General features: G+C 40.8%; 94 protein-coding genes, 3 tRNA genes and 1 riboswitch (2 of these 98 running past the window's edge). Of the genes, 45 read left to right on the top strand and 52 right to left on the bottom strand.

Annotation, left to right across the window (positions count from 1 at the left end; translation table 11 throughout):
* On the bottom strand, positions 1-480 hold the 5' portion of the coding sequence (locus tag IAE19_RS01795) for a DUF1285 domain-containing protein (protein ID WP_200459223.1). It extends 147 nt beyond the left edge of the window; only the first 480 of its 627 coding nucleotides appear in the window; it begins with the start codon at positions 478-480; its stop codon lies beyond the left edge, outside the window.
* Positions 481-670: 190 nt separating this feature from the next.
* On the opposite strand from IAE19_RS01795, the gene IAE19_RS01790 reads away from it, so the two are divergent.
* On the top strand, positions 671-2,383 hold the full coding sequence (locus tag IAE19_RS01790; RefSeq protein WP_200459222.1) for an electron transfer flavoprotein-ubiquinone oxidoreductase: 1,713 nt from the start codon (positions 671-673) through the stop codon (positions 2,381-2,383).
* Positions 2,384-2,743: 360 nt separating this feature from the next.
* The gene (locus IAE19_RS01785) at positions 2,744-3,871 is read left to right on the top strand and encodes a hypothetical protein (protein ID WP_200459221.1); all 1,128 of its coding nucleotides are present in this window, start codon (positions 2,744-2,746) and stop codon (positions 3,869-3,871) included.
* A gap of 64 nt (positions 3,872-3,935) precedes the next feature.
* Here IAE19_RS01785 and IAE19_RS01780 read toward each other — a convergent pair whose 3' ends face one another.
* The 3 genes from IAE19_RS01780 to tusA form a co-directional block, all read right to left on the bottom strand.
* Positions 3,936-4,961 carry a DUF1214 domain-containing protein gene (locus tag IAE19_RS01780; RefSeq protein WP_200459220.1) on the bottom strand — a complete coding sequence of 342 codons (1,026 nt, stop codon included), beginning with the start codon at positions 4,959-4,961 and terminating at the stop codon, positions 3,936-3,938.
* A 108-nt stretch (positions 4,962-5,069) separates the two neighbouring features.
* Entirely contained in the window at positions 5,070-5,666 is a 597-nt protein-coding gene (locus IAE19_RS01775; protein WP_200459219.1) for a LysE/ArgO family amino acid transporter, read from the bottom strand.
* 8 nt (positions 5,667-5,674) lie between these two features.
* Positions 5,675-5,932, bottom strand: a complete 258-nt coding sequence (gene tusA / locus IAE19_RS01770; RefSeq protein WP_200459218.1) for a sulfurtransferase TusA — start codon at positions 5,930-5,932, stop codon at positions 5,675-5,677.
* Positions 5,933-6,123: 191 nt separating this feature from the next.
* Here tusA and IAE19_RS01765 point away from each other — a divergent pair, with 191 nt between their 5' ends.
* Positions 6,124-6,963: an HlyC/CorC family transporter gene (locus tag IAE19_RS01765; RefSeq protein ID WP_200459217.1), complete on the top strand. Its 840-nt coding sequence runs from the start codon at positions 6,124-6,126 to the stop codon at positions 6,961-6,963.
* The gene (lnt, locus tag IAE19_RS01760) at positions 6,960-8,519 is read left to right on the top strand and encodes an apolipoprotein N-acyltransferase (protein ID WP_200459216.1); all 1,560 of its coding nucleotides are present in this window, start codon (positions 6,960-6,962) and stop codon (positions 8,517-8,519) included. The genes IAE19_RS01765 and lnt overlap by 4 nt, the downstream gene beginning before the upstream one ends.
* Before the next feature lie 287 nt (positions 8,520-8,806).
* On the opposite strand, the gene IAE19_RS01755 is transcribed toward lnt, so the two are convergent.
* From IAE19_RS01755 to gspF, 3 genes are all read right to left on the bottom strand, one after another.
* Positions 8,807-9,145, bottom strand: a complete 339-nt coding sequence (locus IAE19_RS01755) for a hypothetical protein (RefSeq protein WP_200459215.1) — start codon at positions 9,143-9,145, stop codon at positions 8,807-8,809.
* 340 nt (positions 9,146-9,485) lie between these two features.
* Entirely contained in the window at positions 9,486-9,935 is a 450-nt protein-coding gene (gspG, locus tag IAE19_RS01750; RefSeq protein WP_200459214.1) for a type II secretion system major pseudopilin GspG, read from the bottom strand.
* Between the two features lie 23 nt (positions 9,936-9,958).
* Positions 9,959-11,164 (bottom strand): type II secretion system inner membrane protein GspF, encoded by a 1,206-nt coding sequence (gene gspF / locus IAE19_RS01745; RefSeq protein WP_200459213.1) that lies wholly within the window; start codon positions 11,162-11,164, stop codon positions 9,959-9,961.
* A gap of 156 nt (positions 11,165-11,320) precedes the next feature.
* Between gspF and IAE19_RS01740 the strand changes: the two genes are divergently transcribed.
* The 6 genes from IAE19_RS01740 (at position 11,321) to IAE19_RS01715 (ending at position 18,626) form a co-directional block, all read left to right on the top strand.
* On the top strand, positions 11,321-13,549 hold the full coding sequence (locus tag IAE19_RS01740) for a primosomal protein N' (RefSeq protein ID WP_200459212.1): 2,229 nt from the start codon (positions 11,321-11,323) through the stop codon (positions 13,547-13,549).
* A gap of 90 nt (positions 13,550-13,639) precedes the next feature.
* Entirely contained in the window at positions 13,640-15,493 is a 1,854-nt protein-coding gene (locus tag IAE19_RS01735) for a monovalent cation:proton antiporter-2 (CPA2) family protein (protein WP_200459211.1), read from the top strand.
* A gap of 50 nt (positions 15,494-15,543) precedes the next feature.
* Positions 15,544-16,419, top strand: a complete 876-nt coding sequence (locus IAE19_RS01730) for an Hsp33 family molecular chaperone HslO (protein WP_200459210.1) — start codon at positions 15,544-15,546, stop codon at positions 16,417-16,419.
* A 290-nt stretch (positions 16,420-16,709) separates the two neighbouring features.
* Positions 16,710-17,138: a DUF2147 domain-containing protein gene (locus tag IAE19_RS01725; protein WP_227612171.1), complete on the top strand. Its 429-nt coding sequence runs from the start codon at positions 16,710-16,712 to the stop codon at positions 17,136-17,138.
* 202 nt (positions 17,139-17,340) lie between these two features.
* Positions 17,341-18,285, top strand: coding sequence for a DnaJ C-terminal domain-containing protein (locus IAE19_RS01720; protein ID WP_200459208.1), 945 nt, complete (start codon positions 17,341-17,343; stop codon positions 18,283-18,285).
* 11 nt (positions 18,286-18,296) lie between these two features.
* Complete coding sequence (locus IAE19_RS01715) at positions 18,297-18,626, top strand: chaperone modulator CbpM (protein WP_200459371.1); 330 nt, start codon at positions 18,297-18,299, stop codon at positions 18,624-18,626.
* Positions 18,627-18,679: 53 nt separating this feature from the next.
* Here the strand turns inward: IAE19_RS01715 and crcB are convergent, their stop codons facing one another.
* Positions 18,680-19,060 (bottom strand): fluoride efflux transporter CrcB, encoded by a 381-nt coding sequence (gene crcB, locus IAE19_RS01710; RefSeq protein ID WP_200459207.1) that lies wholly within the window; start codon positions 19,058-19,060, stop codon positions 18,680-18,682.
* A 69-nt stretch (positions 19,061-19,129) separates the two neighbouring features.
* Positions 19,130-19,199: riboswitch (Fluoride riboswitch) on the bottom strand.
* A gap of 47 nt (positions 19,200-19,246) precedes the next feature.
* Positions 19,247-20,470, bottom strand: a complete 1,224-nt coding sequence (locus tag IAE19_RS01705) for a magnesium transporter CorA family protein (RefSeq protein WP_200459206.1) — start codon at positions 20,468-20,470, stop codon at positions 19,247-19,249.
* A 341-nt stretch (positions 20,471-20,811) separates the two neighbouring features.
* On the opposite strand from IAE19_RS01705, the gene IAE19_RS01700 reads away from it, so the two are divergent.
* Positions 20,812-21,027, top strand: a complete 216-nt coding sequence (locus IAE19_RS01700; RefSeq protein WP_200459205.1) for a YdcH family protein — start codon at positions 20,812-20,814, stop codon at positions 21,025-21,027.
* Positions 21,028-21,090: 63 nt separating this feature from the next.
* Here the strand turns inward: IAE19_RS01700 and pnp are convergent, their stop codons facing one another.
* Positions 21,091-23,178 carry a polyribonucleotide nucleotidyltransferase gene (pnp, locus tag IAE19_RS01695; RefSeq protein ID WP_200459370.1) on the bottom strand — a complete coding sequence of 696 codons (2,088 nt, stop codon included), beginning with the start codon at positions 23,176-23,178 and terminating at the stop codon, positions 21,091-21,093.
* Positions 23,179-23,449: 271 nt separating this feature from the next.
* On the bottom strand, positions 23,450-23,719 hold the full coding sequence (rpsO, locus tag IAE19_RS01690; protein ID WP_200459204.1) for a 30S ribosomal protein S15: 270 nt from the start codon (positions 23,717-23,719) through the stop codon (positions 23,450-23,452).
* 271 nt (positions 23,720-23,990) lie between these two features.
* Between rpsO and IAE19_RS01685 the strand changes: the two genes are divergently transcribed.
* Entirely contained in the window at positions 23,991-25,298 is a 1,308-nt protein-coding gene (locus tag IAE19_RS01685; protein ID WP_200459203.1) for a serine hydrolase domain-containing protein, read from the top strand.
* A 567-nt stretch (positions 25,299-25,865) separates the two neighbouring features.
* On the opposite strand, the gene recD is transcribed toward IAE19_RS01685, so the two are convergent.
* The 3 genes from recD to IAE19_RS01670 all read right to left on the bottom strand — a co-directional run bounded on the left by recD (position 25,866) and on the right by IAE19_RS01670 (position 35,075).
* Complete coding sequence (gene recD, locus IAE19_RS01680) at positions 25,866-27,626, bottom strand: exodeoxyribonuclease V subunit alpha (protein ID WP_200459202.1); 1,761 nt, start codon at positions 27,624-27,626, stop codon at positions 25,866-25,868.
* A 102-nt stretch (positions 27,627-27,728) separates the two neighbouring features.
* Positions 27,729-31,421: a UvrD-helicase domain-containing protein gene (locus IAE19_RS01675; RefSeq protein ID WP_200459201.1), complete on the bottom strand. Its 3,693-nt coding sequence runs from the start codon at positions 31,419-31,421 to the stop codon at positions 27,729-27,731.
* A gap of 6 nt (positions 31,422-31,427) precedes the next feature.
* A complete protein-coding gene (locus tag IAE19_RS01670) occupies positions 31,428-35,075 on the bottom strand; it encodes an exodeoxyribonuclease V subunit gamma (protein WP_200459200.1) in 3,648 nt (1,215 codons plus the stop codon).
* A gap of 167 nt (positions 35,076-35,242) precedes the next feature.
* Between IAE19_RS01670 and IAE19_RS01665 the strand changes: the two genes are divergently transcribed.
* A complete protein-coding gene (locus tag IAE19_RS01665) occupies positions 35,243-35,752 on the top strand; it encodes a hypothetical protein (RefSeq protein ID WP_200459199.1) in 510 nt (169 codons plus the stop codon).
* Between the two features lie 194 nt (positions 35,753-35,946).
* Positions 35,947-37,263, top strand: coding sequence for an MFS transporter (locus tag IAE19_RS01660; RefSeq protein ID WP_200459198.1), 1,317 nt, complete (start codon positions 35,947-35,949; stop codon positions 37,261-37,263).
* A gap of 66 nt (positions 37,264-37,329) precedes the next feature.
* Here the strand turns inward: IAE19_RS01660 and IAE19_RS01655 are convergent, their stop codons facing one another.
* Together IAE19_RS01655 and IAE19_RS01650 are read right to left on the bottom strand one after the other, a co-directional pair.
* A complete protein-coding gene (locus IAE19_RS01655; protein WP_200459197.1) occupies positions 37,330-38,748 on the bottom strand; it encodes a phosphate--AMP phosphotransferase in 1,419 nt (472 codons plus the stop codon).
* Between the two features lie 154 nt (positions 38,749-38,902).
* Positions 38,903-39,241 (bottom strand): hypothetical protein, encoded by a 339-nt coding sequence (locus tag IAE19_RS01650; protein ID WP_200459196.1) that lies wholly within the window; start codon positions 39,239-39,241, stop codon positions 38,903-38,905.
* Positions 39,242-39,542: 301 nt separating this feature from the next.
* On the opposite strand from IAE19_RS01650, the gene IAE19_RS01645 reads away from it, so the two are divergent.
* The 18 genes from IAE19_RS01645 to IAE19_RS01560 all read left to right on the top strand — a co-directional run bounded on the left by IAE19_RS01645 (position 39,543) and on the right by IAE19_RS01560 (position 60,496).
* Entirely contained in the window at positions 39,543-40,079 is a 537-nt protein-coding gene (locus tag IAE19_RS01645) for a fimbrial protein (RefSeq protein WP_200459195.1), read from the top strand.
* A gap of 27 nt (positions 40,080-40,106) precedes the next feature.
* Positions 40,107-40,808 carry a molecular chaperone gene (locus IAE19_RS01640; protein WP_200459194.1) on the top strand — a complete coding sequence of 234 codons (702 nt, stop codon included), beginning with the start codon at positions 40,107-40,109 and terminating at the stop codon, positions 40,806-40,808.
* A 75-nt stretch (positions 40,809-40,883) separates the two neighbouring features.
* A complete protein-coding gene (locus tag IAE19_RS01635) occupies positions 40,884-43,415 on the top strand; it encodes a fimbria/pilus outer membrane usher protein (protein ID WP_227612161.1) in 2,532 nt (843 codons plus the stop codon).
* A 1-nt stretch (position 43,416) separates the two neighbouring features.
* Complete coding sequence (locus tag IAE19_RS01630; protein ID WP_200459192.1) at positions 43,417-44,496, top strand: hypothetical protein; 1,080 nt, start codon at positions 43,417-43,419, stop codon at positions 44,494-44,496.
* Positions 44,497-44,598: 102 nt separating this feature from the next.
* Positions 44,599-45,303, top strand: coding sequence for an FFLEELY motif protein (locus IAE19_RS01625; RefSeq protein ID WP_200459191.1), 705 nt, complete (start codon positions 44,599-44,601; stop codon positions 45,301-45,303).
* Between the two features lie 171 nt (positions 45,304-45,474).
* Positions 45,475-46,419, top strand: coding sequence for a bifunctional demethylmenaquinone methyltransferase/2-methoxy-6-polyprenyl-1,4-benzoquinol methylase UbiE (ubiE, locus tag IAE19_RS01620; RefSeq protein WP_200459190.1), 945 nt, complete (start codon positions 45,475-45,477; stop codon positions 46,417-46,419).
* 12 nt (positions 46,420-46,431) lie between these two features.
* Entirely contained in the window at positions 46,432-47,100 is a 669-nt protein-coding gene (locus IAE19_RS01615) for an SCP2 domain-containing protein (protein WP_200459189.1), read from the top strand.
* Positions 47,101-47,113: 13 nt separating this feature from the next.
* Entirely contained in the window at positions 47,114-48,733 is a 1,620-nt protein-coding gene (locus IAE19_RS01610) for an ABC1 kinase family protein (RefSeq protein WP_200459188.1), read from the top strand.
* Between the two features lie 67 nt (positions 48,734-48,800).
* On the top strand, positions 48,801-50,096 hold the full coding sequence (locus tag IAE19_RS01605; RefSeq protein WP_200459187.1) for an FAD-dependent oxidoreductase: 1,296 nt from the start codon (positions 48,801-48,803) through the stop codon (positions 50,094-50,096).
* 137 nt (positions 50,097-50,233) lie between these two features.
* The gene (hisIE, locus tag IAE19_RS01600) at positions 50,234-51,007 is read left to right on the top strand and encodes a bifunctional phosphoribosyl-AMP cyclohydrolase/phosphoribosyl-ATP diphosphatase HisIE (RefSeq protein WP_200459186.1); all 774 of its coding nucleotides are present in this window, start codon (positions 50,234-50,236) and stop codon (positions 51,005-51,007) included.
* A 9-nt stretch (positions 51,008-51,016) separates the two neighbouring features.
* On the top strand, positions 51,017-52,522 hold the full coding sequence (locus tag IAE19_RS01595) for a UvrD-helicase domain-containing protein (RefSeq protein WP_200459185.1): 1,506 nt from the start codon (positions 51,017-51,019) through the stop codon (positions 52,520-52,522).
* Between the two features lie 29 nt (positions 52,523-52,551).
* Entirely contained in the window at positions 52,552-53,922 is a 1,371-nt protein-coding gene (locus IAE19_RS01590; protein ID WP_200459184.1) for an AAA family ATPase, read from the top strand.
* A gap of 326 nt (positions 53,923-54,248) precedes the next feature.
* Positions 54,249-57,098: a monovalent cation/H+ antiporter subunit A gene (locus IAE19_RS01585; RefSeq protein ID WP_200459183.1), complete on the top strand. Its 2,850-nt coding sequence runs from the start codon at positions 54,249-54,251 to the stop codon at positions 57,096-57,098.
* On the top strand, positions 57,095-57,463 hold the full coding sequence (locus IAE19_RS01580) for a Na+/H+ antiporter subunit C (protein WP_200459182.1): 369 nt from the start codon (positions 57,095-57,097) through the stop codon (positions 57,461-57,463). The genes IAE19_RS01585 and IAE19_RS01580 overlap by 4 nt, the downstream gene beginning before the upstream one ends.
* Entirely contained in the window at positions 57,463-59,271 is a 1,809-nt protein-coding gene (locus IAE19_RS01575) for a monovalent cation/H+ antiporter subunit D (RefSeq protein ID WP_200459181.1), read from the top strand. The genes IAE19_RS01580 and IAE19_RS01575 overlap by 1 nt, the downstream gene beginning before the upstream one ends.
* Before the next feature lies 1 nt (position 59,272).
* Complete coding sequence (locus tag IAE19_RS01570) at positions 59,273-59,803, top strand: Na+/H+ antiporter subunit E (protein ID WP_200459180.1); 531 nt, start codon at positions 59,273-59,275, stop codon at positions 59,801-59,803.
* Positions 59,800-60,075, top strand: a complete 276-nt coding sequence (locus IAE19_RS01565) for a monovalent cation/H+ antiporter subunit F (RefSeq protein ID WP_200459179.1) — start codon at positions 59,800-59,802, stop codon at positions 60,073-60,075. The genes IAE19_RS01570 and IAE19_RS01565 overlap by 4 nt, the downstream gene beginning before the upstream one ends.
* Before the next feature lie 10 nt (positions 60,076-60,085).
* Positions 60,086-60,496, top strand: coding sequence for a Na+/H+ antiporter subunit G (locus IAE19_RS01560; RefSeq protein ID WP_200459178.1), 411 nt, complete (start codon positions 60,086-60,088; stop codon positions 60,494-60,496).
* Positions 60,497-60,540: 44 nt separating this feature from the next.
* On the opposite strand, the gene IAE19_RS01555 is transcribed toward IAE19_RS01560, so the two are convergent.
* The 9 genes from IAE19_RS01555 to tpiA form a co-directional block, all read right to left on the bottom strand.
* Positions 60,541-60,945 (bottom strand): ribosome-binding factor A, encoded by a 405-nt coding sequence (locus IAE19_RS01555; RefSeq protein ID WP_200459177.1) that lies wholly within the window; start codon positions 60,943-60,945, stop codon positions 60,541-60,543.
* On the bottom strand, positions 60,945-63,659 hold the full coding sequence (infB, locus tag IAE19_RS01550) for a translation initiation factor IF-2 (RefSeq protein ID WP_200459176.1): 2,715 nt from the start codon (positions 63,657-63,659) through the stop codon (positions 60,945-60,947). The genes IAE19_RS01555 and infB overlap by 1 nt, the downstream gene beginning before the upstream one ends.
* Positions 63,660-63,669: 10 nt before the next feature.
* Positions 63,670-65,154 (bottom strand): transcription termination factor NusA, encoded by a 1,485-nt coding sequence (nusA, locus tag IAE19_RS01545; protein WP_200459175.1) that lies wholly within the window; start codon positions 65,152-65,154, stop codon positions 63,670-63,672.
* A gap of 35 nt (positions 65,155-65,189) precedes the next feature.
* Positions 65,190-65,714: a ribosome maturation factor RimP gene (rimP, locus tag IAE19_RS01540; RefSeq protein WP_200459174.1), complete on the bottom strand. Its 525-nt coding sequence runs from the start codon at positions 65,712-65,714 to the stop codon at positions 65,190-65,192.
* Between the two features lie 219 nt (positions 65,715-65,933).
* Positions 65,934-66,010, bottom strand: a tRNA-Met gene (locus IAE19_RS01535).
* A gap of 241 nt (positions 66,011-66,251) precedes the next feature.
* A tRNA-Met gene (locus IAE19_RS01530) sits at positions 66,252-66,328 on the bottom strand.
* A gap of 40 nt (positions 66,329-66,368) precedes the next feature.
* A tRNA-Leu gene (locus tag IAE19_RS01525) sits at positions 66,369-66,453 on the bottom strand.
* Positions 66,454-66,509: 56 nt separating this feature from the next.
* The gene (gene secG / locus IAE19_RS01520; RefSeq protein ID WP_200459173.1) at positions 66,510-66,839 is read right to left on the bottom strand and encodes a preprotein translocase subunit SecG; all 330 of its coding nucleotides are present in this window, start codon (positions 66,837-66,839) and stop codon (positions 66,510-66,512) included.
* A 9-nt stretch (positions 66,840-66,848) separates the two neighbouring features.
* Positions 66,849-67,646 (bottom strand): triose-phosphate isomerase, encoded by a 798-nt coding sequence (gene tpiA / locus IAE19_RS01515; protein ID WP_200459172.1) that lies wholly within the window; start codon positions 67,644-67,646, stop codon positions 66,849-66,851.
* A gap of 279 nt (positions 67,647-67,925) precedes the next feature.
* On the opposite strand from tpiA, the gene pilB reads away from it, so the two are divergent.
* Genes pilB through coaE form a run of 4 tightly spaced genes read left to right on the top strand, consistent with a single transcriptional unit; the run spans position 67,926 to position 72,352 of the window.
* Positions 67,926-69,641 (top strand): type IV-A pilus assembly ATPase PilB, encoded by a 1,716-nt coding sequence (pilB, locus tag IAE19_RS01510; RefSeq protein WP_200459171.1) that lies wholly within the window; start codon positions 67,926-67,928, stop codon positions 69,639-69,641.
* 29 nt (positions 69,642-69,670) lie between these two features.
* The gene (locus IAE19_RS01505; RefSeq protein WP_200459170.1) at positions 69,671-70,897 is read left to right on the top strand and encodes a type II secretion system F family protein; all 1,227 of its coding nucleotides are present in this window, start codon (positions 69,671-69,673) and stop codon (positions 70,895-70,897) included.
* The gene (locus IAE19_RS01500) at positions 70,897-71,757 is read left to right on the top strand and encodes a prepilin peptidase (protein WP_200459169.1); all 861 of its coding nucleotides are present in this window, start codon (positions 70,897-70,899) and stop codon (positions 71,755-71,757) included. Before IAE19_RS01505 ends, IAE19_RS01500 begins: the two co-directional genes overlap by 1 nt.
* A 1-nt stretch (position 71,758) precedes the next feature.
* Complete coding sequence (gene coaE / locus IAE19_RS01495) at positions 71,759-72,352, top strand: dephospho-CoA kinase (protein WP_200459168.1); 594 nt, start codon at positions 71,759-71,761, stop codon at positions 72,350-72,352.
* On the opposite strand, the gene IAE19_RS01490 is transcribed toward coaE, so the two are convergent.
* The 3 genes from IAE19_RS01490 to IAE19_RS01480 form a co-directional block, all read right to left on the bottom strand.
* Entirely contained in the window at positions 72,334-73,257 is a 924-nt protein-coding gene (locus IAE19_RS01490) for a DMT family transporter (protein ID WP_200459167.1), read from the bottom strand. The two genes, coaE and IAE19_RS01490, sit on opposite strands and share 19 nt — an antisense overlap.
* 36 nt (positions 73,258-73,293) lie before the next feature.
* Positions 73,294-74,043, bottom strand: a complete 750-nt coding sequence (gene rlmB, locus IAE19_RS01485; protein WP_200459166.1) for a 23S rRNA (guanosine(2251)-2'-O)-methyltransferase RlmB — start codon at positions 74,041-74,043, stop codon at positions 73,294-73,296.
* A gap of 119 nt (positions 74,044-74,162) precedes the next feature.
* Entirely contained in the window at positions 74,163-74,489 is a 327-nt protein-coding gene (locus IAE19_RS01480) for a pyrimidine/purine nucleoside phosphorylase (protein WP_004991681.1), read from the bottom strand.
* A 437-nt stretch (positions 74,490-74,926) separates the two neighbouring features.
* Here IAE19_RS01480 and recN point away from each other — a divergent pair, with 437 nt between their 5' ends.
* The 3 genes from recN (at position 74,927) to ruvX (ending at position 77,734) form a co-directional block, all read left to right on the top strand.
* A complete protein-coding gene (gene recN, locus IAE19_RS01475; RefSeq protein ID WP_200459165.1) occupies positions 74,927-76,588 on the top strand; it encodes a DNA repair protein RecN in 1,662 nt (553 codons plus the stop codon).
* Between the two features lie 155 nt (positions 76,589-76,743).
* Positions 76,744-77,298, top strand: a complete 555-nt coding sequence (locus IAE19_RS01470; protein WP_200459164.1) for a YqgE/AlgH family protein — start codon at positions 76,744-76,746, stop codon at positions 77,296-77,298.
* Positions 77,291-77,734, top strand: a complete 444-nt coding sequence (gene ruvX / locus IAE19_RS01465) for a Holliday junction resolvase RuvX (protein WP_200459163.1) — start codon at positions 77,291-77,293, stop codon at positions 77,732-77,734. Before IAE19_RS01470 ends, ruvX begins: the two co-directional genes overlap by 8 nt.
* A gap of 43 nt (positions 77,735-77,777) precedes the next feature.
* Here the strand turns inward: ruvX and IAE19_RS01460 are convergent, their stop codons facing one another.
* The 3 genes from IAE19_RS01460 to IAE19_RS01450 form a co-directional block, all read right to left on the bottom strand.
* Positions 77,778-78,776, bottom strand: a complete 999-nt coding sequence (locus IAE19_RS01460) for an HlyD family secretion protein (protein ID WP_200459162.1) — start codon at positions 78,774-78,776, stop codon at positions 77,778-77,780.
* A 91-nt stretch (positions 78,777-78,867) separates the two neighbouring features.
* The gene (locus tag IAE19_RS01455) at positions 78,868-79,074 is read right to left on the bottom strand and encodes a DUF1656 domain-containing protein (protein ID WP_200459161.1); all 207 of its coding nucleotides are present in this window, start codon (positions 79,072-79,074) and stop codon (positions 78,868-78,870) included.
* A complete protein-coding gene (locus IAE19_RS01450; RefSeq protein ID WP_200459160.1) occupies positions 79,067-81,157 on the bottom strand; it encodes an FUSC family protein in 2,091 nt (696 codons plus the stop codon). Before IAE19_RS01450 ends, IAE19_RS01455 begins: the two co-directional genes overlap by 8 nt.
* Positions 81,158-81,649: 492 nt before the next feature.
* Between IAE19_RS01450 and IAE19_RS01445 the strand changes: the two genes are divergently transcribed.
* Both IAE19_RS01445 and IAE19_RS01440 read left to right on the top strand, forming a co-directional pair.
* Positions 81,650-82,432: an IclR family transcriptional regulator gene (locus IAE19_RS01445; protein ID WP_200459159.1), complete on the top strand. Its 783-nt coding sequence runs from the start codon at positions 81,650-81,652 to the stop codon at positions 82,430-82,432.
* A 146-nt stretch (positions 82,433-82,578) separates the two neighbouring features.
* Entirely contained in the window at positions 82,579-84,372 is a 1,794-nt protein-coding gene (locus IAE19_RS01440; RefSeq protein ID WP_200459158.1) for an ABC transporter ATP-binding protein, read from the top strand.
* Positions 84,373-84,375: 3 nt separating this feature from the next.
* Here the strand turns inward: IAE19_RS01440 and IAE19_RS01435 are convergent, their stop codons facing one another.
* The 7 genes from IAE19_RS01435 to lpxO form a co-directional block, all read right to left on the bottom strand.
* Positions 84,376-84,984, bottom strand: a complete 609-nt coding sequence (locus IAE19_RS01435; RefSeq protein ID WP_200459157.1) for an alpha-ketoglutarate-dependent dioxygenase AlkB family protein — start codon at positions 84,982-84,984, stop codon at positions 84,376-84,378.
* Positions 84,981-85,841, bottom strand: coding sequence for a bifunctional transcriptional activator/DNA repair enzyme AdaA (locus tag IAE19_RS01430; RefSeq protein WP_200459156.1), 861 nt, complete (start codon positions 85,839-85,841; stop codon positions 84,981-84,983). The genes IAE19_RS01435 and IAE19_RS01430 overlap by 4 nt, the downstream gene beginning before the upstream one ends.
* A gap of 105 nt (positions 85,842-85,946) precedes the next feature.
* Complete coding sequence (gene pgsA / locus IAE19_RS01425; protein WP_200459369.1) at positions 85,947-86,534, bottom strand: CDP-diacylglycerol--glycerol-3-phosphate 3-phosphatidyltransferase; 588 nt, start codon at positions 86,532-86,534, stop codon at positions 85,947-85,949.
* 111 nt (positions 86,535-86,645) lie between these two features.
* Positions 86,646-87,440, bottom strand: a complete 795-nt coding sequence (locus IAE19_RS01420) for a thioesterase family protein (protein WP_200459155.1) — start codon at positions 87,438-87,440, stop codon at positions 86,646-86,648.
* A gap of 136 nt (positions 87,441-87,576) precedes the next feature.
* Positions 87,577-89,376, bottom strand: coding sequence for an excinuclease ABC subunit UvrC (gene uvrC / locus IAE19_RS01415; protein ID WP_200459154.1), 1,800 nt, complete (start codon positions 89,374-89,376; stop codon positions 87,577-87,579).
* A 121-nt stretch (positions 89,377-89,497) separates the two neighbouring features.
* Positions 89,498-89,917, bottom strand: coding sequence for a PH domain-containing protein (locus IAE19_RS01410; protein WP_200459153.1), 420 nt, complete (start codon positions 89,915-89,917; stop codon positions 89,498-89,500).
* A 176-nt stretch (positions 89,918-90,093) separates the two neighbouring features.
* Complete coding sequence (gene lpxO, locus IAE19_RS01405) at positions 90,094-91,032, bottom strand: lipid A hydroxylase LpxO (protein WP_200459152.1); 939 nt, start codon at positions 91,030-91,032, stop codon at positions 90,094-90,096.
* Positions 91,033-91,531: 499 nt separating this feature from the next.
* On the opposite strand from lpxO, the gene fadB reads away from it, so the two are divergent.
* Together fadB and fadA are read left to right on the top strand one after the other, a co-directional pair.
* Entirely contained in the window at positions 91,532-93,685 is a 2,154-nt protein-coding gene (gene fadB, locus IAE19_RS01400; RefSeq protein ID WP_200459151.1) for a fatty acid oxidation complex subunit alpha FadB, read from the top strand.
* Between the two features lie 12 nt (positions 93,686-93,697).
* Positions 93,698-94,870, top strand: coding sequence for an acetyl-CoA C-acyltransferase FadA (gene fadA, locus IAE19_RS01395; RefSeq protein WP_200459150.1), 1,173 nt, complete (start codon positions 93,698-93,700; stop codon positions 94,868-94,870).
* A gap of 150 nt (positions 94,871-95,020) precedes the next feature.
* On the opposite strand, the gene IAE19_RS01390 is transcribed toward fadA, so the two are convergent.
* On the bottom strand, positions 95,021-95,512 hold the full coding sequence (locus IAE19_RS01390; RefSeq protein WP_200459149.1) for a hypothetical protein: 492 nt from the start codon (positions 95,510-95,512) through the stop codon (positions 95,021-95,023).
* A gap of 343 nt (positions 95,513-95,855) precedes the next feature.
* Positions 95,856-97,520: a PglL family O-oligosaccharyltransferase gene (locus tag IAE19_RS01385; protein WP_200459148.1), complete on the bottom strand. Its 1,665-nt coding sequence runs from the start codon at positions 97,518-97,520 to the stop codon at positions 95,856-95,858.
* 228 nt (positions 97,521-97,748) lie between these two features.
* On the opposite strand from IAE19_RS01385, the gene IAE19_RS16775 reads away from it, so the two are divergent.
* Positions 97,749-98,165, top strand: a complete 417-nt coding sequence (locus tag IAE19_RS16775) for a pilin (RefSeq protein ID WP_320159407.1) — start codon at positions 97,749-97,751, stop codon at positions 98,163-98,165.
* Here the strand turns inward: IAE19_RS16775 and IAE19_RS01375 are convergent.
* From IAE19_RS01375 to IAE19_RS01330, 10 genes are all read right to left on the bottom strand, one after another.
* On the bottom strand, positions 98,144-99,811 hold the full coding sequence (locus IAE19_RS01375; RefSeq protein ID WP_200459147.1) for a PglL family O-oligosaccharyltransferase: 1,668 nt from the start codon (positions 99,809-99,811) through the stop codon (positions 98,144-98,146). The genes IAE19_RS16775 and IAE19_RS01375 overlap by 22 nt on opposite strands.
* Positions 99,812-99,871: 60 nt before the next feature.
* Positions 99,872-100,309 (bottom strand): pilin, encoded by a 438-nt coding sequence (locus IAE19_RS01370; RefSeq protein ID WP_200459146.1) that lies wholly within the window; start codon positions 100,307-100,309, stop codon positions 99,872-99,874.
* Positions 100,310-100,513: 204 nt separating this feature from the next.
* Positions 100,514-101,074, bottom strand: a complete 561-nt coding sequence (locus IAE19_RS01365; protein ID WP_200459145.1) for a TPM domain-containing protein — start codon at positions 101,072-101,074, stop codon at positions 100,514-100,516.
* A complete protein-coding gene (locus IAE19_RS01360; protein WP_200459144.1) occupies positions 101,068-102,156 on the bottom strand; it encodes a TPM domain-containing protein in 1,089 nt (362 codons plus the stop codon). Before IAE19_RS01360 ends, IAE19_RS01365 begins: the two co-directional genes overlap by 7 nt.
* A 24-nt stretch (positions 102,157-102,180) precedes the next feature.
* Positions 102,181-102,771 carry a LemA family protein gene (locus IAE19_RS01355; protein WP_200459143.1) on the bottom strand — a complete coding sequence of 197 codons (591 nt, stop codon included), beginning with the start codon at positions 102,769-102,771 and terminating at the stop codon, positions 102,181-102,183.
* A gap of 147 nt (positions 102,772-102,918) precedes the next feature.
* Positions 102,919-103,809, bottom strand: a complete 891-nt coding sequence (locus tag IAE19_RS01350; RefSeq protein ID WP_200459142.1) for a metal-dependent hydrolase — start codon at positions 103,807-103,809, stop codon at positions 102,919-102,921.
* A gap of 171 nt (positions 103,810-103,980) precedes the next feature.
* A complete protein-coding gene (locus tag IAE19_RS01345) occupies positions 103,981-104,685 on the bottom strand; it encodes an SDR family oxidoreductase (RefSeq protein ID WP_200459141.1) in 705 nt (234 codons plus the stop codon).
* A gap of 2 nt (positions 104,686-104,687) precedes the next feature.
* Entirely contained in the window at positions 104,688-106,022 is a 1,335-nt protein-coding gene (locus IAE19_RS01340; RefSeq protein ID WP_200459140.1) for an MFS transporter, read from the bottom strand.
* 163 nt (positions 106,023-106,185) lie between these two features.
* A complete protein-coding gene (locus IAE19_RS01335; protein ID WP_200459139.1) occupies positions 106,186-107,397 on the bottom strand; it encodes a CaiB/BaiF CoA transferase family protein in 1,212 nt (403 codons plus the stop codon).
* A 13-nt stretch (positions 107,398-107,410) separates the two neighbouring features.
* Positions 107,411-109,156 (bottom strand): acyl-CoA dehydrogenase family protein, encoded by a 1,746-nt coding sequence (locus IAE19_RS01330; protein WP_200459138.1) that lies wholly within the window; start codon positions 109,154-109,156, stop codon positions 107,411-107,413.
* Between the two features lie 192 nt (positions 109,157-109,348).
* On the opposite strand from IAE19_RS01330, the gene IAE19_RS01325 reads away from it, so the two are divergent.
* Positions 109,349-110,230 (top strand): LysR family transcriptional regulator, encoded by an 882-nt coding sequence (locus IAE19_RS01325; protein WP_200459137.1) that lies wholly within the window; start codon positions 109,349-109,351, stop codon positions 110,228-110,230.
* 49 nt (positions 110,231-110,279) lie between these two features.
* Here IAE19_RS01325 and IAE19_RS01320 read toward each other — a convergent pair whose 3' ends face one another.
* Both IAE19_RS01320 and gltB read right to left on the bottom strand, forming a co-directional pair.
* Positions 110,280-111,701, bottom strand: a complete 1,422-nt coding sequence (locus IAE19_RS01320) for an FAD-dependent oxidoreductase (protein ID WP_200459136.1) — start codon at positions 111,699-111,701, stop codon at positions 110,280-110,282.
* 69 nt (positions 111,702-111,770) lie between these two features.
* Positions 111,771-115,343, bottom strand: the 3' portion of a protein-coding gene (gltB, locus tag IAE19_RS01315) for a glutamate synthase large subunit (protein WP_200459367.1). The gene runs 909 nt beyond the window's last position; the window shows 3,573 of its 4,482 coding nt (coding positions 910-4,482); the start codon falls outside the window, past its right edge — the gene reads right to left on this strand; the stop codon is at positions 111,771-111,773.

Below are 115,343 nucleotides of genomic sequence, written 5' to 3'. Positions count from 1 at the left end.
ATAAGGACGTAATTCGCTCTCTCCTGCTTCATTTGGATAACCACGCATAAAAATTGGATGGGATTCATCGACAATCACTACATCCTGATTGGTTGTGGTTAATTGGATAAAAGATTTAGACTCAATCTCAATTTGTTCAACCTGACTGACCAGTAAAGGTTCGTCTTCGACTTCAATTTCAATCTGCTCAACAGGTGTTTTTAAATAAAACTTTCCCTCTTCTTTCCAAAGCACTTTAGAAAATAGGTCTAAAAGTGCCTGTCGTCTGATCAATTGACCTTCGTGCCACCATTCTCCATTGGCTTTTACCAGCAGATCCATTTTGCCGCAATGCTTTGGGTGCCATTGGTCAAGAGGGGGAATTGACCTTTTGTGACTTTGCTGTGCATGTTTTAGATATTGTGCGATACTCATTAAGTTTTTATCATCTAACGATGTTGTCTGCTTCGTCTCTTGAGATGAATGATTTTGATTTACCATGGTTTATGCCCTTGCTGACGAGAAAATATAACGACTCAGCCAATTGGCTAGATCAGGGTTTGAAACTATACTAGCCACAAACTATTTAAGACACGATTGTCTGTTTGTGTCTAGACATTAAAGAACACTCATGGCAGCACCGAAGCAGTAATGTTACGGTTGCCACCCTTAGCAATATGAGGAGTCCTACATGGAGCACATCGAACGCGAAGCGATGGAGTTTGACGTAGTGATCGTTGGTGCTGGGCCTGCGGGTCTATCGGCTGCGATTAAAATTCGCCAACTTGCGATTGAAAATAATTTACCCGATCTGTCCGTCTGCGTCGTCGAAAAAGGTTCTGAAGTAGGCGCTCATATTCTGTCTGGTGCAGTGCTTGAGCCTCGTGCCATCAATGAGCTATTCCCGAACTGGAAAGAAGAAGGTGCACCTTTAAATGTCCCTGTAACTGAGGATAAAACCTACTTCTTGCTTTCTGATGAAAAATCTCAGGAAGCACCCCACTGGATGGTACCTAAAACCATGCATAACGATGGCAATTATGTCATCTCATTAGGTAATGTCGTGCGCTGGTTAGGTCAAAAGGCCGAAGAACTGGAAGTGTCGATTTTCCCTGGCTTTGCTGCCGCTGAAATTCTGTATCATGAAGATGGTACAGTTAAAGGCGTACAAACGGGTGATATGGGCATAGGTAAAGATGGTGAACCAACGCATAACTTTGCACCGGGTTATGAACTACATGCCAAATATACCCTATTTGCTGAAGGCTGCCGCGGTCATTTAGGTAAACGCTTGATCAGCAAGTTTAATCTGGATCAAAATGCTGACCCGCAGCATTATGGTATCGGGATTAAAGAACTGTGGGAAATTGATCCAGCCAAACACAAAGAAGGTCTGGTGATGCATGGTTCAGGCTGGCCGCTGAGTGAAACTGGTTCTTCTGGTGGCTGGTGGTTATATCACGCTGAAAATAATCAGGTGACTTTGGGCATGATCGTGGATTTATCTTATGAAAATCCACATATGTTCCCATTTATGGAAATGCAGCGCTGGAAAACTCATCCGCTTATCAAACAATATCTGGAAGGTGGTAAGCGTATTTCCTACGGTGCACGTGCAGTTGTAAAAGGCGGTTTAAACTCCTTACCGAAACTGACTTTCCCGGGTGGCTGTCTGATTGGTGACGATGCAGGTTTCCTAAACTTTGCCAAAATCAAGGGATCTCACACCGCAATGAAATCAGGCATGCTGTGTGGTGAAGCAGTATTTGAAGCGATTGCGCGTGGAGTAGAAAAAGGGGGTGATTTAGCCATTGCCCGTGTGCTCGAAGGTGAAGACTTCTTTGATAAAGAACTGAATGCTTATACGCAAAAGTTTGATAATAGCTGGCTGAAAGAAGAGTTACATCGTAGCCGTAACTTTGGCCCTGCGATGCACAAATTTGGTTTGTGGATCGGTGGTGCGTTTAACTTTGTTGATCAAAATATTTTTAAAGTGCCATTTACTTTACATGATTTGCAGCCAGACTATAGCGCACTTAAAACCCAAGACAAAGTGACCTTCAAGCCAACTTATCCAAAACCGGATGGTAAATTGACTTTTGATCGTTTGTCTTCGGTATTCGTATCTAATACTGTGCATGAAGAAAATCAGCCTTCACATTTGAAACTGACCGATCCAACCATTCCAGTCAATGTAAATTTACCGAAATGGGATGAGCCTGCACAGCGTTATTGTCCTGCTGGTGTTTATGAAATTGTAGACGAAGGTGAAGGCAACAAGCGCTTCCAAATCAATGCAGCCAACTGTGTACACTGTAAGACCTGTGATATTAAAGATCCATCACAGAATATTACTTGGATAACACCAGAAGGCGGCGGTGGGCCGAACTATCCAAATATGTAATGCCAGAATAGTTTTGGCAGAGCTTTAGTCGCTCTTCATAACAGAAGATGTCTTCATTACGTTGTTGTGTCTCATATCCAATGCACTGTAATTAAAATTACGGTGCATTTTTATTTCAGTTTTTAGCTTATTTTGCCTCACCTCATCACGCTTACATTTCTATCGATCTTTGTTACTTAACTTCCGTTCAGAAGCGCTTAGACTAAATTTTAAACATTTTTAATTCTATCTCGATCTGTTGTTAATTGCTGGTCAAACCTTTTAAGCAATTCACTCAAGTCATCGCATATGAAGAACAATTCATGGCAAATCTTGAGCAATAGATAGTTTCATCATAATACTTTGAAAAGGATGAGAATAATGCTCGATTTAAAACAAACACTTCAATCACTTCAGCCTATACGTGCTACACCTGCTGTTTCTATTTTTGTCCCTACTCATCGCACTTTTCCAGACAATCAACAAGATCATATTGCCCTCAAAAACCAGTTGAAACAACTCGAAGAACAATTATCGAAATCCTATGACAAAGTTTTTGTGGCACAACTTTTAAAGCAAATTCATCAAAAAACAGACGACTTAAATCCAAACTATCATCTGGATACATTAGCAATTTTTGCCACACCCGATCAGGTTGAAGTGATTCGTTTACCTTTTAAAACTCAGACCAGAATCATCATTGATAGCCAATTTGTACTGCGTGATTTTATCCGCGAACTGTCTTATGCATTGGATTATTATATTGTGGTGGTGACACGCGAAAAAGGTCGTTTGATTCAGGCTTCAAATAGCACCGTTATTCATGAATTTTCAGAATTGGATCAAGATCTCAATCCCCTTTTGCCACACGGCGCTTTTCCCGTCAAAAATGAAACGTTATATAGTCTGACCGCAACAGAACGTTCCGCTGCGGCACAAGAAGATCGTTATCTCAAAGAGTTTTTAAATCGAGTCGATAAAAATGTACAAGTGGTACATGCGCAAAAGCCGCTCCCAATTGTTCTTGTAGGTGATCGTCGTAATATCAGTTTTTATGAATCGATCTGTGATCAACCCAATCAAATTATTTTTTGCGTTGATAATGTCACTCAACTTGAAGACAGTGAACCAAGACATATTGTTGAAAGTATTCAAAATGCATTAAGTGACTATCAAATTAAAATTCATCAAAACAATGCCCATCAACTAGATCAGATTTATGGCAGTGATCGTGTAATTACAGATTTGCAGAATATTTATCAGGCAGCTTTACAGGGCAATGTGGATACTCTTTATGTACAGCAAGGGTATCGTGTGAATGGGTTTGTAAATATTGAACAACAACGTATTGAGTTTAGTGCTGCACCAGAAGAAGATACTTCTCCAGTTGATGTGATTAATCATGTGATCGATGCTGCACAAACACATGGCGGTCATATTGTATTTTTGCCAGAAGCCTATTTAAATGGAAAAACACCTATCACCTTACTGAGCCGTTATGCCTTGTAAAATTAAAATGATGTATTCAGATCATGAAAACTGAATACATCATTGTTTATACAAAATGGCAATGTTATTTAATAGGTTGAGCTTCTGGAAAATGCCATGTTCCATTTAAAATAGATGCTTGTGGCCGATATAGGCGAACCATATAGTTCCAGCCTTTTACAATAGGAATGCAATTGACGGTGGTTTTATTACATGCGCCAAACTGAATCGTAATCGAACCATCTTTGGCCTTTTGAGCAGTGACACTGTTAAGGTTATAGCTGTTCAATTCATTAGGTTGATAATATCCCTGTTCGTTATAAACACTCACCGACCAGAACTCATCTACGGGTACATCTTTCACCGAAAGTTTATAAACCGTTTTACCATCATTTTGTTTTGGGGTGATATTCAAATAAGTCGCTTCTGTTTCTGGATTGCCTCCCCATGCCGAGGCTGAACCGATTAAATGTAAAACAGGATCGACCTCATTTTTCTTACCAAACATCCCATTGGTATCCGATAATGTTTCGCTTAAGACAAGCAACGCATCTCGGACTTTCTTTTGGCTGACTAGGTCCCACTTTGGAATCTCAAATTTTCCAGGGCCATTGGCTTGTTCAATTTTGATTTGATCTTGCACGGCATGTGCAGCGTTCACATCTTTAGGATCATTTGGATTAACCAGAGTTCTAAATCCAAATAAAACATACCGTGTTCCAATATTTTCCTTATTAAACACATAAGTGCCTTTGTCATAAATCACAAAAGGCGTGTAATGATCTTCAGAAATGACTTGCAAGGATTGAAATCGCCCTTTTGTATCAGGCATTGTGATTTTTACAGGCCCCGCATCCAGATCATAAACACCTGAAGAATAGAGGGTATCGCGGTTTAAACGAATAATGGTCTGATTTTGTACCGAAGCCACATCTCTACGGTTATATAATTTACCTAAACCACCATCTTTCACCTGCGCACTAAGATATAAATCGCTCTCAGCTCGTACAAAGTTTTTAGGCGTAACCGTGACACTCTCATCTGCATAAACGCTGGTTGCTCCCAATGAAAGAGATGACAAAATGACAGCATTGATTAACTTTTTAGACATGATGAATTTCCCTCTTTTTAAGCTTTTTGATTATTGTCGTTAAAAATAATATATGCTTTTGGTCTAGCTGTTTATAGAAAACATCATTTATTTATATTCATTTAAATATCAAACTAGCAAAGAATAAGCAATCAACCACATCACTACACCGATAAGAATATCTAAAATTTTCCATGCTTTGGGTTTTTCAAAAATTGGCTCCAGCAATCTTGCTCCATAGCCTAAACTAAAAAAGAATACCACGGATGCAGTAACTGCCCCTGCAGCGAAAGCAGCTTTGTTGCTATATTGAGAAGAAATAGAGCCTAATAAAATTACCGTATCCAGATAAACATGCGGATTTAGCCAAGAAAAACTTAAACATAAAATTAGGGTTTGTGCCAATGAATTTACTTTCTGTTCAGATGCATGTAAACCATCTTTCGCGGTATAGGCACTATAAAAACTGCGTAACCCGTAAGCAAACAGGAAAATTGCACCGAACCATTTCATGGCATGAATCAACCATTGCTGTTGACTCAATAAACCAGCAAATCCAAAAATACCGAGTGAGATCAACAAGGCATCCGATGTTGCACAAATCAGACATACCCAAAAGATATGTTGCTTCAGTAACCCTTGCTTTAATACAAAAGCATTTTGTGCACCAATGGCTAAAATTAAAGAAAATCCGAGCAGCAATCCGGCCAGATAAGTTGATATCATTATCTTTATCAGCCTTTTTTCACCAGATAACGATATTCTTTTAAACCGTTCTCATCCTGAGTTTCTTCCTGAGCTAATAATTCATGCCCCAAATGCATACAAAACTTTGGAATATCCCACGAAGTAGAAGGATCAGTTGCAACTATTTCTACGATATCACCTGATTTTGATTTTCGAATAGCTTGATGCAACATCATGACAGGTTCGGGACAGCGCAAACCGCGAGTATTTAGTTGAATCGAAGGAGTTAAATCTAATGAGGACATGCCTATACTTGAGCTCAAAAAATAGGGCCATAGTCTAACATAAACTTAACCTCACAAGAGAAATGAGAAAATCACGACTCATCAATTTGAATCATTTACGCTTTCCAATCGTTTTAGTAATGCATAAGCCATTTTTCTTCGGTATGATTAAAAATCATTTATTAGCAAATCAAGAGTCTTTAGGAAAGATCATGCAAGAGGAATCAGGCCCATCGTGGGGTATGCGTGGCTTAAGAAAATGGTTAGGCACTGCACCAGAAACACGTGACGAACTGTTAAAACTCGTTCAGGATTCACAACGTTTTTTAGAGCCCGACACCGTGGCTATGCTAGAAGGTGTACTGGATCTTCCTGCAACTAAAATTCGTGAAGTTATGACGCCTCGTACTGCCATGATCAGTCTACAAGAAGACGACGAGTTACTGGATATTTTGCATGTACTGGTTGAGTCTGCACATTCGCGCTTCCCTGTCTTTTCATCTGATCAACCAGATAATGTGGTAGGAATTCTACTCGCTAAAGATTTGTTGCCTTTTCTCACCGAACAAGGGACTAAAGTCGATGTGCGCGCATTGATGAGACAGCCACTTTTTGTTCCAGAAAGCGCTCGCTCTGATCAAGTATTTCGTATGCTAAAACATACACAAACGCATATTGCTATTGTGATTGACGAATACGGTACGACTTCAGGTCTGGTTACTCTTGAGGATATTCTCGAAGAAATTGTTGGTGAAATTGAAGATGAACACGACAATGCCGATGAAGAAGCACAATATATTGTGCCCGATCACACACATAACAAAGCAAATAGCTGGTTGGTACAAGCACTTACACCAATTGAACACTTTAATACGATTTTAGATGCTGATTTTTCTGACGATGAAGTAGAAACTATGGGCGGTTTATTGCTTCAGGAAATTGGTTTAGTGAGTGATTTGCAAGGTCAGGTCGTAGAACTTGAAAATTGGGAATTTACCATTGTTGAAGCAGATGCACGTACTATTCATCTGATTCGAGCTGTTCGTAAATGAGAACATACTTTGATAAATTGTTAGGATCCTCCCAGCAACAAAAACAATTGCCTTTTATTATTCCCCTGCTCATTTCATTATGCGCAGGCGCTATTTTTAGTTTAGCACTCGCACCTTATTATTACTGGTGGTTGGCTATTTTATCGCCAGCGTTATTATATGCTTCACTCAAAAAGCGTTCTGCTAAACAGGCCTTTGGGATTGGTTGGGCATATGGCTTTGGTTTGTGGTTTGTCGGTGCATTTTGGCTTTACACCTCCATACATGTTTATGGTGATACCAATGCCGTTTTGAGCGTGCTTATGATCGCTTTTATGGCACTGGTCATGGGGCTCTTTACCGCAGTTCAGACTTGGCTGTATCGACGTTTTTTTCCAGAAACTCCTCTCACTTTTGCCCCACTTTGGGTATTCTTTGAATGGGCAAAAACATGGGTTTTTACAGGCTTTCCGTGGCTTTTCGCAGGTTATGCATTCACTGAACGGTTGCTGGATGGCTATGCCCCGCTGTTTGGGATCTTTGGAGTTTCTTTTGTCGTTATTGTCTTGGCCTGTGCATTGGTTGAAATTCTCCAACGCCGTATTTACTGGGTTTTTCCATCGGCCTTATTAGTGTTGGGTGCATGGGGAGCGTCAAAACTTGAATTTGTACATGCAAAAGACAGCAAACCATTATCCGTATCCCTCATTCAAGGCAACATTCCACAAGATTTAAAATGGCTAACCGAATATCAGGTAAAGACCTTGATGATCTATGCCAATTTAACGCGTACAGAATGGGGACGGGATTTAATCGTGTGGCCCGAATCCTCCATTCCTATGTTCCAAACTGATATTGAACCTTTTTTAAATGCTATGCAGCAGCAAGCTCAAAAAACAGGTTCAGCCTGGGTTACAGGCATTCCATATTGGGACATGCAAGCCTCTCAACAGGTTGGGATACCTCAGTATTACAATAGTATTATGGCATCGGGAAGTGATTCTTCAGGACTGTATAAAAAACAGCGTTTGGTGCCGTTTGGTGAATATATTCCGCTTTCGGGTTTATTAAGTTGGGTATTGCCTGCCTTACAAAATGACCCTTCGATGAGCGGTTTCAGTCAAGGGTCGAACAATCAAAAACCTTTAATGATTAAAGGCCACCCACTCGCAGCTGCCATTTGCTATGAAATTGCTTATCCAAACCTAACCCGACGTAATGCCGAGAATAGTGACTTTTTAGTGACTGTTTCAAATGATGCATGGTTTACTGGAACCGCAGGTCCCATGCAGCATTTACAAATGGTGCAGATGCGTGCCAAAGAAAATGGGCGATGGTTTATTCGTGCGACCAATACAGGGGTGACTGCTTTTATTGATCAACATGGGCACATCGTTAAACAAGCCCCCATTGATAAAGAAGCAGTTCTGCGTGGGGATTTGCCTGCTATGCAAGGCGAAACATTGTATACCCGTTTAAGTGACTGGCCAATTCTCATCTTTTCTCTGTTACTTTTGATGATGGGTTGGTTTTATCGCCCCAAGCAAGTCAATGTGAGCTTTAAGTCAAGACGTTAAGTGGTATTGTTCACTTTAGTTAAACCGAGATTTCTCAACAATCTCGGTTTTTTTATAAATATTTTAAAGCCATCCAATTCCTAACAATGCATCCAAACCCGATACTCAAGACACGATTTTGAACATGACAACATTATGAAAACCTGTAGGCACCCCTTCAAATTAACTCCCTCATGTATATTTTCCATCTTATTTGCTTCTAAAACTATGATGCAGTTACAAGCAGATGTTAGAAACGGGATAATAAAAAAACGAGGCTAAAGCCCCGTTTTAATCACATTATCTATTTATAATGTGGCAGTAAGATATGAAACCATGGCAGCCAGACTCAACATCGGAACATAACGATAAACTGACACCATCATTTGTTCGACATTTGAAATCTTTTCGTCGATTACGACTTTCAATACAGTCGCTTTCAAGGCCGAATAAAAACTTAAAATGAGGAGAGCGCTAAATAAACTGAGTGCAACAAATCCAACCATAATTTGACTACTGGCATCTGACATCTGCCAAACCGCCAAAATACCCTGACTAATAGGCAATAAACTCAAAATCAAGAGAACAGATTTGAGCATTGCCCCATGAAATTGATTAATTTCATCCGAAAAAAATAATGCTTTCATGCTATCCTCCGACAGTAAAATGACTGACTTAAAAGCTATTATGCAAGGTTTTAATTAAATAAAAAGTCTATTTTTATCCATAATTTATATATCTTGTAATCGGTAAATATGGAAATCGTTCTTATTATAAATCTCATATCTTTATATTTTTAATATATACATTAAAATCAATGCAATAAATTAAATTTTCAAATTGAGATGTATTATCATTCTACGGTTTTTATTTTTAATCCGATAATATAAACAGATAATTTCCATATCATCACTTCATTATTTTACATAGATAACGCTCTTATTTAAAAACGTTATCTATTTCTGAAATTAATTTTAAGAGCAGATTTTAAGGTTTGTAATAAATATCTGCATCGTTCCCTTCGCCACCAGATTTTCCATCTGCACCAAAGGAATATAAGTCATAAGCATGACCTTCTGTACCAGGAATAACATACTGAATGTCATTTTCCCAGCTATCTTTAGGATAACCACCTTTGACATAACCGCCTGGCAACCAATTCTTCGCCGTCGCAGGCTGATTCACCAAGGCATCTAAACCACCTTCCTGCATAGAAGGATAATGACCATTGTCCAGTTTATATTGATCCAAAGCTCCTGCTACGCCTTTCAGAGTAATTTGCGTGGTATCCACTTTGGCTTTTTCACCACGTCCCATTACATTCGGCACGATTAAGGCCGCTAAAACACCTAAAATTACAATCACAACCATTACTTCAATGAGTGTAAAGCCAGATTGTTTGTTCATCATTTTGCTCTGAATTTTTTGCTTATTCATGTCCATCTCTAACATACAACTCATTAAATCATATTATTCATATTTACAATTGGCAGCATTACCGCAATCACAATCACCAATACAATAGCCGCCATAAACACCAACATTAACGGCTCAAGCAAAGCCAGCAAGGTGGAAATAAATGTTGTGACTTCACGATCCTGCATATCGGATGCTCGCTTCAACATTCGATCCAGCTCGCCAGAGGCTTCACCACTGCGTATCATTTGTACCATCATTGGCGGGAAATAACCACAACGCTCAAGCTGGGTTGCCAAATTTCCCCCTTCCGTCACTTTCTCAGCAGCTACATTAATTGCATCACGTATTACCCAGTTACTGCTCACCGCAGCGCCAATTTTAAGTGCATCGACTAAAGGCACACCAGACTGAGTCAAAATCGATAAGGTGCTAGCGAAACGTGCTGAGTTTATACCACGCGATAATTTACCAAATAATGGCAACCTGAGTGTTAAACGATCAAATGCATAATGCCCTGCTGTAGTTTTTAAAAACCGGATGAAAGCAATAATGCTGATAATACTGATCACCAATAAAAATGGCCATGCATGACGAATCAGATCACTGGCTTTCATCAATGCCACTGTAATCCAAGGTAATGCCTGTTTACTTTGATCAAAGGTTTTAACAATATCTGGTACGACATACGTCATCAGCCCCATCACAATCGCAAAAGACATAAGCAATAAAATAATCGGATAGATCATCGCGCCCTGAATTTTCTTTTGCATAGCAAAGCGGTTTTCGGTGTAGTCGGAAAGTTGGTCCAGAATTAGATCCAAATGACCTGAACGCTCCCCCGCCGCAATGGTTGCAATATATAAGTCCGGGAAACGACCTGATTGCTGCATGCCCTGAGCTAGCGAATGCCCTTCAAGTACTTTAGAACGCACCGAAAGTAATAGATTTTGTACATGTGGTTTTTCATTTTGTTTGGCAACTGCTCGTAATGCTTCTTCAAGCGGAATCGCTGCTGCAACCAATACAGAAAGTTGTCGCGTCATAAGCGCCAGATCATAAGCACTAAACTTTTTTTGAAACCATGAACGTTGTTGATGTTTATCTTTTTGCTCCACAGGCTCGACTGCAATCGGAGTCCAGGTTTTATCCCTTAATTGCTGGCGAATTTGTCGTGCAGAGTCCCCTTCCAGCACCCCTTTTTGCTGTTTTCCCGAAGCGTCAATAGCAGTAAATTGATAGGCAGGCATGATCTTTTCTAATTTTTTCCAAAAAATAATCGACTAGCTGTTGCATCTTTCCTACAGAATCCTTCATATTTCGGAGCATTACAGCTTTGCACACTTTAGCACAGCCCCTATCATCCGAAAAAGAATCATCTTAAAAAATAGTGACGAAACAGATTTATGCCAAATATGCCGCCACCTCAAGCAGAGATTTACCGTGTTCGGGTCGCTGTACCCGTTCATCTGTATGAGAGCTTTGACTACAGTCTAAGTCCAGCTCAATATCAACACGCTCAAATTGGTGCACGTGTGGCTATTTCTTTTGGTCGGCAAAAATTGATCGGCATCATTATTGAGAAAATCAGTCCAGATACTCCGCTTGACCCTCGTTTTCAGCTCAAAGCCATTTCTGAACTTCTTGATGATGACGCGATTCTAGACGAGAAAGTTTTAACTTTATTGACATGGTCGGCTCAGTATTATCAATTTCCAATCGGTGAAGTCATACCAGCCGCATTGCCAGCATTGTTACGACAAGGCAAAGCTTTGGATATATTGGCGCATATCTGGAAAATCAAACCCTGTGATGATGCAGAAGCCAAGCTTAAACGTTCACAAAAACAGTTTGAAGCGTACCAAATTTTAAAACTTCATCCCGCTGGAACAACTGAAAATATTTTAAATTTAAGTGGTGTGGAAACAGCAACATTAAAATCTTTGGCAAAGAAAGATTTAGTGGAATGCCATTTAGAACCACAAGATTTTAAGCCCACTCCCGTGCAATTGGCACAAATGCCTCTTAAGCCCAATGATGATCAGAAAAAAGCCATCGAGCAAGTTGTTCATTCGCTTAATCATTATCAAGCTTACTTACTGGACGGTTTAACAGGTAGCGGTAAAACTGAAGTTTATTTACAAATTATGCATGAGGTACTGAAACGAGGACAACAAGTACTGGTTTTAGTACCCGAAATTGGACTGACTCCACAAACCATTGCGCGTTTTAAATCGCGTTTTCATGGGGATGTAGTGATGATGCATTCTGGCTTAAACGAATCAAAACGCCTGCAAGCATGGCAACAAGCAAAAATGGGCAAAGCTTCGATTATTTTAGGGACTCGTTCTGCAATTTATACTCCCTTACACAATCTTGGTCTGATTATTCTCGATGAAGAGCACGATATTTCCTATAAGCAACAAGAAGGCTTTCGTTATCATGCACGGGACGTTGCTTTGTATCGGGGACATCTGGAAAACTGCCCTGTTATTCTAGGATCAGCCACACCAAGTATTGACAGTTATCATCTGGTCGAACAAGAAAAATTAAAACTGCTACAACTCAATCAACGTGCAGGCATAGCACTTATGCCCAAAATGCATGTCATTGATTTAAAAGTTGCAAAGAAAAAGCATGGTTTAAGTCAGCCGCTACTTGAACAAATACAAAGAACGCTCGATAAAAAAGAACAGGTGTTAATTTTTTTGAATCGACGTGGATATGCGCCGGTCTTGGTGTGTGAGAGTTGTGGCTGGCAAGCCAATTGCCCACATTGTGATGCACACTTCACGTTGCACACCCAACCTTATTCTTATCTGCATTGTCACCACTGCGGGACGATTCAGCGCTTGCCTGATCAATGCCCCGAATGCCAGCATCAGACTCTAAAAACCCTCGGCATGGGAACAGGCAAGGTTGAAGAACATCTGAATGAACTCTTTCCAGATTATGATGTTATTCGAGTGGATCGTGACAGTACCAGTCGAGTGGGAAGCTGGCAGAAAATTTATGACCGGATTCAGCAGAATAAACCAGTCATCTTACTAGGAACTCAAATGTTGGCTAAAGGCCATCATTTTCCCTATGTCACGCTCGTTGCAATATTAGATATTGATGCAGGCTTACTGTCTGTTGATATTCGTGCGCCAGAACGTACCGCACAATTGATCGTACAAGTCTCGGGTCGTGCGGGCCGTGGTGAACATAAAGGTGAAGTTTACTTACAAACATTAAGACCTGACCACCCAATGCTAACGACATTAATCGAGAAAGACTATCGTGCTGTGGCCAAACATATGCTGCAAGAGCGTAAAACAGCACTTTTTCCACCCTATCGTTACGCTGTGCTAATTCGTTCAGAGTCCAGAAATCGTGACTATAGTCAGCAGTTTTTAGCTGAAATTGCGGTACAATTACAAACGCTTGCACAACAAAGCATTGATATCTGGGGGCCTATTCCCGCACCAATGGAACGCAAAGCTGGACGTTATCGCGCACATATGGTGATATTGTCGCAAGATCGCGCACGGATGCATTTCTTTTTACGACAATGGTGGGCGCATGTGGTACATCTGCCGAAGCAACATCAATTACGTTTATCGATCGATGTTGATCCGCAAGAGTTTAACTAAAACGCTCAACACCATACATCTATAATCTTTAAAATGATGTTTATACTGGTTGAAGAAAAGAAACCAGACTCTAAACGATCAGGGTAATTCATGTCGTTATTACTACAAATCACGATTTTTTTAGGCGCAGCTTTACTCTTGGTACCATTAGGTAAACGCTTTGGGATCGCCACAGTTCTAGGTTATCTCTTTACTGGTATTTTACTTGGGCCAAGTGTTTTAAATATCGCCAGCGATGCCAATGCGATTATGCATCTGGCTGATTTTGGTGTGATTTTGCTGATGTTTATTATTGGCCTAGAACTGCGTCCACAACGCTTATGGGAAATGCGGCATTCCATTTTCGTTATGGGGAGCATGCAAGTTGTGATTACAGGCGTGGTCTTAATGGCAATTCTTCTGTTGCTGTTCAAACAAAGTCCTGTTAGCAGTTTTGTCATTGGTTTTGCTCTGGCTCTTTCATCCACCGCCTTTATCTTGCAATTGCTTAGTGAAAAGCAACAACTCAATACGACTTATGGGCAATCTTCTTTTTCCATTCTATTGTTTCAGGACATTGCGGCAATTCCGCTTTTGGCCCTAATTCCACTCCTCGCTGGCACACAGACCACGCATCATGGAATAGCTTATTTTGCGGCTATTATTGCAATGTTTACGGGTTTATTCCTCTTTAGTCGTTATATTTTGCGTTATTTTTTCCGCTTCGTTGCCCGTAGCGGTGCAAATGAACTGATTACCGCAGTGGGCTTATTTATTGTAATGGCTGTGGTTCTACTGATGGATTTATTAGGAATCAGCACCACACTGGGCGCATTTTTAACAGGTGTACTACTGGCAGATTCTGAGTTTCGTCATGAGCTTGAAGCCAGCATAGCGCCCTTCAAGGGATTACTGCTTGGTCTATTTTTTATGACTGTTGGGATGACCACCCAGATTTCACTTTTTGTCGATATGCCGTGGCTGATTATTGGGGGTGCGATCAGTTTAATGCTCATAAAGCTGATCGTTTTAACGGTAATTGCACGATTTAATCAGTATAGTTGGAAAAATAGCCTGCTGATGGGAACCTGTTTAGCACAAGGTGGTGAATTTGCCTTTGTTGTACTTAGTGCAGCCAAAAGTGAAAAAGTGCTGACTCAAGCGCTGGTGGAACCCGTCACCCTGATCGTCACATTATCCATGATGCTAACTCCAGTTTTATATTGGTTAATTACTTCTAAAATTATTCCTGTTATTTTTAAGGATAAAATACCCGAGTACGATGATATCCCTGCCCATGATCACCCTATTATTATTGCGGGGTTTGGTCGTTTTGGACAAATTATTGCGCGTATCGCACGGTTGCATCATTTTAGTTTTACCGCCATTGATAACAATATGCAGCGCATTGATTTCGTACGTCGCTACGGTGGAACTCTGTATTATGGTGATGTGACTCAACCCGATATTCTACGCGCGGCAGGGATTGAAAAAGCCAGAATCTTTGTTTTATCGATTGACGATGTTGAAGACAATATGAATGTGGCACGACACATTCGCCTGAATTATCCTGAACTTAGACTATTTGTACGAGCAAGAGATCGACATCATGTTCATTTACTGCGCGATTTAGGCATCGAATATATCTGGCGTGAAACCTATTTATCCTCACTCGGCATGGCTTATCGAGTCTTGTGTGATTTAGGTATTCCAGCTCAACAAGCCTATGAAAATATCGAAACTTTTCGGGATTATGATGAAAAATTGCTGGCAAGGCAGCAAAGCATCTATACCGATGAACAAAAAATCGTTGAAACTCACCGTGATATGCTTGCCGAACTGGAACATTTATTTGAAAGTGATGCTCGTGATCAACCCGTCAGTACAGGTGTAAATCTAAAACGCAGTTTAGAAAACGCTACACAAAATCATCGTATTGATGTGACACGGGATGATCCACAATGACTTGTGTTTTACAATACAGACACCATTAAGACAGGGTTATGGAGAAAAATATGTCTGATCTACGCCAACGTTTTTATATTGAGGACTGCCCTGTTCGTGGAGAAGTCGTTCATCTTGAGGAAGCCTTGCAAACTATTCTGGCGCAACGCAACTATATGCCCGCCGTCAAAGCGTTACTCGGAGAAATGTTAAGTGCCACTGCATTACTTGCCAGTACCTTAAAAATTAAAGGGCGAATTAGCTTACAGATACAGGCTTCAGGTACCTTTAAATGGGCAATGGCAGAATGTAATCACTTGGGTGAAGTACGTGCACTAGCAGATTATGAAGAAGATCCTCATTTTCAGGAAGGTAGTGATAGCAGTGTAGTACTGCGTCATCTGCACAACCCTGTGTTATTTATTAATATTGAACCCGAATTTGGTGAACGTTATCAGGGCATTGTCCCACTAGATCAGCCGACACTGGCAGGTTGCTTAATGCAGTATTATGATTTATCTGCACAGATTCCGACTCACATTGTACTGGCAACCACGGCAAAACGCTCTGGTGGTTTACTCATTCAATTATTGCCACGAAATAATGAAGAAGAACAAAAACTAGTGGATGAAGATATCTGGCCTCGTTTGACTATGCTGACTGAAACATTGAAGGCAGAGGAATTGACTGAACTTTCTGCCAATGAAATTTTGTATCGTCTTTACAATGAAGAACAAGTGCGATTGCCTGAAGTTGAGCACCTCAAATTTGGCTGCACCTGCTCGAAAGAACGCTGTGCCGAAGCTTTAATCCAGATTGGTGTCGAATCGGTACGTGAAACGCTTGCAGAGCAAAACCCTATTTGTATGGATTGTCAGTTCTGTAATACTCAATATAGCTTTACCGCGGAAGAAGCATTAGGTTTATTTGGTGAACATTTAAGCTAAACCTTCAACAGCATTTATTTTAAATATGCCCTGTAGTTATACGGGGCTTTTTATTCTCTAAATTTTATAAACTTTGATGATTACACAAAGTCTTTATTTTATGTGAAAAATTGATTTTTATTCTGACATTTTTAAAAAAATATGTGATGCATTTAAACTATAAATATTTGTTTCTATTTGTATTTATATAAAACACCCCTTTAAAATAGAGTTTTTATTCTAAAACAAATTTAATTCATACATCGGGGGATGTACAAAAAATGAAACTTAAGGGAATTTTACTGCTCACAATGACAATACTGACAGCCTATACGCATGCTGAGCAGCCTGATCCAATTGTAGGAAAATGGAAAACGATTGATGATCGGAGTGGTTACTCACGTGCCGATGTAGAAGTGAAGAAAAATCCAAATGGTACCTATACTGGAATTATTATTGAAACGCGTGCAATTCCAGGACGGCCTAAAATGGAAATATGTGAACAATGCCCTGGCGCGTTAAAAGGAAAACCGTTTATTGGTTTACCTTTTGTTTATGACTTCAAACAAAATCCCAATAACCCTTATGAATATATTCAAGGCCATGTACTTGATCCAATTAGCGGCAAAGTCTACCAAGCCAAAGCCAAAATTAACGCATCAGGCAAACATTTGACCTTACGAGGCTATGTTGGAATTTCAGTGGTAGGACGTAGTGTGACATGGATTAAATATCAATAATAAAATTGAAAAAATGATACTAAAAAAATAATTTCAGTAGCTCATCCATAGTGGATAAAGTTTTAAATGAATCACCTAAAAACTTTATCCATTTAAAAATTTGTTTTCCAAATATCAACATTTTAGTATATTTACCGTCTTGTAATTGCTCAGTTCATCACCATAATTAAAAGAAATAAAACCCAATTTTAAAAGAGCTTTTATGGCAAAAAATTACTATGAAGAACTTGGGGTTTCACGTAATGCAACTCCAGATGAAATTAAGAAAAGCTATCGAAAACTTGCACGAAAATATCATCCTGATGTCAGTAAAGAATCTGATTCAGAAGCAAAAATGCAAGCGATCAATGTCGCCTATGACACCTTAAGCAATCCAGAAAAAAAAGCGGAATATGATCAAATGCTAGATCATCCTCAAGGCTTTGCAGGGTTTGGACAAAATGGTCAGGGTGCGGCGAGTGGTTTTGATGGTGCGCAATTTTACCGTCAGGGTAATGCTTCTGACTTTCAGGGCTTTGAAGATCTATTCGGTCGTTTTGGCTCAGGTTTTGGTGGGGGCGATTACCAATATCAACGCCAAAAACGGAGTCATCGTGGTGAAGATCAACATGCTAGCATCGAAGTAGATGTGGAGATTGCATATCATGGAACAACTCAAAATATCACGCTTCAAATTCCAACTGTCAATGCTTATGGCGAGCCTGAGGTTCAACGTAAAACTTTACAGGTAAAAATCCCAAAAGGCATGAAAGAAGGCCAGCAAATTCGCCTAAGTGGACAAGGCCAAAGTGGAATCAATGGGGGTGAAAATGGTGATCTCTATATTGAAATTCAATATAAAGATACCGATCGCGTGCGTGTAGAAGGCGCGGACGTTTATGCAACGGTGGATGTTACACCTTGGGAAGCTGCACTGGGACAAAAAATTGAAGTCAACACCCCGGCAGGTAAACTCGGTGTTAATTTACCTAAAAATGCAAAAACAGGTCAACAACTTCGCCTGAAAGATAAAGGAATTCCGAATAAAGTACCCGGCAATCTTTATTTGGTGCTGAATATAGTACTGCCTCAGGCCACGACCGAAGAACAACAGCAAGCCTATGAAAATTTTGCTGTAGCCTTTTCATCCTTTACACCCCGTTCATAAGGAGCTGAATGATGCCCACAATTCATTATCGTGAAATCGTATATAGCGGATTGAATGAAGCAGAAATCATTGATGAACAATGTACATTTGATTTGACTCATTTTGCTCAAATCAGTGGTCAAAGTCCCGAATGGATTTTACAACTGATCGACTATGACATTCTATCAGCCTCGGGTCAGCCACAGCAGTATCGTTTTTCTAGCACCGATGTTATCCGCGCTCGACGAGCCTATCGGTTACAACGAGATTTCGATGCCAGTCTTTCAGCAGTTGCAGTCATGTTGGATTTGATTGATGAAGTTCATCATCTACGCCGAAAAATTCGCCCCAATCAATCCTAATCACTCCATTCCTCGCGATCATCTCACTGATCGCGAACTGACTTTTCTTCGATTTAGTGTTGGGTCATCCATTGATAAGACAATAAGCCTAAAATGGTACAAATCAAGGAACCCAGTAAATGAATACAAATCATGAAAATCGCAACTGAAATTTTTTGCTGCTGTAATAAACCTACCACTTCTGCCGAAAAGGTCGAAAAGGTCGTGAGCGCACCACAAAAGCCAGTAATAATAAATAATTTATAATTGGGGCTCAAACTACTGTTGGCAAAAAACGCGATGGCGAAACCAATGATAAAACCACCAATTAAATTGGCCAATAAAGTCCCTAGTGGTATATTTTCAAACGTTGCATTAAATTTTAAGCCGAGAAACCAGCGGGACCAAGCCCCTAATATAGAACCTAGGGCAATAGAAAGAAGTGAATAATACATAATAACCACATGCTCCAAAATCATTTTTATCAAACAGAGCACGTACGCCTACGCTCCCTGTCGAATGAAAGGGTCGTAGGCATCATTAGCCCGTATAAGGGCGGTTTGTAGCAGGAGGAATGCCATCTCCTGTAACTCAAGTCTAACTCAGCAAAATTTAAATGTGAAGTTCACTTACCTTAGGTTCTATTTGAACTTGGTCATTTTTTCAACCTCTTTTAGCGTCTGCTTCAAGGGTTCATACTCTAAAAACCAGAATAAATTAACATTATGCTGGCGTTTTTGCTGTGCCAAGAGTTCAATCACGCTCTTTTCACCACGACCCACTAAATGTTGTCGATAAAAATAATAAAGCAACAATACCGTACACAAAAGCATAACCCCGAGCATCATCCAAAAGCCAAGGGGAGATTTTAGACCGGGAATAAATTCAAAGTTCATCCCATACACACCCGTTAACAACGTTAATGGTGCAAAAACCGCAGTAATAATGGCTAAAATACGCATATTTTCATTGGTCTGATTAGCAATCGCGTTAAAATGCAAATCTATCGCCGACTGAATCGCCATGCGTAATCGTGACGTATGTTTCTGGGTACGTTCCAAGTGGCTAACCAAATCATTCATGCGCACTAATAACAGATCAGGTGACTCTGTGGCATGCTCCCCCATTAAATGATGATAATTCTCAACCAATTCATCTCGTAATTCTTGCAAAGTTTCAATCTGTTCTTCACATAGATTTTCAACTTGCTGAAATGCCATATTTTCCTGAAATAGCTGGGGCCATTGATTAAAACGTTTTCTTCCCTGTAATAATTCTCGTTGCCAGTGTTCAACACGGCGGGTTAATGGAGTTCGTAACTCCAGATAGCCATCAATGATGGTGTTGAGTAACCTCAAGCTTAAATCAATGGGGCTTTGGGGAAGTTTTCTGGGTTTATTTTGTTCTTGTATATTACGCTGTAAAATACTCTGAAAGCGTTGTACATAATTATCTACAGCTTTGTTGCCCTGCTCTCTGACACTGACGAGAATATGTTGACTTACGATAAAGCTAATGGGAGTCGTCGCCAATCCAAAAATACTCTCATGTTGCTCGCCTAAACCATTATTGTTTTCAATATGATCATCTGGTGTAATAATTTTTCTAAAGATGAGAACATCATAATCTTCCATCGTGTCAAAATCACAGGGATGGTCAATATTTAAAATATCACGAATATGAAACTCATTAATCGTGAGTTCTGTCATTGCTCTAATTTTTTGTTGCCATTCTTCAGCATGGTTGACGACATCTTCACGCAAGCAATCCACCCATTGAAAAATCAATGGATGATCAGCTTGATGTTCATGACTTAAAAATACATATTGTTCTGTAGAGTGCCGATAAAAATAATAAATCTGCATAACAATGTCTCTTAATCTCTATTGTTATTTTTAGCATATTTGATTGGATAAAATCTTAACTAAACCACAATTTCCTATAGAGTATTTAAGTATTTTTATCCCACTTATCTCTATACATAATCGCCCTTAAAAGGCACTCATCTTAATGGATGGTATGGAAATATTACATAACTTACAAAATATTTACGAAAGAAAACTGCCATATTTTAGCATAAAGTCCTACTATTTTTAAGGATTAAATCTGTATCACTCGCCTATCTTTTTTGAAATCATTTTTAGTCAATTTTAAGCATACTCAAATTAGAGAAATGCATTTAAACATGAAATAAAAAGGTGAATTTATGTTCCCAGAATACCGCGCTCTAATCAGTCAGCTCAAACAAGATGATGCTCATTTTTCCAAAGTTTTTGAAGAACACAATGTGCTAGATCATAAGATTATTCGTTTAGAACAGAATCCAGTTACCAATGGTCTAGAGGAAATTGAGGACTTAAAACGCCAGAAACTAAAACTCAAAGATGAACTGTATAAAATGCTGAAACAGGCCGAACAATAATTTTCTGATTGAAATAAAAAATCCGCCGAGGCGGATTTTTTATGAAATATTAATTAGGCTTTATTATGCCTGTTCAATATCTTTCATTGTTAGTTTAATACGGCCACGGTTGTCCACATCAGCAACTTGAACCTTGACTTCTTGACCTTCTTTAAGCACGTCAGTTACGTTGGCAACACGTTCATTTGAAATTTGAGAGATGTGAAGTAAACCATCTGTACCCGGCATAATGTTCACAAATGCACCAAATTCAACGATACGGATTACTTTACCGTCATAGATTTTACCCGGTTCAACTTCAGCAGTAAGAGCTTGAATCTTAGCAATTGCAGCACGTGCCGCTGCTTTCGATTCACCAAATACGCGCACAGTACCGTTGTCTTCAATATCAATTGCAGCTTTGGTTTCTTCAGTGATTTGACGAATAGTCGCACCACCTTTCCCAATGACATCACGGATCTTATCAGGATTAATGGTAATGACTTCAAATGTTGGTGCAAACATTGAAATTTCTGGACGCGCACGAGAAATCACTTTGTTCATTTCATTCAGGATGTGCATACGACCTGCATAAGCCTGATTCAATGCAACTTCCATAATCTCTTCGGTAATCCCTTCGATTTTAATGTCCATTTGCAATGCAGTAATACCATTGGCAGAACCTGCAACTTTAAAGTCCATATCACCCAAATGATCTTCATCACCCAAGATGTCTGACAGAACTGCAAAACGCTCACCTTCTTTAACCAGACCCATTGCAATACCAGCAACTGGTGCTTTTAAAGGCACACCGGCATCCATAAGTGACAATGAAGCACCACATACTGACGCCATTGAAGATGAACCATTTGATTCAGTAATGTCAGATACGATACGAATCACATATGGGAAGCGATCTGCTGCTGGCAATACAGCCTGTACACCACGGCGAGCCAAACGACCATGACCAATTTCACGACGTTTAGGACCAGATTCACGGCCTGTTTCACCTACAGAATACGCTGGGAAGTTATAATGCAACATAAAGTTGTCAGTTTTCGTTCCTGCAAGCGTATCAACCATAAGCGCATCACGAGTGTTACCTAACGTGGTGGTTACCAATGCCTGAGTTTCACCACGTGTGAACAGTGCTGAACCATGCGCACGTTCCAATACGCCAACTTGCACATCGATACCACGAACTGTTTTAGTATCACGTCCATCAATACGCGGCTTACCTGACAGGATATTGTCACGTACAGTACGGTATTTCAGGTCTTCAAATAATTCGTTTACTTCGTCTGCAATACCTGTTTCGTCATTTTCAGGAACAAATTGGGCAACCGCTTCCGCATACAATGCATCAAGTGCAGCATAACGATCTTGTTTCACCGCAATGGTATATGCTTCTGAAATTTTAGCCTCGAAAGCTGCTTTTAATTGCTCAAGCAATGTTTCGTTTTTGCTTGGAGCAACCCAAGTCGATTCAACAGCACCGGCTGCTGCTGCAAACTCTTTGATCGCCTGAATTGCAATTTGCATTTCATCATGACCGAAAAGTACAGCACCTAACATTTGATCTTCTGAAAGCTCTTTAGCTTCAGATTCAACCATCAGTACTGCTGATTCTGTACCAGCAACAACAAGATCAAGATCTGATTGTGCAAGTTGTTCAAAATTCGGGTTAAGAACGTATTCACCATTGATTAAGCCTACACGTGCACCACCAATTGGCCCTCTAAATGGCGTACCTGCGATTGACAATGCAGCTGAAGTACCCAGCATTGCAGCAATGTCTGCATCCATGGTCTTATCAGAAGAAACAACCGTGGCTGTTACCTGAATTTCATTGAAATAGCCTTCTGGGAACAATGGGCGAATTGGACGGTCAATCAAGCGTGAAATCAACGTTTCAGCTTCAGATGCACGTCCTTCACGCTTACCATATCCTCCTGGGATACGACCAGCAGCATATTGTTTTTCTTGATAATTAACAGTAAGTGGGAAGAAGTCCTGACCTGCTTTTGCTTTTGGCTGTGCAACCACGGCAACAAGGACAGTCACACCGCCCATTGTCACTAATACTGTATTTGCCTGACGCGCCACACGGCCAGTTTCTAAAACAACTTGATGTTGACCAAACTGAAATTCTTTACGAACGATATTAAACATTGACATGTATTATATTTTCCTGGTTCTTTTTGAACAGTTATTCTAGTGGAGACCCCTAAGGTTTGGCATTCAAACCATTGCTATCAAATGAGTACAAGCAATGATCAATGACAAAGCTTAGAAGCCGACCTCACTAGAGAATAAACACAAAGAAGGAGCGAATAATCGCCCCTTCTAAAATCATTTAGTGACACACACCAAACGATACTTTCCTTTCAGCACTGAGACGACACAATGTCATACGAATACCGAAAATCAAGCCTGAATCGAATTAACGACGTAAACCTAATTCGCTAATTAGACTTACATAACGACCATGGTCTTTACCATTTAAGTAGTCAAGTAATTTACGACGTTGGTTAACCATACGGATAAGACCGCGACGGCTATGATGGTCGTGTTTATGCTCTTTAAAGTGACCTTGCAAATCATTGATTTGTGCAGTCAATAAAGCAACTTGTACTTCTGGTGAACCAGTGTCGTTTTCAGCACGAGCAAATTTAGCGATGATTTCTGCGCGATCTGTAGTAGTTAAAGCCATTCGATTTCTCCGAGATGCTTACGTAAAATAAATTGATACTGATCAATAAATTCAAGATCAAATCTTAAATCTATTGACTGCCGTGCATCACTACAGCAGTGCGTATTTTAAAGGATTCAAGCTGAATTGACAATTCTTAAATGATGCAGCTTATCCATCCGTACTATTTCATGACATTATTACATCGACATGACCGTCATTTAAGACACTGACATTTACTTCACAGCGCTGCACACTAGTCTGATATAAAAAGAAAAGAAATGGACGCACTGTGAAATTATTATCCACCAATACTTGTTTTGTCCCAACTGATCTGGCTTCGGTCACACGCAGTCAGGATGAAGTCAGCCCTGAACTAGGGGGCATGACTGAGCCACAATTGCAAAAAATCTGGAAAAGCGTAGAAGGTGCTTACAAAACTGGGAATTATCCATTCATCAGTTTTTGTTTACGTCGTCAAGGAAAAGTTTTACTTAATCGTAGTCTAGGCTATGCATCGGGTAATTCAACACAAGGTCTAAGCCCTGCGGCAAAAATAGGTGCGCCAGATACTCCTGTTTGTTTGTTTTCTGCTTCAAAAATGGTAACTGCCATGTTAATTCATATGTTGGATGAACAGGGCGAAATCAATTTACTTGATCCCATTAGTTACTATATTCCTGAATATGCAGCCTATGGTAAGCGCCGTACTACCATATTTCACCTACTTTCACACCGTGGAGGTATTCCAAAAATCGATGGTGAAGTCACGCCTGAATTATTGTTTGATAAAAATGAAATTTTAAATCGGCTTTATGCAGCGAAACCCATCTCAGTATCTGGTTCACGACTGGCCTATCATGCCGTGACTGCTGGTTATATTTTAGGTGAATTGATTGAACGTGTTACTGGTCAGGATCTGCGCACATTCCTGCATGAAACCATTGAAAAACCAATGAATATGCCATATTTCAATTATGGTTTGAAACCAGAATATCGAGAGCAGGTCGCCCTAAATTACCCAACGGGTTTACATCCTCGTTTGGGCACTGATCATTATCTGAATCACGTTCTCGGTGGCGGGTTACAATTAGCAGTCGATGTCACCAATGACACCCGTTTTATGGATACAATTTGTCCTGCTGGTAATATTTACACCTCTGCGGAACAAGCAAGTCGCTTTTCTGAAATGTTGCTGAGCGGTGGGCAATATAATGGTCAACGGATTATGAGTTCACGTACAGTATTTCGTGCCACCTTGCCTACCTCGGTGACCAGTTTAGATCGAACCTTACTTGCCCCGATGCGTTACGCACTGGGTCCAATGCTGGGAAGTAATCCGGTGGGTTTATTTGGCCCTCAAACTGGGCAAGCCTTTGGACATATCGGATTCTCTAATATTTTGTGTTGGGCGGATCCACAACGTGACATTAGCGTGGCATTTTTAACGACAGGAAAATCCGTGATTGGTACACATCTACCTGCGCTTGGAAATGTGCTCTATCAAATCTCCAAGCAATGTCCTCGAATTCCGAAACAGTCACGTCGTTCACTTTTTGGTTCAGATCAGGCTGAAAATGAATGGGTACAAACAATATAAACAAAAAGAAGCCCAAGCATAACTTGGGCTCTTTTGCGCTGTATTTTTATTTTGGGTCATTATTGTTTTATTTTATTGTTGTATAAAGGTTTATCCACCCTTTTCTACATTATAGAGGCAAGATATACATCTATAATGAGTTCTTACCCTTGCCATTCTGCCACAAGTAATTATGTAGAAAAGTAGTATTTTTCGTATCGATATGTAAGTTAAAACCTACATATTCATTAGTTCATTGATATTTAATCGATTATTTTAAATTTAGTTTATATTTTTTACTTTTTGGTTAAATTCTAAACGTATTAAAATAACTTAATAACAATAAAAAAGCCCTGTAGTCTCTCCCAAAACTACAAGGCTTAGCGGCTGTAAATTTCCTCGCTTATCACTTACTTCACTGTAAGTTCGCTGTTTTTCAACTTTATCGTTATTGTTTTGCGATTTCCTCAGCATTCCTTACTGAGCTTTTTGTGCATGACTATGATCTCAAAAAAAAGTTATTTACTCTATGAGCAAATTTCTCGAATCTTTGTAAGCATTTTCGTACAGATCTGTCTACTGCACAAGTCAACTTAACAAACCAATTTTTTTATTAATTTTTCTAACCAATCCACTTTTTCGTGTCGTTTGAACCGTTAAAGCTTGAGCCAATGCACCGCGATCAACTAACAAGCTGATCACCTTTTTCGCTCGGGTAATCGCTGTATAAATCAGTTCTTGGCTGAGCAATTTTTCCGCAGAATGGTCAAATACCACAGCAGTATGCGCAAATTCTGAACCTTGTGATTTATGGATGGTTAAGGCAAATGCCGTCTGAATATTTTTGGGTAAACGATGTGCAGCAACCCATTTATTCAGACTCGGAAAATAAACCTCATACAGTTCAGGTTGTATACGATGTCGGAAACATAAGCCGATATCTCCATTGGAGATACCGAGTTGATAGTCGTTATATGTCATCATGACTGGGCGCCCAACATACCACCCGCCCACAGGTAGGACGGATAAATGTTCGGTTAGCCATTGTTCGGCATAACGATTCATCTGTTCAAGACCAAAATTGCCAAACCGAATAGCCACCAAAATACGATATTGATCAAATGCCTGAATCACAGCTTCTATATTTTCCTGAGCATAGTCCATCTGTTGATAGGCTTTGAGCTGTTCTAGGAACGGGCGAAATCCCAACATCAATCTTTCATAATAAGAGATAACGTCAGTTACGGCTTCAGGTATGTATTCAAGCTGTACCACATCGCTCATAGAAGATGTCAGTTCAATGTTCTGTAAGGGAGCAGATACAACGATCTCTTGTTCAAACTGTTGTAAAACCTGTGCTGCTGGTAATTCATTATCTACAGATTGAATAAAACGTGCCAATTGTCCAATTTTGGCATCCGCACTAAAACGACGGCTATTCTGCAAGTTAATCCGATGCTTGGCAAGTTCAGGGATCAGCTGTAAATCAGCCAGAACTGAACCTACATCAACTGAGGCTAACTGTTTTGCATCTCCTAATAAGATCACTCTGCAATGCAGTGGAATCGCTTCTAGTAATAAAGTGGCCAGATTTAAATCCAACATAGAAGCTTCATCGATCACAATCACATCATACGGTAAAGGCTGTCGACTATGAAATCGCGGAACCTGACGATTTCCCACGCCCAATAATCGATGTAGGGTTTGTGTACTTTGCTGCTTCAAGCTTGCCGTCACTAATCCTGAAGCTACAAGCTTTTCATCATTAAAAGAGGCTTGTAAAGCCTCCTGCATCCGCTGGGCAGCCTTACCTGTCGGTGCGGCCATCGCAATCCGAATGTCTGGAATCGCTTGATTAAGAACTGCAATAATTCGTGCCAGCGTATAGGTTTTTCCCGTACCTGGCCCACCCGTAATAATATTCAAAGTTTGGCTAGCCACCATTGCCAAGGCTGCCTGCTGATAGGGATCGGTTAATAAATCCTGATAAGCTTCAATCGCAACCGCCTCAATAAACTGTTTACTTAAGCGTGCGATCTGGTTAGACAGGCGGTGTTCAAGTGACCAATAACGATATAGAGCCAATAATTCGCCATCATAAATCATGGGGGCAATCTGTGTTTCAGCCTGCTGTTCATGGAGGATAAAATCCCCCATTTCTGAAAGCATTGCTGAAGAAATCGCCAAACCGCTATCGCCTTGTAAACTCGCTTCAATTAATGCTTGCAACAGCGCCGCAATTTGGGCAGAATTGCGCTCCCTGAGATTGAATGGTGCTTGAGTCAGATATTCACTCCAGTCTTTAAGCCATGTTAATTCTGCATTTTCAGCGAGCTTTTGCTTTTCCACACGGTTATCCTCAAGTTTTTCCACAAGCTTATTAACACATTTATCCACAAATTAAGCATTTGATTATTATTGCTTTATATAAATTATCCGCATTCCTTGACCTCATTTATCCTCAGCAAAGTAGCCCAAAATAGCATCTAACCGCAAAATAAACTCTATTTCAGGTTTCCAGTAATAATAACCTTGCTGGGTCTGCCCATTCATTCCTCGTAAATACAGATAAGTTGCCCCGCCCAAATGCTGTTCAATCTGATAATTTTGCAATTTCACTTTTAAATACCGATGTAAAGCAACCAGATATAACGCGGCCTGTAACCAATAGCTAGATTGACACATATTTTGCTGGATTGACTCGGGCTGATAATCATTAAAATCATGTCCGAGATAGTTACTTTTATAATCAGCGATATGAAAGCGTGAACCATCAAAATACATCAAATCAATTGAACCATTTAAATAACGGGCAGAATAAGCATCTAGAAAGTCCGGCATTTCGATCTGATATTCTGAAAATAGTTGCTGGATCCGGCGCATTGCGAGCACTCGGTCAGACAAAGCCAGATAAAACGGACATTCAGACAAAAATTGACCTGCCTGCAATTGTTGCAACTGGAAACCCTGATGTAAGGGGGTCACTAAAACTTGCTTAAACCAGTCGGCTAACCATTGATAAAGTAAGCTTTCATCCTGTTTTTGTTCTGGAAAATCCTGCTGATAAATTGTATAAAGCTGCTCCCATAAACTGCCATAATCATTTTTGAAACGACGCCGAATTTCAGCGATCCACTCGCTTTGATCCTGAAAATTTAAATGTTCAAAAATTTCATGTAAAAAATTACCCGCCAATGTGCCCTTAGGGAAGTTTTGCTGAATCCAAAAAAGCGGCTGTGTCGAACTAGAAATCTCAAATCTCAATTGATCCTGTTCATCTTCTGCTTGCTCAAATGTTTGCTCCAGTGCAGCCAATGCATCACTGGCAACCTGACGAGGCTTTAAATGATGTGCCAGATAACTAAAACTAGTTTTGCCACGCGGATAAAACCGTTGCGTTGGCAAAGGTTGTGCAGATAAGTTCCAACTTTGACTGTTTTGCGTTGATTGAAAAGGGGGCGGGCATTGCGTTAGCTCACCTTCTTCAGCACTATAATGATGTTGAAACACACCACTTTGATACCTCCAAAACGCCAATGCATCCCGTGATTTTTGTTGTTGATCCTGCATCATGGCATAAACTCGATGGCTGGCACGGGTGAGTGCTACATACCACAATCGGTTTTGTTCAGCCTTGCTACGTTGATCATTCTGCTCAAGTGCTTCTGGACTTAAACGTGTTTTATCCTTAATTGCGATGACCCGTTCAATTTTGCTTTGGCCATTTTCAGGATGAATCACTTCTTTTGTTGAAAAATTTAATGCTGTATTTTGATCTTTAAAAGGCTTATCAGCACCCAATAAAAATACGACTTTAAACTCCAGTCCCTTGGACTGGTGAATAGTCATCAGTTGAATGCCTGCGTCACTGGAAAGTTTACGTTCCATCTCCCAATCACGCTGGCTCGGCGATTGAAGTTGTTTTAAATACCAGTGATATAGGTTTTGTGCACCCTGATAATGCTCACTGTGTTGACTTAAAATTTCGCTTAGATGACGCAGATTGACGACATTGCGTTCATTGTCTTTACTGTGTTGTGCGACTAAATTTTGCCAGACATTAAACTGACTCATACATGCTTGCCATGCGGCTAAAAAGCCCTGTTGCAACCAAAGTTCACGTACATGATCAAACTCAGTGATATAACGACTCAAACCTTCGACAGTTTGCTCAAGTTCGATCAATTGTTTAAGATTTAGTCCGATCAGACGACTTAATAGAGCACGTTTTATTTTTGCTTCATCAAAAGGATGTAGAACTGCGGTGAGTAAAGCCGCTACATCTTGCGCGAGCGGATGGTCAAATACACTCGAACGTGACGGGCGATTGACCCGAATTCCCAAATATTCCAGTGCAGACTGTACCGCATCCAGCCCCGCATGGTTTTTGGAAAGCACCGCAATATCATCTTCAATGAATCGCTGCGGCTGTTCTGCATGTAAATATAGCTCACCTAACTGAGATTGATTCAGTAAGGCTCTAATTTTCCAAGCCACTTGCTCGGCTTCTTTGGTTTTATCTTGCAGCAGGATCCAACGTAAAGGTGCAGCATTGGACTGTCCTTGATCAATTAAGGCAGGATGCATCCGTGAACCTGCCTGAATCGGATCATAAATCACATGTTCCCCAAAGTCAGACTGCTGCTGAAACAGATGGTCGACCACCTCCACTAGTTCCTTGACCGAGCGATGATTGAAACCCAGCTTATATTCGCGTCCCTGTTTAGCTTTAATATCTTGATAAGCATTTAAAAACGTCAGCATATCGCCACCGCGAAAACCATAAATTGCCTGTTTACGGTCACCGACCATAATCATGCATCCCTTTTGATAACGCTGAGGATGTCGCCAAATGCTGGCTAACATATCATCCTGATCCTGATTGGTATCCTGAAATTCATCAACCAAAATTAGGGGATAGCGCGCTTGTACAAAAATGGCAAATCGCTGTCCGTGTTCACCGTGTAAGGCTTCCGCAAGCGTGCGAATCTGTTGCGAAAAAGTAGTTTCGCCTTTTTGCTGAAGTAATTGTGGCAGCCGCTGTTTAACCTCAAGACAAAGATACGCTTTTAAATGTTGTTGTAATTGCTCAAGTTGCTCCTGAACCATACTCAAATCACGGATGATACTGACTAATTGTTGTATTAAAGCATGCTGATAAAAGCCATCACTGACCTCAGCAGGGCATTTTTTAAAGATTTTAGCTTGTTCAAATTTTTCCAAAAATTTAAACGCTGCTTCGCGCGCATTGGCTAGTGGACGATCATAAATCAATAATCCATTTTCACTACCCAAAACCTGAAAAAGCTGAGGCAAATGAATCTTGAATAATTCATGAAAAGCACCATTACGAAATGAAGTGCCATTGATGAAGCCAGAATATTCACCATTTAAATCATAATACGCTTCGAGATCATGAAAATTAAACTGTTGGGCAATAGCTTGGTATTGGGTCACAGCAGAAAAATCAACTGAGGTTATGGCAGCTGTCTGAAAATGAGCAGAGCTAAAATTCAGAGAGCTTTCAACTACATCAACAAAAGCGTCAACACTTTTTAACGCGCCCACGTTATATAGGCCATCGATAAGTTGTTGTGGCTGCGCTTGAATCCACTCTCGAAGAACATCGTGAATCAATTGGCGGGTGTAGCGTTTGGCATCATCGGTAATTTGTGCTCGTTCAATCTTGCCACTTTCAAAAGCAAATTCGCGTAATAGTTTTTGACTAAAGCTATCCAGCGTCCCGACAAAAAGTTCATCCAGTTGATCCAGTACCAGTTTTAAACGTTCACAGGCATAGCCAATTCGTGTTGCAAAATGACGCAGCACATGCTGAAGTAAAGGATCATTTTCCTGAGCAGCCTTTTGCAAAATCTCCTGCTCCGTCAAAGAGCGATAACCTTGCAAGATGGTATAAGTATCCTGCACACGCAAACGAATGCGAGTTTTCAACTCTGCTGCTGCAGCACGGGTAAAGGTGGTTGCAATGACCTGATTGGGCAAATATTTTTCCAGAAAAATACGCACCATCAGACTGGACAGAGTATAAGTTTTACCTGTACCAGCCGATGCTTCAATCAAATGCAGCCCTGAAAATTCAATATCAGTAATCGGCTGATAAGACACCGCAGAAAGAGATGACATCAGGGCTTACTCCGTGCGCACATATTGAAAAATTGGGGCATATAAATCATGGGAAAATTTGGTCAGTGCCACATTTAACAAAGCCTGAGCATCTTGTTGTTGTAAAATAAATGACCAATCCTGATGGAACTTGCTGCTTTCATCTTGGGTCACATCAACGGCGCTAAAAGCACCTGTTTGATTCCATGCTTTTAAAATACTTTCCCGATCTTTTTCAACCAGTGATGTTGCCGTCTCACTTTCTTCCCAATGATACTGTTTCCCTTTTTCCAAAGGTTGTAACAGCAATGCAGCAGGCAACACTAAAGGTTGCTGTGAAGCATACTGCCATGCAACCAACCACGCATTCAGATATTCTTGCGCCTGCGACGGCTTAAGCCCCTCACAAATCACTGTTTGATCACTAAATACCACAATACGACGTTTGTCCTGCTCATGCCTACCCTGATTTAAATAAGCCAACCAGATTAGATATTCCAGCCAGACTTTGGCAATACGTTTTGCGCGGGCACTCGATGCTTGTAGACTCACCCAATCCTGTACATTCTCAGCAGGAATTTGAATATTCATATGCAACTGTGAGGACAGCCGCCATGTTCGATAGGTAGTCGGCGTTTCCGACATGGCGTATTGCTGCAAGCGCTCTTGTAAACACTCCTGCTCAAACACACTTTGTTGCCATGCACTGTATTTAATTTTACTGACAGGCAATTGATCCAGTAATAGATCAGCAGGTGCATCCACTGGATGTTGATGTAAAAATTCACGAATGCTATATCGACCTAAGCCATCTAAAAACAAAGGTTCATCCTGATCCAGCAGTCTATGTTCAGTCAGGTTTTCGACACCCAATGTTTTTAAATATAAACGTGCAGGAAAGGTCACATCTGCAATCCATTGCTGGCTATCAAGTAGTTGTAACTCTTGTGACTGGCGTTGATAGTCAATATTCACCCAAGGCTGACGCTGACCCTGAGGTTGCTGAATATGTTGGGCGACCTGATACCAATGATCCTGATAACGTTGCAATGCAGGTTGTTGAGTAAACCCAGAAACATCAAATGGTTGCAAACTATGAATTCGATAAAGAGAAGCCAAATGCGGCGGTATAGAAAGTTGCTCGAGTTGCGTACGTTTACTCCCCTCACGTTTTTCTAACTCAATCTCAGATTTGACAATATAAGCCAAATGCGCTTTTAATTCCTGAACGATACTAGAGGGTTCGCGTACCTCGCCATCATTGACATCAAAACCATTATAAAATAGCCATAAATTGTCTTGCGCCAATAATACTGCATCCAAAAATGCGCCCTGATCATCTTCCAGACGCGAACGATCACCAAGTTGTGGTCGTAGCACGTCCATCAAATCAAACGGCGTATGGCTATCACGGTTTGGAAATTGTCCCTGATCCAGATTCATTAACACAATCAAACGATACGGTAATGGACGTATCTGCCCAATCTGACTAAACGTAATTTGTCCCGTCGGTTCTGCCTGTGCTGTCTGATTTTCTAATGTGAGCTGAATTTCTTCGATAAGATAAGGTAATGGTAAGGCAATTTGACGTAAATGCTGAGTTTCTGCCTCACCATAAAAGCTAGCCAACGTCACCATCCGTTCCTGTTTTTTAATCGCTTCACGCGCAGGTTTCAGTGCTGTCACGCCTGCTTGTTCAAATTCGGTGACATCCGTCATTAAACGTTTTAACCATGCTTCAACTGCCAATTGTTCGCCTTGCTCGTGGGCCACAAGCCAGTAACGACGCTGGTCAAAATGAGCATATATCTGAATCAGTTTACCAATCAGCTCAAAATCATCGGGCTGAACTTGTGCATAACTTAAAACTCCTTCAAATAATACATGATCTGGAATGGCAATACCTAAGGCCAACCGATCTAGTGCAAATTTGAAGCTATAACGATAATCCTGATCGTCTGGTGCCAAACTCTGTTGCAAATGAGCTGTATCAAAGCCTCGTTTAAAACCCGCTGCGGCTAACAATTCCAATAGGCGTGATACTTGGCTGTCATCTAACCCATAACATAATTGCGTTGCATTGAGACTCAACCAATCCGCAAATTCATCATAATTAAAACGACCTTGCAAGAGCTGAATACGCCCTAAAACTGCGCGCCAGGCATTCAATACATCTAGTTGTGCAATGCCCGCAATTTTGACCGGCAAAAACACATGATCATCACTCGCCGTTGTAGGAAAAACACTACGAATCAACGGTTCAAGCTCTTTCAAATTAGGGGTCAACACCAAAATATCACTTGGTCGACGTGGCTGTTCTGCTGTTCCCTGAGCTAACCAATAAATAAGCTGGTCGCGTAATACTTCCAATTGACGCAAACCCGAATGACAAACATGAATTTGTATTGAGTCATCATTTGCATCTATCAAATATTGACCCGCTTTAGGTTCAACCAAATGTAAAATATCGGACTGTACATGTCCTAACAAAGTAGCAGGGAAAGCATCGACAAAAGCATCAACCCAATGCCCTTCTTCACCCGTTGATAAGTTCGAGAGTAACGAAAAATGATCGCGTGCCTGTTTACCCAAACGGGTTAATAAGGGGTGACGTGACTCACGGGCTTCAGCATTAAAATGCAAAGTAAACTGTTGAAAAAACTCAGAAATTTCAACATCACTTGCCTTCGGATTCTTGGCGATAAAACGCTCTTTTACTCCCACATCATAACGCTGTTTCCACAGAGGATCGACGCTATCCGCCCAATATTCCTGAGAAGGATTATAATGAAAAATATAAACATCCAGATATTGCCCCAGACGGCGTAAGAACTGTAATTGGCTGGGTGGCAAATCAAGCAAGGTAAATAATACGACCTGTTGCGGTAATCTTTTTAGAGCGTGGATTTGTGTATGTTCAGTAGCAAATTGCTGCCAGAACAACTCATCAATCTTCTCAATCTCTAAAAAATCCTGATGAAAATGTTCTGTCCATAACCAACGTTGCCAAGCTTCCAGTTCTTCAGCTTGTTTCAATTGAAACAATGAAACCGCTTGATCCTGATTCAAGATCAGTTTTTCAATGTCCAGAGCGCGATTTTCTCCCCACGCACTTAACCAATTATTTGAACAACGACATTCTCCAACACAGTTTTTTTGGCAATGACCACGATATAACATGTAATTGCTAAACAATTGCGAGACTTGTTCTGCAATCCAGTACAACATACTTTGTTTTTTGAGTTGTTTTTCTATATTTTTGCTTAGACGATCGGCACTGTTATAAATTCTGGCAATAATAGAATACAAGGGATGTTCAACCGCCACTTGTATCTGTTCAGATTGAATATATGGATGCAGAGCCTGATAAATTCGCCATTTTAAAATCAGACGTGGAATATTGGCTTTACGTACCTGATCTTTATGTTCACTTAATACCTGTTGGTAGGCATACCATTGAAAACCGCGAATGCGCTGATGAAACTGATAATTGGCATGAATACCCTGAAGCTCTGAAAGCTTCTCAACTAACCATTGCTGCGTAGCCGCATTCGGAACAATAAAATGCTGGGTAGCAAGCACTTGAAAAGGTTGTTCATGGCTGTATTGTGAAGTTTGGGCAAGACCTTGCAATAATACTTCGATACGTTGACTTTGAATGACATGTATTGCCATGTACCCCTTACCTTACTAAGCTATGCTTTTATGCACAAAATCATAAACATTCGTCACTATACATCTAAATATAACTATGTCACGTTTGTGATATGAAATAAAAATGTGAACGTCATTTAAAATACATGCTTGAATGATACGAAAGGAACCGACTTGAGTATAACCCGATGAAAATAGAAAATATCCCTGACTCGATTGATCCAAATTTAAATCTGGAACAAATCCGCACAGAATGTCTGGAAATGGTAAAAAAACGTGCCTATTTTTCCGCTGGCGCCGCTGTGGTTCCTATTCCTTTTTTTGATGTTGTCATTGATATCGGGATTTTGTCTCAACTGATTCCAGACATTAGTGCTCGTTTTGGCTTATCGCCAGATCATATTAGTGTGTATGATCCTGAAACCAAGAGAATTCACTGGAATGAACTACGCAAACGTGGTTTTGAATTTTCAGGTTTGGTCGTAGCGCGAACTGCTGTTAAAAAATCATTAAATGGCATCATTGGCAAAGTTATTACCAAACAAGTCACCAAATTTATTCCACTAGGTGGCCAACTTGTTGCTGCTAGTCTTGGTTACATCGTTATGAAAAAAGTCGCTGAGGCTCATGTACAAGATTGCTATCAACTGGCAAAGCGTATTCAACAAAAGAATGTAAATGCAAGCATTGTCGCTTAAATTAAAATGGATCAAGAGATAAACTGTTCCTGAGCTGCATTCTCTTGGGTGCGTTTATCTCTGTTAGAGTGACTGATAGTTGATGAGATACAATTCATTTAAATTTTAGTACAAATATTTTTTTACTTTTAAGTTTTATTAAATATTCAATTTTTACCCTGCGACAACGATGACAAAAACTATGGAGAGTCGTTGTGCAACATGGATCTTCTTCACGCCTACGCGCAATTTTCAATGTAACCAGTGGTAATTTTCTCGAGCAATACGATTTCTTTTTATTTGGTTTGTATGCTAAAGCCATTGGTGAAACCTTTTTCCATTCGGACAGTAGCTATGCCGCATTGATGAAGACCTTTCTGATCTTCGCAGTAAGTTTTTTAATGCGTCCGATTGGTGCACTTGTTTTAGGCCCTTATGTTGACCGGATTGGTCGCCGTAAAGGTCTAATGGTCACGTTAAGCATTATGGCCGTTGGTTCACTTCTTATCGCCCTGACACCGGGTTACGCTACTCTTGGTTTTGCAGCAACAGCTCTAATTTTTATTGGTCGTTTGGCTCAAGGGTTCTCAGCAGGTGTGGAATTAGGTGGCGTTTCAGTCTATCTATCTGAAATTGCAGAACCACATAATCGTGGCTTTATGACCAGTTGGCAATCTGCCAGCCAGCAAGTCGCTGTTATTTTTGCAGCCGTATTAGGTTATATCGTGAGCCTAGCCTTTACCAAAGCACAAGTTGATGCATGGGCGTGGCGAATTCCATTTTTTGTGGGCTGTGCCATTATTCCCTTTATTTTCTGGTTACGAAAATCATTACAGGAAACAGAAGCATTTACATCACGCAAAGAACATCCAACTACTCGTCAAATCTTGTCGACATTGGCAGCGAACTGGAAAATTGTGTTAATTGGAATGTCGATGGTAGCCACGACCACGACTATGTTCTATTTCATTACGGTTTATACGCCAACCTACGGTAAGGAAGTTTTACATCTGACCACTGCAGAAAGCTTAATTGCAACAGTAATGGTGGGTGCGAGCAATTTTATTTTATTGCCCATTGGCGGTTATCTATCCGATAAATTTGGACGTAAACCCCTACTGATTACCACCACAACACTTATTTTTATCACCGCTTATCCTCTTCTTAACTGGTTGACCCAAAATATTAGTCTAAGTCATATGCTCATGGCATTGTTGTGGCTATCACTGCTCTACAGTTTCTATAATGGTGCTTTAGTCGTTTCACTAACAGAAATGATGCCAAGCTCTGTACGTATTGCTGGTTTTTCGGTCGCGTATAGTTTGGCAACCTCTCTATTTGGTGGTTTAACTCCAATGATTGCAACTTATCTAGTCGAACAAAGTGGCAGTAAAAGCATGCCTGCTTTCTGGTTGATGTTTGCTGCAATTGTGAGTTTAATTGCCACATTGATTGTATTTCGTCAGCGCCAATCTCAACCTACTCAACCACCAAACATCAAAACTCAACTGGTTTCAAGTTCTTCTCATTAATATGCTGATAGCATCTGACTTGGGCATTAGTTTCAAGTCAGACCTTCTGCTTTATTCTTTGGTTATTTAATCAGTTTTCAGTCGTTTCAAAATAGTTTTGAGTATCTGAATACGTGCCGTATATTTATCATCAGTTGCAATAACTGCCCAAGGTGCACAATCCGTACTTGTTCTTTCAAAAACATCTGCGGCAGCATTCAAATATTCATTCCACTTGCTGCGATTACGCCAGTCATCCTCGGTAATTTTAAAGCGCTTATGTGGTGTTTTTTCTCTAGCCTGAAAACGTCGTTCCTGTTCATCTTTGCTAATAGATAACCAGAATTTAATAATTACGGTCTGGCTATCCATTAAATCTTTTTCAAAACGATTAATTTCATCGTAAGCGCGTTGCCATTCCAGCTCATTGGCAAAACCTTCTACCCGTTCGACTAAAACTCGCCCATACCAACTTCGATCAAAAATACGGATATCACTACAATTTTCCAGCTTGGTCCAGAATCGCCATAAATAAGGATGACGCAACTCATATTTTTCTGGCGCACTGATGGTGAAAATATCGTATTCACGCGGATCAAGCCGTTTAATAATACGCTTGATCGACCCTCCTTTCCCCGCAGCGTCCATGCCCTCAAATACGATCATGACCTTACGTTCATCATAACGCATTGCCTCAGCAACACGGCGGGTCAGTTTTTTTAGTTTTTTCTTATATTTGTCCTTTTGCATAGGTTCAATCGCAGGATGAAGCAATTCCTGCGGAATTAAGGCCTGAGGCCAATTTCCTTCACCCTGCGTTGGATATTCAGGTAAATGTTTAAGAGCCTGCAAAATCGAATGTGCAAAACTTTGATCACGTCGTTTGGGATCCTCCCCATCAATGATGATCCAATCCTGAGTAAATCGCTGACGTAATTTTTGCAGATTGTCATATTGCTTTTTATTACGCCAGTCCAGACCATGCAATTTATGCCAGTGGCGTTCAGAAGCATCGATATGATCCAGTCGTTTCTGTAAAGATTTCCACGACAGATCAAACCAGACTTTCACTACATCGACATGATTATTTTTCAGGTCTTGCTCAAACGCACGCATATTTTCAACATAAGCATCAAATAATGTTTCATCCAACGGCTTCGACACGTGCATGGCGGTGGTTAATAAATCGCTATACCAGTTGCCAAACATCACTGCAATTTGGCCTTCACGGGGAATAAAATTGACATAAGGCTGCCAAAATGCCTGATCATTTGACAACATATACGGTGGATCTGCTTTTACATTTAAATATCGCGGATCGACCCATTCTCTTAATTGTTTAACCGACTCCCCCTTGCCTGCTAACTCAATTCCGCTCACTAATATCAAGACACTCTTGGCATTTTTTTTACCCCAGCTATTTTTTAAGGTGTACTGGGCTTCAATCAAATCTGAAGAAAGGTGATTTTCATTACGTAATGTCGCCACAGTGTTTGATTGACTCATTATTTTTACCTTAGCTTTCTTTTAGATTCTTTATCCAAATTATCAAGTTAAAAAAATGAAGTCCAGACCATGGCAGTAATCTTAATTTTTTACCTCTCCATTTGCGTTAGATCCATCTATTTAAGCAATGAAATACAATTTTCTTGATTTTAATTTAACGATACTTGACCAAAAGATTACCGATGTTTTGATGAGTTGAATCACTATTGTTCAATAATTCAACCGACACCATCGAACTTGTTTTTTGTGTTTGTTGGTTTAAAAACTGCTCTATTTGATGTTTTGATGTGAAAGATTGGGCGTTAAGGGCGACCTCATGCATGCCTGTATCCTTAAGCATTTTTTGGCAATGGGTTCCTTTTTGTGTCAAAACATCACATGCTGGTTCTACGATCTTACCCAGAAAATTTACCTCGGCAGCATCCGCAAAAGTGAACGAGCAAGTCACAAAACCTATCATACTAATTAATATAATTTTTATGTTTTTAATCATCTCATTTCATCCCTATTTTATTTATCTAGTTATAAGAATGTTTTACCAAATTTATTGTTATTTAATAAGCCCTTACAGTTATCACAACTGCAATAAACTCCAACATACATCAATCTATTTTTAAAAATAACAAAAAAAATCACACTTTTTTTGTACACAATGATTTCTTTTTGCATAAATGTTGTATATTTTAAAACGTGAATATCGTCACAGAATAATTGTATTTATTTTCATAGTTGGCGAATTCTTTAAAAAATGCAAAGCGGTTATTTATTAAGCTATTTAAAAAAGGGTTGCCCCAATGAAATCGATTCTTACTCTTATTGCAGCTACAGCAACAACGTTGACGTTATCAACTCAAGTTTTTGCCGATGCTGGTACAATCAACTTTAAAGGCAGTGTAGTGAATGCTGCTTGTGATGTTGCTGTAAATGGCAATTCAACCTCTGATGTTGTATTAGGTGATTGGCCGACGTCTACCTTTAAAACGACAGGTGACAAATCTCGTCCTCAACCTTTTACACTTGCTGTTTCTAATTGTAACCCTGGTAGCTACCAATTTGCTTTTACTGGAACTGCCGATACAACCAACACAAATTTGCTTAAAGTGAGTGCAGCAACAGGCGTAGGTATTGCGATTACAAGTGCAGATGGTGCAACACCCGTTGCCATTAATACAACGTCAACAGGTACCTCAAATGCAGTTGTGACAACAACAGGTAGTGCAGGCGCTGCAACTGGTACATTGAATTTGCAAGCATTCTATCAAGCGACTGGCGCAACTGTTGCTGCGGGTGCAGCGAACGCCGTTGCTCGTGTAACAATTCAACAAAAGTAATATTTGTTTATAAGGGCTGAGATGATTATGCGTTTGAATCAATTTTTAGTTTCTGTATGTTTAACGACTGCGGTCTTTTGTACAACACACAGTCATGCAGCGATTCAAGCCTTAGCAAGTCGTGTAATTTATGATGCAAATGCGAAAGCTGCAACATTGAGCATCCGAAATAACTCATCTCAGCCCTATATGGTACAAAGTTGGATTGAGGCTGGCGAAACGCCCCTTGCGGATAATAAAGTCCCTTTTGTGGTCACTCCCCCTTTATTAAAACTTGATCCTAAAAAAGAGTCTGTTCTTCGCTTCATTTATGCGGGAACTGGCTTGGCTTCAGATCGGGAAAGTCAGTTCTGGATTAATATTCAGGAAATTCCCCCTAAACCTGAAATAGAAAACACATTACAACTCGCGGTCAGATCAAAAATTAAACTTTTCTATCGTCCAGCACAGGTCGATATTGAGCTTGTAGATGCAGTTAAGAAATTGCACTGGTTTGTCGATGGCAATGTTCTAAAACTTGAGAATAAAAGCCCTCTTTTCGTGACCATTGGTGACTTAAAGTTAAATAATGAAAGTCAGTCTGTTGTAAATATCAATCGAGATATGGTTCCACCCTTTGAGACCATTGAGGTTTTAAAAGGTTTACCCTCCAATACTCACCAGATTCAATATACCTATATCAATGAATACGGTGGCAACACCCCGATGCCCCCTGTATCTCTTAAGTAACGAGTTTTGGGGATGCATATTTTATACCCAAGGTTAAACGCTATGTACTTTAGACTGACAGCACTATGCGTTTGCATGTCTTGTACACTGGCTCATGCTGCTAATGAAGAATTTAATACCGAATTTTTGCAGGACGTTACCGATCAGGTTTCTGTTGATGCAGTAAAATATGGGTATAGTATTGCTCCAGGTACTTATGATTTTTCGATCTTTATCAACAACCAAAAAGTTGATACTCGTCCTGTACAATTTTATAAAAATGCACAAAACACCGTAGTTCCCTGCTTTGATCAGGCATTTATTGATAATTACAATATTTTATTTTTGTCTCCAGAGCAAAGAAAACAGGATGCTCAGGGGTGTTATGACTTAACTGCGATTCCAAATGTATCCATTGATCAGGATATTGGCTTACAAAAATTAAGTCTGTCTATTCCTCAGGTCAACTTACAACAATACGCTCGAGGCTATGTACCTACCCGTTTATTTAATCAGGGAATCAATGCCTTAATTTTAAATTATTCTGCCAATTCTAACTATTTTAATAATAAAGATTCACAAGATAGGCACAACAATTCTTTGTTTCTCAATGGCGGTTTGAATTGGGGTGCGTGGCGCTATCGCAATCAAAGTAACTTTACCCAGTACTCAGGTCAATCTGGAAGCTGGCAAAACATATCGAATAAGCTGGAACGTGACCTGCAAACCAGCGTTCCAACTCGTTTAGAAATTGGTGACAGTTTTAGTAATAACGATGTTTTTGATAGTACCAATTTTAGAGGCGTGCAATTCAGCAGTGATGCTATTCAACTTCCTATTGGTTTACAGAACTATGCACCGGTCGTGCGTGGAGTCGCCCAAACCAACGCTACAGTGGAAATCAGACAAAATGGCTACATTATTTATAGTACCAATGTAGCCCCTGGAAACTTTACTATCGATGATTTGTATGCAGCCAACGAAAGTGGAAATCTAGAAGTTTCAGTGATCGAAAGTGATGGTCGTGTGCGAAAATTTGTTCAGCCCTACTCCTCAGTTCCCAATATGGTTCGTGCGGGTCAAAGTAAATTTCAGTTAACTGCGGGTCAGTATAGAAGTGGCAATACCGATACGTATCACCCTTATTTTGGTCAGTTTACTTATGCATATGGTATCAATAATTATTTTACGCCTTATGCAGGCCTTATTGCCTCAGAAGATTACTATTCAGCAGCAGCAGGTCTGGCATGGTCACTAGGAAATTTCGGTGCCCTTTCTAGTGATTTAACTTATGCCCATAATAAAACAGCCCAAGGACTGACAAAAGAGGGGATCAGCTTAAGATTTTTGTATGCAAAATCATTGAATACTTTAGGCACCAATGTTCGTCTTGTCGGGTATCGCTATTCAACCCAAGATTATTATAGCTTCAGCGATGCTGTTCAGGAAAAGGCGCAATGGAAAAATGGGAGTTATGAATACACCTATGATGACAATAACACGCTGAATAATGAACAGTTAAGTGAACAAGAACGTCGCCGTTATTTTTACTCCTCGACCTATTACAATAAACGTAATCAGTTTCAGATTTCTGTTAATCAAAATCTAGGTGAATGGGGACAAGTCTATGCTACTCTAGCCAAAACTGACTTTTGGCAAAAAGAATACAATCAGGAAAGTTGGCAAATAGGTTATAATAAAAACTATAAAGACATCGCGTATGGGTTGTATTATCAAAAGAATAAATCCATGTTTCAAGGCGCAGACTATAATGTCGGTTTTAACATCAGTATTCCATTGGAACGTCCTCGTGCCGCTAAAAAATATGATCTAATCTCGAATAATGACTATCAATACTCTAATCTTACAGGCAGCACAGCCACAACAGCGCTCTCAGGTTCTTTCCTAGAAGATAAAAACCTGAATGCTCAAATTCAGTTCAGCCATACTGAGCAAAACAATAATGATAGCGTGGCTTTAAACACCAGTTATAGAGGAACTAAGCTAAATTCTAGCTTTGGTTATACGTATTCAGATCAGTATCAACAAGTCTCAGCAAGTGTAAATGGCGGTATTTTAGTGCACTCTGGCGGTATTCTTTTCGGACAACAAATGTATAGCAATCCGATTATTATCGAGGCCAAAGGTGCCGAAGGTGTTCGTATAGACAATCAACCAGGTTTGAAAATTGATAAATCGGGTTATGCTGTTGTGAGCGGCTCTAGCGCCTATATGCGAAATCGCGTAGCACTCAAAGCTGAAGATCTTGGGCAAAACATGAATATCGATGACCCTGTTATCACAGATATCGTACCGACCAAATTTGCTATCGTAAAAGTTAAATTTGATGTTCAATCAGGGCATAGTGTTCTTGCCAACTTACGCTTTAATGAGAAATATGTAACGACTGGTGCGTCTATTTTAGATGCCAAAACTCAAAAAAATGTGGGTCTGGTCGGATTAAACGGACAAGCGTATCTGACGGGTGTGCAATCTCAGCAACAACTGGTTGCAAAATGGGGCAATGCGGACTTTGAACAATGTCAGTTTAGCCTGCCAACATTGAATAATCGGGAAATGGGTTACGATGAAATTGATCTTTCCTGTCATGCGGTAGGAGCACATTAATATGAATAACCTCATATCAAAGTTAAGCCTGTTACAGCTTTGTTTTTTTTTAGTGCTGAGTGTAGTTGGTATACAATCTAGCTGGGCAACACGTTGTCTAGAAGGGCAAAAAGCCACATCAACATTTAATATTAGTACTGCAACCAACACTACCCATACGACTTCCGTCACTCCCATTCAGGTGACTAGTTCCAACCAAAGTGCCGGTTCTTTATTGTGGCAATCGCCCGTTTACAGTACGACTCTAACCTGTTATGACGACTATGCAACCAACAGTACTGAAAAAGCCTATCTTTATTTAGATGATGCCACTAAAAGTTTGGCAACTGCCTTTCGAAGTACAAATTTAATTATAGGTATCAATTTTAATGGCACTGAATATCCCATAGATTCGCTGACTGAAAATAAAATTAATACAGGTTTTACAGCAATAAATAAGCAAACCAACTCAAGTACGGCAAAATCTAATTGCACCTTGATTGGTCGCACTTCAGGAAGCTGTTCTGATCCTCAAACCATTACGATTAGTTATTCTTTGTATATTAAATCCCGAGGTTCAGGGAGTAATTTTACATCCAGCGCACAAACCTATCAGGTCTTTCAACTTGATGGTGAAGGTGGACGTAATGCCAATGGTAACTTTCAGGAAAAAGTATCCAATGTAAATGTCACTTATATTGAATGTATTACCAGCCTCAACACACAAAATGTGGACTTGGGTAGCTATTATTCATATCAGGACACCAATACCATTTTACGTCGTACGCCTTTCACCATTAATGTAACAACGACAGGTAAAGACTGTGCGAAATATCCATTTCTAGGCAAATTTACGTCTACTCAACGCTATGATTCAACGACCTTAACGGCAACTGAAACAGGTATGAAAAATGTCGTTGGGATTAAAATTTATCCTCAAGGTGAAACGCAGGAAATTCCGCTGGATACCAATTTCGACTTTGGTAGCAGTAATGGCTCAACACTGTCTAAGAACTTTGAAGCAGGAGTTCTATTTTTCTCAAAACCTGCCGTTGCTGGTACATTTAGTTCAACATTAAATTACGAAGTCTATTTTAAATAGATTTCGTTCTGGACTTATTTTTAAAGTTTGGCCTTATAATAGTCATAGTGTTATGCATTTAAGCAGCTTATGCTTTTATCAATTTTTTGAAAAAACTAGATTATGTCCAAACTTGCTCACTTTGATGATTTACTTCAGCAATATAACGCCTTTGAATATCATCAGGATCCCGCGATATTACAACGTCTGAATGACGCTCAAATTTGGCTTAAAAAGCGTATTAAAGATACGCATCAAACTTATTTTAACGAGCCTGAAAATCAGTTAATGGCTCAGTATTTTCTCAATCGTTTATATGGTGGTCCAGATTTTGATCCACTGGCTTTGCAAATTGAACGTCTACTTAAATATGCCCACAAAGCAGAAAAGCTGTTACCAGACAATGCCATAAAAACTGGAACTAAATCCGTCAGTCTAGCAGTATTAGCGATGCAACTAGATGAACAAATTGCGATTCAGTTATTAAAGGATTATCCAGCAAACGCACCCATTACAGATGAAATGATGCGTCAAACCTTGCTCAAGCTAGATCAAAAAGAGCAGCGTTTAGTCCAGTTACAACTACTCGATGACTTGGGTGAAGCATTAGATAAATATATGCGTTCATTTATGATGTATGCAGCCTTTAAAATGTGTAAAAGTGCTGCACATAAATACAATTTTGACCTGATGTATGAATTTATTCAGGAAGGATTTGTTGCCATGAAACCGATGAAATCCGCAGAAAAATTTATTAAAACCTTTAGTACAGTTGAACGTGATATTATCGAAAAAGTGCATTCGGGTCATCCAGATCCCTTTCGCTGATTCTTGATTCGTACCCGATTGAAGAATCCGCATTAAGTGCCTTATTTTTATAATTTTCTGTATAGTATTGATAACGATTGCATAATGATGACTGTAAAACCATACTAAACTCTGTCATCATGCATGCGGCCATAATCACTTTATAATGTGTTTAAATTTAGGAGCGACAAGATGTCTAACGAAAATCAAAAGCCCACTTCTTCGACTGAGCAGGCAGAGCGTTCAGACAGTAACAGTCCATTCCTAAATGAGCCGCTTCCACAAGGAACTCCGCAAGGACAGCAACAATCCTTACAACAAGGGGTTAACCATCAGTCCACTGGTTCTGTTCCTAAATATAACTTACCTCGTGGCGCAGGCCGAACGGGTAATGTCGGTGAAACCACACATTTTGGCTATCAAACTGTGAATGCTGAAGATAAAGCCCAGAAAGTGGCCGAAGTCTTTCATTCTGTCGCCAGCAAATATGACATCATGAATGACTTGATGTCTTTTGGTATTCATCGTCTCTGGAAACGTTTTGCCATCAATATGTCAGGTGTTCGTCGTACTCAACACGTGCTTGATATTGCAGGTGGCACTGGTGATTTAGCCAAAGTATTTAGTCGTGAAGTAGGCCCGCAAGGCCATGTCGTATTATCTGATATTAATGAATCAATGTTAAATGTGGGCCGTGATCGTTTGCTAGATGCAGGGTGTACCAATGTTGATTTCGTTCTGGCTAATGCTGAAACATTAGAACCTTTTGCAAATGAAAGTTTCGACCTCGTCACCATCAGTTTTGGTTTGCGGAATGTGACGGATAAAGATGCCGCCCTTGAATCCATGTACCGTGTGCTTAAACCAGGTGGCCGCTTACTTATTCTTGAATTTTCAAAACCTGTATTTGAACCATTTTCAAAACTCTACGATTTTTACTCCTTTACCGCATTACCGCTCATGGGTAAAATTGTGGCAAATGATGCGGAAAGCTATAAATATCTGGCTGAATCAATCCGTATGCATCCAGACCAGCGTACTTTAAAAGGCATGATGGAAAAAGCAGGTTTTCAAAGTTGCGACTATCATAATTTAACCGGTGGTATCGTCGCTGTACACCGCGGTTTTAAACTCTAAAGGTTCATGATTATGTGGTCGATTCTTGCGCTAGGTGCAGTCGAACGCGGTATTCATCATATTATCAATCTGGATGCGATTACCCGTATCCAGCTCAATCAATTACAAGGTCAGTTACTGCGGGTCATTATTGATAGTCCGCAGCTTTCGATTGATGTTTTTTTTGATGAAAATAAAGTTCGCCTCGAACCCACCATCACGGGTCATAGCCAGACACCTTCTATATTTGAACAGCGACCTTTTGATGAACATGTCAAAATTAGCCAAGCCACCGCAACCCTTCATGTCAAAAATATGGTGGAGTTACTTAAGCTTTTATTGGGCAATTCAGATCATATAGGTAATATTCCGCTCACTGGTGATTATCATCTGCTACAAGATATCCAGCGGATTATGCAGCAGGCTGAACCTGATCTGGCAGCGCATTTAAGTCCATGGATTAGCCCTGCCCTTGCACATGAGCTGGCTAAAATTAGTCTTGCTCCCAAACAGTTAAAACGCAGTTTGCAAAGTCATCTTTTTTTTGCAGAAGATGCGCTCAAAGAAGACAGTGGTCTATTTGCACCACGCTGGCAAATGGATGATCTGAACCAGTCCACTCGGCAACTTAATCAGGAAATTGATCGTCTTGAAGCCAGACTACAATCTCTTAATTCTCAATTCAATAAGACAAACACTTAGGTAATATCGCATTATGATTCCGCACGTTACACGGTTATTCGAACTTTGGCGCATTGCCGCGCATTATCGACTTGATACCCTGTTCCCTGCGGAAGAGTTACCTTCCAAAGCGCGCCATGCTTTAGCACTAATCCGATTACATCCAGCGGCATGGTCTAGCCGAGAGCGTAAAAATCCTCTCAAGCTTAAACAAGCTTTAGAGGATATGGGACCTTTAGCCATTAAACTGGGGCAATTGCTTTCCACACGCCGTGACTTGATTCCACCAGAAGTCTTATCACAACTGGTTTTATTACAAGATCAGGTTAAACCTTTTGATGGGCAAGTGGCCAAACAGCGTATTCAGGATGCACTAAAAGCCGACGTAAATACCTTATTTGCACGTTTTGATGAGCAGCCTTTAGCAGCAGCTTCAATTGCTCAAGTGCACACCGCCGCTTTGCATGATGGACGTGAAGTAGTAGTAAAAGTTACCCGTCCTGATATTCTTCTGCAAATTTTGCAAGATTTTGAAATTATTACATGGCTAGGACAATGGCTGGAAAGCCGTCTGGAAGCGGCACGTGCCTTACATTTAACTGAGATTATTCAGGATTATCGCCAGATCATTTTAAATGAATTGGACTTAAGTATAGAAGCTGACAATACTCGTCGTATGCGCCACTACTTTACTGGTTCCAGCATGATGTACGTGCCTGAAGTTTATATGGACAGTACAGATGTTATGGTGGCAGAGCGTATTATTGGCGTGCCCATTTCTGATACAGCCACGTTTGATCGTCTAGGGATGGATCGGGCCGAATTGGCAGAAAAAGGGCTTATCATCTTCTTTACCCAAGTTTTCCGAGACAACTTTTTCCACGCAGATATGCATCCAGGTAATGTCTTCGTGGAAACGATCAATCCCAGCCATCCACGTTATATCGCGCTGGATTGCGCCATCATGGGTGAGCTCTCCAAACAAGATCAGATGACTGTTGCGCGCATGCTTCTGGCCGTCATGAACAACAATTTCATGCAACTGATTCAGATTGTTCATCAAGCTGGCTGGATTCCACCGGGTACGGAACAGGATGCCTTAGCCCGTGAAATGCGACGTACCGTTGGGCCAATGGTTTCAAAACCAATGGATCAACTAGATTTTGCAGGTATTTTATTGCAGGTGATGGATATTGCACGACGCTTTCGTCTGGAAATTCCACCACAACTCATGTTATTGCTCAAAACACTCGTGCATGTGGAAGGTTTGGGAACAGATCTTTATCCACAACTGGATATTTGGAAACTGGCAAAACCGATTTTGACCGAATGGGTCAAATCCAATATGAATCCAGTCAAAAATGTGAAAGAAATTGGTCAGCAAATTCCAGACCTATTATTAGGTGCACACGACCTACCAACTTTATTGATTGATAGTTTAAATGGGTTAAAAAACCAGTCTGCATGGCATGATCGTCAAGTTCGTGAAATTCAGCAATTACGCATGCAAATCCAGCAACAACAACAACGTAGTTGGCTATTTGGCAGTATTATGCTGATCCTGTTAACTATCGCCCTTATTGCGCCGTGGTACATTTCAATTGTCCTGATTGCCATCACTGCCTTGTTAGCCGTTTGGCGTATTATTAAATAATCATTCTAGGGTGAGAGGAATTTTCTATCTCCCCTGACCTATATATAAAAGTACGCGATCTACCACAATGAAAAAAATTAAAGATATCGCCATTATTGGAGCGGGAACAGCAGGTCTGGCCACTGCGATTTTATTGGCTCGCCAAGACTTTCACGTGGCCTTATTTGAAAAAGTCGAGAGCCTACAACCCGTCGGTGCTGGACTATTATTACAACCTGCTGGCCTAGCAGTATTTGAACATTTAGGTCTGTTGGACAAAGCTTTGGAACTCGGTGCAATGGTAACCGGTTTACAAGGGCAACTTGCGAATCAGCGCTTACTGGTCAACAGCCATTATCATGAAGTAGATCCACAACATTATGGTGTTGGGATCCATCGTGCAACGCTTTGCCATTTACTTAGCTCAAAACTTGAACAATATGCAGGCTCTGTAACATGGAAAATGTCTCATGAAATTGATGAGTTACATGAACATAGCGATGGCGTAATTGTACGTGGTCAATATCAGGGACAATCTTTTGAATCCAGCTTTGATGCCGTCATCATTGCCAATGGCGCACGTAGCCATTTACGTCCTCCAGCTTGGGTAAAGGTCGATAAGGCTTATCCATGGGGAGCGGTGTGGAGCATCGTTTCAGAATGCAAAACTTTAGATCCTCAAATTTTGCATCAATTTTACGATCGCTCACACATTATGATGGGAATCTTACCAACAGGCGCAGTTCCACAGGCACCAGCTCAACGTTTGTCCAGTGTATTTTGGAGTTTACCGACCCAACAATTACAACAATTTTTAGAAAATCCTCAAAAGCATGATTTTTTACTTCATCAGATTTCATCTCGTTGGCGTCCTATTGCTGATTGGCTTGAACAGACCATGCAAACAGATGAAAATCGACACTGGTTATCTGCCCAATATCGTGATGTAGTGATGACCAAGTTTGGACAAGGTCGCATAGGTGTTATTGGAGATGCCGCACATGCAATGAGCCCTCAATTGGGACAAGGTGCGAATATGGCCTTACTGGATGCTTGGGCGCTAGCACAAGCCATGCAACAATTTCCAGATCGACAGGTAGACTGGGCTAAGTTCTGGCAGCATTATCATGAATTACGCTATTCATCCACTCAGTTTTATCAATTATTAAGTCGACTACTAACGCCGCTCTATCAATCTGACTCCACTTGGGCAGGCCCATTCCGAGATTTTAGTTTTTATTGGATGTACCAAATTCCTTATTTGCGTAAACAAATGGCGCTGACTATTTCTGGCTTAAAAACAGCACCACTACGACACATGAACTATGCCGAGATTGCCAAAACTCGACATCAGGCTGCTATTTTGAGTCAAAATTTAAGCTAAATACGGTTAAGATTAATCAGTTGAAAACACAAAAAAGATGAGTTTTTTTCCGAAACGATGAACAGATGCCGTACACTATAGGGTGCGATGAATAACCGCAAATGAACTTATTTAATCCATAATTTTGGTGAGATGTTATGAACAATGTGCAATGGCTCGATGAAGTAAAATTTAACGAACAAGGTTTGATCCCTGCCATCGCACAACATCATCAAACTGGTCGAGTGCTGATGGTCGCATGGATGAATCGTGAATCGCTCGCCTTGACCGCAGAAAAACAACAGGCCGTATATTTCTCACGTTCACGTCAAAAGCTCTGGCACAAAGGCGAAGAATCAGGTCATTTCCAAACCGTGTATGAAATTCGTCTTGACTGTGATGGTGATGTAATCGTGTTGCAAGTAGAACAGCACGGTGGAATTGCTTGTCATACAGGCAGAGAATCTTGTTTTTATCGCAAGCTTAGCCCACAAGGTTGGGAAATAGTAGATGTACAACTAAAAGATCCAACTGCGATCTATGGTGCTTCTGCAAAAACCGAAGCGCATGAACATATGACATCACAAGAACACGTCGATGTTCTGGCTTATCTAGGACAATTGATGCAACAACGCAAACAAGCGGCTGCGGATAGTTCTTATGTAGCTAGCCTATATAAAAAGGGTTTGAATAAAATTCTGGAAAAAGTCGGCGAAGAAAGTGTTGAAACGATAATTGCGGCTAAAGATTACGCCATTCAACCGACTCAGGAACACTTAAATGATCTGATCTATGAAACTGCCGATTTGTGGTTCCATAGTATCGTCATGCTCGGTCATTTTGATCTTGATCCAAAACTGGTACTGGATGAACTGGCACGACGTCAGGGACTTTCTGGTCTGGTTGAAAAAGCCAATCGTAATCAAGGATAAATATTGCCTGTGTCTAGCACTGAAAAACCTAAAGCGACGTATGAACAAGCCACAGCTATCGATAATGCACGGTTAGGTGAATCATTTAAAGTTATCGCGTATGCGGGCACAGGTAAAACCACGACGTTACAACTCATTAGCGATGCCATGCCACAACGGCGCGGTATGTATCTGGCGTTTAACAAAGCCATCGCCAGCGAAGCACAACAAAAGTTTCATCGTAACGTCGACTGTCGAACCTTTCATTCTCTTGCATTTCGTAGTGTACCGCGTGGCGTTACTGATAAATTGCGTTTACCCCGCTTAAGTCCAAGCTTTATGGCGAAAGATTATCGACTAGAACCGATTACCCTGCGCCGTATGATGGGAGGGCGCTATGAAAAATATGTGCTGATGCCAAGTCGTCTGGCTAGCTTGGTCGCAAATGCTGTGAGTTATTTTTGCTCGACCAGTTCGCAATATCCTGCACCACGACATATACAAGCCCCAAGCTGGCTACATCCTGACGATATGGATCAACTGCAAAAGCATCTTTACCCCGCAGTTGAACGACGTTGGCTGGAATCGATTGATCAGAATCATCAGGCCGGAATTGGACATGATATTTACCTGAAATTATGGGCACTGTCTGAACCGAATATTCCCGCCGATTATGTTCTGTTTGATGAAGCACAGGATGCCGATCCACTTATGTTGGGAATTTTACTCAGACAACGTAGTACACAAGTAATTTATGTTGGTGATGCACATCAACAAATTTATGCATGGCGTGGTGCTGTCAATGCTATGCAGCAATTGCCCTTACCCGAATCACGCTTAACCACCTCATTTCGGTTTGGGGAGCAAATTGCTGATGTCGCCAACTATTTATTAAGCGGACTGGATGAAACAGTACCATTGTTGGGCAATCCAAATCTCAGCTCAAAAGTGGTCAACAAACCCCATACCAAACAGCGTGATGCAATTCTTTGTCGTACCAACGCCCGTGCCATGGAATTATTATTGGCTGGTTTAGTTCATGGCGATAAAGTTAGTTTGCAAGCCGATCACAATAAATTAAATCGTTTTGTTGATGCAGCCAGTTTATTAAAACAAGGCAAGCGTGTCACCGATGTTCCTGAACTGGCATGGTTTAATTCATGGCATGATGTGCATGAATATTGTGAAACCAATGATGGAAGTGATATTAAGCCCTTAGTCAAACTGGTGGATGATCATGGAGCTGATCCGTTAAAACGCGCATTAGCGAAGATCACTCCAATAGAACAGGCGGATTATGTCATTTCAACCGCCCATAAAGCTAAAGGTCTGGAATGGGATCGGGTACACCTGGAAGATGATTATCAGTTTAAAATCAATGGGCTTGAGCATAAAATCAGTGACGAGGAACTTAGATTACTTTACGTCGCCTGTACACGTGCTAAAGTAAGCTTAAATATTCATCACATTTATGATCTTGTACAACAGCTTAAACTGCAAGCCCCGCAAAGTTTACGCAAATCCGCGGCGGTTTAAAAACATTGCGTTCCAATTCTGGTGGGCCTATGAAACTTGAATCCATTCATCTAAAACATACAAGCTTGTTTAGTCATTTGCAGGTTCAGTTTCATTACTCTAACAAACCCATCACGCTTATTTTAGGTGAACAGGCAACCGGTAAAACGACACTGCTTAAACATATCTACCAAGCGTTAAGCTGGTTTCCAGCGCGTTTAAAAGACAATCGTACTGCGGGCGTGGTTATGCTCGATCAAGATATTTTAAACTCACGAATCCAATCCCGAATTGACATTCAAATCAGGATTCCAAGTGAAATCGGTCAGCTTGCAGAAGGCAGCCAGTCACAGCAAAATGATAATTCAGTGTGTACATGGAAGCTATATAAAACCTTAAATAGCCAAGGGGTCGGTATAAGTCAGACTGAAACTCAGCAACTTGAAGAGTTAACAGCCTTATATCAAAAAGCCATTAAGCAAGATCCATTGCAAGGCTTACCATGTATTGCTTATTATCCTGCCGACCGCTTTATTAATGAAGTAAATTTACTCAGTAAAAATATTCCTGCAGTCTTTCAACCTTCTTCAGCTTACGATGTCGCTGCTATTCCATTTACCACCTTTGCTCGTTTTTTTGAATGGTTTCGTGAAATCAGTGATATTGAAAATGCCCAAAGTGCACAACTACTGCAACATATTCTCGGTAAGTTTAATGCCGAAAGTTTACAAAATCTGGAACAAGAAATTTTTCAAACCCATGCCCAACTGAACTCACCCAATTTGCAGGCATTAAAAACCAGTTTAAATGTGGTATTTCCTGATATTACTGATATTTATCTACAATATCAGCCCAAACTACAACTCATGGTCACTTATCAGGGGCAAAGTCTGGCTTATCAGCAATTATCAAATTCAATCAAAATGTGGATTGCCTTGGTGGGAGATATTGTACGTCGTTTATGTTTGCTCAACCCTCTAAGTCTCTATCCTTGTCTTGAAGGTGACGGAATTGTATTAATTGATCATATCGATGCCCAACTTGACCATATCTTGTGTCGTGAAATTTTGGAACGTTTACATCAGGCTTTTCCGCGTCTTCAACTGATCGTGACAGGAAATCGTGAAGAATTGCTTGAACATGCGGTCGATTATCAATGCTTAAGTTTATCCAATAAACAGATTTCCACTTTAGAGCTTGAAAGCTCTCATCATATTTATGAAACTGTTTATCAAAATCTATTTAACCCATCCACAGCACCAGACTTAAATGATTTGAGTCCATCTGCTCTTGTGGAAACTGATTTTGATCAAGTGCTTCAACTACTCGAGCATTTAAGCAATACACAAAAAGAGCAAATCCTGCAACATTTACAGTCCAATACCAAACCGTTGGATGAGTCAAGATTGTCTGAAAAATAAGTCATTTCACAATTTAGACATCAAATCATTTTTCATGTTATGATTGGAAATAACTATCACATTTAGCCTAGCTTTGTCGCTTTTCTTTAGAGCTTAAGTGATTGATATTTTGTTTTTTTAGTGTAAAAAAGTAAGTAGATTGCTCTTTCCTGCTGTATACTTTTTTTGCACTTATTTTTTGTTTCTTACCAGTTGCGCAACACAACTTGTTTTTTCTTTTGACCCACATTTATGGTTTCAGGCTGTCAAATACTTTGGAATTCTCTTTGATTTCCTGTACATCCTGAAAATAAGATTCACGCTTAGGTTTCGACCTAAATCACGACATGGATACGAGTGTGCTACCGATTATTATCTTGCTACCGTTAATATTAGGCACCCCCCTTGTCGCATTGCTACAGCGTTTTTCGCGGGAAGCAACGGCTTTAGGGGCTATAGCAGTCAGCTTAACCAGTTTTGGGTTATTGCTGACTGAGGCAAAACAGATTTTTGCTGGTGCAGCTATTCAACAAAGCTGGGACTGGCTACCACAGCTTGGACTTAATCTCAGCTTTCGTCTGGATGCGCTTGGACTTGTGTTTAGCCTCCTAATTACAGGCATTGGCACACTCATTTATATTTATGCTTATTATTACTTAAGCCCTCGCAACTCACTAGCCAAGCTTTACATGCTGCTCATGGTTTTCATGACTGCCATGCTCGGAATTTCTCTCTCAAATAATTTAATCTTATTACTTGTATTTTGGGAACTGACCAGTATTTCATCTTTTCTATTGGTAGGTTACTGGAGTCATTACGAAGCTGCACAACGTGGTTCACGTATGGCGCTGACGATTACAGGCATGGGTGGCTTAGCCATGCTGGGTGGTTTTATTCTCATTGGACAAATGACGGGTACCTATCAGATTGATCAGCTAGTCAACATGAAAGATACTATTCAGTCCCATGCTTTATTTGTTCCTGCTCTACTACTTATATTATTAGGTGCATTTACCAAAAGTGCCCAATTCCCTTTCCATTTTTGGTTGCCAAATGCTATGGCGGCGCCGACGCCTGTATCTGCTTATTTACATTCAGCAACCATGGTCAAAGCTGGGATTTTTTTACTGGCACGTCTAGCCCCTATTTTCGTTGGAGCAGCGCTTTATCACAATATCGTCACTTTCGTCGGTTTATTTACTTTATGTATGGCGGCTTTTTTTGCCATTTTTAAAGAAGATTTAAAAGGCTTGTTGGCTTACTCCACGATTAGTCATCTGGGGTTAATTGTTTGTTTATTGGGAATTGGTTCACCGTTGGCTGTTGCCGCAGCAATTTTTCACATTATTAACCATGCCACCTTTAAAGCCGCCTTGTTTATGATTGCAGGAATTGTCGATCATGAAACGGGTACTCGCGATCTACGCAAGCTGAGCGGCATCTGGCAACTGCTGCCTTTTACTGCCACCCTGACCATGATTACGGCTGCATCTATGGCAGGTGTGCCATTAACGAATGGTTTTATTTCCAAAGAAATGTTTTTTACTGAGCTAGTGAGCAGTTTAAATGGCGGAGTTTTAATCTTCTCTGTAATTGTGGCAACACTCGCTGGAATTTTTGCAGTCAGTTATTCGATTCGTATGGTGCATGGCGTATTTTTTGATGGTGTTGTGGGAGACAAAGTCCCAAACAAAAATGCACATGAACCCAATTTTGGCATGCGCTTACCTGCGACCCTGTTGGCGATACTCTGTATTTTAGTAGGAATTATTCCTGCTTTACTGGTCGAAAATATTGTTAATAGTGCAACACGTGCCAGTTTGGCCATACCTGAGTTTGTGGGCGTACATCTTGCGATCTGGCATGGTGTCAATTTGCCACTGATCATGAGTATTATTGCATTAATAGGTGGTGCACTCTTTTACTTTGCATTAGCAAAAAATGGACGTATTCGCCGTATTGATCTTGATCCTTATCTGGGAAATCTTCAGGGCAAAATTTTATTTGATAAATTTTTAAAATATTTACTGCTGGGTAGTCGGAGCATTAAACGTCGTACAGAAACAGGTTCATTACAACTTTATCTTTTTCTCATCGTCATCTTTAGTGTAGCAATTGTAGCAGTGCCTTTATTTAATCAGGGCTTGAATACGGGATCTCGCGAACTAACCCATGCGCCCATGATTGCCATCGTATTATGGCTAATTTTGTTTTGTGCTTGCTGGATGATGCTCTGGTTTCACCATGAACGGATTAAGGCAGTATTGATTAGTGGTGCGATTGGCTTAGTCGTCACCATGATTTTTATTGGATTCTCTGCCCCTGATCTAGCGTTGACTCAAATTACAGTCGATGTTGTGACCACTGTTTTACTCTTGATGAGTTTGTCGTTACTACCCCAGTTAACCCCTTACGAATCCAAACGCTCAAGACGTTGGCGTGATGCCATGATTGCTATCATTGGCGGTTTGGGTATTGGCTGGATTGCATGGTTAATATTGACCCGCGATCATAACTCATTGTCTTGGTTCTTTATGCAGCAATCTTTGCCTTTGGGCGGGGGTTCAAATGTCGTCAATGTGATTCTGGTTGATTTTCGTGGTTTTGATACCTTTGGCGAAATCACAGTATTGGGCATTGCTGCAATTGGTGCGTTGTGTCTAATGGATGGAATGCGGATTCATGGCACGAGTGTGACCCAAGGTTTAACCTTTCGTTTCAATCCATCACCGCTGATGTTACGTACCACGGCATCATGGGTCTTACCCATTGCTTTAGTAGTAAGTCTATATATTTTCCTGAGAGGACATAATTATCCGGGTGGTGGCTTTATTGCAGGTCTCGTGACTTCAATGGCTTTGATCATTCAGTATATTGCGCAAGGTCAAGACCGTGCGGAGCAAATGTTAAAAGCAAAATCTGGTCGATTATATGAACTCTGGATCGGTATCGGCTTATTGATTGCTGGTATTTCAGGAATGGCTGCTTGGTATTGGTCACGACCTTTCTTAACCAGTGCGCATATTTATGTTGACCTTCCCGTCATTGGAAAATCACATCTTGCCTCTGCTGCCCTGTTTGATGTGGGAGTCTATGTGACTGTTGTCGGTGCGACCATGCTGTTAATTTCGGTACTGGGTGATTCGCGTCATTCGACTATGTCTGGTCCTGTTCCACGTGAAGGAGATTCGTCATGATTAGCCTGGAATTTTTACTTGCTTCAGCGATTGGCTTACTGGTCGCTTCAGGTATTTATTTGATTCTACGTGCCAGAACTTTTCCTGTCGTGCTTGGACTAGCAATGATTGGCTATGCAGTAAATCTATTTTTATTTGCCATGGGACGCATTCAAATAAATGCTCCTGCTATTTTAGCAGAAACAGTTAAAGCCACAGACCCTTTACCACAAGCCTTAGTTTTAACAGCCATCGTAATTGGTTTTGCTACGACTGCGTTTATCGTACAACTTGCCATTCGTAGCCGTTACGAATCAGGTACAGATCATGTCGACTCTAAAGAAGACCCCGCCTTAAACTATGACCCGCGTGAGGATGAGCCTTGATGTTCGATTTTATCAATTTCTGGCACATGCACGCACCTATTTTCAGCATTCTCATTCCTGCATTTACTGCCTTTATTTTAGTTATTTTAGGAAATCCGGGTTCTGGTGCTTTAGAAACTGACCGTCGCCAACCGTGGCGTAGAGCACTTAGCCTCATTTCCGTTTTGCTCGGACTTGCCACAGCTGTCAGTTATTTCACTATTGCACATACCGGTCAGATTACAGTTTATCAACTCGGTGAATGGTCCGCGCCTTTTGGCATTGTATTAGTCCTGGATCAACTTTCCGCTTTTATGCTGTTATTGACTTATGTACTTGCAGTGCCTGTACTCTGGTTTGCGAGTAAAGAATGGGATACTCGAGGGCGTTATTTCCATGCCATGTTTCACTTTCTACTCATGGGAATTAGCGGGGCTTTTTTAACAGGCGATTTATTTAACCTATTCGTATTTTTTGAAGTCATGCTGATGGCATCGTACGTGTTGCTGTTGCATACTCAAGGCAAAGCACGTTTTCAGCTAGGCATTCATTATGTCACCATCAATCTGTTAGCTTCCGCGATCTTTTTGATCGGCCTAGGGATGATTTATGGCAGCGTTGGCAGTTTGAATATGGCTGATGTATCGCGTCTTGTTCCTACTCTTGAACCCGATCAACACAAATTAGCCATTGCAGGTGGATTGTTGCTATTTGTGGTTTTTGGAATTAAAGCGGCTATCTTGCCTGTTGGTCTATGGTTACCAAAGACCTATGCTGTTGCCACTACTCCTGTTGCTGCAATTTTCACCATTATGACTAAAGTGGGTATTTATGCGATTTTAAGGGTCAATGGAACAGTATTTGATGATGTATTTGCACAGAATATTTTGAAATATTGGTTATTGCCAATTGGTTTAGTGACTTCGTTATATGGGGTCATTGGTGCAATTGGTGCGGATCGTTTACGCCGTTTTGTCGGCTTCATGATGCTATCTTCCATCGGTACAATTTTAATTGCGATTTCCCTATTCAATACTCAAGCATGGGCAGCAGCTTTATATTATTTAGTACATAGTACTCTGATCGCCGCTGCATTTTACTTACTCTGTGGCTGGATTACTTCACAACGTGGCAGTTTCAAGGATCATCTCAAAGTAGCCCCAAGAATGAAGCAAGGCAAAATTGTAGCTTTGATTTATTTCCTCATTGCTATGATGATGGCAGGTCTACCTCCATTTAGTGGCTTTTTGGGCAAGGTTTTTATTTTACAGGCAACACACAATCAACCTTATCAGGCATTAATTATTGCAATTGTGCTGATCGTTAGTTTGTTAAGTATTATTGCTTTAACACGGGTGGGTTTTGTTTTGTTCTGGCGCTCAACTGCACCTGAAGAAAATATGGAGGAACCTGCTTTTGCTGCATATCAAGATTTACCTGATGCTGCCCCTGCACGAAATGATTTGACGATTTATACTCTTTTAACGGGTTTAATCATGTATGTTGTTTGTGCGCCCGCAATTTATTCATATGCTTTAAGTACAGTCACCCAGATTCAGGATCATGCACTTTATACAAATTCCATTTTAAGCAAGGATCGTTTCGGTGAAGTAATCAGCGTACAACCTTACAATCCAAGCTATATTCCTGAAACCAAATATGGCGGTGAAACTGTCGATCCATATGCTCATTTTATTCCAGATGTCATTTCTGATGATACGCTTGAAGGTGAACATATTTCAGAATATAAAAAACGTCAAATTGAGCAGGAACAACTCGATCAGGACATCGTGCCAAATGAAAGCCAACTCAAACCGATGGAGCCTTAAAATGGAAAAAAAGAGTCCTTTTCTGGAACGCTGGTTCCCTCATCCATTTGTTTCGGTCATCGTTGGTTTGAGCTGGGTGATGCTAGCACATAGTGTTTCAGCTGATAATATTCTAATCGCCATTATTCTGGCTATTTTGATTCCACGTCTAGTGCAACCCTTTATTACCCGCACTCCCCATATTCACTGGAAACACGCAATTCATCTGTTCTTTGTGGTGCTCTGGGACATTGTTATTTCAAATATCCGTGTCGCAAAATTGGTACTAGGGCCTACAGATCGGTTGCATCCCAAATGGTATCGTGTGCCTTTGGAAACTCAGCATGAACAGGTCAACAGTATTTTGGCGATGATTATCACGACTACACCCGGCACGGTATCTGCGGGCATAGATCAGGAACGTGGTGATATTCTGGTGCATTCACTTAGTACAGATAATGAAGAACTGGATATTCAAGAAATTAAATCGCGTTATGAAGCGCCACTAATGGCTATTTTTGATGTCAAAGCAGGTGAAGGAGGACAGGCATGATTATATTACCCTATGCGTTGGGCATTTGTATGATCGCAATTACTATTTCTATGTTTCTGTGCCTGATTCGCCTCGTGATTGGTCCTTCAATAGTGGATCGACTACTCGCTTTAGACACGTTATTTCTCAATGCCACCTGCTTAGTCGTGGTTTTAGGCATTTACTGGACCAGTACCAATTTATTTGAAGGGGCACTTTTAATTGCCATGTTGGGTTTCGTATCTACAGCCGCGCTGGCACGTTATTTTACTACGGGTCATGTGATCGATTAGGAGAGGCATCATGCAACTATTTATGGAAATTCTGGTGTCATTCTTTCTGTTAGTCGGTGCTTTTTTTATGCTGGTCGGTGGAATTGGCATGATTCGCCTACCCGACTTGTTCATGCGCCTCCATGCACCCACCAAATCCAGTACACTCGGTTTAGGTAGTTTTTTGTTGGCATCCATTGTCTACTCAGCTTTTCATGGTCGTTTTGGTTTCTCAGAACTTTTAATCACATTACTGGCTTTTATTACCGCACCTGTTTCAGCAAATTTAATGGCACAGGCAGCCTTGCATCTGCGCTTACGCTCTTTAAGTGGCGAGGTTCCTGAAACCCTGAATCGTCCATTACCGTGGGATCGTTATTCTTTTTTAAATCGTCGAAGGAATTCCACTTCTGACTCTCATTCAAAAACGCCCAAAGAGTGAATATCGACATAAATAAAAATGCCACCCGAAGGTGGCATTTTTATTTATTCAGAATCATCTTCTTTTTTATGTTCAGGTAAGTCCTGTACTGCTTTTTCAATCAGACCAAACATGTAATTGCCATAAGCATTTGTTTTGTCATAATGAAAACGCAAGCGTGGGGTTACACGTGTTTTGATACGACGACTCAATTCCTGACGCAAAAATCCAGAAGCTTTATTTAAAATATCTAAAGTTTCCTGATGAGCAATTTCATTTTGGTCATCTGCCAGTTCACGCCCCATCACTGTGACATAAACGTCTGCATATCCCAAATCTGGACTCACCTTAACACCTGAGATAGTCACTAGACCACCCAGACGTGGATCTTTTAACTCCTGACGGATTAGCTCAGACAACTCACGTTGTACTGAATCCGCCATGCGTTTCAAGCGTTGTCCACCCGCCATTAAAGACTCCGTTTCACCATTTGTACATCATACACTTCGATCTTATCGAGTGGTTTGATGTCATTATAACCTTTCACCGCTAGACCACATTCCATACCTGCGCGAACTTCATCGACCACATCTTTATAACGACGTAATGATTCAAGCTCACCTTGGAATACCACGACATCATCACGAAGGACACGAATTGGTTTATTACGGTGAATTACACCTTCCATCACCATACAACCTGCCGCAGCGCCGAACTTGCTTGAACGGAATACTTCACGAACCTGAGCCACACCCAGAATCGTTTCACGATGTTCAGGCGCAAGCTTACCGCTCATAGCATTCTTCACATCATCAATCAATTCATAGATAATGCTATAGTAACGAATGTCGATACCATCTTGATCGCTCTTTTGACGAGCAGTGGTATCAGCACGGACGTTAAATCCGAGTAATACAGCTTCTGAAGATTCTGCAAGGGTAACGTCAGATTCAGTGATTGCACCTACACCTGAACTAATCACACGTACTTTAACTTCATCAGTTGAAAGCTCATCTAAAGCCACAGTTAAGGCTTCCAAAGTACCACGAACGTCTGCTTTTAAGATGACATTCACTGCTGGCACATCTTTTTTGCCCATAGAGGCCATGATATTTTCAAGACGCATTGCACTTTGACGATCAATACGTTTTTGACGCTCACGATCCGCACGCGCATCAGCCACTTCACGTGCTTTTTTCTCGTCATTTACAACAAGAACTTCGTCACCGGCCATTGGCGCATCGGGTAAACCTAAAATTTCGACAGGAATTGATGGACCTGCCGATTTAATAGGTTGGCCATTTTCATCAGACATGGCACGTACACGACCATAAGACGAACCTGCCAGCACAAGATCACCAATATTCAGCGTACCATTTTGTACCAGAATCGAAGTGACTGCACCACGACCTTTATCAACACGCGCTTCAATCACGACGCCCTGAGCAGCACCTTCACTTGATGCTTTGAGTTCCATCAATTCAGCTTGGATCAAGATTAGGTCAAGTAATTCATCAATCCCCTGCCCAGAATGTGCTGAAACCATTGCAACTGGCACATCACCGCCCCATTGTTCAGGAACAATCTGTTTCGTGGTTAATTCATTCAAGACACGATCTGGATCAGCTGATTCTTTATCCATCTTGTTGATAGCAACAATAATCGGTGTACCCGCTGCACGCGCATGATCAATGGCCTCTGCCGTTTGTGGCATCACACCATCATCAGCAGCAACAACCAAGACAACGATATCCGTTGCTTTAGCACCACGTGAACGCATTGCAGTAAATGCTGCATGTCCTGGAGTATCAAGGAAAGTAATAATTCCCTTATCAGTTTCAACGTGATACGCACCAATATGCTGGGTAATACCACCAGCTTCACCAGCCGCCACTTTAGAACGACGGATACGATCTAGCAATGAAGTTTTACCATGATCGACGTGACCCATGATCGTAACAACTGGAGGACGAGTCGTTTGCTCACCACGTGCTTCTTCAGCAGCAACAAGTAAATTATCTTCAGCTTGCGTATCAGAAACTAAAACTGGATTGTGGCCCAACTCTTCTACAACAAGTACCGCTGTATCTTGATCAATTGCCTGATTCTGAGTAACCAATTCACCCATTTTCATGAGTGTTTTAATAACTTCACGAACTTTAATCGCCATTTTTTGTGCTAAATCGGCAACAATGATTTTCTCACCGATCTCAACATCATAAATTTGCTTTTTAACAGGTTTTTCAAAACCGTGTTTATTCGCCTGACTAGTTTTTAAACCACGTTTATGATGGCTTTTGCTAAAGCTCTGTTCAGCTTGCGCATCACCACCACGACCGCCTTTTTTACCCGCACGTGGATTGGTGGTTGCACCACCACGTTTGATTTCACGGTCTTCCTGATTAAAGGAATCTTCATAAGCCTGTCCTACAAGACCAGCAGCCAATGGAGAATCATCAATCACACGAATGGTCGCACCTGTATCGTCATTTGAATATTTCGATGCCATTTGACGCATTTGCTCAAGTGTACGCTGTTGCGCTTCTTCAGCTGCTTTACGACGAACGGCTTCTTCAGTTGCTTTCAACTTCGCAGATTCAGCTTCACGTGCCTTTTTCTGTTCAGCCGTTTCAGTCGGTTTTACAACAATTGGCTTAATCGGCTTATTAGTTGAACGACGCTTAACTACAACTTCTGTAGTCGAAGTCTCAGCTTTCACTGTTTCTTTCTTCTGAGCAGCGCGCATCGCATCTAATGTTGCTTGTGCTTTATTTTCAGCTTTTTCACGAGGTTGCGGAGTCGCTTGCTGGTTTACTTTTTCATCAGCACGAACCTTTGCTTCAGCTTCAACACGTGCTTTGGCTTCAGCCGCAATCTGTTCAGGATTTGGCTTGGTAAACGTATGTTTCTTACGAACTTCTACGTTAATGGTTTTCGCCTTACCTGAAGTACTGGCAACTTTTGCTGTACTGGTTGTTTTACGTTTCAACGTGATTTTTCCTGCGCCACTGGCATCTTGGCCGTGTACCTTTTTCAAATGGTTCACAAGCGTATCTTGTTGCTCAGTGGTAATAGTGTCATTTGCGTTACGCTGTGGTAGACCTGCTTCACGAACCTGTTCTAGAAGCTTGTCGACAGGACGACCAACTGTTTGAGCCAAGTCTTGAATCGTTTTGTCTGTCATACGCTACTCCTTAGTTAAACCATGATTCGCGTGCTTTCATAATGAGCTGACCCGCTTTTTCGTCACCAAGGCCTTCAATATCAGAGATATCGTCGGTCGCCTGATCGGCCAAATCATCGACTGTAATCACACCACGCGCTGCAAGGGCATAAGCAAGCTCCTGAGTCATTCCTTCCATTTCCAGAAGTTCTGCACTTGGTTCCTGAATATTTTCTTGCTGTTTTAATGCATCTGTTAATGCGGCTTCTTTTGCACGACTTTGTAATAACTCGACCAAATCAGCATCAAGTTCAATTTCGTCAAAAGTTTCAGCTGGTACATAGGCAATTTCTTCAAGTGAAGTAAAGCCCATTTCAACCAATGCCATTGCTAAATCTTCTTCAATATCCAGACGTTCTACAAACATATCCAGATATTGTTGTGCTTCGTTTTGTTGACGCGCACGGTATTCATCTTCCAGCATCATGTCGAGTTTATAACCCGTCAATTCAGACGCCAGACGTACATTTTGTCCCTGAGAACCAATCGCACGAGCCAATTGATCATTGGTTGCAAAGATAATGTCTGCACTGCGTGCATCTTCATCTAATACAATGCCTGATACATCAGCAGGCTCCAAAGCACTGGCGATATATTGCGCAGGATCATCTGACCACACCACAACATCGATACGCTCACCGTTCAACTCAGACTGTACTGCCTGAATACGAGTACCACGCATCCCAATACATGCACCGACTGGGTCAATACGATGATCATTGGTTTTTACTGCAATTTTGGCACGCACACCTGGCTGACGTGCTGCTGCTTTAATTTCGATGATTTCTTCAGAAATTTCAGGAATTTCTTTTTTCATCAAGGCAATCAGCATTTCAGGTTTAGCGCGTGATAACAATAATTGCGCACCACGACCTTCACGGTTGACGCTATAAAGAATCGCATTCATCCGTTGTTTTGGACGAAGCATTTCTTTTGGAATCATTTCTTCACGAGCCAAATAAGCTTCTGCGTTATCACCCAAATCGATGATAAAACCGTCTTTGGTTTGTTTTTTTACTTCACCGTAAATCAGTTCGCCTACTTTGGCTTCATAAGCATCCGCCACTAAAGCACGTTCTGCTTCACGAATTTTTTGGACGATTACTTGTTTGGCGATTTGAGCTGCAATACGACCAAACTCAATCGATTCAACTTCGAGTTCGCGTATATCACCAATTGACCATTGTGAAGGATCTAAATCAGAAATCGCATCCTGACAAGCTGGCATTTCATGGTCTTCATCAGCAACAACTGTCCACTGACGGAAAGTACGATAGTCACCAGTCTTACGGTCAATTTCAACACGTAACTGTGCTTCTTCAGAGTTTGTGCCTTCGTAAAATTTCTTCTTCGTTGCAGCAACCAGTGCCTGTTCTAATGCCTCGAAGATTGCTTCACGACTAACACCTTTTTCATTACTAACCGTTTCCACAACGGTAAGAATTTCACGGCTCATAAGTCACCTACAGATTCTTATAAATTTAAATGAATTTAGTCCTGATAGATCAAGTTTGCTTTATCAATATTATGACTATCAATTTCAAGCACGTGGTTGCCTTCAACTTCGACTTGAATAACTTCATTTTCAAGATCAACACTGAGCAATTTTGCCTGGAATTTACGACGATTTTCAACCGCAGTAATTAATCGTAATGCGACTTGCTGACCAATATAAGCAGGCATTTGTTCAAGTTGAAAAAAAGGACGATCCCAACCTGGAGATGATACTTCCAGCGCATATTCACCAGAAATTGGATCATGCACATCTAACATTGCGCCGACCTGTTGCGTTACAAGCACACAGTCTTGCACACCAATACCACGCCCCTGTTCAAGCTCACCATCTTCATTGATAACAGGTTCAGCACTTTCATCGATGTTTTTATCGATATAAATACGCAATAAAGAACGTTTACCTTGAGGAATAAATTCAATCCCCCACAGATCAACATTACAAGCCTGCACTGCGGGTGCAATTAAATCATGCAGTGCTTGAGTTTTATTTGATAGCTTCATTTACTCTCGTCATTCTCGCGCGGTTCAATCGGCTCACAGCCAATTCAGACTAATCTATAGTGAAGCATGACTATTTCACCTTTACGACAGCTTATGTCTTGTGTCACCGCTACACGATAGCCAATAAAAAAGGGCGTTAAATCGCCCCTATATTTTACACAGAAAACTATAGCTCACTGTGCAAAAAGGCCCACCTATTTGTGAGCCCTCTTAGAAACTTGGTAGCGGGAGCTGGATTTGAACCAACGACCTTCGGGTTATGAGCCCGACGAGCTACCAGACTGCTCCATCCCGCATCAACGTGCAAACATTATATACAATTATCAAAAAAAGTCAATTTTAATAATTGCTGACTAAGTTGTTGCCCTTAGTCATTTAAAGATGTAACTCAGCTAAATTTAATGAGTATTACTACACTTTAAAACTTAGTATTGGTAGAGAATATTAGGTTTAAACTAACATCCTTTGATGCTTTTATGAAAATTTGAACCTAATGGATCAAAATACCATTTTCACACCAGTTACACTTTTAAAACTTGGTAGCGGGAGCTGGATTTGAACCAACGACCTTCGGGTTATGAGCCCGACGAGCTACCAGACTGCTCCATCCCGCATCAACATCACTGCAACACCAACTTTCTTTCTGGATCAAGTTGGTGCGGAAGGGGGGACTTGAACCCCCACGCCCGAAGGCACTACCACCTCAAGGTAGCGTGTCTACCAATTCCACCACCACCGCAGCTTGTGGGAGGCATTCTAGTCGCTTCAACTATAAAAAGAAAGCGTTAATTCTAATTATTCACTCGTTTTTGGTGCAGTTGGCGAAGTTTCAGGCGATGTTGGTTGCTGAACAGGTGCAGTTTGTACAGATTGTAAGCTATAAGCCTCTGTCGTTTGCTTTTTGGCAAAAACAGCCAACGTTAAACTGGTAATAAAAAACAGGGCAGTAAAGATAGCCGTCAAACGGGTCAGGAAGTTACCTGAACCAGAAGCACCGAATACGGTTGCAGCACCACCACCACCAAATGAAGCACCCGCATCTGCACCTTTGCCGTGCTGAACCAGCACCAGTGCAATAATCAAAATTGCGAGAATAATGTGTACGACCAGCACAAAAGTATGCATGCTGAACTCCTATTGTTTTGATTGGGCAAATGCTTGAGCAATTTGATAAAATGATTGTGCGTTTAACGAAGCACCACCGACCAATGCCCCATTAATGTCTGGACAAGCCGCTAACTCTACCGCATTCTCGGGTTTAACACTACCGCCATACAACAGGGCAATTTTTGCACCATGTTCCGTAATCTGGCATAAACCTTCACGAATTTTAGCATGCATTGTCTGCGCATCTTGCGGTGAAGCTGTTTTTCCAGTACCAATGGCCCAGATCGGCTCGTATGCAATTACGATTTGTGTTGACCATTGTTCAGGACTTACTACACTGGCAATATCACAGATTTGCTGTAAAACCACCTGTTCTGCCAAACCTTGCTCACGCTGTTCAAGGCTTTCACCCACACAGTAAACAACAGTCATGCCAGCCTGAAGTGAATTGTGGAGTTTCGCTTTTAAAATTTCAACTGAATCACCCAACAAGTCACGACGTTCAGAATGACCAATTAATACATATTGAATCTGGCTGTCTACCAAAAGTTCAGCACTAATTTCACCCGTATAAGCACCTGTTCCTGCAAAACGAGAAACATCCTGAGCAACAGTATAAATAGGACGCAATGCTAAATTTAAGGCTTGATGCGTACGATCCAGTGCAATAGAGGTAGGTGCAACCCCAATATGGCAAGCCTCAGAATCAATTTCGGACTGCGCCAATAAAGTTATAAATTGTTGAATGAGTTGTGTGGCATCAGATTGTATTGGGTTCATTTTCCAATTGCCAACTACCCAAGGAATAATAGTCGAACCCGACATACTGCTAACCTTTTATCGAAAATGCTGCATATTCTACACGCATTTTAGGCAAACTTAGAATGTTTTCTTTTTGCAATAAATACAAAAATAGATAAAACAAATTATTTATAAAACACCAATTCCTGTGATGTTGTAAAAAAAATGATCCAAAAAATCGACCAGTTCAAATTTTAGACCATGAATACGGCAGAAAATGCATTTTATGAGGTAGTAATTTCCCTCAACAAAAGTATAATTTTTACCATATCAATTATAAACATATTGCGATAAGGCAGACGGATGTCAGTATTACAAACATCTCCAAAATTTTCGGGGTTTATTCGGCGGCTGGTTGAAGACGGACGTGTAAGTGCGGCAACCATGCAAACCGCCATCGATACTGCAAAAAAATCGAAGCAGGATATCGTTGCATATATTATCGAGCATATGGGAATTTCAGCTTTAACTGTAGCTGAAACCATTTCTATTGAATTTGGGGAACCTCTTTTTGATCTGGCAGTTTATGACACTGCTTTACTGCCACGTGAATTAGTTGATGAAAAGCTGATTCAGAAACATCATGTCGTACCGCTCATCCATCGCGGGCACGTCCTTTATGTGGCAACCAGTAACCCTACCAATATTGAAGCTCTGGATGCTGTTCGCTTTAACAGTAAACTTAATATTGAGCCAATTATTGTTGAACATGACAAGCTTGCCCGATTACTGGAAAAAGAGTTTGCAGAAAGCGACAATTTTGCCTTTGATGGAGAAGACTTTGATATTGATGTTCATGTAGAAGAAGTCAATCCAGATGAAGATTCAGATGACGAACCACCACAAGGCGATGAAGCTCCAATTGTAAAATATATCAATAAATTATTGGTTGATGCGATTCGTATGGGAGCATCGGATTTGCATTTTGAACCTTATGAAAAAATGTATCGGGTACGTTATCGAGTCGATGGGGTCTTGCGCCAGATTGCCAATCCCCCGCTTCAGTTGGCCACACGAATTGCGTCACGTTTAAAAGTCATGTCGCAAATGGACATTTCTGAAAAACGGGTTCCACAAGATGGTCGTATCAAGCTTAAACTCTCTAAAACCAAAGCGATCGATTTCCGTGTCAACTCTTTACCTACCTTATTTGGTGAGAAGCTGGTACTGCGTATTTTAGATCCATCGAGTGCCATGTTGGGTATTGATGCGCTGGGTTATGAAGAAGAACAAAAAGCATTGTTCATGGATGCGCTAGATAAACCTCAAGGTATGCTGCTGATTACAGGGCCTACAGGTTCTGGTAAAACAGTTTCACTTTATACAGGTTTAAATATTCTAAATACGGAAAATTCGAATATTTCAACTGCCGAAGATCCTGTCGAAATTAACCTTGAAGGCATCAATCAGGTCAATGTTAATCCGAAAGTCGGATTAACCTTTGCCGCCGCATTAAAATCTTTTTTACGTCAAGACCCTGATATTATTATGGTGGGGGAGATTCGTGATCTGGAAACAGCAGAAATTGCAATTAAAGCTGCTCAAACGGGTCATATGGTAATGTCAACGCTGCATACTAACAGCGCGCCAGAAACTTTAACCCGTTTACGCAATATGGGAGTTCCCTCTTTTAACATTGCAACTTCAGTGAATCTGGTGATTGCACAGCGTCTGGCACGGCGCCTATGTAGTCAATGCAAGCAACCTGTCGAAATTCCAAAAAATAGTTTGCTTGAGATGGGCTTTACTGAACAGGATCTGACGCATCCAGATTTTCAGATTTACCAACCCATTGGATGCCCTGAATGTCGCGAGGGTTATAAAGGTCGTGTGGGGATTTATGAAGTCATGAAAGTTACACCTGAAATTTCGAAAATTATTATGGAAGATGGTAATGCACTAGAAATAGCAGCAGCATCAGAAAAACTGGGGTTTAATAATCTTCGTCGTTCAGGTCTTAGAAAGGTGATGCAAGGGGTAACTTCTTTACAGGAAGTCAACCGAGTCACCAGTGAATAAAAGCGGATTCTAAAAATAAGGACAGCACAATGGCAGTCAAAAAAGCGCAAATGATGCCGACTTTTGCTTATGAAGGGGTTGACCGCAAAGGGGTCAAAATCAAGGGTGAATTACCAGCGCGGAATATGGCTCTGGCAAAAGTTACTCTACGTAAACAAGGCGTTAATATTAAGACCATTCGAGAAAAGCGTAAAAATATTCTGGAAGGGTTATTTAAGAAAAAAGTGTCCACTCTGGATATTACGATTTTTACCCGACAACTTGCCACTATGATGAAAGCAGGCGTACCGCTGGTACAAGGCTTTGAAATTGTAGCAGAAGGTCTTGAAAACCCATCCATGCGTGATGTGGTTTTAGGAATAAAGAACGAAGTAGAAGGCGGTAATACTTTTGCAGGGGCATTACGCAAATATCCCCAATATTTTGACAACTTGTTTTGTTCACTGGTTGAATCAGGTGAACAATCAGGTGCACTTGAAACCATGCTAGATCGTGTCGCGATCTATAAGGAAAAAAGTGAACTGCTAAAACAGAAAATTAAGAAAGCCATGAAATATCCGATTACCGTCATAGTTGTAGCGGTCATCGTGACAATTATCCTGATGGTAAAAGTAGTTCCTGTGTTTCAGGATTTGTTTAGTTCATTTGGTGCAGATTTGCCTGCTTTCACTCAGATGGTCGTCAATATGTCAAAATGGATGCAGTCTTACTGGTTCATTATGATTATAGTGATTGGGGTAATTATTGCTGGTTTTCTTGAAGCCAAGAAACGTAGCAAGAAATTCCGCGATGGCTTAGATAAACTCGCATTAAAATTACCGATTTTCGGTGATCTGGTATATAAAGCCATTATTGCCCGTTATAGCCGTACTTTGGCCACCACTTTTGCAGCGGGTGTGCCATTGATTGATGCGTTGGAATCGACTGCTGGCGCAACCAATAATGTGGTGTATGAAGAAGCTGTGATGAAAATTCGTGAAGATGTCTCTACAGGACAGCAGCTCCAATTTGCTATGCGCGTTTCTAACCGTTTCCCTTCTATGGCCATTCAAATGGTTGCAATTGGTGAAGAATCTGGTGCTCTGGATGCTATGCTAGACAAAGTCGCAACGCACTATGAAAACGAAGTCGATAATGCTGTAGATGGATTAACTTCAATGATGGAGCCATTGATTATGGCCATTCTTGGTGTGTTAGTTGGTGGTTTGGTCATCGCCATGTATCTTCCAATTTTCCAGATGGGTTCAGTGGTTTAATGCTCGAAATTCTCAATTATTTCATTCAGAATCCAACTGCACTGTATCTTGCAGTTGGAGTTTTTAGCTTGTGTGTCGGTAGTTTCCTGAATGTCGTCATCTATCGAACCCCGAAAATGATGGAACAGGAGTGGCATGCAGAATGTCAGATGTTGTTACACCCCGATCAAGCGATCATTGATCAAAGTAAACTTAGTTTAAGCTCACCACCCTCAACTTGCCCTAAATGTCATCACCCTATTCGCTGGTATCAAAATATCCCTTTGTTTAGTTGGTTTTTTTTAAGAGGGAAATGTGGCAATTGTCAAAATCCAATCAGTATTCGCTACCCGCTCATCGAATTGCTAACCATGCTGTGTTCGTTGATGGTTGTAGCTGTCTTTGGCCCAAGCCTTCAAATGCTGTTTGGTCTTGTTTTAACTTGGGTATTGATTGCCCTGACTTTTATTGATTTTGATACTCAACTCTTACCTGATCGTTTTACTCTTACCCTTGCAGCGTTAGGACTTGGCATAAATGCTTATAGTATTTATGTTTCACCTATTGCCGCTATCTGGGGGTATTTGATTGGCTTTTTATGTCTATGGATTGTCTATTATTTATTTAAGATCATCACAGGCAAAGAAGGCATGGGTTATGGCGATTTTAAGCTTCTTGCTGCACTCGGGGCATGGATGGGGCCATTGATGCTGCCTTTAATCGTATTATTATCCTCAATGGTGGGTGCGATTATTGGCATTATTTTGTTAAAAATTCGCAAGGAAAATCAACCTTTTGCTTTTGGCCCCTATATTGCTATTGCAGGCTGGATCGCTTTTTTATGGGGTGAGAAAATTATGAAAGTCTATCTGGGAGGCTAATATGAGCTTCATTCTAGGCTTAACAGGTGGCATTGGTAGCGGCAAATCCGCTGCCAGTCAATGGTTTGAAAATCAAGGGATTGATGTAATAGATGCCGATGTAGTGGCCAGAGAAGTCGTTGAAATTGGTCAACCTGCACTTCAGAAAATCCATGAAAGCTTTGGCAACTGGGTTATCAATCCTGATGGTAGCTTGAATCGCCGAGCCTTAAGAGAACATATTTTTCAGAATCCCTCTGCCCGACACCAGTTAGAACAGATTACCCATCCCGCCATTCGCCAATCCATTATGCAACAGCTACACGCTGCCAAGAGTCCATATGTGATTCTCGTTTCACCGTTGTTATTTGAAACAGATCAACATAAACTCACGAATCGTACCCTGCTGATTGACGCCAGTGAAGCAACTCAAATCGAACGTGCCAGCCAACGTGATGGTCAGAATTCAGAACAAATTAAAAAAATTATAGCCGCACAAATGCCCCGCGAAAGAAAACGTGAGATGGCCGATGATAGGGTGATTAATGATGGACATTTAGATCATCTATATCAGCAACTTGCAGTTTTACACCAAGATTATCTGGAACGTTCCTGATCTTTCTGATGTTCCAATTGTAGCGTTAAAGTATCTTTAAACCGCCAACGCCAAGGTTGTAAAGCACCGATGCCCATACCAATTAGGCCACAAGCAATTGCAGGGCTTAAGGGTTCACCCAATAATGGCACAGCAACCACCGCTGCAATAAAAGGAGCAAGTGTTACAATGCTGCCCGTCTTAAACGCCCCTAGACGCTCAATTGCTGCGACATAGGTAATTGTGGCAATGATCACCACAAAAACCCCATGAAATAAGCCTTGAATTGCCAGATGCAGTGGCTCAACCTCTTGATAATGTTTTGGGAGAAATAACACATAGATCGGCAAATAAATAAGTGCTGACCAAATCGCAACACTCGCCATTGAATGCCATGCAGAAAGTTTCCACTGTTTTAATAAAACCGTAAAAACACCCCACCAGATCGCACTGACCACAAATAAAATATCACCGACACCAAAATGAGACTGTTGATTTCGAGACATCAAATAACTCATAGCCGCAATGGCTGCCAGCATAATGCCAACACTCCACCACGTATGCCGATCAAAAGGTTGCTTGAATAATAGATAAGCTGCAAGTGCGGTGCACAGCGGAATACAGCCATTTAAGAAAATTGCTGCATGTGCTGCAGGCGCAAAAAGAAAGGCGCTATAGGCAGTAAGACAATAGCCCACTCCCCCGATCAACGCCAAAATCACAGAATGCTTTTTCCATAAAAAATTCAAATCTTTTTTATAGATTAAAATGGGCATCAAAATCACAAAAGCAATGGCGAAGCGAAGTGCAGTAATATCCCAAGCACTAATATGCCACTGTGCATTTAAACGGGAAAAAATAGTAAAACCACCCCAAATGCACATGGTGATGGCAATACAAATATAGCCTTGAGATCGCGGTGACATGGCTCTCTTTTACCAATGGTGCTGATCGAAATATGTTTAAACAGGGTGGCGCTGACGATTTGCCTCATAAAGTGCCATACCAGTTGCCACACTCACATTCAAGCTTTGTAAGTTACCCGTCATTGGAATATAAACGGTTTGATCACATTGTGACTGGGTGATCGGACGTAATCCAGTATCCTCTGCACCCATTACGATCACCACCCCACCACTCAAATCACATTTTTGAATAGGTAATGCCTTTTCATCCAGCATCGTACCGATTACTCGCAGATAAAATTGTTCTTTGACGTGAGCTAATGTCCGCGCAAGATTAGTCACCTGGATAAACTTAACCTTTTCTGCACCACCTGCTGCAACTTTACGGGCAGTTGGAGTCAAGCCCGCGGAACGATCTCGTGGCACAACTACAGCTTGCACACCCATTGCTGCGGCAGTACGAATACATGCACCCAGATTATGCGGGTCTGTGACTTGATCCAATGCTAAAAGTAATGCGTCAGGGATTTCTTCTAAGAGTTGGTCCAGATCTTTTTCATTTAATGTTGGATGCGGACGAACAGCTGCCACCACCCCCTGATGAAATGGTAATCCTGCCAGTTTTTCCAGACTGTCGCGACTGGCTTTTTGCACACTAATGCCAAAAGGCTCAGCTAATTCCAGAATCTTCTGTAAGCGCTGGTCATCTCGCCCTTTTAGGGTAAATAAAGTCAAGACACGCTCAGGCTCAATCTCAAGCAATGACTCGACCGAATGTACGCCATAATAATATTCTGGTTTCGCCATGCCCGACCTCTATATCGACTTTATTTGACTCAAAATAAAAATCCCGTAAAGCCAACTTCACAGGATTTCTTGATTTACTGATCTATGCAGCTAGTTTAACCGATTTTAAGGCAAACAGGTTAGCCTTCTAAATGGCAAACGTAATCGAGCACATCATCTGTCTCAATTTTAAATAAGCTATTGCCAGGTACATAAAATGACTGACCTGCACGGAATAATTCACTTTCTGTACTGTCGGCAATTTTCACACGACATTCACCCGAAATAATTTCCATACGTTCAGGCACATGAGTTTCAAAGGTTAATGCCTGTTCACTTGGCAAAATCACGCCAAGTGTCTTTTTTGTCCCGTCTTCAAATTGAACTGTATGGCTAATGCACAAACCGCCAAAATAAACATTTGATTTTTTTACTACCGTTACATGATCAAACTGAGCTGAACTCATGCGTAACTCTCCAATTTCGCCGCATTTATATTAGGGGGTAATGACTGACGTAGTTTAATTCTGGGCAAATAACTAATCAATCTCTTTTATTCAGAGTCTGCTATCCAAGCAAATTTTATGCCTTTATCATTTTAGTTTTTATCCACACTTATACTCTAGCTGAGAGGTTTATCTCTTTTCATTCTCAATATTTTTAAAAAGTGATAGATGAACTCTTTTTCATTATTTTACAGTGAAACCAAGACAGTCTTATGACAAATTTGTAATACATGATCTGATTTGCGCAACATTTCTATTCGGTTTAAATCTTGCTAAACTGAATACGCAATCATATTGATGGTGTCATTTACTTATGGCATTTTATTAAGCTTATACCTTGTGGCTACGATAAAATTTATCTATCTTAAACAAAAAATACTGACGCTCTGGATGCGTGTATGCTGACTCATTTAACTCTGATTAATTTTGCGCTTGCTGATCATCTTGTACTCGATATTGAACAGGGATTTAATGTTTTAACAGGTGAAACAGGTGCGGGGAAATCCCTGCTGCTAGATGCGCTTTCTGCCTGTTTAGGAGAACGTACAGACACCAATTATGTCCGTTATGGCGCAGAAAAAGCCGACATTACGGCAAGTTTTAGTTATCAATCACAAAGTCCAGAGTCGTACTGGCTCAAAGAACATGAAATGGATGATGATAGTGGTGAAATTCATCTGCGCCGTGTAATTTTTGCCACAGGTCGTAGCAAAGCATGGATCAATGGCCGCCCAAGTAGTTTATCCGAACTAAAGGAAATTGGTCGGTTGCTGGTACAATTGTACAGCCAACATAGTCAGCAACAATTGCTTGAACCGCCGTATCCCAAGCATTGGTTAGATCGTTATCGTAATTTTTATCAGCCCGCACAGGACGTAAAGGATGCGCACCACACATGGCAAGCGACGATTCGTCAGCATCAGGCAGCATTAGATGCTCAGGCAACTCGCCAGCAGCGAATTCAAACACTAGAACTGCAACTGGAAGAAATTGAAGAGATTGTACAGACAGATTATAAAGAGATTGAACAGGAGTTTGATCGTCTAAGCCATCATGAACATATCATGCAGGATTGTGCTTATAGTTTGAATGCGTTAGATGAAGCAGAACCCAGTATTAATCAGGAATTGGCGTCTATTTTAAGACGGATTGAAACACATGCAGGTCGTAGTGAACATCTTTCTGAAATTTATAATTCAATCGTAAATGCGCAGAGTGAGCTGTCTGATGCGACAGCAAATCTACGCCAGTTTATGGACCGCCAAAGTTTTGATCCTGAACGGATGGAAGAATTAAATACACATTTGGAAGTCTTTCATCGACTGGCTCGCAAGTATCGTATTCAGCCAGAAGAACTCAAACAGGAATATGAACACTGGCAGCTTGAACTGGCCAAGCTTCATCAACTTGAAGACCCAGAAACTCTGGCTGAGCAAGTCGAAATTGCTCATCAGAGCTTTTTGGAAAAAGCCCAACATCTGGATCAAATCCGTCGAGAGGCCGCTATTCCCTTAGCCAAACAATTAACAGAGCAAGTCAAGCCATTAGCTCTACCTGAAGCACATTTTGAATTTAAGTTTGAACCATTGGAACAACCTAATGCCGAAGGTCTGAGCTTTATCCAGCTTTTATTCACGGCAAATAAAGGCATGCCTCCGCAACCTTTGGCACGTGTTGCTTCTGGCGGTGAATTATCACGTATTGCACTGGTCATGCAGGTGATGAATGCTGAAAAAACTGAGGCGGAAACACTCGTATTTGATGAAATTGATGTTGGAATTAGTGGAGGTACAGCTGAAGTGGTCGGCCGATTACTGGCAGATTTGGCACAACATGTGCAACTTCTGTGTATTACTCACCAACCACAAGTTGCAGCCCAGTCTGATCAGCATTTATTGGTGAAAAAGCAACAAACCGATCCTGCCAGCAGTACCATTATTGAGTTGGATGAACAACAACGGGTGCTTGAACTTGCCCGAATGTCAGGCGGTGTCGAAATTAATGACACCACATTACAACATGCTAAACAATTACGCCAACTTAAATTTCAACACAGTTAAATCTTTTTTAGCTCTTATTTCCCACCTTTTATCGCCCTCATTTTTCTGTAATAAATCACTGAAAAATGATTGGCGAAATCCATTTACTCTTGTATGTTGATAAGAACATCCTATATCGATACAAAAGCGACCACGTTTTAAGGAGAACCGCTTAGGTGACCAAACAATATTTGACACATCGTTGTCTAATTGCTCCTCCAGAAATGGCCGATGATTTTTTTGCAAATACCGTTATTTATTTGGCACGTCACGATGAAGAAGGTGCACAGGGTTTAATTATCAATCGTCCGTCTGGGATTCAGGTCAAAGAATTATTGAATGATCTGGATATTGATGCTGACCATGTACAACCTCATGAAGTGCTACAAGGCGGCCCTTTACGTCCTGAAGCGGGTTTTGTGCTACATACAGGACAGCCTACTTGGCATTCCTCAATTGCAGTCGGCGAAAATCTATGTATCACCACAAGTAAAGATATTCTGGATGCGATTGCTCATAACGAAGGTGTCGGTCGTTATCAAATTGCATTGGGTTATGCCAGTTGGAGTAAAAACCAGCTTGAAGGTGAAATTTCACGTGGCGACTGGCTGGTTTGTGATGCCGATATGGATCTGATCTTCAACTTACCTTATGACGTACGTTGGGATGCTGCTTACAAAAAGCTTGGCGTTGATCGTACATGGCTATCTTCTGAGATTGGTCATGCCTGAATCTGTAAGTACACAAATGATCATGGCCTTTGACTTTGGCACACAAAAGATGGGGATTGCCATAGGCCAATCAACCATTGAAAGTGCCAATCCCCTAGCCTTATTTCCCATGAAAGATGGAATTCCCAATTGGGATCAATTGCTCAAAATTGTAAAAGAATGGCAGCCAACTTTATTTCTGGTCGGGCTCCCTTTAAATATGGATGATTCTGAATCCGAGTTATCAACCCGAGCGCGTAAATTCGCACGGCGGTTACGTCACCAAACCCATATTGAAACCTGGATGGTCGATGAACGTCTGACTACGCGTGAAGCGCGCGATGAATTAGAAACTTATCACAATCAAGGACGTGGTAAACGCCTCTCTGCAGATAGTTTAGCTGCCGCGCTATTGATTCAAGGGTGGTATCGTTTACCGCAAGGAATTCAGCCCTAAAAAAATGGCTGATATCAATCAGCCATTTTTCTTTCAGGATATTTTAATTTTCAATACGAACGGTTGCAGTACGCCCTGCAACAAATGCCAAAGCATTTTTCGGCGTTTCATCCAACACGATTTTAACGGGTACACGTTGCGCTAAACGTACCCATGTGAAAGTCGGATTAACGTTGGCGAGTAAGGTCGAACTACTAGAACGTTCGCGATCTTCAATCCCGCTGGCGATTCCCTGTACGTGTCCACGGATTTTTTGAGAATCTCCCATCAGCTGGATGGTTGCTTTATCACCTACATGAATGTGATTGAGCTTGGTTTCCTCAAAATAGCCCACAACATAAAGTTGCTCACGATCTACCAGGGCTGCAACTGCATCACCAATTTTGACGTAATTACCCACTCGTAAACTAAAGTTCGATAATGTACCATCTGCGGGTGCAACTACTTCAGAACGCTTTAAGTTGAGCAAAGCTAAATTCAAAGCACTCTGCGAAACTTCAATCAACGCATGTTGCTGTTTAATAGTTGCCTGTGCTTGCTCAATAGTAGCTGCCATTTGCGCATCTTCAGCTTTGGATTGATCGCGTGTTGCATACATTTGATCCTGTTCCTGCTTAGAAATCGCCCCATCCATCAAGTTTGAATAACGCGCTGCATTTTTTTCAGCCAACTGCGTATTTGCACGAGATTTTTCCAGATTCGCCTTCGCCGCAACCTCATTGGCCTCAGCTTGAGCAAGACCAGCTTTGGCTTTGGCTAAATCAGAACGTGCTTGTTCTACATCCAGTTGTTGGCGTGCCACATCAATCCGAAATAAAGGCTGTCCTTTTTTGACAGACTGGTTATCCTGCACCAGTACTTCAGTTACTAAACCCGATACATCAGAAGAAACTTGAATCACATCACCACGGACTCGCCCATCACGTGTCCACGGTGCGGAATTATAGTAATTCCACAAATGAACAATCACAAAAATCGCTAATATTGCGATCACCAGTGTTACCAGCGGACGGACAATTTTCCGTGCATCAAAAGAACTCATGTTGCTTACCTTAAATTTCGCCTTAAACTTTCGTTAAAACTCATGTGGCTCAAGTTGCATATCGGACATTCATGTATCAATGATCAACACATTAAGCCTGAACCATTAAGAATATCCAGTGTACGAGCATCAACATCAATACATATAGACTTAAATTAAAAATACCAGGAAATCCAATCCACCCTGCGGCAATAAGTCGATTGGTCGCCAATGTCACGATTTTGAACAATATATAGGCCAAGATGGCCTGAATCAGCAATGTTGGAACATAAACACCGTACAAATTCAACTCACCCATGTACTGCTCCATTTAGCAACTGACTCTCTGCAACGCTTTTTTGTACATGGAAAATACTACTGCGAATATTATTCATACTCATCTGAATCCGATGTCTCACTTCAATATCTGATTCATTCACAACCAACGCTTCAATGTAATCTATTTGCGCCAAAACTTTCTGTTTTAACAGATCATCAAGCGCAATATGTTTTTCTTGATCACGAAAGCTTGCTTCTAGCAATTGTTGTAAATGTTTCAAAGCCTGCTTAAGTTCTGGCAAGGTTTTATTATTCTGGCTTAATTCAGCAATACGACTTAAATTGACCACTGCACTGGTTTCAATCAAAGCCAGATTCATAGCGTATTTTAACTCATCTGACTGCACCAGTTTGGTATTTAATACCCCAATCCGATCAAGCATACTCCGAAGATGAATCCGAAATTCTGAACCATAAGGAATATACAATGCTTCTTTTAAAGCACGATAATGCAAACTCAGAATCCGACGCGCACTGGTTTCTGGCGACATGGCACGGATAAAATAAATTGCCAAAATAGAAATGATTGGCCCTACCACCCCTGCCATTGCAGTATCCATTAAAATCACAGCATCCATCGCATAACGATTTTGTAGATTCAAACTCATGATAAAGTTAATCAACATCGGCAAAGCCAACATCATGAGCATGGGTGTGGGGAACATACTGGCCAAATAAATAACCAAAGGTGCCAGCACTACGCCCAACTGCCAGAACTCACGTACTTGCGGCATAATCACAAAGGCATAGAAAATGGTCAAAATCGCAGCATATACTGAACCACGTATAAATGTTTTTAATGCCGGAATGGGATTATCCAGCGTGGCCAGAATACAGGCACTGACTGCTGTCAACTGAGCCATCATATATCCTGCATGCCACCCCGTATAAATCCACAGTAAAAATGAGGTTGCTGTTGCAACACCCGCAGCAATCGAACTACGTACTGCAATACCATGATCACGATGTAGACTCGGATATTGCGTGGTAATGGTCGCGATGGCATCGGGAATACGTTTTTCGCCTTTTTGAATCAATTCCCACAACAGCTTCACCGCCATGACATTCTGGATAAAATGGCGAATATCCATTTTCAAAGCATCCAGCATAATTTCTTGTTGTGGCTGACTCAGTGCAAATAAATGCTCAAAATCCGACTCGAAATCTGCTGGCAGGTGGTTTAACTGAGATTCTTCAATATTTGTCTGAGCACGTAAAAAACTGACCACATCATGGTGGAGTTGACTTAATCCCTGTCGATAATGCTGATCAATCTGATCCAATTGAAAAATTCGCTCTGACATCGAGACCAGATTAGCAACCACCATGCTTTCCTGATGCAGTAATTCCTGTATCGGTTTAGTCATGCCATGCAATTCACCACTTTCATAAGCCAGATGTACCGCAAGACCATGAATGTCTGTTGTATCACGGGCAATATTTCCCAATAGCTGGGTATAACTTTGGCTATGTTGCTGATCAGTCAAAATACTGGTGAATACATCACGGGTATCGTCCAGTGTTTTTTGTACACGTTGCTGAAGCTGTGACCCTAAATGTGCAGGAAAAATCGTAGCCGAGACCACTGCACTACAAATCACTGCAATTGAAATTTCTAATACCCGACTTAAAGCCATATCAAAAACACTATGGCTATCAATATTATAAATCGAGCTACAGGCAATCATGACAGTGGTATAACCCGCCAACATAAACACATAACTTCGTGGGGTACGATCCAGTAAAGAAATATATAAACAAAAGCCAACCCAAACCGACAGGATACAAGTAAATAAAATCGGCATGTCAATTAAACGCGGCGTAAAGAAAATGGCTAATATTCCGCCCATTATCGTACCCGTAAGACGATACAAGGCTTTGGATGACACCATCCCCGCATAAGGCTGTGCAATAATCACCACCGTACCAGCTGCCCACATTGGATAAGTTAAATCCAGAACAAATGCGGTATACAACGCCAGCATCATAGCGATAAAGGTTTTGACTGCAAAAATCAAATCCATTCGCGATGGTCTAAAAGCCAGTATCTGTTTAAATAACATGAAACGATCTCAAAACAAGAATTCCATAGTGTTTAGTGTATACTCATGATCAATATGCGTTTTACACTTTCAGACAGCAATAGTCTCCGTGAATTGTATGCCAAAGCCTACAATGTCTACCCAAAGATCAATTTAATAATCAGATGATCACTAAATAAAGTGTCAATAGCTCGACTTTTAACAGTTTATTGTAAAAGCTGAACATGACATTTAGGAATCAATCACAGATGAGATGAAAAAAAAGCCAATAAGTATATGAGCAAATTTCTTCATTAGATATTTTATCCAAATAATTTTGACAAAAAAACGAAAAATAGTCAATAAAATATCTTATTATGATAATTAATCAAATTTTAAGCTTTGTTCTTTAATGCTTATTATCAAATCGACAGAATAAAGGCTGGTTAAATTTGACTGCAAGGCGTGGCACAATTTGTTATAAAAGATAATTATGCACGTGTTTCTGATGGTTCTTTAGCAAAGTAGGTAATCATGGCGCTTTCAAGCTTTGGCAAAATTTTAACGGTTCTGGATTTATTTTCGGTATCACGGCCTGTGATTAACGTTGATCATATCTGTGATGAACTGGGGTTATCCAAACCCACGAGTTACCGTTATTTAAAAGAGCTGGTTTCTGCTGATATTTTACAGCGCATCAGTGGCACTTCGGGTGATTACACACTGGGTTCAAAAATTGCGGTGCTGGATTATATCTCCCGCACGACAGACCCTCTGGTGCAAATTAGCAGCCCTTTCATGCAGGAAATCGCTGAACGCATTGAACTTTGTTGTTTATTGACTCATTTAAATCGTGATTACTGTATTGATATTCATCATGAAGTATTCCGAAATACTGATTTACTTTCTTACGGTAGAGGCTGTCCACGTCCTGTATATATGGGTTCATCACCTAAAGTGATCATTGCACAACTGCCTAAACGCCAGATTCAGGATTATTATCAACGTTTTGCAACACAGCTAGCAGAAGTAGGATTCGCACAGGATGAAGAAAGTTTTCTTGCGCGTATGAAGAAGATTAAAAAGCAGGGGTTTTATTTATCTCACGGCGAACTTGATCCCAATGTCTCGGGTTTATCTGTGCCGATTAAACTCTCTACCAATAAAGAATCACCACTGGCACTCACCATTGTGGCTTCAAAAAATCGGTTTGAATTTATTAATATCGAGAAGCTAATTGAGATTTTAAAAAGTAATGCAGCGCAAATCGAACACAAGTTTTTAACTCTCTCTCAAAATGAAAGAGCGCAAGCTTAAAAGAGGATTTCTGCTGAGAGTAAAAAGCTCATGTCAATTTCATGAGTTTTTTCTTGTTACACAACATACTCTTGAACATCTTCTTTTTGCTTTTTAGACTGAAGCTAATGTAGATTAATTCTAAGCGCCACAACAACAATGATCACATGAATTTCTGGCATCTTTTTCAGCAATTACGCCCTTTTGTACGACCTTACCGATTACTGGTAATTGCCACCTTAATCCTGACCTTAATTGGCGCACTTACTGCACAAGTCAATGCCCTCACCTTGCAATATGCTGTTGATCGCATCAATGCATTGGTCAAAGCTGGTCAAGGACTCAACGAAGGTTGGTCCATTCTGGCATTTATTTCAGCTATTTTATTAGGGAAGGAAATCCTGAATGCATTGGTGCAATTTGGGCAAAAATTTTATGGCGAAAAACTGCGCATTTATGTCTCACAAGATTTAGCTCAGGGAATTATTGAAAAATTCCTGACTTACCGTTTGACTTTTTTTAATCAGGAAAACAATCAAGCAGGCAAATTACAAACCCGTATTGACCGAGGTATTGGCTCACTAACGCGTTTGGTACAAATCTTCTTTATCGATATTTTACCACTTTTCACTAGCGCTATTCTTGCGCTGGGTCTCATGTTCTATGCTAATTTCTGGATCGGCTTAGTGGCTTTGCTGATTGTTCCAATTTATTTCTGGTTAACCTTTAAACAAGCTGAAAAACTCGGTGGTTGGCGACGTCGTTTACGTGATGGACGTGAAAAAAAGAGTCAGGGGATTTTAGGCATTATCCAATCAATTACGGTGATCAAATCGTTTAATCGCGAAGAGATCGAAGCCGAAAAACAACTGAAATTACAGCGCGATCTGACGGACAATCAAATGCATACTCGTCAGACCAGTTTTGTTTTTGATGGGGTCAAAACTTTTATCGAACAAATTGGTATTGTCCTAATTATTATTCTGACCTCCTATTTTGTACTCGCAGGGCAAATGAGTATCGGGATGATCATGTATCACATCTTATTATTTAATAATGTTTCTGCGCCGATTCGTTCACTGCATCGAATTTATGATGAAGTGAATGACGCTATAATTTATTCAGAAAGTTTCTTTCAGATTTTAAATGCCGATAATGAAATTGAAGATAGTGGTCATATTAAACCTACGATTAGAGGCCAATTTGAACTCAAAAATGTCAATTTCTGCTATGAAAATGGACATCAGGCATTAAAAAACATCAATATGGTGATACAGCCAAATAAAATTACGGCGTTGGTAGGGCTGTCGGGTGCAGGAAAATCGACGTTAATTAGTCTGCTAGATAAATTTTATTTACCCGAATCAGGAGAAATTTTTCTTGATGGGGTCAATCTTAATCAGATTGATACACACTATTTACGTGATCATATTGGGTTAGTACTACAAAAAAATCATATTTTTCAGGGTTCTGTTCTGGAAAATATTCGTTATGGTAAAATGGATGCAACACTGGATGAAGTCATCATAGCCGCTCAAAAAGCCTCTATTCATGAACAAATTAGCCATTTGGCTCAGGGTTATGATACGGATGCACTCATGCTCTCAGGAGGACAACAACAACGTATCGCTCTGGCGCGTATGTTTTTAAAAGATCCACCTATTATTTTTCTGGATGAACCGACTGCAAGTTTGGATGCGATTGCAACTGAACAAATCAAACATAGTCTGGATGAAATCAAACAAGGACGTACCGTCATTATGATTTCCCATAGCTTGTCGCAAATTATCGATGCCGATTATATGTACGTGATGCAGGATGGGGAAATTGTAGAGCACGGGGAGCATGAACAATTGTATTTACAAACAGGCGCATATAAAGACATTTTTGATGCAATGGCAAAAAGTTTGAATATCGATAAAATTGCTAAAACACTGGAAGATGAAGAAACGCATAGTTGAGTGTTAAAGTAAAAACTGTCTAAAGGTTAAATTGATACGGGGCTGCAAAATTTTCTGTGACTTCATGATCGCATGTTGCCAATGCTGTTGAGTTATTCCACGCATGACGATGAGCTGGCCGGATTGCAACAACATTTCAATTTTTTGTTTGGTGCGCATATGGCGGAAACAAAACTTTCGAGTCACTCCCAAACTCAAAGACGCAATCGTGGTTTGCTCTGCCAAAGACATATCACCATCGCTATGCCACGCCATCCCTTGTGTCCCTTCTTCATATAAATTGGCTAGGCACGAATTAAATTTTTCGCCGAGTAACTGCTCAAGTCTCTGCTTTAGGGTAAATAACCGATCATCCCAAGGTAAAGAGTCACGCATAACCCCAGAATAACCATAACGATAATGTGCATCGCCATACCATGCTACTTTGCGTGGAGTAATAAAATGTTTTCCATAGAGTTTGGCTTCATCATGTCGCCACTGCAAATGTTCAAACAGATAATTAAAATAAAACTCAGCCTGTTCGGGATTGAGAAATAAACCGTAATCCTGCACCTCGCCATCATAAGGCAACAGATTCGCCTGAGGTTCTGGTGCAAACAAATCCAGTGTCATACCACTTGCTCCTGTTTGGCCATTTCCCATGATAAAAGTGCTAGTTTACGTGCTTTACTCCAATGATATTCCCCGATCATACCAGTAGATCGAATCACACGATGACATGGGATCAAATAAGCAATTGGATTGTTTGCAACAGCACTAGCAACGGCCCGTATGGCCTTATGATGACCGATTTGCTCAGCAATCTGCTGATAACTACGCAATTGGCCCTCTGGAATAGTTAAGAGTGCTTCCCATACTTTGAGCTGAAAAGGCGTACCTTGTAAACGTAGTGGAATCTTCTGCTGTACGCTGTGTTTTAAATCACGCTGAAACCATCCTGCAACTTGTTGATGAAGTTCAGTTGACTTTGGTTGAAAGTCTGCTAACGCAAAGCGTTGTTGCAATTGATCCAGCGCTGTCAGATCAGTCAATGCATCTGATAAAAATTGAATGGAACATATGCCTTTAACTGTACTTGCAATAAATACATCGCCAAACGGAGTTGCCTGAATAGAGTAAGTGATCAGCAGCGAAGCGCCATGCTGTTTATATTCTCCTGGCGTCATCCCTTCAATCTGTATAAATAAATCATGCAAACGCCCAGTTCCTGACAATCCCGTTTCCAGTGCAGCATCCAAAGTACTATAGTGCTGTTGTAGTAAAGCTTTGGCTCGTTGCAAACTCAAATATTGCACAAACTTTTTAGGGCTAATGCCAACCCATTCTTGAAACTGGCGCTGTGCATAACTAGGGCTTAAATCCACAGTCGCAGCCATTTGTTCCAAAGTGGGTTGATCATCAAAATGCTGATAGGCATATTCAATCATGCTTGCCATCACCGTAAACTGACTGGAGGATAAGTTTTTCATCATCAAAACTCCTGTATTCAGTTTTACTGTAAAGCAAAGCATAAATCTTGACGACCCGATTCTTGCGCTCAATAAAAAGCCTTTCATCAGAAAGGCTTCATATACTCAAGGTTGTTTGAGATAGGGCCAAGCCGCTTTTAAATAAATAAACATTGACCACAGCGTCAAAATAACAGCCGTATATAATAAGGCATAAGCCAGTAGCTCAAGCGGCTGCCAGTTGAGTAGAAACACACTAATCGCAATCATTTGAAAGGCTGTTTTATATTTGCCTACGGTTGAAACTGCAACATTGGTTCTTGCTCCCAATTCGGCCATCCACTCACGCAAAGCAGACACGGTAATCTCACGGGAAATAATGACAATAGCAGCAAAAGCCATCGCAATCGTGGGTTGCCATTGCACTAATACAATCAGAGCAGCCGCTACCATCAACTTATCTGCGACTGGATCTAAAAAGCGTCCGAAAGCGGAGCTTTGATTCAGTGCACGTGCCAGATAACCATCAAACCAGTCGGTAATCGCAGCTAAAACGAAAATTGCAGTTAAAATAAGATGCCTTAGAAAGCTTCCTTCATGCTCATTTACCCCTATCGCAGGTGGCCAATAAGCAATTAATAAAAAAACCGGAATCAACGCGATACGCGCAAGGGTTAAAATGTTCGGGATATTCAGGATGCGCCCTGTTGTCATAGACATCGCCAGTTTAGTCCCCTCATTGCCGCCACAAGGCGAATGCAACATTTAAAAGAAGGCAAGATATTTTCTACGCCCAACTTTATACGAAATACCCAACAGTGTCGACTAGGCAAATACGGTAACCGTCTGACGGCAAATCGCCAACAATTGATCCTGTTCATTCCAGACATAGGCATGTTCAGTGGAATATCCATGCTCAGCATATTCAGTCACCACTTTATATTTAAACCAGTCGTGTAATTGCTCTTTTAAGGAATGAATAAAAGTGATATGCCAAGTCAGTGAACTCGCTGGTGCTGGCGTCTTAAACATGCTCAGCACACCGGGTGGCCAAATATCGGTCAATGTCACAAAATCTGCCAGTGTAATTTTACGATTCGCTTCCTGCTCAGGCGAAAATCTTGCCCATCCACCAAAGTCTGGACTTGGACTCCCCATCATCGGATATTTTCCTTCTGCCCAACGCAGGTCAAAGTGTTGATAACACTCTGGCATCATTTTAGCAAAAGGTAACGGGGCCAATTGTTCAGCTCGTGGATAGGCAGGTATCGTAGGTTCCTGCCGAACATGAATACTCGACTCACGATCCGTACCAAAACTGGCGACCAAAATACTTTGTACTGCATTTTCCTGCCATAACCGTACTTCAAGCGTGGTCACAGACTTGCCCTGACGTAAAATCTCAGCTGTTAAATGCGCTTTTCCCGCCTGTACTGGCCCGACAAAAGTAATACTACAACTCAATAAACGTTTGGTTTCATCCTGAATGGTGCATAGTGCTTTATGCATTAAAACGCCAGCGGCCAGACCGCCAAAAATCGTGCGTCCTTGTAACCAACCGTCAGGTAAATCAATCCAGTCCTGTTGTTCAATTTCACGAAATAACTGCGTGAGTGACATGTTATTTTTCCAGTTTATTGATCTTTCACATATTGTGATGCTTTTTTATAGATGTAAATGATCTTTGACGCATGAGTCATTGGATATTTTGGTCACTCATTAAGGGTATGACCATTTCTTAAAAAACTGTTGATTATTATTCATGCAGAATTTTATAAATGGTTCGTGCCATGTTAGGACCCAGTCCAGGAACCAGCGTTAACTCTTTTTCCGAGGCTTTCAGTACTCCCTGAATCCCACCAAAATGGGTCAGTAAGTCTCGACGACGTTTTGGCCCAAGCCCAGGAATTGCTTCTAACACTGAACCCGCACGGCGTTTATCACGCTTGGCTCGATGTTTGGTAATCGCAAAACGATGCGCTTCATCACGCACCTGTTGAATAAGATGTAATGCTTTATGATCCTCAGGCAACTGAATTTTGGTGCCATCAGTAAAATGCAAGGTTTCTAGCCCCGGTTTGCGTCCTTCGCCTTTAGATACACCCACCATAAATGCATCCAGTTGCAACTCCTGCATCACATCCATTGCCATGTGAAGTTGTCCTTTACCACCATCAATCAACAGCAAATCTGGTAATAAATGCTTTTTATAACGACGTGTCAATGCTTGACGCATCGCTGCGTAATCATCACCCCCCGTAATATCCTGAATCGCAAACTGGCGATAATCACGTTTGCGCGCGCCACCCTGATCAAACACAACACAGGATGCAATCGGTGCTTCCCCCATGGTATGACTGATATCAAAACATTCGATTCGATCAATCGGTCGTCCTACTACTTGTTCTAATTGGTGAAAACGTTCATTTAGTTCCAGATGATTACTCAGTTGCCCTTTAATTGCATGCTGTACATTCATTTGCGCCAGTTCTAGCCACTCGGCACGGGTTTCGCGTACATTGTGTTTAATCTGTACTTTCTTCTCAAATTCAGTGTGTAGTGCCTGTTCCAGTTCTTTGCTATCAGGCAATGCAACATTAATGATTAACTCTCCTGGAACTTCATCAGCCACCTGAAAATAAAAATTAGCCATAAAGTCACTGAGCATTTGTCCTAGATCATCACTCAACATATCTGGAAAATAACTTTTACCCCCCAGCATTCGACCATTACGGACATGCATGATCTGAACACAAGTCACGCCAGCTTGATGGGCAATGGCCAAAATATCCGCCTCACCTTTCACTTTAAAGACCGCTTGTTGGGCTTGAACTTCACGCAACAACGCCAAACGATCACGATAAAATACCGCTTTTTCAAACTCGAGCTGCTCTGCTGCCTGCTCCATTTTGGCAATCAATTCCTGATTGAGCTCTCTAGTATCGCCTTGTAGAAAACGGATGGAGTTATCCACATCTTCTTTATAGTCCTGTGGAGAAATTAAACCCACACACGGTGCCGTACAGCGTTTAATCTGATATTGCAGGCAGGGACGCTTACGTTGTGAAAAAAAGCTATTTTCGCACTGACGGACATTAAACAATTTTTGTAGAACCAATAAGGTATCTCGAGCATTGTAAGCGCTGGGATAAGGCCCAAAAAACTTACCAACCTGATGCTTACCTTTACCTCGTCCACTGGCAATACGTGGATAAGGCTTATCTGCCGAGACAAAGATATACACATAGGATTTATCATCCCGCAGCATAATATTATAGGGTGGACGATGTAACTTGATCAGATTTTGTTCGAGTAATAAAGCTTCAGTTTCCGACCGTGTGACCAATGTTTCAATATTATGGATACGCGCAACCAAAGCCTGAGTTTTAGGATGCTCAATAGTTTTGACAAAATAACTCGACACCCGATTTTTTAAATTTTTGGCTTTGCCAACATATAATAACTCGCCATCTTTACCCAGCATTTTATAAACACCGGGTAATTGGGTCATATGAGTAAGAATTTTTTCAATATGTGGGCGCGCGTTTGAATTCACTGTATCTTGGCTTTCCTTTGGCTACATCAGTGTATGTTGTGTTAGAGCATTCTCTTTTCAAGCATTTATATTTTTGTTTGCTGTAAAGAGACATACTTACAATGAAAAAGACGATCATTGTTTAATAATGACGATGGTCCAGATGTAAAGCTTCTGTAAATTTCTGCTTATCTTTCGGCGAAACCAGCACGTATTTAGACTTTCCATCCTTCAAATAATCAATACGCAATCGATCCAGAGACAATGCAGGAGATGAAAGCGGATTATTAGTTGGAGTAATATTTTGGATATTACTTCGTACAATCGTCCATGTTAAAAACATGCTATGAATGATCAGTTGGTCTTCAGTCACAACATAACGTGTATTCACAACAGGCCACCACATAATTGCAATGACTAAAGCATAAACAATGCCGTGTTCTGGATAGTCTGCTAAAGTCCCTCTAAGCTGCATACTCCATAACATTTGCAATAAAATCCCTGTCGCTGCGATGATAAAACCCAATATCCACCAGTCTTTTTTAGAGCGAAAGGTATGCATGCAAAACTCCCCAATACAATTATTAATTTTTTAAATTTTACACAATCTTTAAAACTGGCTTTATCTTCTCATGAACTTGTTATAAGGGCAAAGCATATGCAAATCACGTATCCTTTTCTGCTCAAAAGTATTTCTTTTACCCCCAAAAAAACGCCCTTTCGGGCGTTTACATTATGTCATTTTTGAAAAAAATTGATAATTTGGGGCATATAAGGACGTATAAAAATCAGGAAAAATATGCCGAGCATCAGGAACCATTTCAGGAAATAGTATAATTTGCGGTTTTTGGCTTTTAAGGCCTTAGCTTTGATTCGGATTTGATAAACATAACCAAAAGCTTTATTTAAACCGCCAGTCTGGTCTCCAGTTTCATTAGGTGAACTGGCCGCAGTCATCACATTTTTACCAAACCAATGATTGAACTTTTCCATCAACCGGGTTTTTAACGGACGTTCAACATCAGCAAAGAAAATAATGCGATTTTCATCAGTACCATTTTCGGCATAGTGAATATAGGTTTCATCAAATACCACGCTTTCGCCATCACGCCATGAATAAAGCTGTCCATCGACATCAATAAAACAACGGTCATCATTGGGAGTGATTAGACCCAAGTGATAGCGTAGAGAACCCGCGTAAGGATCGCGGTGACGCACCAGACGACTATGAGGTGCAAGTTCAGTAAACATGGCGGCTTTAATAGTAGGCAATGTTTTTAGCAAAGCAGTGGTTTTTGGGCACAACTCGGCCGCCGATGGATGTGCAGAGTCATACCATTTTAAATAAAAGCGTTTCCAACCCGTTTTAAAAAATGAGTTAAACCCTAAGTCATTGTAGGTACTAGATGCCTTAATCCCGCCCTGTGCATATAAAGCCTGTGCTTCATCGCGAATCATTTCCCAATTTTCATCCAACACTTTTAAATCTTTAAAATGCTGTGTATCGATATAGGGCTGATTCGGTACTCTTGAAAAGAGGTACATCAAAAAATTGATCGGCGCCAAGATGGTGGAATGATCAAAAAATTGACGATAAAACGAATGTCGTACTTTCCCGCGATTTTGGATATACAAAGCTGAAATCACAAAAATCGCTAATATGATCCATTTAATCATATTGCTACTCTTTTCAAATAAGGATGGCAAACACCGAGCAAAAAATACCCACTATATAAGCCACTGATCATGGTTAATGGCGTGAGATTTTAGCAAAAGCCAAAGCGAAAAAGCGAATTTTCGTCGATTTGGACAAATTTTTATGTGGGTATTTGAATAAATAATTTGATGCAATTGACCTTTTTGACAGAATGGTTACAAAAATAGGGCTACTTTTTTTGGGCTGAATCCATTATAAAAATATAAGTTTTTATAAAAAACTTGAATTGAAACAGGAAGTTCATTATCTACCGTTATGATTAGGGAACGATATTTACAAAAACTCGCAATAACAGGTAACAAAAATAGATGACCCTTGCGTCACGGCTTGATACAACTTGTTATGCTGTTTTTGGATATAGTTATCGTAAGATTAGCGGAGCATAAACGTGTGCAACTATAACGCATACGCGCTTCATCACATCAACGTAGAAGTCCTCCAAAATAAAGGAGATCAGGCATGATCCACGCTGGCAATGCCATTACCGTCCAAATGCTTGCGGACGGAATTGCAGAATTCCGCTTTGACTTACAAGGTGAGTCAGTCAACAAATTTAACCGCGCAACGATTGAAGACTTTCAGGCAGCCATTGCCGCGGTTAAAGTTAATCCTGAAATTAAAGGCTTAATCGTCACTTCAGGCAAATCCACATTTATCGTGGGTGCAGACATTACCGAGTTTGGACAAAATTTTGCCCAAGGTGAAAAAGCCATCGTTGATTGGGCTCTGCCTGTTCATGAAATTTTTAATAGCTTTGAAGATTTAAACATCCCAAAAGTTGCTGCCATAAATGGTATGGCATTGGGCGGCGGTTTTGAAATGTGTCTGGTCTGTGACTATCGTGTGATGTCAGAACAAGCACAAGTCGGCCTACCTGAAATTAAATTGGGGATCTTCCCTGGCTTTGGTGGTACGGTTCGTTTAAGCCGTGTAATTGGTATTGACAATGCAGTTGAATGGATTGCCATGGCTGCACCCAAAAAACCTGTTGCTGCATTGAAAGATGGCGCGGTAGATGCTGTCGTTACTGCCGACAAATTACAAGAAGCAGCAATTGATCTGGTTAAACAAGCCTTGGCTGGTCGTTTGGACTGGAAAGCTAAGCGTCAGGAAAAACTTGAGCCAGTCAAACTCGACCCACTTGAGCAAATGATGGCCTTCAATACAGCTAAAGGTGCGGTACTAGCTAAAGCGAATCCTGCTCAATACCCTGCTCCGAAACTCATGATTGATTCGATTCAGGCAGGTGCCAACTTAGGTCGTGATGATGCGTTGAAAGCAGAGGCTGAAGGTTTTGCTAAAGCAGCTGTTACCCCTCAGGCAGAAGCATTGATTGGTTTATTCATCAACGATCAGGTGGTGAAAAAAGCGTCGAAGAAACATGAAAAAGGCGCGCATCCAGTTAACCAAGCTGCTGTACTTGGTGCAGGCATCATGGGTGGTGGTATTGCTTATCAAGCTGCCAGCAAAGGCACACCAATTATCATGAAAGATATTGGGAATGCCCAACTTGCGCTAGGCATGAAAGAAGCCAACGGTTTATTGACCAAACAAGTTGAACGCAAGAAGCTAAAACCAGCTCAAATGGGTGAAACTTTAGCGCGCATCCGCCCAACTTTGAGCTACGATGAGTTTAAAGAAGTGGATATCGTGATTGAAGCTGTCACTGAAAATCCAAAAGTAAAAGAAGCAGTTTTAGCCGATACTGAAGCAAAAGTACGTGATAACACGATTATTGCCTCTAACACCTCAACAATTTCAATTACACGTTTAGCAAAAGCATTAAAACGTCCTGAAAATTTTGTAGGTATGCACTTCTTTAACCCAGTTCATATGATGCCACTGGTTGAAGTTATTCGTGGTGAACAAACTTCGGAAGAAGCTGTTGCAACCACCGTTGTACTCGCGCAAAAAATGGGTAAAACCCCGATCGTAGTTAATGACTGCCCGGGCTTCCTAGTGAACCGTGTATTGTTCCCTTACTTTGGTGCGTTTGATCTATTACTTAAAGATGGCGCTGACTTCCAGCAAATCGATAAAGTCATGGAAAAATTTGGCTGGCCAATGGGTCCTGCTTACCTCATGGATGTCGTTGGTATCGATACTGGCGTTCATGGTGCAGAAGTCATGGCAGAAGGTTTCCCAGACCGTATGAAGCCAGATTACAAAGGTTCTATCCAAACCATGTATGAAGCAAAACGTTTAGGTCAAAAGAACGACGTTGGTTTCTACCAATATGTACTGGACAAAAAAGGCAAAAAAGCCAAAACCGTTGATCCAACTGCATATGAAGTGATTGCACCTGTAGTAACTGGCGAAAAACGCGAGTTTGACGCTCAGGAAATTATCGATCGTATGATGCTAGCACTGTGCAACGAAACGGTTCGTTGTCTTGAAGATAACATCGTTGCAACACCAAGCGAAGCCGATATGGCGATGATTATGGGTATTGGTTTCCCTCCATTCCGTGGTGGACCATGTCGCTATATCGACCAGACTGGCGTAGCTGAATACGTTGCACTTTGCGACAAATATGCACACTTAGGTAAAGCTTATGAAGCGCCACAGATGTTGCGTGACATGGCTACCAATAACAAAAAATTCTACGGTTAAGGAGCGACGTGAATGGCTACTTTAAATCCACGTGACGTTGTGATTGTTGATGGCGTTCGTTCTGCCATGGGCAAATCACGTAACGGTATGTTCCGCAATGTACGTGCCGACAGTCTATCTGCTGAATTAATACGTGCACTTGTTGCTCGTAATCAGTTCGATGTTAACGAAGTTGAAGATGTAATCTGGGGCTGCGTCAATCAGACTCTTGAACAAGGGATGAACATTGGTCGTAACATCGTGTTATTGGCTGATTTACCTAAAACTGTAGCAGGTCAAACGGTCAACCGTCTTTGCGGTTCATCTATGCAGGCGATCCATACTGCTGCTGCACAAATTGCAACCAATCAAGGTGAAGTCTTCATTATTGGTGGTGTTGAGCATATGGGCCACGTAGGAATGATGCATGGCATTGACCTTAACCCAGAAGCTTCTAAGCACTATGCTAAAGCCTCCAATATGATGGGCTTAACGGCTGAAATGTTAGGTCGTATGAATGGCATTAGCCGTGAAGAGCAGGACAAATTTGGTGTTGAATCTCATGTTCGCGCATGGACAGCAACTCAAGAAGGCCGCTTTAAAAATGAAATCGTGGGTATCGAAGGTCATGATGCCAACGGCTTTAAAATTCTATGCGATGTCGATGAAGTGATCCGTCCAGATGCAAACCTTGCTTCATTTGAAGCATTGCGTCCTGTATTTGATCCTAAAGGCGGTACAGTTACAGCAGCGACATCTTCTGCGTTATCTGATGGCGCATCTGCAATGTTGCTGATGTCTGCACAACGTGCGCAAGATTTGGGCTTAAAACCACGCGCGGTCATTCGCTCAATGGCGGTTGCGGGTTGTGATGCTGCAATTATGGGTTATGGTCCAGTTCCAGCGACTCAAAAAGCGTTGAAACGTGCAGGTTTAAGCATAGCCGATATTCAAACAATTGAATTGAATGAAGCTTTTGCGGCTCAAGGCCTATCCGTAATGAAAGGCTTGGGGATCTACGACAAGCAAGACATCATTAACCATAATGGTGGTGCGATTGCCTTAGGCCACCCACTCGGCTGTTCTGGTGCTCGTATTACTACAACATTATTGAACGTGATGGAACAACAAGACACACAAATTGGTCTTGCCACCATGTGTATTGGTCTTGGTCAGGGTATTGCGACCATTATTGAACGTGTTTAAGATTTAAATATCTCCATAAAAAATCCTCGCAAAAGCGGGGATTTTTTTAAAGAATTAAAAATTACGAGAAGAACAAAAATAAATTTAGGAAATAATAAATAGCTCGTATTGCATGTTTTTAAATCAAAGAACCAAAGCCAGCCGAACCTTTTATTTCATACCCAACCCTTCTCTAATTTGTTGTTGAAATTTTATAGCTTGTTCCATATTAATTTTAATTGTTCCCTCACGGAGAGCTGCAATATTGTTTCGATTGATATCCAAAGGCTCAAGCATATTAAATACTCCACTAGTCGGATCAGAAGACTGTAAACCTGAGGTAATGGATAAAATATATTGTTGTAAAAATGGAGAAAGTTGGCTCATATCTGGCGTGGTAACTGGCTGATAATCTATCTCGATATAAGGAGTTTCATTGACATTCGGATTTTGTATATCATTTTGAATTTTATCAACATGATGTCTAAGTGCCTGACGTACTGGTTTATCCTCCTGAAATGGCACAAACCCTACTTCTTCGCGTAGTTCAGATTCCGCCATCGCATGAATAGTCGGTAAAGATGCGACCTCATTTGCCTGAACAGCTGGCAAGCACATCGAAATTAATAGCGGAACAACAGTCAAGTATTTGATAAAATTCACGCCCTGCTCCCGAAATCATGCATCAAAAAACATGCTGGGTTAAATAAAAGCCTATAAATAGGCTACAACAAAGTCAGGCAGGATTCAGTAAGGCTCGGATAAACGGTCAAGATGATTTTATTGCGATGCATACGAATTAAACTAACTTTGAAGCTATGTCTCTAGATAGATTCAACATTGAAAAAATAATGGGGAGTTCAGGTTTCTTTTATTCATTATTCAATACAAAAAATATAATTTTCTATCTCTTTACTAAAATCACATGATGCCGAATAGAACTGAACTTATTTAAGAATGAAAATGTTCAGCACGCCATGGGATCCCATAGAATGCTGAAAAAAATTTAACGTTTCTTCTCATCTTCACCATAAATAGCAGATGCCGCATTTTCCGCGCTTAAATCCTGAAGTGTGTATTGCTCATGATGCAACATATTTAAGTAATACAAATATTGCCCTGCTTCATGCGCTTTACCATTCGCCAATAATAGCTGTGCATATTTATGTAGGTTATAAGGTGAAGCCCTATTTTTCACCATTTGACCAAGCTCAGTCAGCTCATCATCACTCAGTTGCGTCGTCGGATTCATTTGCAGCCAAAGTAAACGATCTTTAAACTGGGTAAGCAGATAAATATCTGTACTGCCCAACACGGTTTGTGTGGGCTGCTTTCCACGAAAAGCCAAACCATTATTGAGTTTATAAACTGTGTAGTCTCGCCAAATCAGCAGCATAAAAATACCACTGATCACAACAATACCCCTTATCACATATTTGGATAAAATTGATGCGTTGAGATCTGAGGATTGCGATTGTACAAAACCCAGTAAGAAGCCAAAAGGGAATAAAAAATAGGCATAGCGCAACGGAAACTCGAGTAAAGCATGAATTAAAATTGCTCCCACCATGAGCAAAGCAATAATCGACTCTGGACTTCTTGCCTTATGATTTAACCATAAAATCCAGCATGTCATATACCCAATGATCAATAAACCAAGGGGTAAACCATTCCAGACGATAATATCTAACAGAATATTATGACCGCTGGTGACCCATTCATGAGAGGGATGTAGATTAAAAATAGTGAGCTGTGCCAGACTGGTTTGCCCCCATCCATAACCACTTAGAGGATGTTGCTGAATCGCCAATAACATTTGCGTCCAGATATCAAAGCGCAAATAGCCTGAAGTTGCTCGTTCAGCAGCCGAACTGGCTTCCACCACTTTTTCTGCACCGAATGAAGCAATAAGAGTAGACAAACTTGGCAATAAAGCAATCATGCCAATAAAGCTTATCACCCACACCAGCATATAAGGCATACGCAAACGAACTGGATGCTTATACGTTTTATAGGTCCAATAGCTCATAAAAAATAAACACACCACCCACGTAGTACGTGACTGGCTGAGTGCAATCGCAAATAAAACCAATGCTGATGTTGAAATTAATAATAGTGTTTTTAGTTTTCGTTGCTCAAATAAATACAAACAGGCCATGAGTCCCATGACCAAAAAGGTCGACATATTATTTGGCTGGGCAAAATTGGCAAATGGTCGATTGCCTGCTCGGAGTTCCATCACTCCATAAACATGTTGATCCAGATTAAACCATTGCAACACTGCAATAACACTGGAAATAGCACTAGTTATAGTTAAAACATAGCAGATACGGGTAAACAGTTTTACTCGTTCTGTCTGGAGTGCAAGATTATAACCAGCGACAATGGCGAACCAAAAACCCAATAAATAGAAGCTAAATAACAAAGCGCTACTTAGATCCAGAACTAGCCCGCACATCCATTGAAGCAGTGGAATGATGACGATAGGCAAAACCATCCATTGAATTTTAGGAATCCTTAGATCTTGATCACAAAGTCCTGCCAACAAGCTAAGCACTGCTGCAAAGCTGAGTATCTCACTGGAAAATGTCAGCCACGGAAAAGCATGATAGGGAGATAGCCATGCAAGACTGATCAGGATCGACGCTAAAAATAAGAAAAAAGCGCGCATAGTCATGGAGTAGAAAATAGTGTGGTGGGATTATACATTGCCTTAAAAACTCAAACTCATATTTTGAGAAACCAATTTATAAATTAAAATTAGTCAAATATGGCAAAATCTGTCACTTTAAAACTATTTTTTAAACAAAATTTTACAAACCTGAAATAACCAATTGAATTATATGAAAATTATTTTAGGCATGATTTTTGTAACCGAAATTAAAAAGAGGAAATCAAAATGTCTAAAGGTTTTACTTTAATTGAGCTAATGATTGTAATCGCTATTATCAGTATCTTAATTTCTATTGCTATCCCCTTATATCAATCCTATATGATCTCGACACGATTAAAAGGGGCATTTCAAGAAATATCAAGTCAAAGGGTAGAATACGAATTAGAAGTCAATACTCAATACTCCGCCAGTTTACCTATTAGTTCCCCCATTCAAGAAACAATGTTATGTCTAATTTTGAAAAGTTACGATCAACAGAATGGAGAAATCAATAAGGCTATTTCTTGTAAATTAAAGAACAAAACTGGATTAGGTAATGATGCAGAAATTAGTTTGACTAGAACACAAGAGGGAAAGTATGTATGTCATACCGTTGGCATTCCAACAATGCATGTTCCTTCTTATTGTTTAGCTACTGAATAGGACTTTTTGACAGAAGTTTCCTTTACAAATAGACTTTCATAACTATAGTTTTGATTATACATAATTTTTAAAATAGTTAACTGCCTTATTGCTTCTTCTTTATGACCATTAAAGGCTAATAATTTTGCAAATTTATGCAAATCATAAGGCGTTAGATAAGTTTGCACCATTTTTCTTATTTGATTTAATTCTTGGTGACTTACTTTTGAATAAGGGTATAGAGCAATCCATTGTGCCCTTGCATTAAACATATCAAAAAAAGGAATGGGATACGGTAAAACTAACTCTGTTTTTAAATCATTCATCTCATGTGTATTTGCTGCAATCATATTATCAGAAATTTTATTATATTCAGTAAATATATAGCCAATCCCGAAAAAGCTAAAAACAATTAAAACCCAGTTAAATAATAAAGGAATTTTTAAAGACTTATGTGATGTTTCTGATAAAATCACTCCACATAATAATCCTACTGGTAAAAGAAAGTATGAATAATAAAGTGGATATTCCAAAAGTGAATGGATTACCACAGCTGAAATCATAAGTGTAGCAACAATGGTTTCACTAGATTTTGACCTGATGAGAAAAGTAAAATAAATATAAAAAAGATAACCAGTAATTATTAATCCCATAGGTAAACCACACCATACAATAATATCTAGTATAATATTATGTGCGCTCGAAGCCCATTCATGTCCATAAACCTGATCAATAACAGAGTATTGTGCAGCAGTAGTCTGATTCCAGCCGTAACCCCATATAGGTTTCTGTATAATAGCGTGAAGCATTTGATCCCAGATTTGTAATCGCAAATAGCCAGAAGATGCACGTTCAACTACAGTATTTGTTTGACTAATATTATAATAAAACCCTAAAAAATAATTAAGTGTGGGTAAAGAAAATATAATAAAAACATAGGTTAAAAACCAGATTAAAATTTTGTTTTTTGGAAGCCTGAATTGAATACTTTTTGATTTAACCCAATAAAATATTAAAATAAAAAGACTAACTAACCATGTTGTCCTTGATTGGGTAAGAGCGATAGTAAATATTAAAATAATACTTATAATTAATAAAAACAAAGTATTTTTCTTCTGTTCAAAAAGATATAGACAAGAAAGTAAACTTAAAGTAAGTAATGTCGCTAAGTGATTGGGTTGAGCCATATTTGCATAAGGTCGATTCCCCACAAGATTTAAAATATATTCTGAATCATGAACAAGACCTAACCATTGTATAATCGCGATGTATGCAGAAAGCATACCTGCAATCATAAAGGTTATAGATATTAACTGCATCACCTTTTTACTTGATTCTATATCTTTATCACAAATCGTATAAGTCATTGAACATGCGATGCAAAAACTAAAGATATAAATACTTGCAAGTATAGCTTTTTGAAAATAGTAAATTTGACCCGAAAAAAATTGAAATATAGGAATTAATGCTATCAAAAAAATTGGAATTAATAGTTTTGGCACTAATATTTTTTTGTTTAAAAATATAAAAAAAAGAACTAATAAAGAAATAAAAGCAAGAAACTCTGATAAAAATCCAGCCCAAGGACGGTAATGTGCAGGATTTAAAAATAAAACAATATATAATCCAGCCACTATAATAACTATAATTTTTTTATTTAAAGTCATTATTTAAAATACGGATAACTTTTATATAGTTACCCGTACCCTTCTATAAACTATAAGATTCTAAGAAGCAGAGTAAGTTCCAGTACAAGTTTTTGGCGCAAATTTAGTATCAACGTCAGTACCACAGACCCACGGTTTAATCTCGCTATTTGTGTCTGCTTCACGAGTCCACTGGATGTGCTTTCCTTCTATCGATTTAGTACCTTTCAATTCACACGTAATTATTGATTTAGCACTAGAACTAATCGAAACTGTATAATTACAACGACTTGAAGCTGTTAAACCAATACTTGAAGCTGTTGTAAGAGCCGCGGAAACACCTTCAGCTAATTGCGCCTCAGCATTAGTTTTTCCTGGAGTAATCTCCGCTAAACCTGCTGCTACTTGCGATTTAGCTGTATAGTTCTGATAAGCAGGAATCGCAATTGCTGCCAAAATACCAATGATCGCCACAACGATCATCAATTCAATTAAGGTAAAACCTTTTTGTGCGTTCATAACATTCTCCACGAATTGTGTATTTTTTATAAAGCTTTGTAAGCTAATTTATAGGAGCATAAAATATGCCAACTCTGATTATAATCATTTCAAAAGAAAAAACAGTAGTTTATAAAAAGTTTTTTTTGCTTCTGTTTTTTTAGGTATCCAAATAAGAAAAAAGTGACAAATAGTGTCACTTTAAAGCATTTCAGATATTTCTCATTAATTTAAAATAATTGGTGAATTATCCAGCTCATCCGTACTATCCGTGATCTGTTTATCATAAAATCGATCTAAAATTTCCCCGATTTCCAATACGCCATTGATGACCGCTTGTCGGTAATTTTTTGCTTTAAGTTCAGCCACGATATGCAGACAAATCGCCTGCCACTCAGTTTCATGGGTCAATGCACAAATACCCCGATCAATCACAATTTCGACCTGACGCTCGCACAAGTTTAGGTACAACAATATCCCACTATTATATTCAGTATCCCATACGCCTAGCTCGCCAAAAAGCTGTTCCGCACGGCGGCGGGTATTTTGATAATAAGCCTGCGAACACGGAATATGCCCTTCGATCACTACCTGTATTTCGCCAACATGACCATGTTCTGCCTGTTTGACTGCATTTGTAATTGCCAGTTGATCCTGTTTTGAAAATAAGTGTTTACTGGCTGAAAAATAAAAAGCATGTTTCAACCATCGTTTAAAACTTGGCTGTGCGTTTTCATCCAGTTTTGGCTGGGTAATAATTTGTGTCGTATCTGTTTTCGTTACCATGATCCTGATGCTCCCCCACCACCAAAGCTACCACCGCCGCCACTATAGCCGCCACCGCCTCCAAAGCCACCCCCGCCGAAACCTCCACCACCACGTCCACCGCCGCCAGAAGCAAAGATTTGCAAGATCAGTTGGGCCAGTGAGGTAATCAATAAGAAGAAGATCCCCACGCCTGCTAAAATGCTTGTGACCAACCCCACGCCACTGACCAGTCCTGCTGCTATTCCTGCCACGCCAGCCGTTGCTGCACTGACACGATTTCCTACGATAAACGAAGCAAATACACCAACCACAATGATAATCAGTGAATAGACTAGCATTTGTGATCGTGCCTGCTGCTCATGCAAGGCTTGCGCCTGACGTTCTTTTAAGTCATCTGCCGCATGTTGAGCAATTTCAGGATCAAGGTTAAGGACACGTTCAATTTCATTTAAACCCGATTGTATGCCTTGTGCGTATTGTCCTTGTTTAAAATAGGGTGTGATTTGATTTCGAATAATTCGACTGGCCACAATATCAGGGATCACTCCTTCTAGACCATAACCTGTCAAAATCTGAATGCGCCGATCATTAACTGCAATCGTCATCAATAAGCCATTATCACGTTTGGCTGACCCTAATTGCCATTTTTCTCCGACGCGCATGGCATAGTCAAAGATATCTTCCTGTCCTGTGGTTGGAACAATAACAATACCAATTTGTGCCTTGTCCTGCTGATAAAGCTTCAGAATTTGCTGTGAAATGGTCTGTTTCTGTTCTGCTGTGAGTAGATTCGCCTGATCAATCACTGGCTCATTCATACTTGGTAGTCCTCGAATCGATTCGCCTTCAGCCATATCATTGGCAATTTCGGGCTGTTGAACCGTGGTCGAGCTTTGCGAGGCAGATGCAGGAGACTTTTGTTCCTGCTGTTGCTGTTGAATGATCTTGCCTGCGATGATGGTGTCACCGTCATCCGAATCCTGCGCAGTAGCAACTTCGCTCCAGACCGTGGTCGAGAGCAGTAAACTGCAACAACATAGCATCATGAGAATCGCTTTTTTCCAGCTACTCTGCATTTCCAGCATGACAGTTTTGATCATCACAGCACCTATTTTTTAGAGGGTTTAGTTAAACGAAACCGTCGGTGCTTTTTCTGCGCCTGCATCGGCACTGAAGTTTGGTTTTTCATGCATGCCAATCACTTTTGCTGTCATCACTTGTGGGAACTGACGCACATAGGTATTGTAGTCCTGAACGGTAGTGATATAACGGTTACGTGCCACCGCAATACGGTTTTCTGTGCCTTCAAGCTGGGCTTGCAGATCACGGAATTGTTCATTGGCTTTCAGGTCAGGATAATTCTCAGATACAGCGATTAAACGTGACAATGAGCCCGTTAACTGACTTTGCGCTTCCTGATATTTTTTAAATAATTCAGGATTTTCTAATACGCTTTGATCCACCTTAAGACCCGCGACATTGGAACGTGCCTGAGTAACTTCGGTTAATACTTGTTCTTCATGTTTAGCATAGCCTTTAACCACATTCACTAGGTTAGGCACTAAATCAGCACGGCGTTGGTATTGGTTTTGCACTTCTGACCATGATGCAGTCACAGCCTCATCTTTGGCCTGCAAAGTGTTATAACCACAGCCAGAAAATACTAAAGTACTGGCGAGCAAGGTGGCAACTGCGGTTTTTTTTAAAAGATTCATGATGATATCCTCTTAGTATTTCTTGGAATTTTTTACATGATTGCATTTTAGCGAGGAATGAAAGCAGTGTTTGTTTCTTTTCTTTACACCATAAAAAAACGGACATTAAGTCCGTTTAAATGAATCATGAATCCGCAGTTAATCAGCTTAACTATATAGTCTCGGTACAAGTTCTTCCTGAAAGCTTTCCATTTGATATTCATCTGCCATCTTCTCTTTCCAGTATTGCACAATCTTGCTGTAGTCATGTTCTGCTGGATGGAAGTCAGATTTGTAATAGGATAAATATTCAGGCACTAATTGAATAAACATTTTCCCTAACAAATAAAATCCAAATAAATTGCCGCCAATTTTAGGCAAGCTACTCCGTTTGTCCTGCCAGAATAAACGTGTCGTTGAATAAAGCGTTAAACTAGCAAAACCCGTGGTGACACTGCGCATCAGCAACCGGCGAATACGATCATCACCATACACGGCCTGATAAACGTCAAAAGCTACAGAACGATGCTCAATTTCTTCAATTGCATGCCAGACCCAAAGTTTCATCGCATCTTCATCCAGTGTGCTCAATACTTCAGGATGACGCAAAATATAACCACCTAATAGTGCAGTAAAGTGTTCAAAGGCACAGGTTAAAGCCAGTTGTAGTTTAGGATGAATTCCTCGTAGGATGTCATCACGCTTTTTCAACCATGCCTGAAAACGATCTAGATTATAGTCGTCACGTCGCCATGCATCATTAAACTCACTATGTGCTTTGGAATGCATGGCTTCCTGCCCAATAAATGCAGCAATTTGGGCTTGTAACTGCGGATCTGTAACTTTATCCCGAACGTTACGCACACTGTTTACAAAGAATTGCTCACCGACAGGAAAAGTCGAAGACAAAGCGGTCAGTAAATGAGACATTACAGGTGAGTTAGCAAAATAATGCCGTTTAATTTTTTCAGGGTGAAATTGCAATCGACGTACCGTAATACCAAGCGCTTTAGGACGATTTAAATATGATTTTTCTTTCGTCACTTGAGATAAGCTCATGGGGATTCCTCAAGAATACAACTAAAAAATCAGTATTAGAGATTTCTATACATTTGTATATTGCATAAAAACTCAGCAATTTGCCAAAATGCTCATTTTGGCAAATTGCCCATTGTCAAAGCACTTCAAAATTAATCATTTTCATCCAAAAGCTTTCAGAATTTGACTGAATTAAATGGCATTAACTCCCACCGTCATCCCCCCACAGACGTATAAAATTTGCCCTGTAATAAATCCTGACTTTTCATTGAGAAAAAAATCACAGGCATAAGCAATATCTTCAGGCTGACCAAACCGCTTAACGGGTACACTATTTAAAATTTGTTGAGTTTGCGGTGCATCTTTTGGGTTTGCTTGTTTAAAAAGTTCTGTTTCGATTGGACCCGGACCAATCGCATTCACAGTAATGCCATAAACACCCAACTCTAGAGCTGCCACTCTAGTAAGTCCAATCAAGGCTGCTTTACTAGAAGCGTAGGCTGTACGAAAAGTTTTACCTAACGCCGCCCGTGATGAGATATTCACAATACGTCCAAACTGCTGCTGTTTCATCTGTGGAATAACGGCTTGCATGCATTGCAAAGCACAGCGAGTATTTAAAGCCAGAACTTGATCAAACTCATCCAGAGTTTGTTGTTCAATACTTGCAGGTTTAACCATCCCCACATTATTGACTAAGCCTGTAATCCCACCTTCGGCTAAAATATCAGCCAACGCCTTTTGGGTTTGCTCTACATTGGACAAATCTACTTCATAATCGGCATTTTTTTGATCCAGTACAATAACTTGATGACCATTGGCACGGCATTGAGCAGCAATGGCGGCTCCAATACCAGAGCCACCGCCTGTAATTAGAATACGTTGTTTATTATGCATGCTTATCCCTTATCGTGTGCCAATGAGTTTGTCTCAAGCGCAAAAGTGCGTTGCACTGCTTCATAGCGTGAAATCAGATAAACCGCACATACCATGCTGACCACGACATGAACCAATGCCAATACAATCACTGCAATAATAGAACCCGTTTGGTTTAACAAGAACTGAGCCACAATCGGTGTTGAACCCGCAAAGATCATTCCACACAACTGATAACTCATGGAAATACCTGTATAACGCACATTGGCTGGAAAGGCTTTTACTAAAATACCACCCAAAAACGAGTAATACATGGAATGTGGAATCGTCGCAATGGCCATACCAAAAGCGGCCCATGCATAGGATTTAGTCGCAATTAATAGAAAAGCCAGAGGTAATAAAATCACTTCAGGCAATAAAATAAAAATAATGGCTTTCTTTAGATTAATTTTGGAAGCAATAATGGCTCCAAAAGGCTGAAAAATCACTTGTGTAATGAGAGCAATGGTAATAATGCCGAGAAAATCCGAACGGGTAAAACCGATTTCATTTACGGCCCACGATAAAGCAAAAGTTGTTTTAAAATAGGTCGCCGATAAGCCAATGATACATGCCCCCATACCCAGCGCGACCATAACTTTATATTTGGCAAAAACCTCTTTGAGTGGCACTTTGACCAAAGTTTTACTGCTTTGCAATTGTTTCATAATTGGAGATTCTTCTACCCCCAAACGGATCCATAAACCTGTTACGACCAATAAAGCAGAAAATAAAAATGGAACACGCCAGCCCCAACTTAAAAACTGTTCATCTGGTAAAAATGAAAACATAAAAAAGACAAACGTGGCGAGTAAATTTCCAACCGGTGAGCCTTGCTGTGCAAAAGCTGAATATAGCAATTCCTTACCTTTGGGTGCATGTTCCGCAGACAGCACCACAGCACCACCCCATTCTCCGCCCATGGCAACACCCTGAATTAAGCGTAACAAGATCAATAAAATGGGCGCAGCAATTCCAATGCTGTTATAGGTAGGCAACAAACCAATCGCAGTGGTACAAACACCCATCAACATCAATGTGGTGATCAGGGTTTTCTTACGTCCAATCCGATCACCCAAATGTCCAAAGATCATCCCGCCTAAGGGGCGTGCTAAAAAACCAATCCAAAAGGTTGCAAATGCTGCCAAAGTTCCTGTTGCAGTGCTGGTTGAAGGAAAAAAGATTTTTCCAAAAACCAACGCCGCAGCGGTGCTATAAGCGTAAAAGTCATACCATTCAATAGTAGTCCCAACAAAAGAAGCCATTCCTGCTTTCTTTGCCGCCCGAGTTTTTTCTAATTCGCTGACATGTTCCATCATCTTTTTCTGTCTCCCGACAGCAAGTATTTACCCCAACGATCTAAAATCATTTTTCATTTGAATCGTTGTTACAGTTGTCCTTACTGCCTACATATATAGTTGTCCATTTTAATCATCTGAATTTCAGTACTGATTCATTCTAAACTTCGGTTACTCTTGACCTTTATGCAGGCGCACTTATAACTTGCTGAGAAATAATACCCTGTTCTATTAACAACTCGATTTGCTCATCACTAAACCCTTTTTGCTGCAAAACTTGAATCGTATGCTCAGCAAAAGCCGGGGGGGCCTGACGATAACTGGCGGGGGTTTGACTGAGTTTTATAGGCGAACCAATACCCTGATATTCATCACCAATCGCCACGACCATATTGCGATGTAAGGTATGAGGATGTTTCACAATTTCAGCAACGTTTAAAATAGGACCACATGGCACACCCGACTGAATCAAGTCATATGCCAAACGATCACCATCACACTCGGCCAGACGTTGTTCCAAAATCTGCTTAAATACTTTGCGGTTTTGACAGCGTGAGGCATTATCGATAAACCTTGGATCGTGCATTAATTCAGTGAGATCAAGTTGCTGACAAAGTTTGGCAAATTGCTGATTATTACCCACCGCAATATAAATCGGGCTAGTTTTGGTTTGGTAAGCATCGTAAGGCGTAATGTTAGGATGAGCATTGCCTGTTCGCTGTGGGACTGTGCCTGACCATACATAATTTGGAATATGCGGATGTAGCAACGACACGCCTGTATCAAATAACGCGGCCTCAACGAACTGCCCTCGTCCCGACACTTGTCGTGCCTGTAAAGCCAATAAAATACCAATGACCGCATTCAGACCAGTGACCATATCGACCACGGGCAAACCCACGCGCAATGGTTCACCTTCAGCATCACCATTGACACTCATGATGCCTGAAATAGCTTGTATAACTGAATCGTAGCCTGGTAAACCACCTAAAGGCCCATCTGCACCAAAGCCTGTAATGCGGCAATGAATCAATCGCGGAAATTGTTTAGAAAGTACCTCATCAAAGCCTAATCCCCATTTTTCCAACGTTCCAATTTTAAAGTTCTCAATCATTACATCTGCATCATCGAGCAATTTGAGTAAAATTTTTCGCCCTTCTGGCTGAGTTAAATCAATTGAAATTCCTTGTTTATTACGGTTAATTCCAGAAAAATAAGCAGCGCTGTCTTGACGAAATGGAGGTCCCCAAAAACGAGTTTCATCTTTTTGTGGCGGTTCAACTTTAATTACTTCCGCACCATGATCAGCCAGTACTTGTGCAGAAAATGGTCCGCCCAATACACGACTTAAATCGAGTATTTTTATGCCTCTTAAGGCGCCCGTATTGATATTCATCCTTGAATGCTCCTTAATTTAAAATCGACATCGCTTGTTCGAGTGTTAATTCACTGTGTTGAATGAGTAGACTTTCAACATTTTCATGCTGGTGGGTATGATCAGCCTGTAAAGGATCGATGGCACTGAGTTTGAATTTCACCACCAGATGCGCCCAAGCCAAACGCTGCCAATGTTTTTCAATCTGTACCGACTCCCATGCCATCATGATGGCGGTTGTGATGTGATACAGTGCAGAAGCTGCTTTACGGGTATCTGCCTCATTTTTCTCATTAATAATCGAGTTAATGAGGACTTCAACTTGCTCAAGTTTCTGAGTCAAAAGCTGACGGCTCATTTCAGGAATGTTTTGATCTTTGAGTAACTGTAAAAGATAGGGTTTTAGCGAAGCCAGTGCTTTAGCTCGCTGTGCAGCGCGAATTACATCAAGTGCCACAATATTACTGGTACCTTCCCATATTGAACCTAGATGTGCATCACGCAAAATACGAGGGTCTGACCATTCTTCGATATAACCACAACCACCACGCACTTCCATGGCATCACCCGTGACTTTGCGCGCATCACGGCAAGCTCTAAATTTAATTAAAGGTGTCAAAATACGTACACAGCTTGCCGCTTGTTCATCTCCCGCTTTAGAGGCATGCAATAAACGTGCGGTATGCAGCATCATTGTGCGTGCCTGTTCGCTTGGTAACATCATTTTTAACAGTTGCTTACGCTGCAAAGGTAAATCCTGTAAATATTGACCAAAAGCCTGACGGTTTTGACAAATATATAGAGCCTCACCGACTGCACGTCGCATTAGGCCTGCGGCACGAACACCATTAGACAACCGTGATAAATTAATCATATCGGCCATTTGCTGAAAACCACGCCCTATCTCTCCCAACAAATAGGCTTTGGCACCTTGTAGTGAAATTTCACCACTGGCCATCGAGCGCGTTCCCAACTTATCTTTTAGTCGCAAAATCTGATAATGATTATGGCAACCATTGTCTAGAAATTTTGGCATAAGAAATAGCCCCAGTCCTTTCATGCCTTGTGGAGCCCCTTCAACATGTGCCAATACCATTGCAAGCCCAGCATCAGGATTAGAACAAAACCATTTGTCTCCCGTTAAAAACCATTCACCTTCTTTTTGCGTCGCGAGCGTGGTAATTCCTGATACATCAGAACCTGCGCCCTGTTCTGTCATAAACATGGCACCCTGAGTTAAATGATCAAAATCTGAGGTCAGCAAATTAGGTAGATATTTTTCTATAATTTCTGGGGCTGCATATTTACACATGGTATGGGTTAAGGAGTCAGTCATGCTGACTGGACAACATAGACCGAATTCTGCCTGTACAAAAAGATAAGTTAACGCATATTTCGCCATTGGCGGCATTACTTCTGGCCAACCCAATATGCCTTTCTTATGCGACATACTGGCGAGACCTAAATCGATATAGGCTTTTTTCTCTAGCGCGATGTAATCAGGATGTTTTCTGACTTTTTGTTCATTAAAGCCACGACGATTACGGTATTGCAAGGTGGGCGGATTTTTATCTGCACTTAAAGCCAAACTATCTAGATTACCACCAACATCAGCGCCAAGCTGTTCCAAATGAGGCAATAAATGCTGATAAAGCTTATTCGGCAAATAAATTTGTAGCAGTTTTCTAAAGACTGGATCTTGATTAAAAAAATTCTGTCCATGACGATCTGGAATATTATTATCGGCTTCCAATTGATGAATGACATTCAAGCTGACCATACTCACTCCGTGTTTTAGGACTATTTTCCTTGATTTAAATCAGCTTAGAGAGTGAGCAATACGGTGTAAAATATATTATTTGCATGGTTTGATTTAAAAAAAATATCGAAGATATGTTTTAATTGTGAGGATTAAGCGTTCTATTAAATTCCGCATCAGGATAGATGGTCGATAGAAAATCAGGATAATCCAATGAATCTTAAACAATTACGCTATTTTGTCACTGTCGCAGAAGAACTACATTTTGGTCGTGCAGCGCAACGTTTACATATTTCACAACCGCCGCTCAGTATCAGCATTCAACAATTGGAATCTAATTTAGGCTTTGCGCTATTTGTGCGAAATAATAAGAATGTGGCTCTTACAGATGCAGGTGCTTTGTTTTATCGCGAAGCATTAATGTTACTCAAACATGCCGACGAAATGCAGCACATTGGCGAGCGTGTCGCGCAAGGAATGATTGGACATTTACGAATTGGGTTTACCAGCTCCACTTTATTTCGTGGTCTTCACCACTATATTTCCCAATTTCAACAACAATACCCCCAAGTCGATGTTAGCCTCAAAGAACTTAACTCTTATGAGCAATTTCAGGCCATAAAACAGGAACAAATTAATTTGGGTTTTGTGCATACACTTAATCCTGCTGAACAAATTGCACATCGTTTATTTCTGGCTGAAGAGTTTGTCTGTTGTATACCCAAATCACATCCTTTAGCAACCCAAGACAGTATTGATCTCAAGCTTTTACAACATGAGCCATTCATTTTATTTCCACGCGCGGTTTCTCCTTATTATCATGATCAAATTACCGCAATTTGTGTCAATGCAGGTTTTAGTCCGAATCTCATGCATGAAGTACGTAATTGGTTAACCATAGTAGAGTTTGTAGAACTAGGCTTAGGAATTGCTCTGGTACCTAAATCCATGCAATCCTTAAAAAAAGATCATGCACGATTTATTGAGATTGAGAACAATCAAATTTTGTCAGAAACCCATTGTATCTGGAACCGACACAACACCTCTATTTTGCTCGATAATTTTCTAAAACTTCTGTCTTTTGCTCCTCAATAAAAAGCCCGCATTATTGCGGGCTTAAACTAGCTTTTTGAATATCTAGATTTTAAATATCAAGATAATCCAGAATGCCTTCTGCGGCCTCACGACCTTCCCAGATTGCAGTCACTACAAGGTCAGAACCACGCACCATATCACCACCCGCAAAAATTTTCGGGTTAGATGTCTGGAATTTATATTGTTGCTGTTCTGGAGCAACGACACGACCAGAACCGTCTAAGCCAATATTCACTCCTGCAAACCAGTCTGCTGGACTTGGACGGAAACCAAATGCCAGTAGAACAGCATCAGCTGCCAATACTTCTTCAGAACCTGGAATCGGTTCAGGACTACGACGACCACGACTATCAGGTTCACCCAATTGGGTAGTAACGACTTTAACCCCAGTCACTTTACCATTTTCACCAACAACTTCGATCGGCTGGCGATTAAACAGGAAGTTAACTCCTTCTTCACGCGCATTTTTCACTTCACGACGTGAACCCGGCATGTTGGCTTCATCACGACGATAGGCACATGTCACTTGTTCAGCGCCCTGACGAATCGAGGTACGGTTACAGTCCATCGCGGTATCACCGCCCCCGAGTACGATAACTTTTTTGCCTTCAACACTGATGTATTCGCTGGCATCTTTTTCCCAGCCCTGACACCGGTTTACATTGGCAATCAGGAAATCGAGTGCATCGTAAACACCTTCCAGATCTTCGCCCGGGAAACCGCCCTTCATATAGGTATACGTTCCCATTCCCATGAAAACTGCATCATATTCTTGAAGCAATTGCTCAATGGTAATATCTGTACCAATTTCAGTATTTAAACGGAATTCCATGCCCATGCCAGTGAATATTTCACGGCGACGTTTCATGACATCTTTTTCCATTTTAAATTCAGGAATACCAAAAGTTAACAAACCACCAATTTCAGGACGTTTGTCAAAAATAACAGGTTTAACCCCATTACGTGCCAGAATATCTGCACAACCTAAACCAGCCGGCCCAGCTCCAATAATCGCCACTTTTTTGTCTGTCCATTTTACATGCGACATATCTGGACGCCAGCCCAGTGCAAAAGCGGTATCATTGATATATTTTTCAGCATTACCAATGGTGACTGCACCAAAACCGTCATTAAGCGTACACGCCCCTTCACACAAACGGTCTTGTGGACAAACACGACCACAGACCTCTGGCAAAGTATTGGTTTGGTGGCAAAGCTCTGCTGCTTGAAAAATCTGACCCTCAGCAATCAGTTTCAACCAGTTTGGAATGTAGTTATGCACGGGGCATTTCCACTCACAATACGGGTTACCACATGCCAGACAACGATGTGTCTGATTGGCGGCGACATCTGCGGTAAAAGGCTTATAAATTTCCACAAATTCTGCTTTGCGGACAGTAATATCTTTTTTCTCTGGGTCTTGGCGTGCTACATCCAGAAACTGAAAGTCATTATTGAGGCGTTCTGCCATGTCTCTCTCCGTGGGTAGGTGCAGAGTTCGCTGTTACCTGCACCTGCCTATGTATATGCAGTAGTGGAATTATTGAGGATCAGCTTGAGTGGCTTTCAAAAGCGTGAGCAAATTAGCAGCTTTTGGTTTTACAAGCCAGAACTTCCGACTGTAAAAATCAAACTCATTGCGGATCTTATAGGCCCAAGCACTACCTGTTTCTTTAATGTGTTCATCTAGAATACGAAGCAAGAATTGTTGATGTTCTTCCATCGACTCTGTAGAAATACGAGTCAGGTCAATCAATTCATGATTGTAATAATCGACAAAGTCATTATCCAGATCGAGTACATAAGCAAAACCACCTGTCATACCAGCACCGAAGTTATGACCCACCTTACCAAGCACAGTCACAATACCACCCGTCATGTATTCACAACAGTGATCGCCTGCACCTTCAATCACAGCAAAGGCACCTGAGTTACGTACTGCAAATCGTTCGCCCGCCGTACCCGCAGCAAATAATTTACCGCCAGTTGCACCATACATACAGGTGTTACCAATAATCGCAGTATGTTGAGTCTGGAATGGCGAACCTTTTGGTGGGAAGATTGAGACTCGTCCACCTGCCATACCTTTACCCACATAGTCGTTAGCATCACCTTCAAGTTTAATATGCAAGCCGCCTGCATTCCACACACCCAATGATTGGCCTGCGGTTCCTTTCAGGTTCATGATGACTGGATGAGATTCCATGTCCAGATTGCCATAACGGCGTGCAATTTCACCTGAAATACGTGCACCAATTGAACGATCACAGTTACCGACTGCAAAATTGAATTCGCCACCTGTACCGGCTTCAATGGCTGGAAGCATTTCTTCTACCATACGCTCAGCCAACAAGCCTTTATCGAATGGCTCATTACCTTGAACTTCGCAGTACTGCGCTTTACCTTCTGCTGCAGGATGTGACTGTAACAATGGTGTCAAATCAAGATGAGCATGCTTATCGGTTTCACCCGGTAACACTTCAAGTAAATCCACCCGGCCAATCAAATCTTTAAGGGAGGCAACACCTAATGCAGCGAGCCACTCACGAGTTTCTTCCGCAATAAAATGGAAGAAATTGATGAGCATTTCAGGTTCACCAATGTAATGATCCTGACGCAGTTTGTCTTGTTGAGTTGCAACACCCGTAGCACAGTTATTCAAATGGCAGATCCGCAAGTATTTACAGCCCAGTGCAATCATTGGCGTTGAACCAAAACCAAAACTTTCTGCACCCAAAATCGCTGCTTTTACGACATCCAGACCAGTTTTCAAACCACCATCGGTTTGTACACGGACTTTACCACGTAGGTCATTCACGCGAAGAGCTTGATGTGCTTCAGACAGACCCAATTCCCATGGTGAACCCGCATGGTGGATAGATGAAAGTGGAGAAGCCGCTGTACCACCGTCATAACCAGAAATGGTAATGAAGTCAGCGTAAGCTTTAGCAACACCTGCTGCAATTGTTCCTACACCTGGTTCAGATACTAATTTCACTGAAACCATGGCTTGAGGATTGACTTGTTTCAAGTCAAAAATCAACTGTGATAGATCCTCAATCGAGTAAATATCATGATGCGGTGGTGGAGAAATAAGCGTCACACCCGGAACTGAATAACGTAAACGTGCAATTAGTCCATTTACTTTACCGCCCGGTAATTGACCACCTTCACCCGGTTTAGCACCCTGCGCGACTTTAATCTGCAATACTTCCGCAGAAGTCAAATATGCTGGCGTTACACCAAAACGGCCCGATGCGATCTGCTTAATTTTCGAGTTACGAATTGTACCGTAACGCGCTGGATCTTCACCGCCCTCACCTGAGTTCGAACGACCACCAATGGTGTTCATAGCAATCGCAATCGCTTCATGAGCTTCTGGTGATAATGCGCCTAATGACATACCCGCAGAGTCAAAACGAGGTAAAATCGCCTCAACTGATTCAACTTGTTCAACTGGAATTGAATCAGTCGTTTTTAACTTGAATAAATCACGAATCGTGGCGATTGGGCGACTATTTACCAATTCAGCATATTCTTTAAAGTCAGCATAGTTGCCTGAACGTACTGCTTTATGTAAAGCATTGATTACATCCGGGTTAAAAGCATGATATTCCTTGCCAAATACGAACTTCAGCATACCCCCCTGATCAATCGGCTTACGTGCTTTCCATGCCAAATCAGCCAATTTTTTCTGATCATTTTCAAGGTCAACAAAAGTTGCACCCTGAATACGGCTTGGTACACCCGTAAAGCATTTTGAAACCACTTCAGAAGATAAGCCCACCGCCTCAAACAACTGCCCACCACGATAAGAAGCAACTGTTGAAATCCCCATTTTAGAGAGAACTTTCAACAAGCCTTTATCAATACCTTTACGGAAGTTCGCTTGGGCGTGTACTGGATCTCCCAATAACTCACCTTTTGCAATCAAATCATTGATCACATCATAGGCAAGGTAAGGATAAACCGCCGTTGCACCAAAACCGAGCAATACTGCAAATTGATGGGCATCACGTGCCACACCAGTTTCAACAATAATGTTGGCATCTGTACGCAAACCCGTCTGAATCAAATGATGATGTACTGCACCAGTTGCCAACGCAGCATTGGCTGGTAAATGTCCCTGACTTAAATTTTTATCAGAAAGAATCAATAAAGTTTGACCATCACGGATTGCTTGTGCAGATTCTTCACAAATACGATTGATCGCAGCTTGTAAGCCTTCTTCTTCACGATAATTCAGATCAATTTCTGCAATTTCATAACCAGTACGGTTTAAATTGCGCAATTGATGCATTTTAGAATTGGAAAGCACTGGACTTGAAATAATCAGACGATCTGCATGCTCAGGTCCTTGCTCAAAAACATTTTGTTCACGGCCCAAACAAGTTTCAAGTGACATGACAATCGACTCACGTAATGGGTCGATCGGTGGATTGGTCACCTGTGCAAATTGCTGACGGAAATAATCAGAAACATGGCGGACCTGACGTGATAACACCGCCATAGGTGTATCATCACCCATTGAGCCAACTGCTTCCTGACCACTTTCAGCGATTGGACGTAACATCTGATCACGTTCTTCAAACGTTACCATGAACATTTTTTGGGCGGTTTTTAAGGCATCCCCAACCAGACCTTGCTCCGATAATTTTTCTTCAAGCTCAGGATCTGCCTGTAAGCGTAAGGCATGCTCACGCAACCATTCACGGTATGGACGCATTTTTTTCAGATGAGTGCTGACATCATTGGTATCTAGTAATTTACCAGTAAATGTATCGACCACCAGAATTTGACCAGGACCTACACGACCTTTAGAAATTACATCTTCAGGTTCGTAATCCCATACCCCAATTTCAGAAGCAAGTGTGATGTAATCATTTTTAGTAATGACCCAACGCGCAGGACGCAAACCGTTACGATCCAGCATACAGATTGCATGACGGCCATCCTGAATAACTAAACCAGCAGGCCCATCCCAAGCTTCCATGTGTTTTGAGTTAAACTCATAAAATGCACGTAAGTCAGCATCTAAAGTTTCAACGTTTTGCCAAGCGGGTGGAACCAACATACGTAGCGCACGGAATAAATCCATGCCACCACCGACCAA

The organism is Acinetobacter sp. S40, from assembly GCF_016624705.1.
In the GTDB taxonomy this organism is placed as follows: Bacteria; Pseudomonadota; Gammaproteobacteria; order Pseudomonadales; family Moraxellaceae; genus Acinetobacter.
This window is presented reverse-complemented; position numbering and strand designations above follow the sequence as displayed.

Excerpts from the sequence above, each read along its gene's own strand:
- IAE19_RS01430 (WP_200459156.1), bottom strand. The coding sequence starts at position 85,841 with ATGAAAAACTTATCCTCCAGTCAGTTTACGGTGATGGCAAGCATGATT.
- IAE19_RS01365 (WP_200459145.1), bottom strand. The coding sequence starts at position 101,074 with ATGGTAACGAAAACAGATACGACACAAATTATTACCCAGCCAAAACTG.
- fadA (WP_200459150.1), top strand. The coding sequence starts at position 93,698 with ATGGCTACTTTAAATCCACGTGACGTTGTGATTGTTGATGGCGTTCGT.
- lpxO (WP_200459152.1), bottom strand. The coding sequence starts at position 91,032 with ATGATTAAATGGATCATATTAGCGATTTTTGTGATTTCAGCTTTGTAT.
- IAE19_RS01325 (WP_200459137.1), top strand. The coding sequence starts at position 109,349 with ATGAATCTTAAACAATTACGCTATTTTGTCACTGTCGCAGAAGAACTA.
- tpiA (WP_200459172.1), bottom strand. The coding sequence starts at position 67,646 with ATGTCGGGTTCGACTATTATTCCTTGGGTAGTTGGCAATTGGAAAATG.
- IAE19_RS01585 (WP_200459183.1), top strand. The coding sequence starts at position 54,249 with ATGGATACGAGTGTGCTACCGATTATTATCTTGCTACCGTTAATATTA.
- IAE19_RS01755 (WP_200459215.1), bottom strand. The coding sequence starts at position 9,145 with ATGAAAGCATTATTTTTTTCGGATGAAATTAATCAATTTCATGGGGCA.
- IAE19_RS01560 (WP_200459178.1), top strand. The coding sequence starts at position 60,086 with ATGCAACTATTTATGGAAATTCTGGTGTCATTCTTTCTGTTAGTCGGT.
- IAE19_RS01785 (WP_200459221.1), top strand. The coding sequence starts at position 2,744 with ATGCTCGATTTAAAACAAACACTTCAATCACTTCAGCCTATACGTGCT.
- pilB (WP_200459171.1), top strand. The coding sequence starts at position 67,926 with ATGTCAGTATTACAAACATCTCCAAAATTTTCGGGGTTTATTCGGCGG.
- IAE19_RS01675 (WP_200459201.1), bottom strand. The coding sequence starts at position 31,421 with ATGTCATCTCTTTCTGCGGTGTCTTATCAGCCGATTACTGATATTGAA.
- IAE19_RS01375 (WP_200459147.1), bottom strand. The coding sequence starts at position 99,811 with ATGACTTTAAATAAAAAAATTATAGTTATTATAGTGGCTGGATTATAT.
- IAE19_RS01730 (WP_200459210.1), top strand. The coding sequence starts at position 15,544 with ATGTCTGATCTACGCCAACGTTTTTATATTGAGGACTGCCCTGTTCGT.
- IAE19_RS01615 (WP_200459189.1), top strand. The coding sequence starts at position 46,432 with ATGTGGTCGATTCTTGCGCTAGGTGCAGTCGAACGCGGTATTCATCAT.
- IAE19_RS01780 (WP_200459220.1), bottom strand. The coding sequence starts at position 4,961 with ATGTCTAAAAAGTTAATCAATGCTGTCATTTTGTCATCTCTTTCATTG.
- rlmB (WP_200459166.1), bottom strand. The coding sequence starts at position 74,043 with ATGGCGAAACCAGAATATTATTATGGCGTACATTCGGTCGAGTCATTG.
- IAE19_RS01640 (WP_200459194.1), top strand. The coding sequence starts at position 40,107 with ATGCGTTTGAATCAATTTTTAGTTTCTGTATGTTTAACGACTGCGGTC.
- IAE19_RS01360 (WP_200459144.1), bottom strand. The coding sequence starts at position 102,156 with ATGATCAAAACTGTCATGCTGGAAATGCAGAGTAGCTGGAAAAAAGCG.
- IAE19_RS01665 (WP_200459199.1), top strand. The coding sequence starts at position 35,243 with ATGAAAATAGAAAATATCCCTGACTCGATTGATCCAAATTTAAATCTG.
- IAE19_RS01340 (WP_200459140.1), bottom strand. The coding sequence starts at position 106,022 with ATGATGGAACATGTCAGCGAATTAGAAAAAACTCGGGCGGCAAAGAAA.
- nusA (WP_200459175.1), bottom strand. The coding sequence starts at position 65,154 with ATGAGCCGTGAAATTCTTACCGTTGTGGAAACGGTTAGTAATGAAAAA.
- ruvX (WP_200459163.1), top strand. The coding sequence starts at position 77,291 with ATGCCTGAATCTGTAAGTACACAAATGATCATGGCCTTTGACTTTGGC.
- secG (WP_200459173.1), bottom strand. The coding sequence starts at position 66,839 with ATGCATACTTTTGTGCTGGTCGTACACATTATTCTCGCAATTTTGATT.
- lnt (WP_200459216.1), top strand. The coding sequence starts at position 6,960 with ATGAGAACATACTTTGATAAATTGTTAGGATCCTCCCAGCAACAAAAA.
- IAE19_RS01345 (WP_200459141.1), bottom strand. The coding sequence starts at position 104,685 with ATGCATAATAAACAACGTATTCTAATTACAGGCGGTGGCTCTGGTATT.
- IAE19_RS01555 (WP_200459177.1), bottom strand. The coding sequence starts at position 60,945 with ATGGCGGGTGGACAACGCTTGAAACGCATGGCGGATTCAGTACAACGT.
- pnp (WP_200459370.1), bottom strand. The coding sequence starts at position 23,178 with ATGTTTAATATCGTTCGTAAAGAATTTCAGTTTGGTCAACATCAAGTT.
- IAE19_RS01575 (WP_200459181.1), top strand. The coding sequence starts at position 57,463 with ATGTTCGATTTTATCAATTTCTGGCACATGCACGCACCTATTTTCAGC.
- IAE19_RS01700 (WP_200459205.1), top strand. The coding sequence starts at position 20,812 with ATGTTCCCAGAATACCGCGCTCTAATCAGTCAGCTCAAACAAGATGAT.
- IAE19_RS01420 (WP_200459155.1), bottom strand. The coding sequence starts at position 87,440 with ATGTCACTCACGCAGTTATTTCGTGAAATTGAACAACAGGACTGGATT.
- IAE19_RS01635 (WP_227612161.1), top strand. The coding sequence starts at position 40,884 with ATGTCTTGTACACTGGCTCATGCTGCTAATGAAGAATTTAATACCGAA.
- IAE19_RS01450 (WP_200459160.1), bottom strand. The coding sequence starts at position 81,157 with ATGTTATTTAAACAGATACTGGCTTTTAGACCATCGCGAATGGATTTG.
- IAE19_RS01320 (WP_200459136.1), bottom strand. The coding sequence starts at position 111,701 with ATGGCAGAACGCCTCAATAATGACTTTCAGTTTCTGGATGTAGCACGC.
- IAE19_RS01385 (WP_200459148.1), bottom strand. The coding sequence starts at position 97,520 with ATGCGCGCTTTTTTCTTATTTTTAGCGTCGATCCTGATCAGTCTTGCA.
- IAE19_RS01715 (WP_200459371.1), top strand. The coding sequence starts at position 18,297 with ATGCCCACAATTCATTATCGTGAAATCGTATATAGCGGATTGAATGAA.
- IAE19_RS01655 (WP_200459197.1), bottom strand. The coding sequence starts at position 38,748 with ATGAGTCAATCAAACACTGTGGCGACATTACGTAATGAAAATCACCTT.
- crcB (WP_200459207.1), bottom strand. The coding sequence starts at position 19,060 with ATGTATTATTCACTTCTTTCTATTGCCCTAGGTTCTATATTAGGGGCT.
- IAE19_RS01625 (WP_200459191.1), top strand. The coding sequence starts at position 44,599 with ATGTCCAAACTTGCTCACTTTGATGATTTACTTCAGCAATATAACGCC.
- fadB (WP_200459151.1), top strand. The coding sequence starts at position 91,532 with ATGATCCACGCTGGCAATGCCATTACCGTCCAAATGCTTGCGGACGGA.
- IAE19_RS01720 (WP_200459208.1), top strand. The coding sequence starts at position 17,341 with ATGGCAAAAAATTACTATGAAGAACTTGGGGTTTCACGTAATGCAACT.
- IAE19_RS01630 (WP_200459192.1), top strand. The coding sequence starts at position 43,417 with ATGAATAACCTCATATCAAAGTTAAGCCTGTTACAGCTTTGTTTTTTT.
- IAE19_RS01580 (WP_200459182.1), top strand. The coding sequence starts at position 57,095 with ATGATTAGCCTGGAATTTTTACTTGCTTCAGCGATTGGCTTACTGGTC.
- IAE19_RS01445 (WP_200459159.1), top strand. The coding sequence starts at position 81,650 with ATGGCGCTTTCAAGCTTTGGCAAAATTTTAACGGTTCTGGATTTATTT.
- IAE19_RS01335 (WP_200459139.1), bottom strand. The coding sequence starts at position 107,397 with ATGAATATCAATACGGGCGCCTTAAGAGGCATAAAAATACTCGATTTA.
- rimP (WP_200459174.1), bottom strand. The coding sequence starts at position 65,714 with ATGAAGCTATCAAATAAAACTCAAGCACTGCATGATTTAATTGCACCC.
- IAE19_RS01330 (WP_200459138.1), bottom strand. The coding sequence starts at position 109,156 with ATGGTCAGCTTGAATGTCATTCATCAATTGGAAGCCGATAATAATATT.
- ubiE (WP_200459190.1), top strand. The coding sequence starts at position 45,475 with ATGTCTAACGAAAATCAAAAGCCCACTTCTTCGACTGAGCAGGCAGAG.
- IAE19_RS01500 (WP_200459169.1), top strand. The coding sequence starts at position 70,897 with ATGCTCGAAATTCTCAATTATTTCATTCAGAATCCAACTGCACTGTAT.
- IAE19_RS01790 (WP_200459222.1), top strand. The coding sequence starts at position 671 with ATGGAGCACATCGAACGCGAAGCGATGGAGTTTGACGTAGTGATCGTT.
- infB (WP_200459176.1), bottom strand. The coding sequence starts at position 63,659 with ATGACAGACAAAACGATTCAAGACTTGGCTCAAACAGTTGGTCGTCCT.
- hisIE (WP_200459186.1), top strand. The coding sequence starts at position 50,234 with ATGAACAATGTGCAATGGCTCGATGAAGTAAAATTTAACGAACAAGGT.
- IAE19_RS01440 (WP_200459158.1), top strand. The coding sequence starts at position 82,579 with ATGAATTTCTGGCATCTTTTTCAGCAATTACGCCCTTTTGTACGACCT.
- IAE19_RS01765 (WP_200459217.1), top strand. The coding sequence starts at position 6,124 with ATGCAAGAGGAATCAGGCCCATCGTGGGGTATGCGTGGCTTAAGAAAA.
- IAE19_RS01740 (WP_200459212.1), top strand. The coding sequence starts at position 11,321 with ATGCCAAATATGCCGCCACCTCAAGCAGAGATTTACCGTGTTCGGGTC.
- tusA (WP_200459218.1), bottom strand. The coding sequence starts at position 5,932 with ATGTCCTCATTAGATTTAACTCCTTCGATTCAACTAAATACTCGCGGT.
- IAE19_RS01505 (WP_200459170.1), top strand. The coding sequence starts at position 69,671 with ATGGCAGTCAAAAAAGCGCAAATGATGCCGACTTTTGCTTATGAAGGG.
- IAE19_RS01570 (WP_200459180.1), top strand. The coding sequence starts at position 59,273 with ATGGAAAAAAAGAGTCCTTTTCTGGAACGCTGGTTCCCTCATCCATTT.
- IAE19_RS01480 (WP_004991681.1), bottom strand. The coding sequence starts at position 74,489 with ATGAGTTCAGCTCAGTTTGATCATGTAACGGTAGTAAAAAAATCAAAT.
- IAE19_RS01490 (WP_200459167.1), bottom strand. The coding sequence starts at position 73,257 with ATGTCACCGCGATCTCAAGGCTATATTTGTATTGCCATCACCATGTGC.
- IAE19_RS01410 (WP_200459153.1), bottom strand. The coding sequence starts at position 89,917 with ATGCATACCTTTCGCTCTAAAAAAGACTGGTGGATATTGGGTTTTATC.
- IAE19_RS01775 (WP_200459219.1), bottom strand. The coding sequence starts at position 5,666 with ATGATATCAACTTATCTGGCCGGATTGCTGCTCGGATTTTCTTTAATT.
- recN (WP_200459165.1), top strand. The coding sequence starts at position 74,927 with ATGCTGACTCATTTAACTCTGATTAATTTTGCGCTTGCTGATCATCTT.
- rpsO (WP_200459204.1), bottom strand. The coding sequence starts at position 23,719 with ATGGCTTTAACTACTACAGATCGCGCAGAAATCATCGCTAAATTTGCT.
- IAE19_RS01610 (WP_200459188.1), top strand. The coding sequence starts at position 47,114 with ATGATTCCGCACGTTACACGGTTATTCGAACTTTGGCGCATTGCCGCG.
- IAE19_RS01705 (WP_200459206.1), bottom strand. The coding sequence starts at position 20,470 with ATGCAGATTTATTATTTTTATCGGCACTCTACAGAACAATATGTATTT.
- coaE (WP_200459168.1), top strand. The coding sequence starts at position 71,759 with ATGAGCTTCATTCTAGGCTTAACAGGTGGCATTGGTAGCGGCAAATCC.
- IAE19_RS01735 (WP_200459211.1), top strand. The coding sequence starts at position 13,640 with ATGTCGTTATTACTACAAATCACGATTTTTTTAGGCGCAGCTTTACTC.
- IAE19_RS01370 (WP_200459146.1), bottom strand. The coding sequence starts at position 100,309 with ATGAACGCACAAAAAGGTTTTACCTTAATTGAATTGATGATCGTTGTG.
- IAE19_RS01725 (WP_227612171.1), top strand. The coding sequence starts at position 16,710 with ATGACAATACTGACAGCCTATACGCATGCTGAGCAGCCTGATCCAATT.
- IAE19_RS01565 (WP_200459179.1), top strand. The coding sequence starts at position 59,800 with ATGATTATATTACCCTATGCGTTGGGCATTTGTATGATCGCAATTACT.
- IAE19_RS01645 (WP_200459195.1), top strand. The coding sequence starts at position 39,543 with ATGAAATCGATTCTTACTCTTATTGCAGCTACAGCAACAACGTTGACG.
- gspF (WP_200459213.1), bottom strand. The coding sequence starts at position 11,164 with ATGCCTGCCTATCAATTTACTGCTATTGACGCTTCGGGAAAACAGCAA.
- IAE19_RS01355 (WP_200459143.1), bottom strand. The coding sequence starts at position 102,771 with ATGAATCTTTTAAAAAAAACCGCAGTTGCCACCTTGCTCGCCAGTACT.
- IAE19_RS01455 (WP_200459161.1), bottom strand. The coding sequence starts at position 79,074 with ATGGGTGAGTTGAATTTGTACGGTGTTTATGTTCCAACATTGCTGATT.
- IAE19_RS01435 (WP_200459157.1), bottom strand. The coding sequence starts at position 84,984 with ATGACACTGGATTTGTTTGCACCAGAACCTCAGGCGAATCTGTTGCCT.
- IAE19_RS01350 (WP_200459142.1), bottom strand. The coding sequence starts at position 103,809 with ATGAGCTTATCTCAAGTGACGAAAGAAAAATCATATTTAAATCGTCCT.
- IAE19_RS01650 (WP_200459196.1), bottom strand. The coding sequence starts at position 39,241 with ATGATTAAAAACATAAAAATTATATTAATTAGTATGATAGGTTTTGTG.
- pgsA (WP_200459369.1), bottom strand. The coding sequence starts at position 86,534 with ATGACAACAGGGCGCATCCTGAATATCCCGAACATTTTAACCCTTGCG.
- IAE19_RS16775 (WP_320159407.1), top strand. The coding sequence starts at position 97,749 with ATGTCTAAAGGTTTTACTTTAATTGAGCTAATGATTGTAATCGCTATT.
- IAE19_RS01605 (WP_200459187.1), top strand. The coding sequence starts at position 48,801 with ATGAAAAAAATTAAAGATATCGCCATTATTGGAGCGGGAACAGCAGGT.
- IAE19_RS01460 (WP_200459162.1), bottom strand. The coding sequence starts at position 78,776 with ATGAGTTCTTTTGATGCACGGAAAATTGTCCGTCCGCTGGTAACACTG.
- IAE19_RS01670 (WP_200459200.1), bottom strand. The coding sequence starts at position 35,075 with ATGGCAATACATGTCATTCAAAGTCAACGTATCGAAGTATTATTGCAA.
- gspG (WP_200459214.1), bottom strand. The coding sequence starts at position 9,935 with ATGAATAAGCAAAAAATTCAGAGCAAAATGATGAACAAACAATCTGGC.
- IAE19_RS01590 (WP_200459184.1), top strand. The coding sequence starts at position 52,552 with ATGAAACTTGAATCCATTCATCTAAAACATACAAGCTTGTTTAGTCAT.